This is a genomic window from Streptomyces sp. NPDC058663, assembly GCF_042716745.1.
Classification (GTDB): domain Bacteria; phylum Actinomycetota; class Actinomycetes; order Streptomycetales; family Streptomycetaceae; genus Streptomyces.
In genome coordinates, this window is record NZ_JBHXRV010000028.1 from 1 (window position 1) to 114,241 (window position 114,241).

General features: G+C 72.6%; 97 protein-coding genes, 2 pseudogenes and 1 riboswitch (1 of these 100 cut by a window edge). Of the genes and pseudogenes, 54 read left to right on the forward strand and 45 right to left on the reverse strand.

The window, feature by feature from the left end:
* Positions 1–163 precede the first annotated feature (163 nt).
* A complete protein-coding gene (locus tag ACFWVV_RS21035) occupies positions 164–784 on the reverse strand; it encodes a hypothetical protein (RefSeq protein ID WP_384353664.1) in 621 nt (206 codons plus the stop codon).
* A 283-nt stretch (positions 785–1,067) separates the two neighbouring features.
* Here ACFWVV_RS21035 and ACFWVV_RS21040 point away from each other — a divergent pair, with 283 nt between their 5' ends.
* Entirely contained in the window at positions 1,068–2,651 is a 1,584-nt protein-coding gene (locus ACFWVV_RS21040; RefSeq protein ID WP_384353662.1) for an FAD-dependent monooxygenase, read from the forward strand.
* 78 nt (positions 2,652–2,729) lie between these two features.
* Here ACFWVV_RS21040 and ACFWVV_RS21045 read toward each other — a convergent pair whose 3' ends face one another.
* Entirely contained in the window at positions 2,730–3,491 is a 762-nt protein-coding gene (locus ACFWVV_RS21045; protein ID WP_384353660.1) for a hypothetical protein, read from the reverse strand.
* A 920-nt stretch (positions 3,492–4,411) separates the two neighbouring features.
* On the opposite strand from ACFWVV_RS21045, the gene ACFWVV_RS21050 reads away from it, so the two are divergent.
* The 3 genes from ACFWVV_RS21050 to ACFWVV_RS21060 all read left to right on the forward strand — a co-directional run bounded on the left by ACFWVV_RS21050 (position 4,412) and on the right by ACFWVV_RS21060 (position 8,987).
* Complete coding sequence (locus ACFWVV_RS21050; protein WP_384353658.1) at positions 4,412–5,410, forward strand: SCO0930 family lipoprotein; 999 nt, start codon at positions 4,412–4,414, stop codon at positions 5,408–5,410.
* Positions 5,411–5,757: 347 nt separating this feature from the next.
* Positions 5,758–6,570 carry an SAM-dependent methyltransferase gene (locus ACFWVV_RS21055; protein ID WP_384353656.1) on the forward strand — a complete coding sequence of 271 codons (813 nt, stop codon included), beginning with the start codon at positions 5,758–5,760 and terminating at the stop codon, positions 6,568–6,570.
* A gap of 230 nt (positions 6,571–6,800) precedes the next feature.
* Positions 6,801–8,987, forward strand: a complete 2,187-nt coding sequence (locus ACFWVV_RS21060; RefSeq protein WP_384353682.1) for a putative bifunctional diguanylate cyclase/phosphodiesterase — start codon at positions 6,801–6,803, stop codon at positions 8,985–8,987.
* A gap of 163 nt (positions 8,988–9,150) precedes the next feature.
* On the opposite strand, the gene ACFWVV_RS21065 is transcribed toward ACFWVV_RS21060, so the two are convergent.
* Entirely contained in the window at positions 9,151–10,044 is an 894-nt protein-coding gene (locus ACFWVV_RS21065; RefSeq protein ID WP_384353654.1) for a LysR family transcriptional regulator, read from the reverse strand.
* Positions 10,045–10,141: 97 nt separating this feature from the next.
* Here ACFWVV_RS21065 and ACFWVV_RS21070 point away from each other — a divergent pair, with 97 nt between their 5' ends.
* The 3 genes from ACFWVV_RS21070 to ACFWVV_RS21080 are packed head-to-tail and all read left to right on the forward strand — an operon-like array spanning position 10,142 to position 13,569.
* Positions 10,142–10,870 (forward strand): succinate dehydrogenase, encoded by a 729-nt coding sequence (locus tag ACFWVV_RS21070; RefSeq protein WP_384353652.1) that lies wholly within the window; start codon positions 10,142–10,144, stop codon positions 10,868–10,870.
* 3 nt (positions 10,871–10,873) lie between these two features.
* A complete protein-coding gene (locus tag ACFWVV_RS21075) occupies positions 10,874–12,826 on the forward strand; it encodes a fumarate reductase/succinate dehydrogenase flavoprotein subunit (RefSeq protein WP_384353650.1) in 1,953 nt (650 codons plus the stop codon).
* Complete coding sequence (locus ACFWVV_RS21080; protein ID WP_384353648.1) at positions 12,823–13,569, forward strand: succinate dehydrogenase/fumarate reductase iron-sulfur subunit; 747 nt, start codon at positions 12,823–12,825, stop codon at positions 13,567–13,569. The genes ACFWVV_RS21075 and ACFWVV_RS21080 overlap by 4 nt, the downstream gene beginning before the upstream one ends.
* A 17-nt stretch (positions 13,570–13,586) precedes the next feature.
* On the opposite strand, the gene ACFWVV_RS21085 is transcribed toward ACFWVV_RS21080, so the two are convergent.
* Positions 13,587–16,013 (reverse strand): ATP-binding cassette domain-containing protein, encoded by a 2,427-nt coding sequence (locus ACFWVV_RS21085; RefSeq protein WP_384353646.1) that lies wholly within the window; start codon positions 16,011–16,013, stop codon positions 13,587–13,589.
* A 90-nt stretch (positions 16,014–16,103) separates the two neighbouring features.
* Positions 16,104–17,189 (reverse strand): LLM class flavin-dependent oxidoreductase, encoded by a 1,086-nt coding sequence (locus ACFWVV_RS21090; RefSeq protein WP_384353644.1) that lies wholly within the window; start codon positions 17,187–17,189, stop codon positions 16,104–16,106.
* A gap of 59 nt (positions 17,190–17,248) precedes the next feature.
* Between ACFWVV_RS21090 and ACFWVV_RS21095 the strand changes: the two genes are divergently transcribed.
* The gene (locus ACFWVV_RS21095) at positions 17,249–17,752 is read left to right on the forward strand and encodes a hypothetical protein (RefSeq protein ID WP_384353642.1); all 504 of its coding nucleotides are present in this window, start codon (positions 17,249–17,251) and stop codon (positions 17,750–17,752) included.
* Between the two features lie 83 nt (positions 17,753–17,835).
* Positions 17,836–19,119, forward strand: coding sequence for an extracellular solute-binding protein (locus tag ACFWVV_RS21100; RefSeq protein ID WP_384353640.1), 1,284 nt, complete (start codon positions 17,836–17,838; stop codon positions 19,117–19,119).
* A 156-nt stretch (positions 19,120–19,275) separates the two neighbouring features.
* Here the strand turns inward: ACFWVV_RS21100 and egtD are convergent, their stop codons facing one another.
* Genes egtD through egtA form a run of 4 tightly spaced genes read right to left on the reverse strand, consistent with a single transcriptional unit; the run spans position 19,276 to position 23,667 of the window.
* On the reverse strand, positions 19,276–20,238 hold the full coding sequence (egtD, locus tag ACFWVV_RS21105; protein ID WP_384353638.1) for an L-histidine N(alpha)-methyltransferase: 963 nt from the start codon (positions 20,236–20,238) through the stop codon (positions 19,276–19,278).
* A complete protein-coding gene (gene egtC / locus ACFWVV_RS21110) occupies positions 20,235–20,990 on the reverse strand; it encodes an ergothioneine biosynthesis protein EgtC (RefSeq protein ID WP_384353636.1) in 756 nt (251 codons plus the stop codon). Before egtC ends, egtD begins: the two co-directional genes overlap by 4 nt.
* Entirely contained in the window at positions 20,990–22,333 is a 1,344-nt protein-coding gene (gene egtB, locus ACFWVV_RS21115) for an ergothioneine biosynthesis protein EgtB (protein WP_384353633.1), read from the reverse strand. Before egtB ends, egtC begins: the two co-directional genes overlap by 1 nt.
* On the reverse strand, positions 22,330–23,667 hold the full coding sequence (gene egtA / locus ACFWVV_RS21120; RefSeq protein WP_384353630.1) for an ergothioneine biosynthesis glutamate--cysteine ligase EgtA: 1,338 nt from the start codon (positions 23,665–23,667) through the stop codon (positions 22,330–22,332). The genes egtB and egtA overlap by 4 nt, the downstream gene beginning before the upstream one ends.
* A 218-nt stretch (positions 23,668–23,885) precedes the next feature.
* On the opposite strand from egtA, the gene ACFWVV_RS21125 reads away from it, so the two are divergent.
* The gene (locus ACFWVV_RS21125; RefSeq protein ID WP_384353627.1) at positions 23,886–24,710 is read left to right on the forward strand and encodes a TIGR02452 family protein; all 825 of its coding nucleotides are present in this window, start codon (positions 23,886–23,888) and stop codon (positions 24,708–24,710) included.
* A gap of 62 nt (positions 24,711–24,772) precedes the next feature.
* On the opposite strand, the gene ACFWVV_RS21130 is transcribed toward ACFWVV_RS21125, so the two are convergent.
* Entirely contained in the window at positions 24,773–25,171 is a 399-nt protein-coding gene (locus ACFWVV_RS21130) for a type II toxin-antitoxin system PemK/MazF family toxin (RefSeq protein ID WP_384353680.1), read from the reverse strand.
* Between the two features lie 136 nt (positions 25,172–25,307).
* Between ACFWVV_RS21130 and ACFWVV_RS21135 the strand changes: the two genes are divergently transcribed.
* A complete protein-coding gene (locus ACFWVV_RS21135) occupies positions 25,308–26,516 on the forward strand; it encodes a glycosyl hydrolase family 18 protein (RefSeq protein WP_384353624.1) in 1,209 nt (402 codons plus the stop codon).
* Between the two features lie 75 nt (positions 26,517–26,591).
* Here the strand turns inward: ACFWVV_RS21135 and ACFWVV_RS21140 are convergent, their stop codons facing one another.
* Entirely contained in the window at positions 26,592–27,287 is a 696-nt protein-coding gene (locus ACFWVV_RS21140) for an alpha/beta fold hydrolase (RefSeq protein WP_384353620.1), read from the reverse strand.
* A 107-nt stretch (positions 27,288–27,394) separates the two neighbouring features.
* Positions 27,395–28,645 (reverse strand): MFS transporter, encoded by a 1,251-nt coding sequence (locus ACFWVV_RS21145; RefSeq protein WP_384353616.1) that lies wholly within the window; start codon positions 28,643–28,645, stop codon positions 27,395–27,397.
* A 201-nt stretch (positions 28,646–28,846) separates the two neighbouring features.
* On the opposite strand from ACFWVV_RS21145, the gene ACFWVV_RS21150 reads away from it, so the two are divergent.
* On the forward strand, positions 28,847–29,872 hold the full coding sequence (locus ACFWVV_RS21150; RefSeq protein WP_384353613.1) for a LacI family DNA-binding transcriptional regulator: 1,026 nt from the start codon (positions 28,847–28,849) through the stop codon (positions 29,870–29,872).
* 306 nt (positions 29,873–30,178) lie between these two features.
* Positions 30,179–31,366 carry a thiolase family protein gene (locus ACFWVV_RS21155; protein ID WP_384353610.1) on the forward strand — a complete coding sequence of 396 codons (1,188 nt, stop codon included), beginning with the start codon at positions 30,179–30,181 and terminating at the stop codon, positions 31,364–31,366.
* Between the two features lie 111 nt (positions 31,367–31,477).
* Here ACFWVV_RS21155 and trxA read toward each other — a convergent pair whose 3' ends face one another.
* Positions 31,478–31,870, reverse strand: coding sequence for a thioredoxin (gene trxA, locus ACFWVV_RS21160; protein WP_384353607.1), 393 nt, complete (start codon positions 31,868–31,870; stop codon positions 31,478–31,480).
* Between the two features lie 125 nt (positions 31,871–31,995).
* Between trxA and ACFWVV_RS21165 the strand changes: the two genes are divergently transcribed.
* The 7 genes from ACFWVV_RS21165 (at position 31,996) to ACFWVV_RS21195 (ending at position 40,943) form a co-directional block, all read left to right on the forward strand.
* Positions 31,996–33,444: a dihydrolipoyl dehydrogenase family protein gene (locus ACFWVV_RS21165; protein ID WP_384353604.1), complete on the forward strand. Its 1,449-nt coding sequence runs from the start codon at positions 31,996–31,998 to the stop codon at positions 33,442–33,444.
* A 237-nt stretch (positions 33,445–33,681) separates the two neighbouring features.
* Positions 33,682–34,134: a cupin domain-containing protein gene (locus ACFWVV_RS21170; RefSeq protein WP_384353601.1), complete on the forward strand. Its 453-nt coding sequence runs from the start codon at positions 33,682–33,684 to the stop codon at positions 34,132–34,134.
* Between the two features lie 286 nt (positions 34,135–34,420).
* Positions 34,421–35,296 (forward strand): SGNH/GDSL hydrolase family protein, encoded by an 876-nt coding sequence (locus ACFWVV_RS21175; protein WP_384353598.1) that lies wholly within the window; start codon positions 34,421–34,423, stop codon positions 35,294–35,296.
* Between the two features lie 255 nt (positions 35,297–35,551).
* Positions 35,552–36,580 carry an L-threonine 3-dehydrogenase gene (gene tdh, locus ACFWVV_RS21180; RefSeq protein ID WP_384353595.1) on the forward strand — a complete coding sequence of 343 codons (1,029 nt, stop codon included), beginning with the start codon at positions 35,552–35,554 and terminating at the stop codon, positions 36,578–36,580.
* A 156-nt stretch (positions 36,581–36,736) separates the two neighbouring features.
* Positions 36,737–37,930, forward strand: a complete 1,194-nt coding sequence (locus ACFWVV_RS21185) for a glycine C-acetyltransferase (RefSeq protein ID WP_384353592.1) — start codon at positions 36,737–36,739, stop codon at positions 37,928–37,930.
* The gene (locus ACFWVV_RS21190) at positions 37,927–38,841 is read left to right on the forward strand and encodes a LysR family transcriptional regulator (protein ID WP_384353589.1); all 915 of its coding nucleotides are present in this window, start codon (positions 37,927–37,929) and stop codon (positions 38,839–38,841) included. Before ACFWVV_RS21185 ends, ACFWVV_RS21190 begins: the two co-directional genes overlap by 4 nt.
* A gap of 167 nt (positions 38,842–39,008) precedes the next feature.
* Positions 39,009–40,943, forward strand: coding sequence for an ABC transporter ATP-binding protein (locus tag ACFWVV_RS21195; RefSeq protein ID WP_384353586.1), 1,935 nt, complete (start codon positions 39,009–39,011; stop codon positions 40,941–40,943).
* Between the two features lie 98 nt (positions 40,944–41,041).
* Here the strand turns inward: ACFWVV_RS21195 and ACFWVV_RS21200 are convergent, their stop codons facing one another.
* Positions 41,042–41,491, reverse strand: a complete 450-nt coding sequence (locus ACFWVV_RS21200) for a nucleoside deaminase (RefSeq protein ID WP_384353583.1) — start codon at positions 41,489–41,491, stop codon at positions 41,042–41,044.
* A gap of 146 nt (positions 41,492–41,637) precedes the next feature.
* On the opposite strand from ACFWVV_RS21200, the gene ACFWVV_RS21205 reads away from it, so the two are divergent.
* Positions 41,638–42,810 (forward strand): methyltransferase, encoded by a 1,173-nt coding sequence (locus ACFWVV_RS21205; RefSeq protein WP_384353580.1) that lies wholly within the window; start codon positions 41,638–41,640, stop codon positions 42,808–42,810.
* A 65-nt stretch (positions 42,811–42,875) separates the two neighbouring features.
* Here the strand turns inward: ACFWVV_RS21205 and ACFWVV_RS21210 are convergent, their stop codons facing one another.
* The 5 genes from ACFWVV_RS21210 to ACFWVV_RS21230 form a co-directional block, all read right to left on the reverse strand.
* Complete coding sequence (locus ACFWVV_RS21210; RefSeq protein WP_384353578.1) at positions 42,876–43,289, reverse strand: tetratricopeptide repeat protein; 414 nt, start codon at positions 43,287–43,289, stop codon at positions 42,876–42,878.
* 92 nt (positions 43,290–43,381) lie between these two features.
* Entirely contained in the window at positions 43,382–44,038 is a 657-nt protein-coding gene (locus ACFWVV_RS21215) for a GNAT family N-acetyltransferase (protein WP_384353575.1), read from the reverse strand.
* Positions 44,039–44,095: 57 nt separating this feature from the next.
* Positions 44,096–46,231: an MMPL family transporter gene (locus ACFWVV_RS21220; RefSeq protein WP_384353572.1), complete on the reverse strand. Its 2,136-nt coding sequence runs from the start codon at positions 46,229–46,231 to the stop codon at positions 44,096–44,098.
* A gap of 103 nt (positions 46,232–46,334) precedes the next feature.
* Positions 46,335–46,847, reverse strand: coding sequence for a MarR family winged helix-turn-helix transcriptional regulator (locus tag ACFWVV_RS21225; RefSeq protein WP_384353569.1), 513 nt, complete (start codon positions 46,845–46,847; stop codon positions 46,335–46,337).
* A 95-nt stretch (positions 46,848–46,942) separates the two neighbouring features.
* Positions 46,943–47,149, reverse strand: coding sequence for a cold shock domain-containing protein (locus ACFWVV_RS21230; protein WP_384353566.1), 207 nt, complete (start codon positions 47,147–47,149; stop codon positions 46,943–46,945).
* A gap of 249 nt (positions 47,150–47,398) precedes the next feature.
* Here ACFWVV_RS21230 and ACFWVV_RS21235 point away from each other — a divergent pair, with 249 nt between their 5' ends.
* Genes ACFWVV_RS21235 through ACFWVV_RS21245 form a run of 3 tightly spaced genes read left to right on the forward strand, consistent with a single transcriptional unit; the run spans position 47,399 to position 49,700 of the window.
* Positions 47,399–48,070 (forward strand): ABC transporter permease, encoded by a 672-nt coding sequence (locus tag ACFWVV_RS21235; protein ID WP_384353678.1) that lies wholly within the window; start codon positions 47,399–47,401, stop codon positions 48,068–48,070.
* Positions 48,067–48,741, forward strand: coding sequence for an ABC transporter permease (locus ACFWVV_RS21240; protein ID WP_384353563.1), 675 nt, complete (start codon positions 48,067–48,069; stop codon positions 48,739–48,741). The genes ACFWVV_RS21235 and ACFWVV_RS21240 overlap by 4 nt, the downstream gene beginning before the upstream one ends.
* Complete coding sequence (locus tag ACFWVV_RS21245; protein WP_384353676.1) at positions 48,738–49,700, forward strand: ABC transporter substrate-binding protein; 963 nt, start codon at positions 48,738–48,740, stop codon at positions 49,698–49,700. The genes ACFWVV_RS21240 and ACFWVV_RS21245 overlap by 4 nt, the downstream gene beginning before the upstream one ends.
* Here the strand turns inward: ACFWVV_RS21245 and ACFWVV_RS21250 are convergent.
* Both ACFWVV_RS21250 and ACFWVV_RS21255 read right to left on the reverse strand, forming a co-directional pair.
* A complete protein-coding gene (locus ACFWVV_RS21250; protein ID WP_384353560.1) occupies positions 49,673–50,587 on the reverse strand; it encodes an ion transporter in 915 nt (304 codons plus the stop codon). The genes ACFWVV_RS21245 and ACFWVV_RS21250 overlap by 28 nt on opposite strands.
* A 260-nt stretch (positions 50,588–50,847) precedes the next feature.
* Positions 50,848–52,011 carry an ABC transporter ATP-binding protein gene (locus ACFWVV_RS21255; RefSeq protein WP_384353557.1) on the reverse strand — a complete coding sequence of 388 codons (1,164 nt, stop codon included), beginning with the start codon at positions 52,009–52,011 and terminating at the stop codon, positions 50,848–50,850.
* A 116-nt stretch (positions 52,012–52,127) separates the two neighbouring features.
* Here ACFWVV_RS21255 and ACFWVV_RS21260 point away from each other — a divergent pair, with 116 nt between their 5' ends.
* The 10 genes from ACFWVV_RS21260 to ACFWVV_RS21305 all read left to right on the forward strand — a co-directional run bounded on the left by ACFWVV_RS21260 (position 52,128) and on the right by ACFWVV_RS21305 (position 63,126).
* Positions 52,128–53,426, forward strand: coding sequence for an alpha/beta fold hydrolase (locus tag ACFWVV_RS21260; protein ID WP_384353554.1), 1,299 nt, complete (start codon positions 52,128–52,130; stop codon positions 53,424–53,426).
* Between the two features lie 156 nt (positions 53,427–53,582).
* Complete coding sequence (locus tag ACFWVV_RS21265) at positions 53,583–54,329, forward strand: PIG-L deacetylase family protein (RefSeq protein WP_384353551.1); 747 nt, start codon at positions 53,583–53,585, stop codon at positions 54,327–54,329.
* A gap of 210 nt (positions 54,330–54,539) precedes the next feature.
* Positions 54,540–55,538 (forward strand): NADPH:quinone oxidoreductase family protein, encoded by a 999-nt coding sequence (locus ACFWVV_RS21270; RefSeq protein WP_384353548.1) that lies wholly within the window; start codon positions 54,540–54,542, stop codon positions 55,536–55,538.
* Positions 55,535–56,716: an acyl-CoA dehydrogenase family protein gene (locus ACFWVV_RS21275; RefSeq protein ID WP_384353545.1), complete on the forward strand. Its 1,182-nt coding sequence runs from the start codon at positions 55,535–55,537 to the stop codon at positions 56,714–56,716. The genes ACFWVV_RS21270 and ACFWVV_RS21275 overlap by 4 nt, the downstream gene beginning before the upstream one ends.
* Positions 56,713–57,804, forward strand: coding sequence for an acyl-CoA dehydrogenase family protein (locus tag ACFWVV_RS21280; RefSeq protein ID WP_384353542.1), 1,092 nt, complete (start codon positions 56,713–56,715; stop codon positions 57,802–57,804). Before ACFWVV_RS21275 ends, ACFWVV_RS21280 begins: the two co-directional genes overlap by 4 nt.
* A gap of 135 nt (positions 57,805–57,939) precedes the next feature.
* Entirely contained in the window at positions 57,940–59,553 is a 1,614-nt protein-coding gene (locus ACFWVV_RS21285) for an ABC transporter substrate-binding protein (protein ID WP_384353539.1), read from the forward strand.
* A 41-nt stretch (positions 59,554–59,594) separates the two neighbouring features.
* Positions 59,595–60,560 carry an ABC transporter permease gene (locus ACFWVV_RS21290; protein ID WP_384353674.1) on the forward strand — a complete coding sequence of 322 codons (966 nt, stop codon included), beginning with the start codon at positions 59,595–59,597 and terminating at the stop codon, positions 60,558–60,560.
* On the forward strand, positions 60,553–61,446 hold the full coding sequence (locus ACFWVV_RS21295) for an ABC transporter permease (RefSeq protein WP_384353536.1): 894 nt from the start codon (positions 60,553–60,555) through the stop codon (positions 61,444–61,446). The genes ACFWVV_RS21290 and ACFWVV_RS21295 overlap by 8 nt, the downstream gene beginning before the upstream one ends.
* An 86-nt stretch (positions 61,447–61,532) precedes the next feature.
* Positions 61,533–62,462 (forward strand): ABC transporter ATP-binding protein, encoded by a 930-nt coding sequence (locus ACFWVV_RS21300; RefSeq protein WP_384353672.1) that lies wholly within the window; start codon positions 61,533–61,535, stop codon positions 62,460–62,462.
* Complete coding sequence (locus ACFWVV_RS21305) at positions 62,455–63,126, forward strand: ABC transporter ATP-binding protein (protein WP_384353533.1); 672 nt, start codon at positions 62,455–62,457, stop codon at positions 63,124–63,126. Before ACFWVV_RS21300 ends, ACFWVV_RS21305 begins: the two co-directional genes overlap by 8 nt.
* Before the next feature lie 15 nt (positions 63,127–63,141).
* Here ACFWVV_RS21305 and ACFWVV_RS21310 read toward each other — a convergent pair whose 3' ends face one another.
* A complete protein-coding gene (locus tag ACFWVV_RS21310) occupies positions 63,142–63,438 on the reverse strand; it encodes a hypothetical protein (RefSeq protein WP_384353531.1) in 297 nt (98 codons plus the stop codon).
* Positions 63,439–63,662: 224 nt separating this feature from the next.
* On the opposite strand from ACFWVV_RS21310, the gene ACFWVV_RS21315 reads away from it, so the two are divergent.
* Positions 63,663–64,541, forward strand: a complete 879-nt coding sequence (locus tag ACFWVV_RS21315; protein ID WP_384353528.1) for a phosphatidylinositol-specific phospholipase C/glycerophosphodiester phosphodiesterase family protein — start codon at positions 63,663–63,665, stop codon at positions 64,539–64,541.
* A 48-nt stretch (positions 64,542–64,589) separates the two neighbouring features.
* On the opposite strand, the gene ACFWVV_RS21320 is transcribed toward ACFWVV_RS21315, so the two are convergent.
* Both ACFWVV_RS21320 and ACFWVV_RS21325 read right to left on the reverse strand, forming a co-directional pair.
* Positions 64,590–64,949 carry a DUF779 domain-containing protein gene (locus tag ACFWVV_RS21320; RefSeq protein ID WP_384353525.1) on the reverse strand — a complete coding sequence of 120 codons (360 nt, stop codon included), beginning with the start codon at positions 64,947–64,949 and terminating at the stop codon, positions 64,590–64,592.
* Between the two features lie 121 nt (positions 64,950–65,070).
* Entirely contained in the window at positions 65,071–65,997 is a 927-nt protein-coding gene (locus ACFWVV_RS21325) for an alpha/beta fold hydrolase (RefSeq protein ID WP_384353523.1), read from the reverse strand.
* A gap of 109 nt (positions 65,998–66,106) precedes the next feature.
* On the opposite strand from ACFWVV_RS21325, the gene ACFWVV_RS21330 reads away from it, so the two are divergent.
* The gene (locus ACFWVV_RS21330) at positions 66,107–66,805 is read left to right on the forward strand and encodes a TetR/AcrR family transcriptional regulator (protein WP_384353520.1); all 699 of its coding nucleotides are present in this window, start codon (positions 66,107–66,109) and stop codon (positions 66,803–66,805) included.
* Positions 66,806–66,925: 120 nt separating this feature from the next.
* Here the strand turns inward: ACFWVV_RS21330 and pgm are convergent, their stop codons facing one another.
* The gene (gene pgm / locus ACFWVV_RS21335) at positions 66,926–68,575 is read right to left on the reverse strand and encodes a phosphoglucomutase (alpha-D-glucose-1,6-bisphosphate-dependent) (protein WP_384353517.1); all 1,650 of its coding nucleotides are present in this window, start codon (positions 68,573–68,575) and stop codon (positions 66,926–66,928) included.
* A 229-nt stretch (positions 68,576–68,804) separates the two neighbouring features.
* Here pgm and ACFWVV_RS21340 point away from each other — a divergent pair, with 229 nt between their 5' ends.
* The 3 genes and pseudogenes from ACFWVV_RS21340 to cobM all read left to right on the forward strand — a co-directional run bounded on the left by ACFWVV_RS21340 (position 68,805) and on the right by cobM (position 71,619).
* On the forward strand, positions 68,805–68,882 hold the full coding sequence (locus ACFWVV_RS21340; protein ID WP_373312619.1) for a 50S ribosomal protein bL37: 78 nt from the start codon (positions 68,805–68,807) through the stop codon (positions 68,880–68,882).
* Between the two features lie 401 nt (positions 68,883–69,283).
* Positions 69,284–70,546 (forward strand): annotated as a pseudogene (gene cbiE, locus ACFWVV_RS21345) (precorrin-6y C5,15-methyltransferase (decarboxylating) subunit CbiE); the annotation flags it as partial.
* Between the two features lie 323 nt (positions 70,547–70,869).
* A complete protein-coding gene (gene cobM, locus ACFWVV_RS21350; RefSeq protein WP_384353514.1) occupies positions 70,870–71,619 on the forward strand; it encodes a precorrin-4 C(11)-methyltransferase in 750 nt (249 codons plus the stop codon).
* Between the two features lie 137 nt (positions 71,620–71,756).
* On the opposite strand, the gene ACFWVV_RS21355 is transcribed toward cobM, so the two are convergent.
* Positions 71,757–72,890, reverse strand: coding sequence for a cobalt-precorrin-5B (C(1))-methyltransferase (locus ACFWVV_RS21355; protein ID WP_384353511.1), 1,134 nt, complete (start codon positions 72,888–72,890; stop codon positions 71,757–71,759).
* An 11-nt stretch (positions 72,891–72,901) separates the two neighbouring features.
* Here ACFWVV_RS21355 and ACFWVV_RS21360 point away from each other — a divergent pair, with 11 nt between their 5' ends.
* Positions 72,902–73,744, forward strand: a complete 843-nt coding sequence (locus ACFWVV_RS21360; protein ID WP_384353508.1) for a cobalt-precorrin-6A reductase — start codon at positions 72,902–72,904, stop codon at positions 73,742–73,744.
* Here ACFWVV_RS21360 and ACFWVV_RS21365 read toward each other — a convergent pair.
* The 3 genes from ACFWVV_RS21365 to ACFWVV_RS21375 form a co-directional block, all read right to left on the reverse strand.
* Positions 73,667–75,193, reverse strand: coding sequence for a precorrin-2 C(20)-methyltransferase (locus tag ACFWVV_RS21365; RefSeq protein WP_384353505.1), 1,527 nt, complete (start codon positions 75,191–75,193; stop codon positions 73,667–73,669). The two genes, ACFWVV_RS21360 and ACFWVV_RS21365, sit on opposite strands and share 78 nt — an antisense overlap.
* Positions 75,190–75,816, reverse strand: coding sequence for a precorrin-8X methylmutase (locus ACFWVV_RS21370; RefSeq protein ID WP_384353502.1), 627 nt, complete (start codon positions 75,814–75,816; stop codon positions 75,190–75,192). Before ACFWVV_RS21370 ends, ACFWVV_RS21365 begins: the two co-directional genes overlap by 4 nt.
* 89 nt (positions 75,817–75,905) lie before the next feature.
* Positions 75,906–77,237 carry a hypothetical protein gene (locus tag ACFWVV_RS21375; RefSeq protein WP_384353670.1) on the reverse strand — a complete coding sequence of 444 codons (1,332 nt, stop codon included), beginning with the start codon at positions 77,235–77,237 and terminating at the stop codon, positions 75,906–75,908.
* Positions 77,238–77,350: 113 nt separating this feature from the next.
* Positions 77,351–77,424: riboswitch (cobalamin riboswitch) on the forward strand.
* Positions 77,425–77,504: 80 nt separating this feature from the next.
* On the opposite strand from ACFWVV_RS21375, the gene cobN reads away from it, so the two are divergent.
* The 3 genes from cobN to ACFWVV_RS21390 all read left to right on the forward strand — a co-directional run bounded on the left by cobN (position 77,505) and on the right by ACFWVV_RS21390 (position 83,211).
* Positions 77,505–81,104: a cobaltochelatase subunit CobN gene (cobN, locus tag ACFWVV_RS21380; RefSeq protein WP_384353499.1), complete on the forward strand. Its 3,600-nt coding sequence runs from the start codon at positions 77,505–77,507 to the stop codon at positions 81,102–81,104.
* A gap of 79 nt (positions 81,105–81,183) precedes the next feature.
* Positions 81,184–82,245: a PucR family transcriptional regulator gene (locus ACFWVV_RS21385; RefSeq protein ID WP_384353496.1), complete on the forward strand. Its 1,062-nt coding sequence runs from the start codon at positions 81,184–81,186 to the stop codon at positions 82,243–82,245.
* A 207-nt stretch (positions 82,246–82,452) separates the two neighbouring features.
* Positions 82,453–83,211: a hypothetical protein gene (locus ACFWVV_RS21390; RefSeq protein ID WP_384353493.1), complete on the forward strand. Its 759-nt coding sequence runs from the start codon at positions 82,453–82,455 to the stop codon at positions 83,209–83,211.
* A 92-nt stretch (positions 83,212–83,303) separates the two neighbouring features.
* Here ACFWVV_RS21390 and ACFWVV_RS21395 read toward each other — a convergent pair whose 3' ends face one another.
* Complete coding sequence (locus ACFWVV_RS21395) at positions 83,304–85,322, reverse strand: bifunctional metallophosphatase/5'-nucleotidase (RefSeq protein WP_384353490.1); 2,019 nt, start codon at positions 85,320–85,322, stop codon at positions 83,304–83,306.
* 363 nt (positions 85,323–85,685) lie between these two features.
* On the opposite strand from ACFWVV_RS21395, the gene ACFWVV_RS21400 reads away from it, so the two are divergent.
* The 6 genes from ACFWVV_RS21400 to ACFWVV_RS21425 are packed head-to-tail and all read left to right on the forward strand — an operon-like array spanning position 85,686 to position 91,001.
* Positions 85,686–87,125: an ATP-binding protein gene (locus ACFWVV_RS21400; RefSeq protein WP_384353487.1), complete on the forward strand. Its 1,440-nt coding sequence runs from the start codon at positions 85,686–85,688 to the stop codon at positions 87,123–87,125.
* Positions 87,122–87,550 carry a roadblock/LC7 domain-containing protein gene (locus ACFWVV_RS21405; protein WP_384353484.1) on the forward strand — a complete coding sequence of 143 codons (429 nt, stop codon included), beginning with the start codon at positions 87,122–87,124 and terminating at the stop codon, positions 87,548–87,550. The genes ACFWVV_RS21400 and ACFWVV_RS21405 overlap by 4 nt, the downstream gene beginning before the upstream one ends.
* Positions 87,547–87,906: a DUF742 domain-containing protein gene (locus tag ACFWVV_RS21410; RefSeq protein ID WP_384353481.1), complete on the forward strand. Its 360-nt coding sequence runs from the start codon at positions 87,547–87,549 to the stop codon at positions 87,904–87,906. The genes ACFWVV_RS21405 and ACFWVV_RS21410 overlap by 4 nt, the downstream gene beginning before the upstream one ends.
* Complete coding sequence (locus ACFWVV_RS21415) at positions 87,881–88,489, forward strand: ATP/GTP-binding protein (RefSeq protein WP_384353479.1); 609 nt, start codon at positions 87,881–87,883, stop codon at positions 88,487–88,489. Before ACFWVV_RS21410 ends, ACFWVV_RS21415 begins: the two co-directional genes overlap by 26 nt.
* Complete coding sequence (locus tag ACFWVV_RS21420) at positions 88,486–89,853, forward strand: cytochrome P450 (RefSeq protein WP_384353476.1); 1,368 nt, start codon at positions 88,486–88,488, stop codon at positions 89,851–89,853. The genes ACFWVV_RS21415 and ACFWVV_RS21420 overlap by 4 nt, the downstream gene beginning before the upstream one ends.
* Positions 89,778–91,001, forward strand: a complete 1,224-nt coding sequence (locus ACFWVV_RS21425) for a cytochrome P450 (RefSeq protein ID WP_384353473.1) — start codon at positions 89,778–89,780, stop codon at positions 90,999–91,001. Before ACFWVV_RS21420 ends, ACFWVV_RS21425 begins: the two co-directional genes overlap by 76 nt.
* Before the next feature lie 78 nt (positions 91,002–91,079).
* On the opposite strand, the gene ACFWVV_RS21430 is transcribed toward ACFWVV_RS21425, so the two are convergent.
* On the reverse strand, positions 91,080–91,922 hold the full coding sequence (locus ACFWVV_RS21430; RefSeq protein ID WP_384353470.1) for a phosphotransferase: 843 nt from the start codon (positions 91,920–91,922) through the stop codon (positions 91,080–91,082).
* A 237-nt stretch (positions 91,923–92,159) separates the two neighbouring features.
* Here ACFWVV_RS21430 and ACFWVV_RS21435 point away from each other — a divergent pair, with 237 nt between their 5' ends.
* The 5 genes and pseudogenes from ACFWVV_RS21435 to ACFWVV_RS21455 all read left to right on the forward strand — a co-directional run bounded on the left by ACFWVV_RS21435 (position 92,160) and on the right by ACFWVV_RS21455 (position 98,923).
* Entirely contained in the window at positions 92,160–94,454 is a 2,295-nt protein-coding gene (locus tag ACFWVV_RS21435; protein ID WP_384353467.1) for a serine/threonine-protein kinase, read from the forward strand.
* Between the two features lie 77 nt (positions 94,455–94,531).
* Positions 94,532–96,871 carry a molybdopterin cofactor-binding domain-containing protein gene (locus tag ACFWVV_RS21440; RefSeq protein WP_384353668.1) on the forward strand — a complete coding sequence of 780 codons (2,340 nt, stop codon included), beginning with the start codon at positions 94,532–94,534 and terminating at the stop codon, positions 96,869–96,871.
* A gap of 59 nt (positions 96,872–96,930) precedes the next feature.
* Positions 96,931–97,407, forward strand: a complete 477-nt coding sequence (locus ACFWVV_RS21445) for a (2Fe-2S)-binding protein (protein WP_384353464.1) — start codon at positions 96,931–96,933, stop codon at positions 97,405–97,407.
* Positions 97,304–97,897 (forward strand): annotated as a pseudogene (locus tag ACFWVV_RS21450) (TIGR03086 family metal-binding protein); the annotation flags it as partial. The gene ACFWVV_RS21445 and the pseudogene ACFWVV_RS21450, both read left to right, overlap by 104 nt.
* 363 nt (positions 97,898–98,260) lie before the next feature.
* On the forward strand, positions 98,261–98,923 hold the full coding sequence (locus ACFWVV_RS21455) for a phosphatase PAP2 family protein (protein WP_384353666.1): 663 nt from the start codon (positions 98,261–98,263) through the stop codon (positions 98,921–98,923).
* A gap of 141 nt (positions 98,924–99,064) precedes the next feature.
* Here the strand turns inward: ACFWVV_RS21455 and ACFWVV_RS21460 are convergent, their stop codons facing one another.
* The 14 genes in view from ACFWVV_RS21460 to ACFWVV_RS21525 are tightly spaced (at most 11 nt apart) and all read right to left on the reverse strand, a layout consistent with a single transcriptional unit that may run on beyond the window.
* Positions 99,065–100,393, reverse strand: coding sequence for a glutamate-1-semialdehyde 2,1-aminomutase (locus ACFWVV_RS21460; RefSeq protein ID WP_384353461.1), 1,329 nt, complete (start codon positions 100,391–100,393; stop codon positions 99,065–99,067).
* A gap of 7 nt (positions 100,394–100,400) precedes the next feature.
* Positions 100,401–100,988: a dTDP-4-dehydrorhamnose 3,5-epimerase gene (gene rfbC, locus ACFWVV_RS21465; RefSeq protein WP_384353458.1), complete on the reverse strand. Its 588-nt coding sequence runs from the start codon at positions 100,986–100,988 to the stop codon at positions 100,401–100,403.
* Positions 100,985–102,235 carry a polysaccharide pyruvyl transferase family protein gene (locus tag ACFWVV_RS21470; RefSeq protein WP_384353455.1) on the reverse strand — a complete coding sequence of 417 codons (1,251 nt, stop codon included), beginning with the start codon at positions 102,233–102,235 and terminating at the stop codon, positions 100,985–100,987. Before ACFWVV_RS21470 ends, rfbC begins: the two co-directional genes overlap by 4 nt.
* Positions 102,232–103,215: a glycosyltransferase family 2 protein gene (locus tag ACFWVV_RS21475; RefSeq protein ID WP_384353452.1), complete on the reverse strand. Its 984-nt coding sequence runs from the start codon at positions 103,213–103,215 to the stop codon at positions 102,232–102,234. Before ACFWVV_RS21475 ends, ACFWVV_RS21470 begins: the two co-directional genes overlap by 4 nt.
* Positions 103,212–104,522 (reverse strand): hypothetical protein, encoded by a 1,311-nt coding sequence (locus ACFWVV_RS21480; RefSeq protein ID WP_384353449.1) that lies wholly within the window; start codon positions 104,520–104,522, stop codon positions 103,212–103,214. Before ACFWVV_RS21480 ends, ACFWVV_RS21475 begins: the two co-directional genes overlap by 4 nt.
* A 5-nt stretch (positions 104,523–104,527) precedes the next feature.
* The gene (locus ACFWVV_RS21485) at positions 104,528–105,841 is read right to left on the reverse strand and encodes a DUF4910 domain-containing protein (protein ID WP_384353446.1); all 1,314 of its coding nucleotides are present in this window, start codon (positions 105,839–105,841) and stop codon (positions 104,528–104,530) included.
* On the reverse strand, positions 105,838–106,863 hold the full coding sequence (locus tag ACFWVV_RS21490; protein WP_384353443.1) for an NAD-dependent epimerase/dehydratase family protein: 1,026 nt from the start codon (positions 106,861–106,863) through the stop codon (positions 105,838–105,840). The genes ACFWVV_RS21485 and ACFWVV_RS21490 overlap by 4 nt, the downstream gene beginning before the upstream one ends.
* A gap of 3 nt (positions 106,864–106,866) precedes the next feature.
* Positions 106,867–107,514 carry a PIG-L deacetylase family protein gene (locus ACFWVV_RS21495; RefSeq protein ID WP_384353440.1) on the reverse strand — a complete coding sequence of 216 codons (648 nt, stop codon included), beginning with the start codon at positions 107,512–107,514 and terminating at the stop codon, positions 106,867–106,869.
* Entirely contained in the window at positions 107,511–108,305 is a 795-nt protein-coding gene (locus ACFWVV_RS21500; RefSeq protein ID WP_384353437.1) for a glucose-1-phosphate cytidylyltransferase, read from the reverse strand. The genes ACFWVV_RS21495 and ACFWVV_RS21500 overlap by 4 nt, the downstream gene beginning before the upstream one ends.
* Positions 108,302–109,537: a class I SAM-dependent methyltransferase gene (locus tag ACFWVV_RS21505; RefSeq protein ID WP_384353434.1), complete on the reverse strand. Its 1,236-nt coding sequence runs from the start codon at positions 109,535–109,537 to the stop codon at positions 108,302–108,304. Before ACFWVV_RS21505 ends, ACFWVV_RS21500 begins: the two co-directional genes overlap by 4 nt.
* Positions 109,534–110,811, reverse strand: coding sequence for a glycosyltransferase (locus ACFWVV_RS21510; RefSeq protein WP_384353431.1), 1,278 nt, complete (start codon positions 110,809–110,811; stop codon positions 109,534–109,536). Before ACFWVV_RS21510 ends, ACFWVV_RS21505 begins: the two co-directional genes overlap by 4 nt.
* Before the next feature lie 8 nt (positions 110,812–110,819).
* Positions 110,820–112,103, reverse strand: a complete 1,284-nt coding sequence (locus ACFWVV_RS21515; RefSeq protein ID WP_384422753.1) for an O-antigen ligase domain-containing protein — start codon at positions 112,101–112,103, stop codon at positions 110,820–110,822.
* A 1-nt stretch (position 112,104) separates the two neighbouring features.
* Positions 112,105–113,655, reverse strand: a complete 1,551-nt coding sequence (locus ACFWVV_RS21520; RefSeq protein WP_384359098.1) for a right-handed parallel beta-helix repeat-containing protein — start codon at positions 113,653–113,655, stop codon at positions 112,105–112,107.
* A gap of 11 nt (positions 113,656–113,666) precedes the next feature.
* Positions 113,667–114,241: the final stretch of an alginate lyase family protein gene (locus tag ACFWVV_RS21525; protein WP_384359100.1), read on the reverse strand. The gene runs 1,384 nt beyond the window's last position; the window shows 575 of its 1,959 coding nt (coding positions 1,385–1,959); its start codon lies off the right edge, out of view — the gene reads right to left on this strand; it ends in the stop codon at positions 113,667–113,669.

The following is a 114,241-nucleotide window of genomic DNA, read 5'->3' on the forward strand; positions in this document are numbered from 1 at the left end:
GCTGGACCGCGGGGGGATTGGCTTGTGGCGCTTTAGGGCATATATTTTGGGGGGGTGTGACTGCGGGTGGGCCGGTGTCCCTGTACAGGGACTCGGGCCCACCGGCATGCTGTCGGCGCCGCGCATGCTGTCTGCGCCACGCTTCTCGGTCCTCTGCGGCTCGTCAGTGCTGGTGGCGGTCCGCCGCGCGGCGGCGCACCGCGTAGAAGGTGCCGGCGACCGCCACCGCCACCAGTGCCGCACCGCCCGCGACCTCGGCGTTGCTCATGCCGCCGATGCTGCCGCCGAGCCCGCCCCGCACCCCGCGGGGCGGTGACGCGGAGACGGTGGGCGAGGGGGAGGTGACGGCGGCCGCGGAGGCAGTCCGGGACGGCAGCGAGGTCGAGCTGGTCGTGGGGAGACCGCCGCCGCGGCCCACGATCGTCAGCCGGGCCGTCCCGCTGGTGCCGTTGCACACGAAGGACACGTCGTACGTGGCGCCGGGGTCGGCGCGCCGACTGACCGTGGCCTGCACGGTCTGCCCCGGCTGGACGACGACGGTGCCGAGGACCGAGGACGTCACGGTCGCGGCGCCGGGGCAGCCGCCGGCGCTGAGGGTGACCTGCCCGCCGGCCGCGATGCTGCTGGGCGTCACGCCGAACGCATACGCCGCCGCGCCCACCGGGCCCGCCCGGTCGGCGCCGCCGTCGTCGGCCGCCGCGGGGGCCGACGCACCGAGAGCGCCGAGGGTGACGACGCCGAATGCTGCCGCCGCAGCGGTGGGCACGAGCCGTATCGCACGCATGATGCTCCTTGGGTTCCCCGAGGAGCACAGCTGCGGAACCGGTTTCCGCACATGTCAGGAAATGCGCCTCGATAACCGAGACGCTAGGAGCCGCCGGTGAGCCCCGCGATCACAGTCGCGCGAATGGGGGACCGATGTCCCCCGGTTGGTCCCGGCCACCCCCGGCGAACGGCCATGCCAAGAAAACGTTACTGGGTTGTATATCTGCCTTGGTTTTGATTTCCTTCGGTCATTGCCTGCCGCATCGGAGGCGGACCAGGCGCGGGACCGAGGAGTGAACGTGATGGGTGAGCCCGAAGCAGCAGGCGCGAGCAGTGTGCTCGTCGTGGGGTCGGGTCCGACCGGCCTGACCCTGGCGTGCGACCTGGCCAGGCGGGGTGTGGCGGTGCGGATCGTCGACAGGTCCCCGCGATTTCCCCGCAGTTCCCGGGCCAAGGGTCCCAATCCGCGCAGCCTGGAGGTGCTGGAGGACCTGGGAGTGCTGGCCGAGGTCCTCGCCGCGGGCAGTGCGCCGCTCGTCATGCGCAAGTACCGGGACGGGGTGGCCCTCGCCGACACCGACCCCCATGCGGGGCAGCGGCCGACCCCCGCCGCCCCCTACGACCGGGGCTGGCTGATCGCGCAGTGGAAGCTGGAGGAGATACTGCGGGAACGGCTGGCAGGGTACGGGGTCCAGGTCGAGCTGGGCACCGAGATCACCTCCTGCGGGCCCGGCTCCGGCGACCCCGCGCGGAACGACGCCCGGATCACCGCGCACACCGCGCACGGCGACACCCTGCACGCCGACTACCTGGTGGGCTGCGACGGCGGCCGCAGCACGATCCGGGGGCTCATGGGAGCCACCTTCGAGGGCACCACCCACGCCGAGCAGGTCATGGTCAACGGCGACGTCGAGCTGACGGGCGCGGACGCCCTGCCCAGGGACCGCTGGCACCAGTGGTTCGACGGGGACGGGGCCGTGATGCTCTGCCCGATCCCGGGAACGGAGCGGGGATGGTGGTTCCAGGCCGGACCGGAACGCGCGAGCGACGGCACGCCCGTGCCGCCGTCCCGCGCGCATTTCCAGCGCCTCCTCGACCGCCACGCCCGGCTGCCCGGTGCCCGTCTGAAGGACGCCGCCCTCCTGTCCACGTACCGGGTCAGCGTGCGCATGGCGGACCGCTACCGCAAGGGCCGGGTCCTGCTGGCGGGCGACGCCGCGCACGTGCACCCGATCGCGGGCGGCCTCGGTATGAACACCGGCATCCAGGACGCCTACAACCTGGGCTGGAAGCTGGCCGCCGTCCTCAGCGGACAAGCGGGCGCCGCCCTCCTCGACACGTACGAGGAGGAGCGGTTGCCGGTCGCCGCCTGGACCCTGAAAACCTCCTCCGAGCGGCTCGATGCCGTCCTGGAGGCGATCCGCGAACCCGGCGGCGGCCTCGACGCCGGCCTCACCGACGAGACCACGGGCCTGGGCGTCGGATACCGCTGGAGCTCGCTCTCCCGGCGGACCGGGCGGGACGACGCCCTGCTCGAAGCAGGCGACCGGGCCCCGGACGCTCCGTGCCACCACCCCAGGACCGGTGCGCGCGTCCGCCTCTTCGACGCCTACGCGGGCCCGCACTTCACCCTCCTGGGCTTCGGCGCGACGACCGCCCCCGCCCTCGCGGCCGTCGCCGCCGAAGCCGGCACCGCCGTACGCACCCGCGCCCTGGACGCGGGCCCCGGCGGCGACCTCACCGACACCGAGGGCCACGCCAGAACCGCGTACGGCATCAAGGGCGACGCCCTGGTCCTGGTCCGCCCCGACAACCACGTGGCTCTGATCACGGACGCCGGGGACAGTGCGGGGGTGCTCGACTACCTGGGTGGACTGGGGCGTTGAGGCGCGGGGTGGAACGACGCTGCCCGTCCCCCGGGGCCCCGGGGAGCGGGCAGCGTGGCGACTGGCGGGAAAGGGAGGTCAGTCGGCGTTCGGGAGCAGATTGCTGAACGGGTCCGGAGTGGCCGAGATGCCGTGGCCGAAGGGGGCGTCCAGGTCCCAGATGAGGAAGAGCAGGAAGGCGATCATCACGCTGAACAGTCCGGCCAGCAGCAGCTCGCGCGGGGTACGGCGGATCTGCAGGATGAAGATCAGGCCGATGGTGATGAGGCCACCGGTGATGAGGCCGAACCAGACGATGGTCGGCATCGTGGCCTCGGTGTTCTCCGCCCGGGTGCTGCGCGCGTCGTCGGCAGCGGCGACCTGGTCGACCAGTGGCTGATAGGCCTGGCCCTCCAAATCGGTCTTCGGCGCGTAGAGCGTGACGTCGTGGCGCACGCGGTCCAGGAGCTCGGTGCCGCGGTCGGAGACCGAGCCGTGGTCGGCCATGTACTGCCACTCGGTGTCGACCACGAAGCGGGCGTAGGCCTCGATGTCGGAGCGGATACGGGCGCGCACCTCGGCGGGGTAGACCTCCGCGCGGGCGCTGACCTCGTGCAGGGCCTGGGCCTCCTGGCGTACGGACTCCTGGGCGGCACCCCGGCCCTCCCAGACTCCGGCGATGGCGAGACCGAGGACGATGGCGTAGATCACGCCAATCATCATCGTCATGTATTCGAGGACGTCAGGGGTTTCGTTCGGGTCGTCGTCCTCGGCGAGCCGCCGGTGGTTGATGACCACGATGGTGAGGACGATCGCGCAGGCAGCGGCCATCGCGATGGTCAGAACAAGCCATTCCGACAAGGGAACCTCCGTCGGGGGAACCGCATCAGCGGGAGGAACGGGGACGCAGTACCGCGACGGCGAAGACCGCGGGCGCTGTGATCAGGAGAGTGAGGGTGAGCATCGAGGTGCGGCCCTTGGGGGGCTTACGGGCCGGCTTGCGGTAGCTGGGCAGAGCGATCGCCTTGGGGGGAGGAGGGCCGGGGTGCGCGCTCGGAGCGGGCCCCGGAGACGAAGGGCGTGCGGGCAGAGGCGCCGCGGGGGGTGCGGATGCCGGGGCTGGTGGGGCGGGTGGCACTTGGGGGGCCGGTGGGGCCGGTACGGGAGCGGGGGCGGGCGGGACCGGCTCCGCCGGCGGGCCGGGCGGGGCCGGTGGTGCCGGTGGTGCCGGTTTGGGGGGTGGCGGCTCCGGCCGGGGGCCCGGTTCCGGGGGCTTCGGGTCCGGAGGCGGACCGGGAGCCGGTGGCGGAGGAGGTGCGGGTGGAGGCGGTGGCGGCGGGGCGGGGGTCGGCCGGCAGGGGCCGTCGTCCCCCGCGACTGCGATCGCCACCGTTCCTCCCCCCTGACCGGGGGAGGCGTACGCGCAGCTGTCGGCCGAGGCGGGCACCGACCCGGCCAGCAGCCAGCACAGGGCGGCGGAGGACAGCAGCCGTACGAGGAGCGGACCGGTGGTCCGGCGAGATCCGTGCACGAGGGGCTTCATGAGTCTGATCAACGAGCGGCACGCCGCAGAAGTATGGGGTTCATCCGCGAGTGTGAACTCTTTGGATTTGCGTTCGGGATGGGAACTGATGTGCAGGACCGGTGGAGTGCGGGCCCGGGGAATCTTTTCCGGGAGGCGTTGAACGCGGCGGCGCCTTCCGCCCGTACCTAAGGCCGTGCACGACGCATTCCCGCGCCGCGCACAGCCCTTCGGGCACCTTCGCGACACGGGAGTGGACATGAACAGCTGGCGGAACGCCTCGCTCGCGGTGACGGCGGCGGCAGTGCTCGCCCTGACGACGGCGTGCGGGCAGGACGGCGGTTCCGGCTCCCGGTCCGTCGGCAACGCCGCGCCCGCCCAGCAGCCGGCGGACGGCGGGTACGGCAGCGGCGAAGGGTACGGGGACGGTGCCGCGTCCGCGCCCCAGCAGGCGGGCCGGCTCGCCGTACGGGACACCGCGAAGCTGGGCAAGGTCGTCACCGACAGCGCGGGCAGGACCCTCTACCGGTTCGACAAGGACACCGCGAAGCCGCCCCGGGCGAATTGCGAGGGCGACTGCGCGAAGACGTGGCCGGTGGTGCCTGCCGACGGTTTCACCGCCGCACCCGGCATGGAGCCGTCCGCCGTCGGATCGGTCACCCGCGGCGACGGCAGCAAGCAGCTCACCCTCGGCGGCTGGCCGATGTACCGGTTCGCAGGGGACGCCAAGGCGGGTGACCTCAACGGGCAGGGCGTGGGCGGTACTTGGTACGCCGCCGCCCCGGACGGGAAGAAGGCCGCCCCCGGCGCCGCACCGCCAGACAGCCCCGGAGCGGGCGCGGCGGACGTACCCCCCGGCTCCCCCGGAGCGGGCGCGCCGGACGCACCGGCCGACCTGCCCGGCATGTCCGTGCGCAAGGACTCCGAACTCGGCGAGATCGTCGTCGACGCCCGGGGACGTACCGTCTACCGCTTCAGGAAGGACTCCGCCTGGCCCATGAAGTCCGCCTGCACCGGGGAGTGCCTGAAGAAGTGGCCGGTCGTCGCCCCCGTACCCGCGAACGACGCCGAAGGCATCCTCAAGAAGGGGTTCGTCGTCTTCGACCGGCCCGACGGGGTCGCGCAGCAGACGATCGACTGCTGGCCGCTCTACACCTTCGCGGGGGACGAAAAGGCAGGTGACACCAACGGGCAGGGCGTGGGCGGTACTTGGTACGCCGTCTCCCCGCAGGGGAAGCTGGTGGGCGCACCCAAGTAGCCCGGAGCCGCTCCCGCACGGCCGCCGTACCCCGACCCCCGCCCGCGAGTCCCGGCCGGTGTCCCCGCAGCCCGGCTCCGGGCCCGTCGGCACCGGCGGCTCTCGGCCACCCCGAGTAGGAACCCGGGGGCACTTGCTCATAAAGTTCGGCCCGTCGTCCCCGCCCCCGCGGGAATGGCGGGCCGGAGGCATGCGGGTGCACTTGCCACCGGGGTGTGACGGAGAACGGACGGGCAATTTCCGTTTTCCCTCGCCCCACTGGCGGCGGATCAGTAGCCTCGGCTCGAACACCGGGCATGGTCATGAGCCGTGCCCGCAGTCGTCGCGGCGAGTTGTGGGAGACATTGATGGAGCGTCCCGCCTGGGCACCACTGGGCATCGACATCTCGATGCCCAGCGTTTCCCGCATCTACGACTATTACCTGGGCGGTTCGCACAACTTCGAAGTGGACCGGGACGCGGCGCGCAAGGCCATGGAGTTCATGCCGGGGCTCCCCAAGATCATGCAGGCGAACCGGGCGGTGATGCGCCGCGCGGTGCGCCACGCGCTCTGCGAGGGCGTCACCCAGTTCCTCGACATCGGCTCGGGCATCCCCACCTTCGGCAACGTCCACGAGGTCGCGCAGGCCGCCGACCCCGGGGCGCGGGTGGTGTACGTGGACCACGACCCGGTGGCCGTCGCCCACAGCAGGGCCGTGCTGGAGGGCAACGACCTCACCGCCGTCGTCGCCGCCGACCTGCGCAAGCCGCAGGACATCGTCGACAGCCCCGAGGTCGGCCAACTCCTCGACCTGCAAAGGCCGGTGGCACTGCTGCTGGTCGCCGTGCTGCACTTCATCGAGGACGCCGACGACCCGTACGCCGCCGTGGCCGCACTACGCGACCGCCTGGCGCCGGGCAGCATGCTGATCGTCACCCACGCCTCCTACGAGGGGGTGCCGGTCACCGCCGAGCTCACCGGTGGCGTCGTCGACGTCTACGAGCAGATCAAGAACCCGCTGATCATGCGTTCGCGCGCCGAGGTCGCCCGGTTCTTCGAAGGGTTCGAGATGGTCGCACCGGGTCTGGTGCCGATGGCCGAATGGCGGCCGGAGAATCCGCTCGCCCAGGAGGACCCGTATGCCTTCTCGGGCTTCGCAGGGGTGGGGCGCAAGGCGTGAGCGCGCAGGCGCAGGCACCGGACGGGGAGCGGGACGGCGGCCGGAGCGGCCGCCGCGACGGGGCCGCAGCCGGAGGTTCCGGCACCCTCCCCCTCCAGAGCACAGGGCGGGCCAAGCCCCCCAAGACAGGCAGCAGCCGCACCGCGGGTGCCGTCGGCGACCCCGGGCCCGGCACGCCCGCCCCCGCCGCCGACCCGGCCCGGGAGCCGGAAAACGCGGACCTGGGTGGCGTGCCCCGGCAGGGCGCCGGCCCCTCGCGCGAGGCCGCAGATCCTCCCGACGCCCCGGACGGCCCCGAGGACAGAACCCGGCGGTTCGCCACGATCTGGAGCCGGGCGATCTTCCCGGCCACCGCCACCTCCCTCACCCGCCCCGAGTTCGAGCAGCTGCTGCTCCCGCTGGCCAGGCGGCTGAGCCGGGCCCTGCACGAACGGCCCTTCGACGCGGCGGCCGCGCACGAAGTGGGCTCCGCACTGATCGACGCGCACTGCACCGACCCGGACGCCCTCGTCCGCACGCTCGGCGTCGTCGAGTCGTACCTGGTGCTGTACTGCACGGACGGCGACGGGCCCCAGGCCGCCGCCGAGGAGTTCCGGGCCCGCTCGGCCCGACTCCAGCACGGCATCGCCGCCGGTTTCGCCCGGCAGCTGCGCGAGCGCACCCTGCGCGAGCAGGAGGCCATCGCCCGCTCCGCCCTCAGCGCCCGCAGCGAGGCCCAGCAGGCCCTGCACGCCACCGAGGAACGCTTCCGCGCGGTCTTCGAAGGGGCGGCCGTCGGCATCGGCATCGCCGCACTCGACGGCACCATCCTGGAGGTCAACGAGACGCTGACCCGGATGTTCGGCGGCATGGACGACTCGCTGCGCGGCCGCAAGGTCAGCGACTGGGGGCACCCCGAGGACACCGCACACGTCTGGCGGATGTACGAGGAACTGGTGCGCGGCGAGCGCGACCACTACCGCTGCGAGAAGGCCTTCTACCGCGGCGACGGCACCGTCCTGTGGACCAACCTGACGGTGTCGCTGCTGCGCGACGCCGAGGGCCGGCCGCAGTACCAGCTGGCCCTCATGGAGGACACCACCGAGCGCCGCCTGCTCAACCTGCGCCTGCGGTACGAGGCCACCCACGACGCGCTCACCGGGCTGCCCAACCGGACGCTCTTCTTCGAACGGCTGGAGAAGGCGCTGTCCGTGGGTGGCGACTCCCGCTTCGGCCTCTGCTACCTCGACCTCGACGGCTTCAAGGCGGTCAACGACAGCCTGGGCCACTCCGCCGGCGACCGCCTCCTGGTGGAGGTCGCCGACCGGCTCCAGTCCTGTGCCACCGCACCCGGCGAGATGGTCGCCCGGCTCGGCGGCGACGAGTTCGTGGCCCTGACCACCGGACCCGACACCCGCCGCGAGGTCGACGACCTGGCCGCCCGGATACTGAACGCGCTGGCCACTCCGATACACCTGGAGGGCCGCGAGATCACCGTGCGCGGCTCCATCGGCATCGTCGAGGGCCCGGCCGCCGAGCGCGGCCCCGCCGACGTGCTGCGCAGCGCCGACATCACCATGTACCGGGCCAAGTCGGCGGGCGGCAACCGCTTCGAGTTCGCCGACGCGGAGGCCGACGAGCGGGCCATCACCCGGCACGGACTCACCCACGCGCTGCCGGCCGCCCTGGAGCGCGGCGAGTTCTTCATCGAGTACCAGCCGCTGGTCCACCTCGGCGACGGCAGTGTGCACGGGGCCGAGGCGCTGGTGCGCTGGAGCCACCCCCAGCACGGCGTCCTCGGGCCAGACCGGTTCATTCCGCTCGCCGAGCACACCGGGCTGATCGTGCCGCTCGGCCGCTGGGTGCTCCAGGAGTCCGTCACCCAGGCCAGGTTCTGGCAGCAGAAGCACGCCGACGGCGGCCCGCTGCGCATCAACGTCAACCTCTCGCCCACCCAGCTCCACCACCCCGGCCTGGTCGCCGACACGGTCGAGGTGCTGGAGCGGGCCGGCCTGTCACCGGGCGCACTGTGCCTGGAAGTCACCGAGTCCGCCCTGATAGGTGCGGACGAGGACCTCCTCAAACCGCTGCGCCAGCTCGCCGAGATGGGCATCGACATCGCCCTCGACGACTTCGGCACAGGCTATTCCAACCTGGCCAATCTGCGCCGCCTGCCGGTGAGCGTCCTGAAGCTGGACCGTTCGTTCACCCAGAGCATGCAGCGGCTGCCCGCCGACCCCGTCGACGTGAAGATCGTCGAGGGAATCGTCTCGCTCGCGCACAGTCTGGAACTCGCGGTGACGGTCGAGGGCGTCGAAACGGGCGCGCAGGCCGACCAGTTGCGGGAACTGGGCTGCGACACCGCCCAGGGCTGGTACTACGCCAGGCCCGGCGCACCGGACCGCATCCACGCCCTGGCCCTGACCGACGCGGTCTGAGCCCCCGCCACACGGCACCGAGGTCCGCCACACGTCACCGAGGCCCGCCACACGGCACCGAGGTCCGGCGTACGGGAGCGGTGGCCGGCGAGGAGAGGGTGCAGGAGGAGGGGACGGGCGCAGGAGAAGGGGACGCGTCAACGGGCTTCAGGGGGAGCGGAGTTCACCCCGGCGGCCGGGCGCGTGCCTCCAGCAGTACCCGTTGCAGCTCCCGGGCGGCCCTCGGCGGCGCCACGTCGCTCCGGTGCGCCAGCGCGATCGTGCGGCGCAGGCCGGGACCGGCCAGCGGGGAGACCCGCAGGCCGGTCCCCGTGCGTTCCGCCACCATGCGCGGCACCACCGCCACCCCCAGCCCCACCCGTACGAAACCCAGCACGGCGTCCATCTCGCCGCCCTCCACCGTGAACACCGGCTCGAAGCCCTCGGCGCGGCAGGCGGCCACGGTCAGTTCGCGCAGGTCGTAGCCGTGCCGGAACATCACCATCGGGGTGTCGCGGAGGCCGGCGATACGGGCCGGGCTGCGGGGTGCGCGGGCGTCGGGCGAGGAAACCACCACCAGGTCCTCGTGCAGCAGCTCGACCGTGGTGAGAGCGGGCGAGGGGGTGGGCAGTGGCAGGACCACCAGGGCCAGGTCCAGGGCGCCGCGCGCCAGCAGCCGTACGAGATCGTGCGAGCCGCCCTCCTCGATGAGCAGCTGGATGCCGGGGTGCGCGTCGTGGAAGGCGCGCAGGACGTCCGGGAGCAGTCCCGTGCACAGGCTCGGCGTCGCACCGAGCCGGACGCGGCCCCGGCGCAGCTGGGCCAGCTCCTGCACCTCGCGTCGGGCGGTGTCGGTATCGGCGAGGATGCGGCGGGCGAGCGGCAGCAGGGCCTCGCCGGCGTCGGTGAGGGCGATGTTGCTCCGCGCCCTGGTGAAGAGATCGGCGCCCAGCTCCCGCTCCAGCGAGCGGATCTGCTGGGAGAGCGAAGGCTGGGCCACGTGCAGCTGCTCGGCGGCGCGGGTGAAGTGCCGTGACTCGGCGACGGCCACGAAATAGCGGAGCTGCTGGAACTGCATGATCCCAGCATACGCAGATGCGATAGGCGCACCCTATGGACGTGAGCCGCACCATGTCTTGGACCTCTGGGGCCCTTCGGCCCTAGCGTCTTGACCCATGGCTCTGGCAACACGGCAGGACACCTCCCGAAAACCGCGCGCAGGACGCACCCGGCGGCCCCGGCACGCCTTCTGGGGCTCGACCGTCGGCAAGAAGACGGTCATGGCCGTCAGCGGGCTGGTCATGCTGGGCTATCTCGTCGCCCACATGATCGGCAACCTGAAAATCTTCTTCGGCACGGACGAGTTCAACGGTTACGCGCACTGGCTGCGCACCATGGGCGACCCCGTCCTGCACTACGAGTGGGCGCTGTGGCTGGTCCGCGTCGCTCTGCTCGCCGCCGTGGTCGGGCACGGCGTGTCCGCGTACCAGCTGAGCCGCCGCGACATCAGGGCCAGGCCCGTGAAGTACGTCCACCGGCGCAAGCGGGCGAGCTACGCGACCCGCACCATGCGCTGGGGCGGCATCATCCTGCTGCTCTTCATCGTGTGGCACCTGCTCGATCTGACCACCCTCACGGTCAACGAGAACGCGCAGGCCGGAAAGCCGTACGAGAACGTCGTCGCGACCTTCTCCACCTGGTACGGCAACACGATCTACCTCATCGCCATGCTCGCCGTCGGCCTGCACGTCAGGCACGGCTTCTGGGGCGCCGCCCAGACGCTCGGCGTGGGCAGTGCAACCCGCGAGCGCTTCCTGAAGGCGCTGGCCAACCTCCTCGCCCTGGTGCTGACCGTGGGCTTCGTCTCCGTACCGGTCGCGGTCATGACCGGCTGGGTGGGCTGACACATGAACTCCTCGTACGCCGTATACCGCACGGGCGCACCGATCGCCGACACCAAGGCTCCCGCCGGGCCCGTGGCCGCACGCTGGGACACCCGGCGCTTCCAGGCGAAACTCGTCAACCCGGCAAACCGCCGCAAGCACACCGTCATCGTCGTCGGGACGGGCCTCGCGGGCGGCGCGGCCGGCGCGACGCTCGCCGAACAGGGTTACCACGTCGTCCAGTTCTGCTTCCAGGACTCCCCGCGCCGCGCCCACTCCATCGCCGCCCAGGGCGGCATCAACGCCGCGAAGAACTACCGCAACGACGGCGACTCCGTCCACCGCCTCTTCTACGACACGGTCAAGGGCGGCGACTTCCGGGCCCGCGAGTCCAATGTGCACCGGCTCGCGCAGATCTCGGTGGAGATCATCGACCAGTGCGTGGCACAGGGCGTCCCCTTCGCCCGCGAGTACGGCGGCCTGCTCGACACGCGCTCCTTCGGGGGTGTCCAGGTGTCGCGGACGTTCTACGCCCGCGGCCAGACGGGCCAGCAGCTGCTCCTGGGCGCCTACCAGGCGTTGTCCCGGCAGATCGCCGCGGGGAACGTCGAGATGCACCCGCGCACGGAGATGCTCGACCTGATCGTGGTGGACGGAAAGGCGCGCGGCATCGTGGCCCGCGACCTGATCACGGGTGAGATATCCAGCCACTTCGCGGACGCCGTCGTCCTGGCCACGGGCGGCTACGGCAACGTCTTCTACCTCTCGACGAACGCCATGAACTCCAACGCCACCGCCATCTGGCGGGCGCACCGGCGCGGCGCCTACTTCGCCAACCCCTGCTTCACCCAGATCCACCCCACCTGCATCCCGCGCACCGGCGACCACCAGTCCAAGCTGACCCTGATGAGCGAGTCGCTGCGCAACGACGGCCGCATCTGGGTACCGAAGGCGAAGGGCGACACCCGGCCCGCCCGCGAGATCCCCGAGGCCGAGCGCGACTACTACCTGGAGCGGATCTACCCCTCCTTCGGCAACCTCGTCCCCCGCGACATCGCCTCCCGCGCCGCCAAGAACGTCTGCGACGAGGGCCGGGGGGTCGGGCCCGGCGGGCAGGGGGTCTACCTCGACTTCGCCGACGCCATCGCCCGGATGGGCCGGGCCGCCGTCGAGCAGAAGTACGGCAACCTCTTCGACATGTACGCGCGGATCACCGCCGAGGACCCGTACGAGACACCCATGCGGATCTATCCGGCCGTGCACTACACGATGGGCGGACTGTGGGTCGACTACGACCTCCAGACCACCGTCCCCGGCCTCTTCGCCATCGGCGAGGCCAACTTCTCCGACCACGGGGCGAACCGGCTCGGTGCCTCCGCGCTCATGCAGGGCCTGGCCGACGGGTACTTCGTCCTCCCCGCCACCATCAACGACTACCTCGCCCGGCACGCCCGCCAGGACCCGGTCGACGACTCCCACCCGGCGGCTGCCGAGGCCGTACGGGAGACGCAGCAGCGCATCGAGCGGCTGCTGGCCGTCGACGGCGACCGCACGCCCGACTCCTTCCACCGCGAACTGGGCGAACTGATGTGGGAGTTCTGCGGCATGGCACGCACGGCGGAGGGGCTGCGCAAGGCACTCGACCGGATCCCGGAGATCCGCGATGAGTTCTGGCGGCGGATCAAGGTCCCGGGCACCGGTGAGGAGTTCAACCAGTCGCTGGAGAAGGCCAACCGCATCGTCGACTACCTGGAGCTCGCCGAGCTGATGTGCCTCGACGCCCTGCACCGCGAGGAATCCTGCGGCGGCCACTTCCGCGAGGAGTCCCAGACCCCGGACGGCGAGGCCGCTCGCGACGACGAACGCTTCTCGTACGCCGCCGCCTGGGAGTTCGTGCCGGAAGGCGCTGCTCCCGTCCTGCACAAGGAAGACCTCCTCTTCGAGTACGTCCACCCCACCCAGCGGAGCTACGCATGAGGCTCACCCTGCGCGTCTGGCGCCAGAAGAACCCGAACACCCCGGGTGAGATGACCAGTTACGACGTCGACGACATCTCCGCCGACATGTCCTTCCTGGAGATGCTCGACACCCTCAACGAAGAACTGATCCTGCGCGGTGAGGACCCCGTCGCCTTCGACCACGACTGCCGCGAGGGCATCTGCGGAGCCTGCTCGCTCGTCATCAACGGCGATGCGCACGGGCCCGAGCGAACCACCACCTGTCAGCTCCACATGCGGTCCTTCGCCGACGGCGACACCATCGACGTCGAACCGTGGCGGGCCTCCGCCTTCCCCGTCGTCAAGGACCTCGTCGTGGACCGGTCGGCCTTCGACCGGATCATCCAGGCCGGCGGCTACGTCAGCGTGCCGACCGGCGCCGCCCCCGAGGCGCACGCCACCCCGGTGCCCAAGGCCGACGCCGACTTCGCCTTCGAGCACGCCGAGTGCATCGGCTGCGGAGCCTGCGTCGCCGCCTGCCCCAACGGCTCGGCGATGCTCTTCACCTCGGCGAAGGTCAACCACCTCAACGTCCTGCCGCAGGGCGCCCCCGAACGCGAGAGCCGGGTCCTGGACATGGTCGCGCAGATGGACGACGAGGGTTTCGGCGGCTGCACGCTCACCGGCGAGTGTGCCACCGCCTGCCCGAAGGGGATTCCGCTGCCGTCCATCGCGGCGATGAACAAGGAGTGGCTGCGGGCCCAGCGCAAGACGCGCGGCTGACCGGGGCGGGGCCGCGGTCAGCCTTCCCGCAGACCGGCCGCGGAGTCCGCCCGCCCTTCCGTTCCCGCTGCCTCTCCCGTCCCCGCTTCCTCGCCCGCCCCCGCGAACTCCCGGGCAAGATAGGGGGCGGTGCGGCTGTCCGTGGAGAGCGCCACCTCGCGCGGCGGCCCGGCCGCCACGATCCGGCCGCCCGCCGCGCCGCCGCCGGGACCGAGGTCCACCACCCAGTCGGCACCGGCCACCACGGCCATGTCGTGCTCCACGACGACCACCGAGTTCCCGGCGTCGACGAGACCGTGCAGCTGCCGCATCAGTACCTCGACATCGGCCGGGTGCAGCCCGGTCGTCGGCTCGTCCAGGACGTACAGGGTGTGCCCGCGCCGGGTTGTCGCACGTTGCAGCTCGGAGGCCAGCTTGATGCGCTGGGCCTCGCCGCCGGACAGTTCGGTGGCCGGCTGGCCGAGCCGCAGATAGCCCAGGCCCACGTCGAGCAGGGCACGCAGGCTGCGGGCCGCGGCGGGGGAGCCGGCGAAGAAGTCCGCCGCCGCCTCCACCGTCAGGTCCAGCACCTCGGCGATGTTCAGGCCCCGGTGTGTGACCTGGAGGGTCTCGGGGTGGTAGCGGGCACCGTGGCAGTCCGGGCAGGGCGTGTACGTGCTGGGCAGGAAGAGCAGCTCCACCGAGACGAATCCCTCGCCCTGGCAGGTCTCGCAACGTCCGCCCTTCACGTTGAAGGAGAACCGGCCGGCCCTGTACCCGCGTGCCTTGGCCTCGTCCTCCTCCGTGAACAGCTTCCGGACGACGTCGAAGAGGCCGGTGTACGTCGCCAGGTTGGAGCGCGGCGTACGGCCGATCGGTTTCTGATCAACCGTCACCATGCGCTTTACGCCCGGGAGTTCGTCGGTCAGTTCGCCCGCAAGGGTGGACTTGCCGGATCCGGAGACACCGGTCACGGCCGTGAGGACGCCCAGCGGGAACTCCGCCTGGAGGCCGCGGAGGTTGTGCCGGGTCACCGGGCCCAGCTTCAGCCACCCGGACGGCGCGCGGACGTCCCGTACCGGCGGCGGCTGCCGGTCGAAGAGGAAGCGGCGCGTCGCCGAGCCGGCCACCTCGGCGAGAGCGGCGGGCGGCCCGCTGTGCAGTACCAGGCCGCCGTGCTCGCCGGCCGCGGGGCCGACGTCCACGAGCCAGTCGGCGCGGCGCACGACATCGAGGTGGTGCTCCACGACGAAGACGGAGTTGCCCGCCGCCTTCAGCCGGTCGAGTACGACGAGGAGGGCCTCCGCGTCCGCCGGGTGCAGTCCGGCTGACGGCTCGTCCAGGACGTACACCACGCCGAAGAGCCCCGACCGCAGCTGGGTCGCAAGGCGCAGGCGTTGGAGCTCTCCGTTGGAGAGGGTCGGGGTGGTGCGGTCCAGGCCGAGGTAGCCGAGACCGAGCTCGGTGACGACGGCGATGCGGGCGCGCAGGTCGTCGGTGAGCACACGGGCGGTCCCGTTCTGCCCCGTGCCGTCCGCCAGGACCTGGGCCAGCTCCGTCAGGGGGAGAGCCGCCAGCTCCGCGATCGTACGGCCCGCGAAGGTGACCGCCAGGGCTTCCGGGCGCAGCCTGCTGCCCCCGCACGCGGGACACGGCGAACTGCTCAGGAACCGTTCGGCCTTCGTGCGAAGCGACTGGCTCCTGGTATCGGCGAAGGTGTGCAGAACGTAGCGTCGGGCGCTCATGTACGTGCCCTGGTAGGGGCGTTGGATGCGGCCGGCGTCGCGCACGGGGTGCACGGTGACCACCGGCTGTTCGTCCGTGAACAGGATCCAGTCCCGGTCCCGCCGCGGCAGCTCGCGCCACGGCCGGTCCACGTCGTACCCGAGGGCGTCCAGCACGTCGCGCAGGTTCTTCCCCTGCCAGGCGCCCGGCCACGCGGCGATGGCACCGTCCCTGATCGACAGCGAAGGGTCGGGCACCAGCAGCTCCTCGCTGGTGCCGTGGACGTGGCCGAGACCGTGGCACTCGGGGCAGGCCCCGGCCGCGGTGTTGGAGGAGAAGGCGTCCGAGTCGAGGCGCCCGGCGCCCGCCGGATAGGTGCCCGCGCGCGCGAAGAGCATCCGCAGCGAGTTCGACAGCGTGGTGACCGTACCGACGGAGGACCGGGAGGACGGCGCCGACCTGCGCTGTTCGAGGGAGACCGCGGGCGGCAGGCCGGTGATCTCACCGACGCGCGGGGCGCCGGCCTGGTGGATCAGTCTGCGGGCGTAGGGGGCCACCGACTCGAAGTAGCGGCGCTGCGCCTCGGCGTAGAGGGTGCCGAAGGCGAGCGAGGACTTGCCGGAGCCGGAGACACCCGTGAACACCACGAGGGCGTCGCGGGGGATGTCCACGTCGACGTCACGGAGATTGTGCTCGCGGGCACCACGGACGCGGACGTACGGGTCGTGGGGGCTGTGCATGGGAACTCCGTACGGCGCGGAAGCAGGGGCGGACACAAGAACAGCAGCGAGGGCCGCAGCAGGGCGGGCGAAGGGACAAACAGTTCGATACTAGGCGCTGGTCCCTTCCTGTCCCCTGTCCTCCTTGCGCTGCCGGGGCTCCACGCGGTCCCCGGCCCCCCGCTGCCCCACCAGGGACGCCAGCTGCCGGTACGAGTCGAGCAGGCCCTCCCGGTCGTGGGAACTGGTGGTGAGAAGCACCTCGTCGGCGCCACTCGCCGCGATCACCGACTCCAGAGCCGCCCGGACCTGCTCCGGCGTCCCGTGGAGGTGCCCCTGGAGCCCGCTCTCGTAGAAGCCCCGTTCCCTGTCCGTCATGCCGCCCGAGGCGCTGTCCGCCGCCGCCAGGCGTTCCACGTGGTCGGCGGGCAGCAGCGGCGGGAACGTGCCGTGCGTGCGCGAGTACGCCAGTGACCAGGCCTCGGGGACCAGCAGGCGGCGGGCCTGCTCCTCGGTGTCCGCGACGGCCACCGTCCCGGCGATCACCACGTACGGCTCGGCGGCCCACGCGGACGGACGGAACGCCGCCCGGTAGCGGTCCACGGCCGCCAGCAGCTTCTCCCGGCCCCGCAGGTCCCCGACCACCACCGGCAGCCCCGCCTCGGCGGCGATCGTGGCACCCTCCCCGGTGGCCAGCACGAACGGCGGCACACGCAGACCCTCCGCCGGGTACGCGTGCACGGGCCCGCCGCCGGTGAACCAGCCGAGCAGCTCGTCGAGCTGCTCGGCGAACCGGTCCGCGTCGTCCTTGTCCCGCCCCAGGGCCTTGCGCACCCCGCCCGTGAACCCCACCGACCGGCCGAGCCCCATCTCGATCCGGCCCGGGAACAGGGACTCCAGCACCCCGAACTGTTCGGCCACCACCAGGGGCTGGTGGTTGGGCAGCATCACCCCGCCCGTACCCACCCGGATGGCCGACGTCGCTGCGGCGACCGCCGCCGCCAGTACCGTCGGCGCGGACCCGGCCACCCCCGGCACGCTGTGGTGCTCGGAGACCCAGAAACGGAAGTAGCCCAGCGCTTCTAGGCGGCGGGCCAGGTCCACCGAGTCGCGCAGCGCCTGAGGGCCGTCCTGCCCCTCACGGGTGCGGGAGCGGTCGAGTACCGAGAACCGGGTGCGTTCGATCAATGTGCTCACACAGGGTGCAACGTTTACCCGGCGGCAGGATTCCCGGCCCGCTGCCTACGCTGGTGTCCATGACCGACCACCGCGGCGCGGACCCGCTCAGACCTCTGGCCGTCTTCGACCTCGACGGCACCCTCGCCGACAGCTCCCACCGGCAGCGCTTCCTGGAGCGCAGGCCCCGCGACTGGAACGCCTTCTTCGCCGCGGCCCCCCAGGACCCGCCGCTCGCCGAAGGGGTGGCCCTGGCCTTGAGCAGCGCCGAGGAGTGCGAGGTCGTCTACCTCACCGGCCGGCCGGAAAGGTGCCGCCGGGACACCGTGGACTGGCTCGCCCGGCAGTCACTGCCCGAGGGACGGCTCTGGATGCGTGGCGACAACGACCGGCGGCCGGCCAGGCTGACCAAGCTGGAAATCCTGCGGCAGCTGGCCCGCGACCGCGAGGTACACGTTCTGGTCGACGACGACGCCCAGGTGTGCGAGGCCGCCGAGCGTGCCGGTTTCACCGTCGTACGGGCCCGCTGGGCCGCCGCCTCGCAGGCGCTGGCAGACGCCCAGGAACGGGACGGGCGCACCTGACACCGCCCTTACCGGCGGTTCGCGGTCAATACATTCCGAACAACCCTTGACCCACCGAATGGTTCATGCCAATTTCTTGATCCGTGAACCTCGTACAGAAACGCTCCATAGCTGTTTCCACCGCCCTTGTCGCCTGTGGAGCCCTTCTCGCCGGCTGCGGACTAATCCCCAGCTCCTCCGAGGAGAAGATCAAGACCGTCACGATCTGGCTGATGAAGGACAGTGCCTCGCGCGAGTTCCTCAAGAGGTTCACGGAGGAGTTCGAGAGGGAGAACGCGAACACCCGGCTGGACATCCAGATCCAGTCGTGGGCCGGCATCGGCCCCAAGGTCAACAAGGCACTGGACAGCAGCAACCCGCCCGACGTCATCGAGGTCGGCAACACCCATGTCGCCCAGTACGCCGAGCGCGGCGGCCTGGAGAACCTCACCCTGGAAGCCGTCCGCGACTTCGGGGGCGAGGACTGGCTGCCCGGCCTCGCCCACCCGGGGGCCGTCGACAACGCCCAGTTCGGCATCCCCTGGTACGCCGCCAGCCGGGTCGTCATCTACCGCAAGGACCTCTTCGAGAAGGCGGGCATCAAACAGCTGCCACGCGACCGCACGGAGTGGGTCAAGGCCACCAGGAAGCTCAATACAGGGGGAAACCAGGGCATCTACCTGGCCGGGCAGGACTGGTACACGCTCGCCGGATTCATCTGGGACGAGGGCGGCGAGCTCGCCGTCGAGACGGGCGGCAAGTGGCACGGCCAGCTGCACACCCCGGCCGCCCTGGACGGCATGCGGTTCTACAAGAAGCTGCAGGCGCTCGGCGACGGCCCCAAGAACGCCGACGAGGAGAAGCCCCCGCAGGCCGGACAGTTCGCCCAGGGTGACATCGCACAGATCATCGCGACCCCCGGAACCGCCAAGCTCATCGAGGAGAAGAATCCGGCACTGCGCGGGAAGCTGGGTTTCTTCCCGCTGCCCGGCAAGGTGACGGACAAGCCGGGTGCCGTCTTCGTCGGCGGCTCCGACCTCGTGATCCCGCAGAACACCGACCAGCGGCGGGCGGCGGTGGCCGTGGTGAAAGCCCTGGCCGGCGAGAAGTGGCAGACCGACCTCGCCCGCACCATGAACTACGTGCCCAACAAGGGCAGCCTCGCCCCCGCGGTGGCCGGTGAGGAGGGGGTGGCCGCCATGGCCAGGGGCACCCTCGAAGGACGGGCCACGCCTCCGTCGCCGAAGTGGGGCGACGTCGAGGCGGTCAATCCCATCAAGCCGTACATGACGAAGGTACTCAGCGGCGGCGACCTGGAGGCGTCGGCGAAGGGGGCCTCCACCGCCATCTCCACCATCCTCCAGCGCGTCGGCTCGTCGCAGGAGTAGCGGGCCCGTCCCCCCGGCCCCGGAGCGCGGACGCCGTCCGCTTCCGCCCGTGCGGCAGGAGCGGCGTGCGGGGACTGAGCCCGTCCGGCCGCGCCCCCGGCGCCGGGCCGGGCTGCGCGGCCGGTGCCGAGCGGGGGCGCCCGGCCGGGGCCGCCGTTACGCCGGAGTGGACAGCGACAGCGCGAAGCGGCCCGCCTCGTCCGTCCACCAGTGGGTCAACTCCATCGCGGCGCCGGCGAGTTCCGCCCGTACGCCCTCCTCGCGGAACTTCGCGGACACCTCGGTGCGCAGCTCCTCGCCCTCCTCGAAGGCGACCTCCAGATTCAGCTCCCGCACCTTGACGACCAGCGCGGAACGTGCCCGCAGGCGCATCTCGATCCATTCGTGCTCGTGGTTCCAGCGGGCCACATGGGCGAAGTCGTCCGGATCGAACTCCGCGCCCAGCTCGCGGTTGAGGACGGCGAGCACGTTCTTGTTGAAGGCGGCGGTCACCCCGGCGGAGTCGTCGTACGCGGCGACCAGGGTGTCCTCGTCCTTCACCAGGTCCGTGCCGAGCAGCAGCGCGTCGCCGGGCAGCAGCAGCGCGCGCACCGTCTTCAGGAACACCGCACGCTCGTCCGGCAGCAGATTGCCCAGGGTTCCGCCCAGGAACGCCACCAGCCGGGGCCCCGGGGTGCCGGGCAGGGTGAGACCCCGGGTGAAGTCGGCGATCAGCGCGTGCACCGAGAGCCCCGGACGCTCCTCGAGCAGCGACCGGGAGGCGAGGGTCAGCGCGCTCTCGCTCACGTCCACCGGCAGATAGCTGTGCAGCCCGGGGAGGGCGTCGAGCAGGATCCGGGTCTTCTCCGAGGACCCGGAACCCAGCTCGACCAGGGTGCGGGCACCGGTGGCGGCCGCGATCTCTCCGGCCCGGGCGAGCAGGATCTCCCGCTCCGCGCGCGTCGGGTAGTACTCGGGCAGCCGGGTGATCTCCTCGAACAGCTCGCTGCCGCGCGCGTCGTAGAACCACTTGGGCGGCAGCGACTTGGGATCGCGGCCGAGCCCCTGGAGGACGTCGGTGCGCAGATCGGCGCCGGTCGCGTCCACGGGCAGGGTGCGGGTGACGATGAACGGGCTCACGCGGTGGGCTCCTTCAAGGGGGTCAGCAGGACATCGGTGCGGGTGGCGGAGAGCAGGGTGCGGTCCGGGACCTCGGCCCAGTGCGGGTCGTCGTCGTACGGCTCGGAGGCGACGACGATGCCCCGGTCCGGCACGGTCAGGTACCAGAGGGTGTCGCCCCAGGCGGTCGCGGTGAGGCTCTCGCCGTCGGTGAGCAGGAGGTTCAGCCGGGACCCGGGCGCCGCCGAAGCCACCTCCAGCACGGTCTCGGACAGGGCCTGGCCGCACTCGTCTCCGGCCCGCAGCCGGTGCAGTACGAGTGCCCAGACGAGCGCCGAGTCGCAGCGCGCCTCCAGGGCGAGGAGCTCGGCGGTGGGCAGGCCGGCCGCGGCCGCCGAGAGGGTGCCCGGCCAGCCGCGCACCGCCCCGTTGTGGCTGAACAGCCAGGGTCCCGAGCCGAAGGGGGCCGCTGCCGCCTCGCCGTCCGCACCCGCCTCGGTGGCGTCCCGTACGGCGGCCAGCAGGGCGCGGGTGCGGACCACGCGGGCGAGGTCCGCGAAGTTCGCGTCGGCCCACATCGGTCCGCTGCGCCGGTACCGCGCGGGCACCGGATCCGCCCCCGCGTACCAGCCCGCTCCGAAGCCGTCCGCGTTGACCGTCCCGTACCGCTGGAGCCGGGGCGCCCAGGCCTGCCGGTACAGCCCGTGCGCGGGCGAGACCAGCACGTCGCCGAGCGACAACTCGGTTCCCACGTACGCCAGGTGACGGCACATCAGACATCACCGCCGACCGCGTCCCTGGCGGTCCTGAACCCGGCGAAGATCTGCCGCCGCACCGGCAGGTCCCAGTTGCGGAAGGTGCCCCGGCAGGCCACCGCGTCCACGGCGAAGGAGCCGCCGCGCAGCACCTTGTGCGCGGCACCGAAGAAGACTTCCGAGTACTCGCGGTAGGGGAACGGCGCGAACCCCGGGTAGGGCAGGAAGTCGCTCGACGTCCACTCCCACACGTCCCCGATCAACTGACGTACCCCCAGCGGCGACTCACCCGCCGGATAGGCCCCGACCGGGGCCGGGCGCAGATGCCGCTGCCCGAGGTTGGCGAGATCCGGCGAAGGGTCCGCGTCGCCCCACGGGTAGCGCCGGGAGCGGCCCGACGCAGGGTCGAACCGGGCCGCTTTCTCCCACTCCGCCTCGGAGGGCAGCCGCCGCCCCGCCCACCGGGCGTACGCGTCGGCCTCGTACCAGCTCACGTGCAGCACCGGCTCGGCGAGGGGGACCGGCTCCAGCACGCCGAAATGCCGGCGCAGCCACGTGCCCCCCTCGCGCCGCCAGAACAGCGGTGCGGCCAGCTCGTGCCCGCGGACCATGTCCCAGCCCGCCGGATCCCACCAGCGCGGCTCCCGGTAGCCCCCTTCCTCGACGAAGCGCAGATACGCCTCGTTGCTCACCGGAGTCGTATCGATCAGGAACGGCGGTACGAACACGGCGTGTGCGGGCCGCTCGTTGTCCAGCGACCAGGGCTCGACGGACGTCCCCTGGGTGAAAGGACCGCCGGGCACCAGGACTTCGGCCGGCAGGCGGGCCGCCGAGGCCGGAGCGGACGGGGGAGGGGGAGCGGTCAGAGCGGCGGGCCCCTTGCGCAGCTGATGGGTGATCAGCATCGTCTCGTCGTGCTGCTGCTCGTGCTGGGCGATCATCCCGAACGCGAACCCGGCGTCCACCAGGGGGCCGCCTCGCAGGGGGTTGCGCTCCAGCACGTCCAGCACCCTGCCGCGCACCTCCGCGGCGTACGCACGGGCCTGGTCAGGGGCGAGCAGTGGCAGGGAGGGCCGCGCCGCGCGCGGATGCTCGAAGGCGTCGTACACCGAGTCGATCTCGGGGCGCATCGGCTCCCGCCCGGCGACGTTCCGCAGGAGCCACTGCTCCTCCTGGTTGCCGATGTGCGCCAGGTCCCACACCAGCGGGGACATCAACGGCGAGTGCTGCGCCGTCAGTTCGCCTTCGTCGACGCACGAGGTGAGCAGCGAGGTGCGCTCCCGCGCACGGGACAGCGCCGCGACGGCACGGCTGCGAAGCCCCTCGGCATCCACGTCCAGGGGCTGGGCGGTCTCAGTCATACGAGCGGGTCCTCTCCGGGGCGCGGGGCGAATCCGGGGGCGGGCAGGGGCGGCAGCGGCGGAGCGGCCGCGGCGTGCGCGTCCAGCAGGTCGTCGGCGGGGCTGCGGCCCGGGATCACGTACCGCTCGGTGAACGAGGCGACCGCGTCCCGCACCGCGCGGTCCGCACCCATCCGGGGCAGCGCATCGAGGGCCGCCGCGAAGCAGGTCACGGCTGCGGCATGCAGCTCCGGTTCGGCCAGCCCGTCGCGGGCCGCGGCCTCCCAGAGCGGATTGCGCGGCGGCGGATCCGAACCGGCCAGCTCAGCCAGGGGTTTGACGGTGCGCCAGGCAAGTTCTGTGGCGGCCGGGTCGTCGAACAGGGCGGCGGTCACCGCCACCGGCACGAGCCAGCCGTCCGGGCCCGGCTGCGCGTCGATCATCCGCAGCTCCAGATGGCCCTGGGGGCGTACCGGCGGGAACAGGGTGGTCAGGTGGTACTCCAGATCGCTGCGGACCGGCCGCCGGCCCACCCGCTCCGGGGTGCGCAGCCACTCCCGGAAGGTCAGCCCCTCGGGTGCCTGTCGCAGGTCACCGCCCTGGTCGCGCAGGCACAGCACGGTGGCGTCCAGGGCGAACCGGGCCCAGGCCGCCCGCGGCTCGACGCCGGTGGCCGGGGCCAGCGAGCGGGCCGCCTCGATGCCCGCCCAGAGCGCCTGCCGGTGCGAACGCCACCCGGTGGCGGCGCCCCGGGCCAGCGGTGAGTGCGCGAACACGGCGACCAGTACCGCGCCGAGCAGATGGGCCAGGGCCCAGCGCCGGCCGAGTCCGAGCGGCCCCGGTTCCTCGTGCCCCGCGTCCAGGCACACCTGGACCGAGGCGGACGTGCACATCATGGCCATTCCGGCGGGTCCTGACCGCCCGAGATGGCCCTCCATGGCCTCGTACCTGGGTTCGCGCAGGAAGCGCCGGGGCGGGTGCCAGGGGTCCTGGCCGTATCCGGCGAGTTCCAGGTCCTGGGGGCGAAGTGCCTCGCGGAGCGCGCGCAGGTCGGCGGACACGGTGCGCAGGCAGTCGGTGAGCGAGGGGGCGGGCAGCGAGCTGAGCTCCAGCTGACCGCCGGGTTCGACGGTGACCGCCGACCGCAGGGGCAGCGCCCTGGCCGTGGCGTGGGCCGCGGCGAGACGGTCGGGGGAGACGGGCAGGTCCGGCTGATCGAGGTCGTGGACGAGCCATTCGAGCTCGACCCCGAGCGACCTGGGAGGGCCTGTCTTGAAGCAGATACACCGTAGGAGGTCCTCCGCCTCCGTCTCGGAAATCGGCGGTCCACCCTCTCCTGACGAGTACTTGGGCATGGCTGCTCCTCCTGTCGGAGACCGCGGCTGGCGGCCGCCCCGGCCGGTCGGCCCGGGGCACAGCTGACCACCTAAGCGACTGTTCTCGCGTCGCACAAGAGTACCTTTGAGCCGCCGGAGGGGCGCGGTGAAAGGCTCCGCAGGCAGAGCCCCCGAATCACCGCTCGCGGCACAAAAGAGTTTGTGCGTACGCCTGTACGAAGGTGAACATCTGCCCTGTGAGCGCACGACTACGCGGTATCGCGAAAGAAACCGAGGCGATCGTCGGGGTGGGCGAATACACCGCCCCCGGCGGCCGGGCCGTAGCGCTGGGGGGCGCGCTGGAGGCAGCCCTGACGGGCACCCGCACCTACGGCCCCGAGCCGGTCCCCGCGGACCCCGGCACCGACCGCACCACCCGCTTCGAGGTCACCGCCGAGAGCAGCACGGAGGCGGCGCGAAGGATGACCGCCGCCGCCGCGGACCCGGTGGCGGTCCTGGTCTTCGCGTCCGCGCGCAATCCCGGCGGCGGCTACCTCAACGGAGCCCAGGCCCAGGAGGAGGCCGTCTGCCGCTCCTCCGCGCTGTACGCGTGCCTGCTGCGGGCGCCGGACTTCTACGCCCACCACCGGGCGGAGCGCGACGTGTTCTACACCGACCGGGTGATCCACGCCCCTGGAGTGCCGGTCTTCCGGGGCGACAGGGGAGAGCTGCTCGCCACCCCGTACACCGTCGGGTTCCTCACCTCGCCCGCCCCCAACGCCGGTGTCGTCCGGCGTACTTCACCGGGTGCGATGCACCGCATCCCCGGTGCGCTCGCCCGGAGGGCCGAACGCGTCCTGGAGACCGCGGTGGCCTGCGGCTACCGGCGCCTCGTGCTGGGGGCCTGGGGGTGCGGGGTATTCCAGAACGACCCGGCGACGGTGGCCGGATCGTTCCGCCAACTCCTCACCGGCGACGGGCGGTTCGCCCGCCACTTCGACGAAGTGGTGTTCGCCGTACTGGGCCGCACCGGGCGGGGGCAGGCCCTCGGAGCGTTCCGGGAGGCCTTCCCGGCAGTGTGACACGAGGGCCTGCCGCACCTTCCACGTGCCGCTCGTGCCCCAGGCCACCGATCTTCCGGCCCTCAGCTCCAGCCGTACAACTCCCGCAACCTGTTCACCACTTGATCGAACCGGACCCGGTCCAGCGCGCACGCCTCCCGGCGCATCCCGGCCTCGTGCACCCGCAGCACGCGGTCGAGATCCACCCAGGAGTCGCGCCCCGCACCGTCCCAGGGGCCGGAGCCGATCGCCAGCCACTCCCGGTCGTGGTCGTGCCGCTTGCTGGACAGCCGTACGGCGAGCAGGGTGCCCGCCTCCTCGCGGGCCACCACCAGCACGGGGCGGTCCTTGCCCCGACCGTCGTTCTCCTCAAAGGGCACCCAGGTCCAGACGATCTCACCGGGATCGGGGTCGCCGTCGCACTCGGGGGCGTACTCGGTGCGGACGGGGCCGATCCCGTGCGGGTCGGCCTCGGTCGTCATCGCCGGGCCGGAGCTGCCCGGCAGGTCCCTGGGGTCGTCGAGTGAAGTCGTCACGCCCGCCAGGGTAGGGGACCCGGCCCCACCGGTCGGCCCAGTCCGCGCGGCGGTGCCGCCCGTGGCCCCGCAGGCTCTGACCATGCGCCACCTCACGCTCCTCGCCGCCCTGACCGCCGCCACGCTGCTCGCCGGACCGGCCGCCACACGCGCGGAGACCGGACATGCCGACTCGCGCGCCGACACCGGACGCGCCGCCGACTCGGGCCCGGACGCCGGACGCGCCGCCGACCCGGGCACCGACACCGGGCATGCCGACTCGCACGATGGCACCGGACGCGCCGCCACGCACACCACCCCCCGACACACCGAACCCACGCACCCCACCCGCCCCCGCACGGCGAAGCCCGCGCGTACCGTCTCCGCCTGGCTGCCCTACTGGAACCAGGAGACGGGCTACGCGGACGCCCTCGCCCACGCCCGCCAGCTCCACACCGTCAGCCCCTTCTGGTACGAGCTCAAGGCCGCCGACCGGGTGACCGCACACCCCGGCGCGGAGCAGAAGCGCATCGTCGACGGCCTGCACCGGGCCGGCATCAAGGTCGTCCCCACCGTCAACGAGGCACTGCCCGCGGGCCGTCTCGCCGCCCTCGTCACCAGCCCCGCCCAGCGCGCCCTCCACGTGCGCACCCTCCTCGGCATCGCCGCGCGGGGCGACTACGACGGGCTGGAACTCGACTACGAGTCCCTCGCGACCACCGGGGACGCCACCTACCGGAAGGTCCGCGCCGGGTATGCCGCACTCGTCACCGAACTGTGCACCGCGCTGCACCGCCGCGCGCTGACCTGCGCCGTCGCGGTCTCCCCGCAGACCGACGGCAATGGCCGGATCTGGGACTACCCGGCGCTCGGCCGGGCCGCCGACCGGGTCCGCATCATGGGCTACGACCTGCACTGGCGCGGCGGCATGCCTGGCCCCCTCTCCACCCCCGGCTGGTACGACCGCACCCTCGCGCACGCCACCGCGCTCATCCCGCCCGCGAAGATCGAGATGGCCCTGCCCGGCTACGGGTGGGACTGGGCGCCCGGCGCCCCGACGCGGCACGTCACCTGGAAGGAGGCGGAGGCACTGCGCAAGCGCGAGGGCAGGCCGTACACCTTCGACAAGCAGGCGGGCTCGCCCCGCTTCACGTACACCGAAGGGCGCACCGAGCGCACCGTCTGGTACCAGGACGCCCGGGGTGTCGCCGCCCATCTCCCGGCGCTGCGCAAGCACGGGGTCACCGGGACCGGGCTGTGGGCACTGGGCTTCGAGGACCCGGCGATGTGGGAGGTGCTGGCGCGCGGCTGACCCCGTGCCCGGCAGATCGCGCACGGCGGAGCGGCCGGTCCCCTGGCGGAGGGACCGGCCGCTGGTTCCGAACGGTTAGATCCAGCCATCCAGCGAGGACATGAAACCGTTGAAGTCGTCGCGCTGGATGGTGTGTCCGGCGCCCGCGACCGTACGGACCTCGAAGCCGCGGGCCCGCAGCAGCGCGACCCGTTCCGTGTTGATGAGCATGCTCGGGTCGGCCAGTTGCACCAGCGACGGCACCACCGGTTTCGCCGGCAGCAGATCGCGGCCCTTCAGGTCGGCCAGGCCCAGGGCCGAAGCCTCGTCCCAGAGCGCCAGCGTCGCCAGCTCCACGTCGACGTCCTCGTCGGCCCAGCGCGGGTTCAGCGCCGCGACGGTCTCCCGGGAGGCGCCCTTGAACTCGGCGAACACCTCCGGGCCGAATCCCTCGGGCAGCTCCAGGTGCCAGGCCGGGTCGGAGTACACGGCACGCCGCGGGCGCAGCCGGTCCACGGCGAGGGAAAGGGTGAGCCCGCCCAGTGAATGGCCGATGGCCAGCTCCGCGCCTGCCGGGAGCGTCTCGACGAGGTCGTCGGCGAACTCCTCGGGGGTGTACGAGCCGGCGCGGTCGCTCAGACCATGGCCGCGCAGGTCCACCGCGAGCACGCGGTAACCCTTTGCGGCGAGCGCGGGGCCGACGGTCCGCCAGGCGCGGTGGTCGGCCATGATGCCGTGGATCAGGAGGGCGACGCGGTCGCCCTCGCCCCACGTGTGGGTGTTCAGCTGCACGTGCGTGCCTTTCCGGGTGATGCGGACGGAGCGTGGTGAGTCTGCCTCGGGCCGGCCGGGGGTGGCGCCGCGGGGGCGTCGTGGCCGGGCCGCAGGGCAGTGCGGGATCAGCGGACCCCGCGGATCGGGTAGACCGCGAGTGCCCCCAGCAGGGACAGGGCAGCGGCCACCAGGAAGAGGGCCGTGTAGCCGCCGGAGAGCTGGACCACCAGACCCGCGACGAACGGGGCGGCGATCTGCGGGCCGGCGTTGGCGACGTTCAGGATGCCCATGTCGCGGGCGGCGTCCTCGGACTTCGGCAGCACCATCGTCACCAGCGCGGTGTCCACGGCCATGTAGCAGCCGAAGCCGAGGCCGTTGACCGCGCCGAAGACCAGCATCGCAGTCCAGCTGGCGGACAGCGCCGGGAAGATCATCGCGACGGCTGCCAGCAGCGCGGAGACGCCGACGAACAGCTTGCGACGGTCGAACTTGTCGGACAGCCAGCCGCCGAGGACGGTGGAAAGGACGGAGGCGGCCGAGTTGACCATCGTCAGGATCGCCGCCGCGGCCGCGGGCTCCATGCCGCCGGGCAGCTCCGTGTGGTCCTGGAGGATGAACAGCTGGAAGCCCAGCACGCCGAAGTAGCCGAGGACGAGCAGGGCGCGGCCGATGAAGGCCCACCGGAAGTCGTGGCTCGCCAGCGCGCTCGCGAAGGACGTGACCTGCTCCTTGAACGGAACCGGGGGCTTGCCCGGACGGCGCTCCTCTCGGGCGCAGGTCGTGAAGACCACGGCCGTCACGGCGACCATCGCGCCGAACACCAGATAGCCCGTGCGGTAGTTGTCGGAGAAGGCCGCGCCGACCAGCGCGCCGACGGTCGAACCGAGGGGGATGCCGAGGCCCACGGCCGCCGAGGCCCTGCCGCGCGAGGCCACCGGGATGCGGTCGGGCACCACCGAGGTCAGGGCCGCCTGGTAGAAGTTCATCGCCGCCTGCCCCAGGCACCAGACGATCGTCACCAGAAGGACGGTGTTGACGCTGCCCAGCAGCGCCATCACCCCGAACGCGCCGATGCCACCGCCCAGGATCCACGGATTGCGGCGACCCGAGCGGTCGGACAGCGCGCCGGCGACCGGATTGAAGACGGTCGCGAAGACGGCGGACACACCGGAGACGACGGTCATGTTGCCGACCTTGTTCGCCGGGTCGATCCCGGCGACCTGGAGGGCCAGGACAAATCCGGGCACGCCGATGTAGAGGGCGTACATGGCGGTGTTGCCGAGGAGCAGCAGCGGCAGCAGCCCTCGGGTGGGGCGGGGCGTCCGGTCGGAATCGGTAGCGGCTGCCGAGCCGGTACCGGGGTGGGAAAGGGCCACGCTGCCCTCCAGTGTGTGGTGGGAGACCAAGGGGACGAGGGGAGAGCTCTGCCCCCGGGAAACCTGGAAGGGGGTGGGTGAAGGGAGCTCCGAAAGGCTGAGGTGACACGTGTCAGTGACGCGTGTAAACGCTTTGTAGCACCGAAATCCGGCCATCCGCTAGACCCTGTGCCGCACCCGTCTGGAAAGATGCCGAACGCGATGAGCCAGACACCGAAGAAGTCAGCCGACCAGACCGTCCCCACCAGTACCGATGTCGCACGACTGGCCGGAGTTTCGCGCGCCACCGTGTCGTACGTGCTCAACAACACCTCGGCCGTACGGATCAGCGAGCCCACCCGCCGCCGGGTCCGCGAGGCGGCCGAGGAACTCGGTTACGTGCCGCACGCCGCCGCCCGCAGTCTGCGGGCGGGCCACACCCGCATGGTGCTGCTGCCGACCGCCCACATCCCGGTCGGCCCCCTCTACGGCCAGTTCTTCAACGAACTCCACTGGGCGCTGCGCAACCTGGACTACACGGTCGTCCAGTACGGCAGCCTCGGTTTCACCGGAGACGAGGCGGCCCGCGCCTGGGCCGAACTGCGCCCGGTCGCCGTGGTGTCGCTCGGTGAGATCACCCTGGACGCCCGCGGGGTGGAGCTCCTCAAGCGCTCCGGGGCCAAGGCCGTCATCACCATGGGGCCGCAGCGGGTCGAGGGCGCACACTCCCTGGTGATGGACCAGCGCGAGGTCGGCATCGCCGCGGCCGGGCACCTGCTGGAGCGCGGCTACCGCAGGATCGGCGCCGTCGTCCCCGAGGAACCGGGCCTGGACCTCTTCGCCAGACCGCGCCTGGCCGGCCTGCGCAAGGCGGTCGCCGGCACGGAGGCGAGCATCGAGCCGCTGAGCATGCGCTACGACGAGGAGTCGGCCACCGCCCTCGCCGCACGCTGGCGGGACCTGGGCCTGGACGCCGTCTTCGCCTACAACGACGAGTACGCCCAGCTCCTGATGCGCGCCCTCCAGGACGCGGGCATCAACGTGCCCGGCGACTGCGCGGTCATGGGCGCCGACGACCTCCTGATGGGCAAGCTGCTGCGCCCCAGCCTGAGCACGGTGCACATGGAGCTCACGCCGGGACAGCACCTCGCGGACCTGGTGGACCGGCTGGTGCAGCACCCGTCGGGGGCGGAGCTGGAGAGCCACGACCTGATGGGCGCGCACGCGGTGGCCCGCGAGTCGAGCTGACCGCCCGGCCCGGGACGATCCGCCCCGGGACTGTCCCGGGCCGGGACCGCCCGGGACCGCCCGGGACCGCCCGGGACCGCCCGGGACCGCCCGGGCCCCGGCGGGCGGTGGCTCCTGCCGGTGGCTCCTCCCGACGGCGCCGCGGCGTCGCGTCCGCCGTTGACAGCCGACGGGACCCGGCAGAGACTCGGGCGCGAGTGATCAAGGGCGATCGCGGGCGGTACGGGTACGGGGGCGGCATCCCGTACGGGTACGGACGCCGGTGGGGCCCAGGCCCGAACGCCCGCCATCCGGAGGAGAGTTCCGATGCCCACCATCCGTGACGTCTACGTCGTCGACGCCGTCCGCACACCGATCGGCAAGTTCGGCGGGGCGCTGTCGGGGGTACGCCCCGACGACCTCGCCGCCCATGTGGTGCGGGCCCTGGCCGACCGCAGCCCCGACCTCGACCCGGCCCGTATCGACGACGTCTACTTCGGTGACGCCAACGGCGCGGGCGAGGACAACCGGGACGTGGCCCGCATGGCGGTGCTGCTCGCCGGACTGCCGGTGACCGTCCCCGGGGTGACCGTCAACCGGCTCTGCGGGTCCGGACTCGAAGCGGTCGTGCAGGCGGCCCGCGCCATCGCGCTGGGCGACGCGTCGGTGGCCATCGCGGGCGGCGTCGAATCGATGTCCCGGGCGCCGTACGTACTCCAGAAGCCCGAGCGGGCCTTCCCCGCCGGCCACCAGCAGCTCCACTCGACGACGCTCGGCTGGCGGATGACCAACCCGGCGATGCCCGCCGAGTGGACCGTTTCGCTCGGCGAGGGCGCCGAGCTCGTCGCGGACAAGCACAAGATCGGCCGCGAGGAGCAGGACGCCTTCGCCCTCGCCAGTCACCACAAGGCGGCCGCCGCCTGGGCGCAGGGGCTCTACGACGGCGAGGTCGTGCCGTACGAGGGGGTGGCGCTGCTGCGCGACGAGTGCATCCGGGAGTCCTCGACACCGGAAACCCTGGCCAGGCTGAAGCCCGTCTTCCGCCCGGACGGCACGGTCACCGCCGGCAACTCCTCGCCCCTCAACGACGGAGCCGCCGCCCTGCTCCTCGTCGACGAGGAGGGGCTGCGGGCGACCGGCCGCGAACCGCTCGCCCGGATCCGGTCCTCCGCCGTCACCGGCATCGAACCGCAGCTCTTCGGGCTCGGGCCGGTAACAGCCGTCGACAGGGCCCTGTCCAAGGCGGGCCGCACCTTCGCCGCTCTCACCACCTTCGAGCTGAACGAGGCGTTCGCCGCCCAGTCGCTGGGCTGTCTCGCCGAGTGGCCGGACCTGGACCCGGCCGTGGTCAACCCGCGCGGCGGCGCGCTCGCACTGGGCCACCCGCTCGGCGCCTCCGGAGCGCGGCTGGCGGGCTCGGTCGCCCACCAGCTGGCGGCCGCGGGATCGGGCACCGGGCTGGCCGCCCTGTGCATCGGCGTCGGCCAGGGGCTCGCACTGGTCCTGGAGCGCTGACAGCCGCAGAGCACGGGGCATGTCCGCCGCCCGGTGGGGGAGCGGCGGACATGCCGGTGGGCGCCGCCCCGTCGGTGCGGCGCCCACCGGGCGTACGGAAAAGTGAGCGGTTCAGCCGGCGTCCGGCTGCTCGCCGGCCCCCTCCGTCTGCGCCTTCTCGATCGACTTGCGCACCTCGTCCATGTCCAGGTTGCGGGCCTGGCCGATGACGTCCTCCAGGGCCGCCTCGGGCAGCGCACCCGGCTGGGCGAAGACCGCGACGTTCTCCCGGACGATCATCAGCGTCGGGATCGACTGGATCTCGAAGGCGGCTGCCAGCTCCTGCTGGGCCTCGGTGTCGACCTTGGCGAAGACCAGGTCCTCGTGACGGTCGGAAGCCCCCTCGTAGACCGGAGCGAACTGACGGCACGGGCCGCACCACGACGCCCAGAAGTCGATCAGGACGAAGTCGTTGTCGGTCACTACGCTGTCGAAGTTCTCTTTGGTCAGCTCGACAGTGGCCATGGTGTGCTCCTCTTCCGTCATTCCGGACGTCGCCGTCACCGCACAACGGTGTACGGCAGCGCCCTATTCCGAGAGGGCGCCTTCCCCTGTGGTCGCGTCGCACACCACCCGACAGACTGTGCTTCATGACAGCTGACACAGGAAACGGGAACACGTCCGGAAGCCTTGCCTACGACGTGGTGGTGCTGGGCGCGGGCCCGGTCGGTGAGAACGTCGCGGACCGTGCCAGGGCGGCCGGGCTGAGCGTGGCGATCGTCGAGCAGGAGCTGATCGGCGGCGAGTGCTCGTACTGGGCGTGCATGCCCAGCAAGGCCCTGCTGCGGCCGGTGACCGCGCGGGCCGACGCCCGCCGCGTCCCCGGACTGAAGCAGTCCGTCCAGGGACCGCTCGACGTCCCCGCGGTGCTGGCCCACCGCGACTACTACACCTCGAACTGGCAGGACGACGGGCAGGCCGGCTGGCTCGAGTCGATCGACGTGGCGATCCACCGCGGCCACGGGCGCCTGGACGGCCCCCGCAAGGTCACGGTGGAGGCCGCAGACGGCTCCGTCACGACCCTCACCGCCCGCCACGCCGTCGCCGTGTGCACCGGCACCAGGGCCCTCGTTCCCGACCTGCCGGGTGTCGCCGACGCGAAGCCCTGGACCAGCAGGGAGGCGACCAGCGCCGAGCGGGTGCCGGACCGGCTGGTGGTCGTGGGCGGGGGAGTGGTCGGCGTGGAGATGGCCACCGCCTGGCAGGCCCTGGGCTCGCAGGTCACCGTGCTGGTCCGGGGCGAGGGGCTGCTGCCGAAAATGGAGCCGTTCGCGGGCGAGCACATCGCCCGGGCCCTCCAGGAAGCCGGAGCGACGGTACGCACGGGCGCGTCCGTGGCGGCCGTGGATCGGCACGGCGCGACCCTGACCGTCACCCTGGAGGGCGGGGAGAAGATCGAGGCCGAGGAGATCCTCTTCGCCGTCGGCCGCGCCCCAAGGACCGACGACATCGGCCTGGAGACGGTCGGCCTCAAGCCGGGTTCCTGGCTGGACGTCGACGACAGCTGCCGGGTCGCGGACTCGGAGTGGCTGTACGCCGTCGGCGACGCCAACCACCGCGCGCTGCTCACCCACCAGGGCAAGTACCAGGCCCGGATCGCGGGCGACGCGATCGGCGCCCGCGCGCTCGGCAAGCCCGTGGACGACGCCCCCTGGGGCCGGCACGCCGCCACCGCGGACCACGCCTGCGTGCCCCAGGTCGTCTTCTCGGACCCCGAGGCCGGCTCGGTCGGCCTCACCCTCGCGGAGGCCGAGGCCACCGGCCGCAGGGTGCGTGCCGTCGACTACGACATGGCCTCGGTCGCCGGAGCGGGCCTGTACGCCGACGGCTACCAGGGGCATGCCCGCATGGTCGTCGACCTCGACACCGAGACGCTCCTCGGCGTCACCTTCGTGGGCCCCGCCGTCAGCGAACTGGTGCACTCCGCGACGGTCGCCGTGGTCGGCCAGGTGCCCGTGTCCCGGCTCTGGCACGCCGTCCCCTCGTACCCGACGATCAGCGAGGTGTGGCTGCGCCTGCTGGAGACCTACCGCGGCTGAGCACGGGCGGTGGGCGGGCGTTCGCGCGGTACGGCCCGGCGCGCGCCCACCCGTTGCCCGGCCGGGAACCGGCCGGGGCCTCTCCCGCCCCGGTGCGGATCTCACCCCGGTGCGGATCCCGGCCCCCGGGTGAACCGGCTCACCCTTCCCAGCGTTCAGGGGAGGGGCAGGAAAACGCGCACAGTTGTTCTCTTTGCTCCGCATTCTCTTCATCGAGCATCGAGCAAGGAGCTCAACATGTTGGATCGTCGCTCTCTCCTGAGGACCTCTGGCGCGGCGGCAGCCGGCGCGCTCGGCGCCGCCGCTTTCGCCTCGGCCGCCGAGGCTTCCACGCCGTCCCACGGGCATCGCCCGTCCGTTCCCGACCCGACGGCCGGTGTGACGCGCACTCTGCTGCAGGAGAACCCCTCGCCCGCCAAGGGCTGGAAGACCGTGCAGACGCTCGTCGAGATCCCCCGGCACAGGCAGTCCGGCCGCCACAGCCACCCCGGGGTGGAGGTCGGATACATCGTCCGGGGCGACGTGCTCATGGAGTTCGACGACGGGAGCACCCTGCGGCTCCGCACCGGCGACCCCTTCTTCATCCCCTCGGACACCGTCCACAACGCCCGCAACGTCGGGAAGGTGACCACCAGGATGCTGTCCACCTATGTCGTCGACGAGACCAAGCCGCTGGTGACCCCGCACTAGCCTCGTCGGCCGAAGCCGAACCCTTCACGTCGAGTCCGAAAGGGAACGGGCCTGCCAAGGGGGCAGCAGCGCGACAGGTTCCGCAGTCCCGTGACAGGTCCCCGGTCGTCGTCAGTGCCGCTCTCCACCCGGTGCCGACGACGACCGGCCGCGGCGGTAAAGGGCGAGGCCAGAGGTGAACCCAGGGGGCGCCGCCGTCGTAGAGGCGAAGGACACGCCCGCACGCGTCGCGTGCCCGAGGGCAGGCCGGCTATTCGTTCGGCCACTTTCATCTCAAGGGGATTTCATGGCCCGTTTTCGCCCGTACTCGACACTCCGCAGAGGGATGGTGACGGCTGCCGTCCTCACCGCCTCGTTGCTGACCTCCGGGGCCGCTCCGGCCGCCGCGGCCGGTGGCTCCGGGCCGCGTCCGGTCAACCACTACGTGGCCCTCGGTGACTCCTACGCCGCCGGAACAGGCCTGTCCCCGCAAACGGACGCGGCGTGCATGCGTGCCCAGGGCAGCTACCCGGCGTGGATCGCCGAGACGTACAAGCCGTCCGTCGTCAAGGACGTCACGTGCGGCGGCGCCACCACACGCTCCTTGTGGAACCACGAGGGATCGGCCGCACCCCAGGTCAACGCCCTCACCAGGGACACCGACCTGGTGACCGTCACGCTCGGCGGCAACGACCTCGGCTTCTCCTCCGTGCTCACCAGGTGCGTCCTGGCCGGCCTCACCACGCGGGAGGGCTCTCCCTGCAGGGACAGCGCGGCGAAAGACGTGGACGCGGGCTTCGCGAGGCTGAGCACGCGCCTGCCCGACATGCTCACCGACATCAAGCGGCGCAGCCCCCACGCGCGCGTCGTGGTGGTCGGGTACCCCAACCCGTTCCCCGCCGACGGGAGCACGTGCGGTTCCTCCGTGCCCCTGGCCAAGGGTGACGTCGTCTGGCTCCACCAGACCACGAACCGGCTGAACTTCATGCTGGAGCTGGCGGCCCTTACCCAGAAGGCCGAGTTCGTCGCCACCTCGCCGGTGTTCCGGGGCCACGACATGTGCCGGCCCTCCTCCGAGCGGTGGATCAACCCGCTGCTGCCCCAGACGTCCGGATCCGCGCATCCCAACGCCGTCGGCCATCTGATCACCGCCGTCGAGGTGTACGAGCGACTCAAGAAGTAGTCACCCTCCTCCCCGGGGCCGAAGCGGCGTTCCGGCCCCGGGGAGGCCGGGACGCAGGCACCGGGGAGGTATGTGATCCGGGTGGGCTGGTGTGCGAATGAAGCTCGGCTTGGGGGCCGGTTAAGAAAACCTCGATGGACGCGGCCCGTCCGGATGGGCAGATTGGTGCCCGCAAGCGATCATCACGAGCACTGCCCCGAATCAGCACTGCCCCGGCAGTGCTGCCGCCGCACCGCACCGCCTGGAGCCACAGCCATGAGAGCACTCGTCAAGCACAAGGCCGAGCCCGGGCTGTGGCTCATGGACGTGCCCGAGCCGCAGACAGGGCCCGGGGACGTGCTCATCAAGGTGCTGCGTACCGGCATCTGCGGCACCGACCTGCACATCCGCAACTGGGACGGCTGGGCCCAGCAGGCCGTCAGCACGCCCCGGGTCCTCGGCCACGAGTTCGTCGGCGAGGTCGCGCACACCGGCGCGGACGTCCAGGACATCAAGGTCGGTGACATCGTCAGCGGCGAGGGCCACCTGGTGTGCGGCAAGTGCCGCAACTGCCTGGCCGGGCGCCGTCACCTCTGCCGCTCCACCGTCGGCCTCGGTGTCGGTGTGGACGGTGCGTTCGCCGAGTACGTGGCCCTGCCGGCCTCCAACGTGTGGGTGCACCGCACCGAGGTCGACCTCGACGTCGCCGCGATCTTCGACCCGTTCGGCAACGCCGTGCACACCGCGCTGTCCTTCCCGCTGGTCGGCGAGGACGTCCTGATCACCGGCGCAGGCCCGATCGGCATCATGGCCGCCGCCGTCGCCAAGCACGCCGGCGCCCGCAGCGTGGTGATCACCGACGTCAGCGAGCCCCGCCTGCAGCTGGCCCGCGAGGTCGGCGCCACCCTCGCCGTCAACGTCGCCACGAGCTCCATCGCCGAGGCCCAGGCCAAGCTGGGTCTCAAGGAGGGCTTCGACATCGGCCTGGAGATGTCCGGCCGCCCCGAGGCCATGCGCGACATGGTCGACAACATGACGCACGGCGGCCGCATCGCCATGCTGGGCCTGCCCGCGGAGGAGTTCGCGGTCGACTGGTCGAAGATCGTCACGTCGATGATCACCATCAAGGGGATCTACGGCCGCGAGATGTACGAGACCTGGTACGCGATGACCGTCCTGATCGAGGCCGGACTCGACCTGCGTCCCGTCATCACCGGCAGTTACGGCTACCAGGACTTCGAGGCCGCGTTCGACGAGGCAGCCACCGCCCGCAGCGGCAAGATCATCCTCGACTGGACCGTGTGACCGGACCGTCCGGCTCGACCTGGCCGTCCGGCTCTGCCGGACTGTCCGGCTGTACCGGATCTTACGGCTCGACCTGACCGTCCGGCTCGACCGGGGCACCCGGCCGGGCCGGGCCCGTCCGCCCCTCCGCCGCCCTTCCTCCAAGGAGCCCCTCCCATGTACGCGTCCGTCCGTGACGACCTGCGCGCCACCCTCGACGAGATCCGCGAGGCCGGCCTCTTCAAGCCCGAGCGCGTGATCACCAGCCCGCAGTCCGCCACCGTCGGCGTCACCGCCGACGGGCAGACCGCCGAGGTTCTCAACTTCTGCGCCAACAACTACCTCGGCCTCGCCGACCACCCCGAGGTCGTCGCCGCCGCCAAGGAAGCCCTGGACCGCTGGGGCTACGGCATGGCCTCGGTCCGCTTCATCTGCGGCACCCAGGACGTCCACAAGGAGCTGGAGGCACGGCTCTCGGCGTTCCTCGGCCAGGAGGACACGATCCTCTACTCCTCCTGCTTCGACGCCAACGGAGGCGTCTTCGAAACCCTGCTCGGCCCCGAGGACGCCGTCATCTCCGACGCCCTCAACCACGCCAGCATCATCGACGGCATCCGCCTCTCCAAGGCCGCCCGGCACCGCTACGCCAACCGCGACATGGCCGAGCTGGAGGCCAGGCTCAAGGAGACCGCGGGGTCGCGCCGCCGCCTCATCGTCACCGACGGCGTCTTCTCCATGGACGGTTACGTCGCCCCGCTCCAGGAGATCTGCGACCTCGCCGACCGCTACGACGCCATGGTCATGGTCGACGACTCGCACGCGGTCGGCTTCGTCGGAGCGGGCGGCCGCGGCACCCCCGAGCTGCACGGTGTGATGGACCGCGTCGACATCATCACCGGCACCCTGGGCAAGGCTCTCGGCGGCGCCTCCGGCGGCTACGTCGCCGCCCGCGCCGAGATCGTCGCCCTGCTGCGCCAGCGCTCGCGCCCGTACCTCTTCTCCAACTCCCTCGCCCCGGTCATCGCCGCCGCCTCCCTCAAGGTCCTGGACCTGCTGGAGTCCGCGGGCGACCTGCGCGACAAGCTCGCCGCCAACACCGCGCTGTTCCGCAGGAAGATGACCGAGGCGGGCTTCGACATCCTGCCCGGCGACCACGCCATCGCCCCCGTCATGATCGGCGACGCCGCCGAGGCCGGACGGATGGCCGAGCTGCTCCTGGAGCGCGGCGTGTACGTGATCGGCTTCTCGTACCCGGTCGTCCCCATGGGCAAGGCCCGCATCCGCGTACAGCTGTCCGCCGCGCACTCCACCGCCGACGTCGAGAGGGCGATTGCGGCGTTCGTCGACGCACGGGCGACACTGGCTGGGTGATCGACCCCAGACGGCTCCGCATTCTGAGGGCCGTGGCGGACCACCGTACGGTGACCGCCGCGGCCGCCGTGCTCTACCTCACCCCGTCCGCCGTGTCCCAGCAGCTCAACGCGCTGGAGCAGGAGACGGGGCACGCCCTGCTGATCCGCACCGGCAAGGGGGTCGAGCTGACCGCCGCGGGCGAGATCCTGCTCGCCCACACCCACGAGGTCCTCGCCCAGCTGGAGCGCGCCGAGGCCGAGCTCGCCGACTACGCGGGCGGGGTGGCGGGCGAGGTGGCGGTCGCCTCCTTCGCCACCGGCATCGCCGAGGTCGTCGCCCCCGCCGTGGGCCGCCTCGCGGGCGAGCACCCCGGGATCCGGCTGCGGGTGTGGGACGCGGAGGGCGACGAGAGCCTGCCGCTGGTGTTCGGCGGCAAGGCGGACGTGGCGGTCGCCGTCGAGTACCGCGGCGCACCCCGCGAGGACGACCTGCGGCTCGCCCGCGTACCGCTGTACGCCGAGCCCTTCGACGCCGTGCTCCCCGCCGGCCACCCCTTGTGCGAGGGCCCGCACGTGGCCCTCCCGGGACTCGCCGACAGCGACTGGATCGGCCCCTACCCCGGCAACCCCTGCCACGACATGGTGCTGCGCGCCTGTGAGCTCGCGGGATTCGAACCGCGCCTGCAGCACTCCTCCGACGACTTCCGCGCCGTGGTCGCCCTGGCGGGGGCGGGGGCGGGCGTGGCGCTGGTTCCGCGGTCCGCGTTGCGCGGCATGGAGCTCAAGGACGCCGTCGTACGCCCGGTCAGCGGCCACGCGGCGACCCGCAGGGTGTTCGCGGCGGTCCGGCGGGGGTCCGAGGGGCATCCGCTGATCCGCCCGGTGCTGGACGCGCTGGTCACCTCGGCGGGCGGCCTGTCCACCGGCTGAACCCCCGGGGCGGGACGTCAATCCGGCCGTGCGGCGGACCCCGTTGGGTGGGTGCTGCGGGAATGGGTTGACCCCAAGTCCGGTTGAGGTCCTAGCGTGCTCAGTGCTCCCCGGACTGCTTCGGCCGACGGGAATGTGAGCGTCGGACAAGCACCCGGAGGCACCCCGTGGACATGGAAGTCACCGCCTGGACGTCGATGCACAGCGTCATGACGGCGCAGGAGGACCGGCGGCCGTTCTCCCGGGCCACCCTGCGCCGCATCGCCGCCTTCGCCGCACCGCACCGCACCAAACTGTTCCAGTTCCTCGTACTGAGTGTCGTCACCGCCCTGCTCGCGGTCGCCACCCCCGTCCTCGCGGGCCGGGTCGTCGACGCCATCGTCAAGGGCAACGAGACGGGCACCATCACCCGGCTCGCCCTGCTCATCGCCCTGATCGCCGTGGTCGAGGCGGGCCTCGCACTCGCCACCCGCTTCCTGTCGGCAACCCTCGGCGAGGGGCTGATCCTCGACCTGCGCACCACCGTCTTCGACCACGTCCAGCGCATGCCGGTCGCCTTCTTCACCCGCACCCGCACCGGCGCCCTGGTCAGCCGCCTCAACAACGACGTCATCGGCGCCCAGCGCGCGTTCAGCAACACCCTCTCCGGCGTGGTCTCCAACCTCGTCACGCTGCTCCTGACGCTCGCCGTGATGCTGAGCATCTCCTGGCAGATCACCCTGCTCGCCCTGGTGCTGCTCCCGGTGTTCGTGGTGCCCGCGCGCCGGATGGGCTCGCGGATGGCCAGGCTCCAGCGGGAGGCCGCCGGGCACAACGCCTCCATGGGCACCCAGATGACCGAACGGTTCTCCGCCCCCGGCGCCACCCTCATCAAGCTCTTCGGACGGCCCGCCGAGGAGTCCGCGGCCTTCGCCGCCCGGGCGGGCCGGGTGCGCGACATCGGGGTCCGCACCGCCATGGTGCAGTCCACCTTCATCACCGCGCTCACCCTCGTCTCCGCCCTGGCCCTCGCACTGGTCTACGGGCTCGGCGGGTACTACGCCCTGCGTGGCAGCCTCGAACCCGGCGCGGTCGTCGCGCTCGCCCTCCTGCTGACGCGCCTCTACGCCCCGCTGACCGCGCTGGCCGGCGCCCGTGTCGAGGTGATGAGCGCGCTGGTCAGCTTCGAGCGGGTCTTCGAGATCCTCGACCTCAAGCCGCTGATCGCCGAGAAGCCGGACGCCCGCGAGGTCCCCGAGGGGCCGGTCTCCGTCGAGTTCGACGGCGTCACCTTCGGCTACCCGGCCGCCGACAAGGTGTCCCTCGCCTCCCTGGAGGACGTCGCCACCCTCGACAACCGCGGCGGCACCGACGTCCTGCACGACGTCTCCTTCCGCGCCGAACCCGGCCGCATGGTCGCCCTCGTCGGCTCGTCCGGCGCCGGAAAGTCCACCATCGCGCAGCTGCTGCCGCGCCTGTACGACGCCGACGAGGGCGCGGTGCGGATCGGCGGTGTCGACGTGCGCGACCTGAGCGCCGACTCCCTCCGCAAGACCCTCGGCATGGTCACCCAGGACGGCCACCTCTTCCACGAGTCCGTACGCTCCAACCTGCTCCTGGCCCGCCCCGGCGCGAGCGAGGAGGACATCTGGGACGCGCTGCGCCGAGCCCGCCTCGACGCGCTCATCTCCTCGCTGCCCGACGGTCTCGACACCGTCGTGGGGGAGCGCGGCTACCGGCTCTCCGGCGGCGAACGCCAGCGGCTCACCATCGCCCGGCTGCTCCTTGCCCAGCAGCGCGTGGTCATCCTCGACGAGGCGACCGCCCACCTCGACTCCACCTCCGAGGCCGCCGTCCAGGAAGCACTGGCGGAAGCGCTGGAGGGGCGTACCGCCGTCGTCATCGCCCACCGGCTGTCGACCGTACGGGCGGCCGATCTGATCCTGGTCGTGGAGGACGGGCGGATCGTCGAACGGGGGACCCACACGGAACTGCTGGCCGCGAACGGGCGCTACGAGCAGCTGTACCGGACCCAGTTCGAGCGCCCCGGCACCGAGCAGGGCCGTACCGAGCAGGACCGTACCGAGCAGGACCGTACCGAGCAGGCCCACCCGGTCGCCTGAGCGAGGAGCCGGGCCGGAGCCGGAACGGGAGACCCCCGCTCCGGCTCCGGCCCCGCCCCTGACGGAGAGTGGCCTTCCGTCGGCCCCTCGGCGGGCGGCTATGCGCCGATGTCCTCGTTCCACAGCTCGGGGCGGGCCGCGATGAAGTCCCGCATCATCCCCACGCACCCGGGGTCGTCCAGCTGCACGATCTCCACACCGTGTTCGGCCAGCCAGTCCTGCCCGCCCCGGAAGGTCTCCGACTCGCCGACGACCACCCGCGAGATGCCGAACTGCCGCACCAGACCACTGCAGTACCAGCACGGGGACAGTGTCGTCACCATGGTGGTACCCCGGTAGGAGCGCTGCCGCCCCGCATCGCGGAACGCCGAGGTCTCCGCGTGCATCGACGGATCGCCGTCCTGCACCCGCAGATTGTGGCCGCGCCCCAGGAGTGCGCCGTCCGCGCCGTACAGTGCCGCGCCGATCGGGATGCCGCCCTCGGCGAGGGAAGCCCTTGCCTCTTCGACGGCTGTCGCCAGCCACTGACGGGCCCTTGCCTGATCCATGGTTTCTGCTCCTGGCTCGGTGGGGGTATCCAGAGACGCGCCCGGCTCTGTGGGACGCGGGGCCACCCGGTAGCACGGGCCCGCCGCGGCGCCGCACCGGGGCAGCGGCCGCCGGGCTTGGCGCGCCGGGTTAGCCTGAACCCACAATGAACCGTTTGACGACGTCATGGGGCGTGTCCGAGCTCGCCCGCTACCCCGAGGACCCCCGCGACACGCTGCGCGCGTGGGACGCCGCCGACGAATACCTGCTGCGACACCTCTCCGGCGACGACGACCGTCCCGCGACGGATCTCTCCGGCAGCGTCGTCGTCCTCGGTGACCGGTGGGGCGCCCTCGTCACCGCGCTGGCCGCGCACCACCCCGTACAGATCACCGACTCCTACCTCGGCCGCGAAGCGACCCGCGCCAACCTCGCACGCAACGGCACCGACCCGGGCGCCCTGACTCTGCTGTCCACGCAGGAGCCCCCGCCCGAGCGGATCGACGTCCTGCTCGTCCGGGTGCCCAAGAGCCTGGCGCTGCTGGAGGACCAGCTGCACCGGCTGGCCCCCGCCCTGCATCAGGGCACCGTCGTCGTCGGCACCGGCATGGTCAAGGAGATCCACACCTCCACGCTGCGCCTGTTCGAGCGGATCATCGGCCCCACCCGCACCTCCCTCGCGGAGAAGAAGGCCCGGCTGATCTTTTCCACGCCCACCGCCTCGCCCGACCGCAACGGCGACCCGTGGCCGCTGACGTACACCCTGGACGGTGACGCCGGGGCGGCCGCGGGCCTGACCGCCGTCAACCACGCCGGCATCTTCTGCGCGGAGCGCCTCGACATCGGGACCCGGTTCTTCCTCCAGCACCTGCCCGGGCGCCTGCCCAAGGGCGAGGAGCCGCCCCGGATCCTCGACCTGGGCTGCGGCAACGGAATCGTCGGCACGGCCGCCGCGCTCGCCCACCCGGGCGCCGAGGTGCTCTTCGCCGACGAGTCGTACCAGGCGGTGGCCTCGGCGGAGGCGACGTACCGGGCGAACGTCCCCGAGGACCAGGGCAAGGCGCACTTCGCGGTCGGCGACGGAACGTCCTCGGTCCCCGACGAGTCGGTGGACCTCGTACTGAACAATCCGCCCTTCCACTCGCATCAGGCGACCACCGACGCCACGGCCCGCCGGATGTTCGCGGGCGCGCGCGACGCGCTGCGCCAGGGCGGGGAACTCCTCGTCGTCGGCAACCGTCACCTCGGCTACCACGTGCGGCTGCGCAGGCTCTTCGGCAACTGCGAAGTGATCGCGAGCGACCCGAAGTTCGTGGTCCTGCGCGCCGTGAAGCGCTGACGGGCACCTGCCGGCCTGTCAGCGCTTCACGTCCGCCTGCCCTGCGGGGTGAGCGAGTTCCGGCGTCAGCTCTCCGGTGCGCTCGTGGGCCGCGTGCTCTCCCGCGGAGTGCTCTCCAGCGACGCGAAGTCACCGGACAGCGCGGCCGCCGTCCGCAGATACGGGGCCGCCTCGGCGTGCCGCCCCTGGCGCTCCAGGGTGCGGCCCAGCATCAGCTGCGCGTAGTGCTCGACGGGCCAGTTCTCCAGGACCGTCCGCAGTTCCTTCTCCGCCTTGGTGAGCTGGGCGGAGTGGTAGTACGAGCGGGCCAGCAGCAGCCGCGGGGAGGCGAGCTCCGGGGCCTCCTCGACCAGCGGGCCGAGAACGCGCGCCGCCTTGTCGTACTCCTTCGCCTCGAAGAACAGCTGCGCACGGTCCCAGCGCTCGGCGGCGCTGCCCTGCCGGTAGTACGCGTCGTTGAGGTTGACCTGGACGTCCACTGTGCGCTCCTGCCTCGTCGTGCGGCCCCGGTTCCGGTCGCGGAGCCGAGGCGTTCACCCCCTCCAACACCCCACCCTGGTTGAACATTCCACTACGCCAGGTGCGCCCGCTGCGCGCGGAGTCCGCCGCGGACCTGATGCTGCTGGGCGGCGAGGCGCGCCGGCGCGGCACCGGTCCGGCCCAGGTCGTGGCGCATGAGGATGCGGGGGTGTCCGGCCAGTACGGAGGTGGTGTCGGCGGCGTGGACGAAGCCGGCGCGCTCGAAGTTCTTGCGCAGTCCGGCGTACGCCATCGTCAGGTCGACCCGCGCTCCGCCGTTGTCCAGCGGGTAGGCCTCCAGGGCCGGTGCGCCCCTCTCACGCGCGAACTCGACGGCGCCCGCGATCAGTGCGTGCGAGATGCCCCGCTTGCGGTGCCCGGGGCGGACCCGGATGCACCACAGCGACCAGACCGGCAGGTCGTCCACGTGCGGAATGCTGCGGCTGCGTGCGAAGGAGGTGCCGGCGCGCGGTGCCACCGCCGCCCAGCCGACCGGCTCGCCGTCGTCGTGGGCGAGCACACCGGGCGGCGGCTGCTCGGCGCAGAGCGCGGCCATGTACTCGCCCCTGGCCGGCCCGCGCAGCGTGTTGTTGAGCGCGGCGGGGAGCCGGTAGCTGAGGCACCAGCAGACATTGGCCCCGGGGGACTTCGGGCCGATCACGGCACGGACGTCCTCGAAGACCGACGCCGGACGCACTTCGATCGTCATGGCCCCACAGTGACATGCCGCCCGGGCAGCCGTCCCACGGAGCCCGGGCCGCAGGTGTCACCCCGTCTTCCGCCCGGCGGCCGGTTCGCGGCTCAGCGCACCGGGCCACCACGCCTTCCGTCCGATGTCGCGCACCAGCGCGGGCACCAGCAGCGAGCGCACGAGAAGCGTGTCGAGCAGCACGCCGAAGGCCACGATGAACGCGATCTGCACGAGGAAGGCGAGGGGGATCACCACGAGCGCAGCGAACGTCGCCGCGAGGACGACGCCCGCCGAGGTGATCACGCCGCCGGTCGCGGTGAGCCCCCGCAGGATGCCCTCGCGGGTGCCGTGCGTCAGGGACTCCTCCCGCACCCGGGACATCAGGAAGATGTTGTAGTCCACACCGAGCGCCACGAGGAACACGAACCCGTACAGGGGCACCGAGGAGTCGGTGGCGCTCATGCCCAGGACGTACTTGAAGACCAGTGCCGAAACGCCCAGCGTGGCGACGAAGTTGAGCGCGACGGTGGCCACCAGCAGCACCGGCATGAGCAGCGAACGCAGCAGCAGTGCCAGGATCACCAGGATGATCGCGAGGACCACCGGCACGATCACCGCCCGGTCGTCGGCGGCCGTCTGCTGGGTGTCGTACTGCTGTGCCGTGTACCCGCCGACCAGGGCCTGCGCGCCGGGGACCGCGCGCACCTCGTCCCGCAGCCGGGCCACCGTGTCCTTCGCCGCGTCGCTGTCGGCCGCGTCCGCGAGCGTCGCGTTGATGCGCACCCGGCCGTCGGCCACCAGCGGGGGACCGCCACCGGGGCGGCCGGACGCGGTCACCGCCGCCGCCTCCGCCACGCCCTTCGTCTTCTCGGCGGCGGCCGTCACCTCGGCGACCCGGCCCGCATCGGCGATGATCACCGCGGGATTGCCGGAGCCGCCGGGGAAGTGCTCGCCCAGGGTGCGCTGTGCGGCGACGGACGGGGCGTCGTTGACGAAGATCTCGTCGAGCGGCACGCCCCGCGAGGAGAGCATCGGGGCGAACGCGGCACAGGCCAGCAGGCCGGCGAGGGCGCAAGCCCACACCCGGCGCGGCGACCGGTCCACCAGTGCGGCGACCCGCTGCCACAGGCGGTGCCCACCGGAACCGGCGTCGGCGCCGTCGGAGCCGGGCGCCGCCTTCGGCCGGGCGGGCCAGTAGGCGGCCCGGCCGAGCAGCGCCAGGACCGCGGGCAGGAAGGTCAGGGCGCTCAGCACCGCGCAGACGATGCCGATCGCCCCGACGGGGCCCAGCGCACGGTTGTTGGTGAGGTCGCTGAGCAGCAGCGCCAGCAGCCCGAGCGCGACGGTCGCCGCGCTCGCGGTCACCGGCCCCGCCGACTGCCGCAGCGCCGCCCGGACCGCCGGGTAACGATCGCGGCCGCCCGCCAGCTCCTCCCGGAACCGGGCGGTCAGCAGCAGCGCGTAGTCGGTCGCCGCGCCGATGGTCAGGATCGACAGGATGCCCTGCACCTGGCCGTCCACCCGCACCACGTCGTGCTCGGCGAGCACGTACACCACCGCACTGGCCAGGCCGAGGGCGAAGACCGCGCCGATGATGATGACCAGCGGCAGCAGCACGCTGCGGTACACCAGCAGCAGGATCACCAGGACGGCGAGCAGCGCGACCCCGAGCAGCAGGCCGTCGATTCCGGCGAACGCCCCCTTCAGATCGGCCTGACTGGCCGCCGGGCCCGCCACCTGGGCCCTCGCGCCCGGAACCTGGCCGACGGCCTGCCTGATCCGGTCCAGGGTGGGCACCAGCCGGTCCCCCAGGTCGGGGCGCAGCTGCACCACGCCCTGCAGCGCCCGGCCGTCCTTCGAGGCGAAGGCCGGAGAGGCGGGTGGAACGACGCCCTCGGTGCCGTTCAGCGCGGCGAGGGCGCGGGTGGCGGCGGCCCGCTGTTCCTCCCCGAGTGCGCCGCCGGCCCGTCCCGCGTCCCCGTCCGCCGTCCAGACGACGACGGCTGGCAGGCTCTCGTCCTGCCGGAACGCCTTCTGGGCCTCGATCACCCGGGTGGATTCCGCGCTCTGCGGGAGGAAGGCCGCCTGGTCGTTGGTGGAGACCTCACCCAGCTTTCCCGCGTACGGCCCCAAACTCCCGCCGACCCCGAGCCAGGCGATCAGCAGAACGAGGGGGACAAGCCAGCGGGCGGAACGTGCGGCGGTGGACATCGCGCTCCCAGGGTCATCAGAGTATCTCAACGAAAAACAATCTCAATGATTGAAATAGTCTACGGGATCGGGGAGGCGCGGTGCGGGAGGCGGGGGAGCCGGCTCAGTGACGTGGTGCGCGCAACTCGCCCAGCTCACTGTTGAGCTCCGTCAGGAACCGGAGCACCAGGGCGAGTTCGTCGGTGTCGAAGCGCGCGCGTGCGCGTTCGGTCGCTTCGGCGAGCGGCAGGAAGTGGCTGCGGGCGGCGGACCGGGCGCCGACCTCGTAGTACAGGTGCACGACCCTGCGGTCACTGCTCTCCCGGGCGCGTCGGATGTGCCCGGCACGCTCCAGCCGGTCCAGGCACGCGGTCACCGCCCCGGAGGTCAGACCGAGGTGTTCACGGAGCCTGCCCGGGGTCAGCGGGGTCTCGGAGTCCAGGATCGCGGCCAGCGCCTGGACGTCGGTCGGATGCAGGTCCTGGCCGGTCGCGAACCCGTGGGCCAGCCGGTTGATCTCGCCGTTCATCCGCCGCAGCTGGACCGCGAACGCCTGGAGGTCGACGGCGCCTTCGGCAGGGGCGTCCTGCGCGGGGCGCGCCCGCCGCGGGGCATTTCGTTCATCTGTACCAGCCACGGGCCCAGCCTATAGATCCCGGCCGGGCCCGAGGTCCACGGCCGGACCCTGGCCGCGCCCCGGTTTCCCGCCGGGAAACCGGCCGGGGCCGGGTGTCAAGGCCGTACCTCCTTCGCCTCGAAGCCGGCGGCTCCCAGAACCAGCGCGAAGGAGACCTGCTGTTCGGCGGAGAGGCTCTTGCACTCACCCTCGAGGTCCTCGCGCAGGACCCGCACCGGATCCTGCCAGCCGAGCGGGACGATCCGGCCCTGGCCGGACGCCCGGTCCCACCAATCCACGAAACCCGTGCAGCGGTTCTCCATTCCGGTTTCCTTCCCTCCGGACTCCGGCGGGACGCGGCGGCCCCGCACACTCCGCGGCCGTACCGCGCGCCTGCCACGTCCTTCGAGAGTCGCGCGCGACGCACGCGCGCACCACACCGGTGTGCCGAACGGACCAAAGGGGGTCGTCAACGCCAAAAGGAGCGCCGCCCCACCCGCGGGCCGCGTCCTGGGCACCCGTACGGTCCACCAGGACGCGCGGCCGGGTGCCTCCCGGTGCTGACTGGACGAGTGACCGCGCCCCCGGACGACTGCCTCGCGCGCAACGAGTGGATCTGCGGCGACTATCTCTCCAGCCGTCGCGAGATCCTCGTGGACGCGGTGCTCCAGCATCTCCAGCTCACGGCGGTCTCCGTGCTGCTCGGGCTGCTCATCGCCGTCCCGCTGGCCCTCGCAGCCCGCCGGTGGCGCTGGGCGTCCGCGCCGGTGCTCGGGCTGACGACCGTGCTGTACACCATTCCCTCGCTCGCGATGTTCTCGCTGCTGCTGCCGGTGTACGGGCTCTCCGCGTCGCTCGTCGTCGCCGGTCTCGTCCTGTACTCGCTGACCCTCCTCGTACGGAACCTCCTCGCGGGGCTGCGGGCGGTGCCCGAGGAGACCCGGCGGGCCGCCCGCGGCATGGGCTACGGGCCCGTCCGGCTGCTGCTCGGCGTCGAACTGCCGCTCGCCCTGCCCGCCGCCATGGCCGGCCTCCGCATCGCCACCGTCTCGGCGGTCTCCCTCGTCACCGTCGGCGCGATCGTCGGCCACGGCGGCCTCGGCAACCTCATCTACACCGGGATGAACACCTACTTCAAGGCCCAGGTCCTCACCGCCTCCGTGCTGTGCGTGGTCATCGCCGTCGCCGCCGATCTGCTCCTGCTCGGAGTACAGCGCCTGCTCACCCCCTGGACACGCGTATGAACACCCTCACCGCGGCCTGGGACTGGCTCGCCGACGCCGCGCACTGGAACGGCGACGGCGGCATCTTCAGCCGCCTCGGCGAACACCTCTTCCTCACCGTCGTCTGCCTGCTGCTGAGCTGCCTGATCGCGCTGCCCGTCGCCCTCGTGCTCGGGCACCTCGGCAGGGGCGGGGCCCTTGCCGTGAACATCTCCAACATCGGGCGGGCCGTTCCCACCTTCGCCGTGCTGGTCCTGCTGCTGCTCACTCCGCTGGGGACCCAGGGGGAGTGGCCGACGATCATCGCGCTGGTGCTGTTCGCCGTACCGCCCCTGCTGACCAACGCCTACGTCGGGATGCGCGGCGTCGACCAGGACATCGTCCGGGCCGCCAAAGGAATGGGCATGACGGGACAACAGGTAATGTTTCACGTGGAACTGCCGCTCGCCCTGCCGATGATCGTGACCGGAGTGCGCATCGCCGCCGTGCAACTCGTGGCGACGGCGACGCTGGCCGCGCTGGCGGGCGGCGGCGGACTGGGGCGCATCATCACCGCGGGCTTCAACCTCGCCAGCACGCCACAGGTGGTCGCGGGGGCCGTCCTGGTCGCCGTGTTCGCCCTCCTCGTGGAAGGAGCCTTCGAGGTGGCCCAGAGATGTGCGCCTCAGTGGGCGAGGGGGCGGGCCGGATGAAGCGCCGCCCCTACCGGGCAGGGACCGGCCGCCGGGCGGCGGCCGGCCTGCTGCTCCTGGCCGTCACCGCCTGCACCACAGGCCCCTCCCTCGAAAACCGGGGCGAGGTCACCGCCGAGCCGGGTGACAGTCACGATCTGACCGTCGGCTCGGCCGGATTCACCGAGAGCGACGTCCTCGCCCAGATGTACGCACTGCTGCTCCAGAAGGCCGGGTACCGCACCTCTCTGCTGTCCGTCACCAACCGGGAGCTGTACGAGCCCGCGCTGGAGAGCGGCCAGATCGATGTCGTCCCGGAGTACGCGGCCACCTTCGCCGACTGGCTGAACGCCAAGAAGAACGGTGCCGACGCCACCCCCGTCGGCTCGCCCGACCTAGGCGCCACCATGCGGGCGCTGCGGAAACTGGCCGTGCCACGCGGGCTCACCGTCCTGGACCCCGGCCGGGCCGTCGACCAGAACGCCTTCGCGGTGGCGGCCCCGTACGCCCGGCGCCACCGCCTCAAGACCCTCACCGACCTGGGCAGGTCCGGGCTGCCGGTACGGCTGGCGGCGGGCGACGAGTGCGTGCAGCGCCCCTACTGCGAACCCGGGCTGAAGAAGACGTACGGGATCGACATCACCGCCGTGGACCCGAAGGGTGTGGGCACCACGCCCGCCAAACAGGCCGTGCAGAGCGGCCAGGACCAGATGGTGCTCACGACGACCACCGACGCCACCCTGGATGCCTTCGGGCTGGTACTGCTGGCGGACGACAAGCACCTGCAGAACGCCGACCACATCGTCCCGGTGGTGAACAGGGCGCGGGCGGGTTCGCCCCGGGTCGTCAAGGCGCTGGGCAAGCTCAACACCGTACTGACGACCGAGGACCTGGCCTCCCTGAACCAGCAGGTGGACAGCTGGCGGCGGCTGCCGCAGGACGTGGCGCGGGCCTACCTGGAGTCCAAGCGGCTGCTCTGAAGGAGCCGTTCCGCGTCGTCCAGGGCCAGCCGGGCGGCCAGAATGCGGTCGCGCACCTCCAGGGCGTCCAGAGGCTCGGTCCCCTGGACGGGCTGCTCCGTCCTCTTCGCTCTCGCGGTCTTCTCCGCCTGCTCGGCGGGGTCGGTGTCCCGGGCCTGTTCCAGGGAGTTGATGACCACGCCGATCAGCAGGTTCACCAGGAGGAACGAGCTGAGGAGCACGTACGAGCCGTAATAGGCGAGCGACCAGGGCGAGATGAGCAGACCGGCGTGCACCGCGTCGCCCAGGCCGTCGAGCGACATCAGGATGAACAGGGTGACCACCGCCCGTCCCAGCGACCCGTAGTGCTGGGGGTCGGCGGCGGCGAAGCACAACCAGCCCACCATCGCGTACACGTAGAGCAGCAGCGTGCCGACCATCAGGAAACTCACGGTGCCGGGCAGGCACTTGCCCAGAGCGGTGACGATGACCCGTAGCTGGGGCAGGAAGCGGGCGGTGCGCAGCACCCGGAAGAGCCTCAGCAGCCGCAGCAGGGTGGTGTTGTCCCCGGTGACCGGCAGGAGGGCGAGCAGGACCACGGCGGCGTCGAACACGTTCCACGGGCTGCGGAAGAATTCCCGGGGGCGGTCGGCGTGGGCGGCCAGCCGCAGCAGGCTCTCGCAGGTGAACAGCGTGAGGAAGCAGTTCTCCAGGGCGGCCAGCGGCTCCTGCCAGCGCGTCGCGAGGCCCGGGTACGTCTCGACGCCGAGCAGGACGGCGTTGCCGAGGATGGCGGCCAGCACGGCGACGGAGAACCAGCGTGCCTCGACCCGCGCACCGGCCCAGGCCGCCAGGGCCTTGCGCCGGTCCCCGCGCACGGCGGGAGCGACGCGAATACTGCGATGCATGTGATTCATGAGGTCGAATCCACCCGGCGTGAGGCGTGAAACAGCGAACAGGGACCGTGCGACAGAGTCGGTGCGACAGGGAGTGTGCAGACGCATGCTGTCCCCAGCTCTGTCCGTGGGCCCCTCGACTCACACCCGGCACGGAGGTTCTCACCATCGGGACGGACAAGCCGCACGCCAGTGCGGATGCGGCACCCGGCTGGGTGCCTTGCGGTCACTCGGCTGGGAGCCGTGCGGTCACCCGGCTGCGTGCTTTGCGGTCAGGCGTCCGCGACCGAGTCGAACTCCACCGCGTCGCGCGGGACGCCCTGGACGTCCGCGTCGACCGACCGCCGCAGTGCCTCGTGCAGCTTTCCCGGTGTCAGCACTCCGGCCAGGCGCGCCCCGTCGAGGACCGCCACCCATCCGGCGTCCCATTGGAGCATCTCGCTGAACGCCTGCTTCAGCGGCGAGCCGACCGGCACCCAGGCGTCCATCCGCCGGGCCAGATCGGCCACGCTGCCGCCCGGGCCCGCCAGGGCCAGGTCCTCCGCGGACACCCAGCCGTGCAGCTCGCCCCGCTCGTTCAGCACGACCGCCCAGCGGGCGCCCTCCGCGCGCAGCCGGGCCGCGGCCGGGGCCACCGGCTCGTCGAGGCGCACGTGCGGCGGCTCCTCCAGGTCGTCCGCCTCGATGGTGGTGACCGACAGCCGCTTCAGACCCCGGTCGGCGCCCACGAACTGCGCCACGTACCCCGTGGCCGGGGCACCGAGAACGGCCGCGGGGGTGTCGAACTGCTCGATGCGGCCCTGCCCGTACACCGCCATCCGGTCGCCCATGCGGACCGCCTCCTCGATGTCGTGGGTGACCAGCAGCACCGTCTTGCGGACGGTGGCCTGAAGGCTCAGGAACTCGTCCTGGAGCCGCTCGCGGACCACCGGGTCGACGGCGCCGAAGGGTTCGTCCATCAGGAGCACCGGCGGGTCGGCGGCCAGCGCGCGGGCGACGCCCACGCGTTGGCGCTGGCCGCCGGAGAGCTGCTCGGGGTAGCGGGACCCGTACACCGAGGGGTCGAGACCGACCAGGTCCAGCAGCTCGGCGGCACGCGCGCGTGCCCTGCCCTTCTTCCAGCCGGTCAGGAAGGGGACCGTGGCCGTGTTGTCGAGGACCGTGCGGTGCGGGAAGAGCCCCACCTGCTGGATGACGTACCCGATGCGCCGGCGCAGCTTCACCGGGTCGATGCCGGAGATGTCCTCGCCGTTCATCAGGATCCGGCCCGAGGTCGGCTCGATCAGCCGGTTCACCATCATCATCGTGGTGGTCTTGCCGCAGCCGGACGGCCCCACCAGGGTGACCAGCTCGCCCTCCGCGACCTCGAAGGACAGGCCGTCGACGGCGGTGGTGCCGTCCGGGTACACCTTGCTGACCTGCTCGAACCGGATCATGCACTCACGCTAGGAGCGGTGCGGGCTCCGTGCACACGGGCCGCGACTGTCCGGGTGGGCGAAGGGTGTGCTGAACTGGGCCGGAACGCACGCAACAGCAGTGAGCAGGAGCAAGAGTGACCAGTTACCGCCAGCCCGGCACCGTTGTCACCGACCACCGCTTCACCGTCCCCCTCGACCATGCGAACCCCTCCGGCGAGCAGATCGAGGTGTACGCCCGCGAGGTGGTGGCCGCGGACCGGGCGGAGTGCGACCTGCCGTGGCTGGTCTACCTGGAGGGCGGGCCCGGCTTCGGCGCCCGCCGCACCGTGGGACGCCAGGCCTGGCTGGGCAGGGCGCTCCGGGAATTCCGGGTCCTGCTCCTGGACCAGCGCGGCACCGGACTCTCCAGCCCGGCCAACCGGCAGACCCTCCCGCTGCGCGGCGGTCCCCGTGAACAGGCCGACTACCTGGCCCACTTCCGAGCCGACTCCATCGTCCGCGACTGCGAGAGCATCCGCCCGCAGCTGACCGGCGGCGCCCCCTGGACCGTACTCGGTCAGAGCTTCGGCGGATTCTGCGCCACCCACTACCTCTCCACCGCGCCCGAGGGACTGCGCACCGTTCTGATCACCGGCGGGCTGCCCTCGCTGCACGCGGATGCCGCCGAGGTCTACCGGGCCGCCTACCCCCGGGTGGAGCGCAAGGTGAGCGCGCACTACGCCCGCTACCCGCAGGACATCGAGCGGGCCCGGGACATCGCCGCCCACCTCGCCGCACACAAGACCGTCACCCCCAGCGGCTACCTCCTGACCCCCGAGGCCTTCCAGTCGCTCGGCATCGTCCTGGGCAGCGGCGAAGGCAGTCACACCCTGCACCACCTCCTGGAGAACGCCTTCGTCCGCACCCCGCAGGGGCCCGATCTCTCGGACGCCTTCCTGGAGGCGGCCCAGTCCGCGCTCTCCTTCGCGGGCCACCCCCTGTACGCGCTGCTGCACGAGTCGCTCTACGGGCAGGGGCCCGAGCCCACCGCGTGGGGTGCCGAACGGGTGCGCGCCGAGTTCCCCCGTTTCGACGCCCGGACCGCGCCGGCCGGGAGCGGCCCGCTGCTGTTCACCGGGGAGACCATCCACCCCTGGCACTTCGAGTGCGACCCCGCCCTGCGCCCGCTGCGCGAGACCGCCGAGCTCCTCGCCGCCCGCACCGACTGGCCGCGGCTCTACGACCCCGCCCGCCTCGCCGCCAACGAGGTCCCGGTCGCCGCCGCCGTCTACCACGACGACATGTACGTCGACACCGCCCACTCCCTGGAGACCGCCCGGTCCATCAGGGGGCTGCGGACCTGGGTCACCGACGAGTACGAGCACGACGGGCTGCGGGCGAGCGGGCCGCGCGTACTGGACCGGCTGCTGGCCCTGGCCCGCGGCGAGGTCTGACACGGCCCGCGGCGAGGTCCCACGCGGCCCGCGGCGATGTCCGGCACGGCCAGTGGCGACGTCTGACGCGGCGGGAAGGCACGAGCAGGAGCGGAGGAGTGAACTCCGCTCCTGCTCAGGGGGGTTGCTGTCGGAGCCGGCGCCTATCCTGCCCGTATGACCACACAAGAGCCTTTCTCCCCGCTGCAGCCCATGCCCGACGACTGGCAGCGCGCCCTGGCCGTCGTCGCCCATCCCGACGACCTGGAGTACGGCTGCGCGGCCGCCGTCGCCGCCTGGACGGACGCGGGCCGCGAGGTGACGTACGTCCTGGCCAGCCGCGGCGAAGCGGGCATCGACACCCTGGAGCCGGCCAAGTGCGGCCCGCTGCGCGAGCAGGAGCAGCGGGCGAGCGCCGCCGTCGTCGGGGTCTCCACGGTGGAGTTCCTCGACCACCGCGACGGGGTGATCGAGTACGGCCCCGCGCTACGCAGGGACATCGCGGCGGCCATCCGCAGGTACCGCCCCGAGCTCGTCATCACCCTCAACCACCGTGACACCTGGGGCAGCCAGGTGTGGAACACCCCCGACCACCTCGCCGTCGGCCGCGCCACACTGGACGCAGCAGGTGACGCGGGCAACCGCTGGATCTTCCCCGAGCTGTCGGAGGAGGGCCTGGCCCCCTGGGACGGGGTGCGCTGGGTTGCCGTCGCGGGCACCGTCTCGCCCACCCACGCCGTCGACGCCAGGCCCGGCCTGGAGCGCTCGGTGCGGTCTCTGCTCGAACACCGCACGTACATCGAGGCGTTGACCGACGAGGACCCCGAGCACTACTGCCGCAGCTTCCTGACCGCGAACGTCACCGCCGCCGGCGAGCGTTTCGGCGGGATCCCCGCCGTCCCCTTCGAGGTCTTCAGCCGCTGACGCGGCCCCGTCCCGGACGCCGCTTGGCCTGTACGCCCTCGCCTCCCGCATGCCGGCTCGTCCCTGCACCCGGCCGTGTCGCCCCGCCCGGGCGTACCCGGCCGGGTACGCCGTGCCCCGCCTCCTGCCCACAGCCCTTCCCGAGCGGACAAGCGACCGCTTAGTATGCGAGCGCACGGTACTGCCGACGACAGCGCGTGGAGGCCCTTGATGCAGGCATGGCGAGTGCACGAGAACGGCGAGCCCGGCGAGGTGATGCGCCTCGACGAGGTGGACCGGCCGACTCCGGGTGACGGGCAGGTGCTGCTCAGGGTGCGTGCCGCGAACATCAACTTCCCCGACGCGCTGCTCTGCCGGGGCGAGTACCAGGTCCGCCCGCCGCTGCCCTTCACCCCCGGCGTGGAGATCTGCGGCGAGACCGAGGACGGGCGCCGCGTCATCGCCAACCCGGCACTCCCGTACGGCGGCTTCGCCGAGTACGTCGTCGCCGATGCCGCCGCGGTGCTGCCCGCCCCCGACTCCCTCGACGACGCGGAAGCGGCCGCACTGCACATCGGCTACCAGACGGGCTGGTTCGGCCTGCACCGCCGCGCACACCTGCGGGCGGGGGAGACCCTCCTGGTGCACGCGGCGGCGGGCGGTGTCGGCAGCGCCGCAGTCCAGCTCGGCAAGGCAGCCGGGGCCACGGTCATCGGAGTCGTCGGCGGTCCCGAGAAGGCCGAGGCGGCCCGGCGGCTGGGCTGCGACCTCGTCATCGACCGGCGCAGCGAGAACGTCATCGGCGCGGTCAAGGAAGCCACCGGCGGCCGCGGCGCCGACGTCGTCTACGACCCGGTCGGCGGCGAGGCGTACACCCAATCCACGAAGTGCATCGCCTTCGAGGGCCGCATCGTCGTCGTCGGCTTCGCGAGCGGCAGCATTCCGGCCCCTGCCCTCAACCACGCGCTGGTGAAGAACTACGCCATCCTCGGCCTGCACTGGGGCCTCTACAACACCAAGGACCCGGCCGCGATCGCCGAGTGCCACGCCGAGCTGACCCGGCTCGCCGCCGAGGGCGCCATCAAGCCGCTGATCAGCGAACGCGTCCCCTTCAAGGAGGCCGCCGACGCCGTACAGCGGGTCGCCGACGGCCGCAGCACCGGCCGTATCGCCGTCCTGCCCGGGACGACGGCCGGCACCGCATCCGCCACCGAGGGGGCCGCCCGATGATCACCGCCGCCGGACTCCGTACCCGTACGGAAGAACTGCTCGCCGCCCACCCGCCGGCCACCACCGGCCGCACCGACTTCCTCAAGGCACGCTTCGACGCCGGGCTCGCCTGGGTGCACTACCCCGTCGGCCTCGGCGGACTGGACGCGCCGCGCGACCTCCAGGCCGTGGTCGACGCCGCACTCGCGGCGGCCGGCGCACCGGACAACGACCCCCGCCGCATCGGCATCGGCCTCGGCATGGCCGCTCCGACGATCCTCAAGTACGGCACCGACGAGCAGAAGCAGCGGCTGCTGCGCCCGCTGTGGGTCGGCGAGGAAGTGTGGTGCCAGCTCTTCAGCGAGCCCGGTGCGGGCTCCGACCTCGCCGCCCTCGGCACCCGCGCGGTCCGTGAAGGCGACGGCTGGGTGGTCAACGGGCAGAAGGTGTGGACCTCCAGCGCCCACCTCGCCCGGTGGGCGATCCTCGTCACCCGCACCGACCCCGACCAGCCCAAGCACCGCGGCATGACGTACTTCGTGTGCGACATGAGCGACCCGGGCGTCGAGGTGCGGCCGCTGCGGCAGATCACCGGCGAGGCCGAGTTCAACGAGGTCTTCCTCAGTGACGTCCGCATCCCCGACTCCATGCGGCTCGGGGCGGTGGGGGAGGGCTGGAAGGTCGCCCAGACCACCCTCATGAACGAGCGCGTCTCCATCGGCGGTTCCCGCATCCCCCGCGAGGGCGGCATGATCGGGCCCGTCGCCCGCACCTGGCGCGAGCGCCCCGAGCTGCGCACCCACGCGCTGCACCAGCGCCTCCTCCAGCTGTGGGTGGAGGCCGAGGTCGCCCGCCTCGCCGGCGAACGCCTGCGCCAGCAGCTGGTGGCCGGCCAGCCCGGACCCGAGGGCTCCGGCATGAAGCTCGCGTTCGCCCGCCTCAACCAGGAGATCAGCGGCCTGGAGGTCGAACTCCTCGCCGAGGACGGCCTGTTGTACGACGACTGGACGATGCGCCGCCCGGAACTCGTCGACTTCACCGGGCGGGACGCCGGATACCGCTATCTCCGCTCCAAGGGCAACTCGATCGAGGGCGGCACCAGCGAGGTGCTGCTGAACATCGTCGCCGAGCGCGTCCTCGGCCTGCCCTCCGAGCCCCGCACCGACAAGGACGTCGCCTGGAAGGACCTGGCCCGATGACCGATCTGCTGTACTCCGAGGCCGAGGAAGACCTCCGGGCTGCCGTGCGCGCCCTGCTCTCCGACCGCAACGACCCGGCAGCGGTGGCCGTACGCGCCGAGGAGGGCACCGCGTACGACGCCGGACTGTGGAAGGCACTCGCCGCCGACATGGGAGTCGCCGGGCTGCTCGTACCGGAGGAACTCGGCGGGCAGGGCGCCTCGCACCGGGAAGCCGCCGTCGTCCTGGAGGAGCTGGGGCGGGCGGTGGTCCCCGCGCCCTACCTCACCAGTTCCGTCGTGGCCACCGAGGTGCTGCTGGCCTGTGACACCGGAAAGCCGGAAGTGGCGCAGCTGCTGGGCTCGCTCGCTTCCGGGCGGCGCACCGCGGCGCTGGTGGCCGGGCTGTCCGCGGGGCCCGACGACTTCCGGCCGCTGCCGGGGCTCGACGGGATGCTGTCCACGGTTGCCGACGCCGCCACCGCCGACGTGCTGCTGGTCCCCACCTTCCGGGGGCTGTACGCCGTCGAACGCTCCGGGGACGGGGTGCACGTCACCCCGCAGATCCCGCTCGACCTCACCCGGCCGCTCGCCGCCGTCCGTCTCGACGGGGCTGCGGGCACCCTGCTCGCCGACGCCGAGCGGACACGGGCGGCCGTGCGGCAGGGTCTGCTCGCCGGAGCCGGACTGCTCGCCTCCGAGCAGCTCGGCCTCGCCGAATGGTGCCTGGAGGAAACGGTGCGCCACACCAAGGAGCGCCATCAGTTCAACCGTCCGATCGGCTCGTTCCAGGCGCTCAAGCACCGCATGGCCCAGCTGTGGCTCGAAGTCGTCTCGGCGCGCGCCGCTGCCCGCAACGCCGCGGACGCACTGGCCACCGGCAGCGACGAGGCGCCGCTCGGCGTCGCGATCGCCCAGGCCTACTGCGCCGGGGTCGCGGTGCACGCTGCCGAGGAATGCGTACAGCTCCACGGCGGCATCGGCATGACCTGGGAGCACCCCGCCCACCTCTACCTCAAGCGCGCGAAGGCGGACGCGATCGCGTTCGGGAGCGCCGGCGCACACCAGGAGGCGATCGGCCGACTGGTTGCCCTCCCCGCCCCGCAATGACCGTGTGACCTGCGATGGTTCCCCGCGCGCTGCTCCGCCCCCGGCAGGGGTGGGGCAGCGCGCACCCTTTTACATACTGTTTAATTGCGACTTGCTTGCAACAACGGTTGATCTTTAAGAGGGGTGTGGGGAGCCATGACGGCCCGATCCATACGCACGGCGACACGTAACGCGACCGCCGCGGCCCTGGCCGGGGCCCTGGCCCTCGGCGCCGCGGCCTGCTCCAAGCCCGGCGGCGCGGACTCCGGCTCCGGCTCCGGCGGCAAGGACTCGGCCGTTGTCGGCATCGCGTACGAACCGGAAACCCTCAGCCCGCTCCTCGGCTACGGCAAGGACGGCAACTCCAAGATCTTCGACGGGCTGCTCGCCCTCGACGCGGACCTGAAACTCAAGCCCGCCCTCGCGGCCGAGCTTCCCGCGGTCAGCGCCGACGGCCTCACGTACACCTACAAGCTCCGCCAGGGCGTGAAGTTCAGCGACGGGCAGCCCTTCGGTGCCAAGGACGTCGTCTTCACCTACGAGACGATCCTCGACAAGAAGACCAACAACGCCTCCAAGACGGAACTCGACGCCGTCAAGAGCGTCAGGGCCGACGGCGACAGCAAGGTCGTCTTCACCCTCAAGTACCCGTACGCGCCGTTCGCCGAGCGCACCGTCCTGCCGATCGCCCCCGAGCACGTCGCGGGCAAGCAGGACGTCAACACCGGAGCCTTCACCACCCAGCCCGTCGGCACGGGCCCCTACATCCTCACCAAGTGGTCCAAGGGCGAGAAGCTCAGCTTCAAGGCGAACCCGGACTACTGGGGCGGCGCCCCCGCCGTCAAGAAGTTCACGATGGCCATCGTCAAGGACGACGACGTACGCGCCACCCGGCTGCGCTCCGGAGACCTCGACGGCGCGATCCTGCCGCCCAACCTCGCCGGCTCCTTCAAGGCGGACGGCAAGAAGAAGACCTACGCGGCCAAGTCCTTCGACTACCGCACCGTCACCCTGCCCACCCATAACAAGGTGGCGGGCGACACCGCCGTGCGCCGCGCCCTGGACGTCGCCGTCGACCGCCGGGCCATGGTCGACAAGATCCTCGAAGGCGCGGGCAAGCCCGCCTACGGCCCCGTACCGACCGACAGCCCGTGGTTCGCCAAGGGCACCGAGCGCACCCACGACCTGGCGAAGGCGAAGCAGATCCTCGACGACGCCGGCTGGAAGCCGGGCGCCGACGGCATCCGCACCAAGGACGGGGTGCGCGCCGAGTTCCCCCTGTGGTACCTCTCCGGCGACAAGCTCCGCCAGGACCACGCCCTCGCCTACGCCTCGGACGCCAAGAAGGCCGGCATCGACATCAAGACCCAGGCGGGCACCTGGGAGGTCATCGAACCGCGCATGAAGTCCGACGCGGTCCTCGCCGGCGGCGGCGCACCCGCCGACCCCGACTTCGACCAGTACCTCCTGCTGAAGTCCTCCCTCGCGGGCGACGGCTTCAACAACATGGCCTGGTACGACAACAAGGCCGTCGACACCGCCCTCGAAGCGGGCCGCAGGAGCGGCAAGGACAGCGAGCGCAAGGCCGCGTACACGACCGTTCAGCAGGAGCTGGTGAAGAACCCCGGCTACACCTTCCTCACCCACATCGACCACCTCTACGTGGTCAGCGACAAGTGGGAAGGCCTGTCCACCCAGACCGAGCCGCACGACCACGGACTGGCCTCGGGCCCCTGGTGGAACGTCGAGGACTGGACGCCCAAGAAGTGACCACCGAAGCGACCGGGCGGCACAGACTGCCCTGGGGGCCGATGGCCCGGATGGCGGGACGGCGGCTGCTGTTCGCCGTGCCCGTCCTCCTCGTGGTCACCTTCGGCGTCTTCGCCGTCGCCGCCGCCTCGCCCTTCGACCCCGTCAAGGCCTACGCGGGTACCGCGGGGCTCTCCTCCTCGCAGGCCCACCTCGATCAGCTGCGGGCCAACCTCGGCGTCGACGACCCCCTGCTCGCCCGCTGGTGGCACTGGCTCACCTCCGCACTGAGCGGCGACTTCGGCGACTCCAGCGTGATGCGCCAGCCCGTCGCCGACGTCATCGCCGAACGCCTCGGCTGGTCGACCCTGCTGGCCGCCACCGCCTTCCTGATCGCGATCCTGCTCGGCACCCTGCTCGGCGTCCTGGCCGCGCGCCGCCCCGGCGGCTGGCTCGACCGGGTCACGAGCTCCGCCGCGTACACCCTGGAAGCCGCCCCCGCCTTCTGGCTCGGACTGCTCGCCATGTGGTTCTTCGCCCTGAAACTGGGCGTGCTGCCCGCCGGCGGGCTCACCGACACCGACAGCGACGTGGTCACCTTCGGGCAGGTCGCCTCGCACCTGGTCCTGCCCGCCGCCGTCCTGGGCGTGACCCAACTGCCGTGGTTCTTCCTGTACGTGCGCCAGGGCGTCGCCGACGCCCTGGAGGAGGACCCGGTGCGCGGGGCACGCGCGCGGGGCACCAGCGAGCGCACCGTGCTCTTCGGGCACGCCCTGCGCTCCGGCATGCTGCCGATGCTGACCCTCGTCGGCTCGCGCGTCCCCGAACTCATCACCGGCGCCCTGCTCATCGAGACCGTCTTCTCCTGGCCCGGCATCGCCGCCGCCACCGTGCAGGCGGCCACCGCCGTCGACTTCCCACTGCTCGCCGCGCTGACCGTGCTCGCCACGGCCGCCGTCCTGGCGGGCAATCTGCTCTCCGACCTCCTGTACGGACTCGCCGACCCGAGGGTGGGTTTCGATGGCTGACCTCACCACCGCCGACCGCCCCGGCACCCGTGCCTGGCGCACCCACGGCCGCACCCGCCGGTCCACCCGGACGGTCCGCGTGCGCACCTCCGCCGTGATCGTCACGGCCGTGGCGCTGGCCGTACTCCTCGTACCACCGCTGGCCAACCTCGACGAGCAGGCCGTCGACCTGGCGCTCAAGCTCCAGCCGCCGTCCCTCGCACACCCCTTCGGCACCGACGACGTCGGCCGCGACCTGCTGCTGCGCTGCGTCTACGGACTGCGCGTCTCGCTGCTCGTCGGCCTGGTCGCAGCTCTCGTCGCGACCGTCATCGGCACGGCGGTGGGCGCGGCGGCCGCCGCCTTCGGCGGCTGGACCGACCGGGTGGTGATGCGCCTGGTCGACACCTTCTCCTCGGTGCCGCACCTGCTCCTCGGCATCTTCATCGTCGCCATGTTCCGCCCCGGGGTGTGGCCGGTGATCGTCTCCGTCGCCCTGACCCACTGGCTGTCCACAGCGCGCATCGTGCGCTCCGAGGTGCTCTCGCTGCGGTCGCGCCCGTACGTCGACGCAGCTGTCTCAGGCGGCGCCTCCCGGTGGCGGGTCGCGGTCCGGCACCTGCTGCCCGGGGTGATGCCGCAGGCGGCACTGGCCGCGGTCCTGATGGTGCCGCACGCCATGTGGCACGAGTCCGCGCTGTCGTTCCTCGGCCTCGGACTGCCCAGCCACCAGGCGAGCCTCGGCAACCTCATCCAGTCCGCCCGCAGCTCGCTGCTGGCCGGTGACTGGTGGCCCACCCTCTTCCCCGGCCTCTTCCTGATCATTCCCACGCTCGCCATCGCGGGCCTCGCCGGAGCGTGGCGGGAGCGCATCAACCCGCGCCGCCGATCGGAGCTGATGCTGTGAGCCTCCAGAAGACCGAGACGCCGGCCGTCGCGCCGGCCGGCCTCGCCCCGCTGCTCTCCGTGCGCGACCTCTCGGTACGTTTCCGGATGCGCGGCGGGCGGCACATCGCGGCCGTCACCGACGTGTCCTTCGACCTCGCGCCGGGGGAGTGCCTGGCCCTCGTCGGCGAGAGCGGCTGCGGCAAGTCCGTCCTGGCCTCCGCCCTGCTGGGCCTGCTGCCCGCAAACGCGCAGACGGCCGGCCACGCCCACCTGGGCGCCACGGACCTGCTCACCGCCGACGAGAAGACCCTCGCCCGTACGGTACGAGGGCGACGCATCGGCCTCGTACCGCAGAGCCCGGCCGCCCACCTCACCCCCGTGCGCACCGTCGGCTCGCAGCTCGGCGAGACCCTGCGCGCGCTCACCGGCACGCGCAAGCAGGACCTCGGCAAGGCGGTGCGGGCGGCGGCGGAGCGGGCCGCGTTCCCCGCCGGCCACCTGGACCGCTACCCGCACGAACTCTCCGGCGGGCTCGCCCAGCGCGCCGCGACGGCCCTCGCGCTCATCGGCGACGCCCCGCTGCTGCTCGCGGACGAACCCACCACCGGACTCGACCGCGACCTGGTCAACCGTACGGTCGACGAACTGCGCCACCACATCGACGCCGCACCGGACGCCCCCCAGGGAGCCGGGCGCGCCCTGCTGATGATCACCCACGACCTGGCGGCCGCGGAGCGCATCGCCGACCGCATCGCCGTCATGTACGCGGGGCGCATCGTCGAACTCGCCGACGCCCAGGCCTTCTTCGGGGCACCCGGACCGCGCCACCCTTATGCGCGCGGACTGCTGAACGCACTCCCGGAGCGCGGCTTCACCCCGATTCCCGGCATGCCCCCGGAGCTGGGCGACCTGCCGGACGGCTGCGCGTTCGCGCCGCGCTGCCCGTACGCCGGGGAAGCGTGCACCGTGCAACCGCAGTTCGCCGACCGGATCGCCTGCCACTACCCGCCGGACGAGGAGCCCGCCCGTGCTTGAACTCGAAGCGATCACCGCCGGATACGAGCGCGGCACACCGGTCTTCAGGGACGCGCACCTGAGTGTCGCCCCCGGCGAGTCGCTCGGACTGCTCGGCCCCAGCGGCTGCGGCAAGTCCACGCTCGCCAGGGTCGCGGCCCTGCTGCACCGCCCCGACGCCGGCACCGTCACGCTCGACGGCACCCGCGTCCGGGGCTGGCGGCACCGCGCCCCGCGGGAACAGCGCACCGCGATCGGCGTGGTGTTCCAGCAGCCGCGGCTGTCCGCCGACCCCCGGCTGCGGCTGCGCGACCTCATCGGCGAGCCGCTGCGGGCGAACGGCCGCGGCGGCGAAGTGGCCGAAACTGTCGATGAGTTGAGTGAAACCGTCGGCCTCGGCGAGGACCTGCTGGGCCGCCGCCCGCACGAGGTGAGTGACGGGCAGCTGCAACGCGCCTGCCTCGCGCGGGCGTTGGTGCTCCGGCCGCGCTGGCTGGTGTGCGACGAGATGACCGCGATGCTGGACGCCTCGACCACGGCAGCCCTGGTGGCCGTCGTCGAGAACTACCGCCGCGACCGGGGGGCGGGGCTGCTCGCCGTCGGCCATGACAGGGTGCTGCTGGAGCGCTGGTGCGACCGTACGGTGCGGTGGGACGAGGTGGCGGGCGCGAAGAGCGCCGTGTGACGTACGGGGGTGGGGTCAGGCCTCGTTGGGGTTGCTCGCCCGGTTGTGCGCGGCGTCCAGGCAGCCCCGCACCCAGTGCTCGCGGGCGTCGTCGGCCTTCTTGCCGGCTGTGAGCGACCACTTCTGGCAGCCCCCGGCAAGGGCGGCGGCCATCGCCTTCCCGTCACGGTCCGTCTTGCGGAGCTGGGTGGCATGGTGGTAGCCGGCGTTGTAGGCCACGTTCTCCACCCACACGGGCTGGTCGTTGAACTTCGCGGCCACGGCCCACGCCGCCGCGCCGAGCACCAGGGCGGCGACGAGGACTGCGATCACCAGATTCTTCCGGCGCGGGCCAGGGACATGTGTGGAGATATCTCCTGTGAGGACCATGTGAACACCCTGCCAGACGGTCCGCGTCGGTGATCCACCGGGGCTCCGTTGGTTAAGGGTGGCGGAACGCGGCACGAACTCCGGTGCCGGACCTGCCGATTGGGCTGCCGCACGACGGATACTCGGCCCAGTTCACGCGCCCTGACGCCGACCCCGGAGGCACCCACATGTCCCTCACCACCCGACGCGCCGCAGCCGCGACCTTCGCCGGAGCGCTCGTCGGCGCGGCCGGCTGGGCGAGCACCCTGCCCGCATCCGCCGCCGGCTCCCTCCCGGGTACCGGGCACGCGCACCGCGCACCTCTGCGCCGCGCGCACGCCCACAACGACTACGAGCACCCGCGCCCGCTGCTGGACGCCCTGTCGCACGGCTTCACCAGCGTCGAAGCCGACATCTACCTGGTCGACGGGCAACTCCTCGTCGCCCACGACCCGGCGGACCTCGATCCGGCCCGCACCCTGGAAGCCCTCTACCTGCGGCCGCTGGCCGGCCTGGTGCGGGAGAATCACGGCAGCGTCCACCGCGGCCACCACCGGCCCGTCCAGCTGCTCGTGGACATCAAGACGCAGGGGGAGGCCACCTACCTCGAACTGCACCGCAGGCTGCACCCGTTCCGCCGGATGCTCAGCACGTACCGCGACGGCCGGGTGCGCCTCGGCGCGGTCACCCCGGTGATCTCCGGCGACCGGGCGGCCCGCGTCCCGATGGAGGCCCAGCGCACCCGGTACGCCTTCTACGACGGACGGCTGGAGGACCTCACCGCCGCGCGCCCGGCCCCCTCCTCCTTCATCCCGCTGATCAGCAGCAACTGGACGTCCAGCTTCAGCTGGCTGGGTGACGGGCCCTTCCCGGCGGCGGAGCGGGACCGGCTGCACGCACTGGTGCGCGCAGCCCACCGGCAGGGCCGGCGGGTGCGCTTCTGGGGGACGCCCGACCAGCCGGGACCCGCGCGTGACGCACTGTGGCGCGAGTTCCTCGCCGCCGACGTCGACCACCTCAACACGGACGACCTCGCCGGGCTGGAGAAGTTCCTCAGGCGTCACTGAGGGCGGCCGCGGGGCCGCGCCCGCCGGGAGGGGCGGTGCCGTTGCTGATCAGATCACCCGCGACCTGATCAGGAACCGCACCCCCTCCGGCGCCTCCAGCGAGAACCCGCTGCCGCGGCCCTCGACGACGTCCACGATCAGCCGGGTGTGCCGCCACAGGCCGTACTGGCTGGTCGACATCCAGAACGGCACGGCCCCCTTCACCCCCTCCACGTCGAGCGACGCGAGCAGTACGTCCGAACCTCCGGTGCGGAACTCGCCGTCCGGGTAGCACATCGGCGCGCTGCCGTCACAGCAGCCGCCCGACTGATGGAACATCAGGGGGCCGTGCGCCTCCGTGAGTTGGCGCAGCAGGCCGGCGGCAGCGGGGGTCAGTTCGACGAGTGGACTCTCGGGGACGGAACTCATGGTGTGCGGCCCCTCTCGCGTGCGGTGGAAATGGTGGGTGGTGGCGCCGTATCGCACACAGTTTCGCCCCTCGGTGCCGCCGCCGACACCCCGCCTGCCCGGCCGGGGGCAGGCGCCGGCCTCAGCCCGCCCGACGTGTCCGGCAATTGCCGGCCAGTGCGGCGACCTCGTCGGTGACACGGGCCCAGGAGGATTCCGGCAGCTCGTGTCCGGTCCCCGGCAGCAGGACCAGTCGGGAGCCGGGGATGCGGGAAGCGATGGCCCGTGCCGCGCCCGGCTTGATGAGCGGGTCGTCCGCCCCGTGCAGGACGAGGGTGGGCCGCGATACCGACTCGAGGGGGCCACCGTGCCACTGCGCGCCGATCTGACGGCTCTGTGCCTGCGGGTCGTGCAGCCCACCGTCCCTGTTGCGGGCGCCCGCCGCCCGCGCGGCCTGCTCGTCGAACGGCCGGGCAGGCGAAGCCAGCAGCCGTAACACGGCAACCGCCGCCTCGGCGTCCCCCTCGGGCGTGTCGGGGAACTTCAGCCTCGCGAACCGGGCCAGGGTGCCGAGCCGGACGTACCGCAGGCTCCGCAGACCGGCGCAGTCACCGGGCACAGCAGCCATGGTCGTGAGCGTGCGCACCCTCTGGGGGTGCCGCAGCGCCACCCGCTGGACGACGGCCCCGCCGAGCGAGACGCCGAGCAGGTGCGCCGACTCCCAGCCCAGCGCGTCCAGTACGGCGACGGTGTCGTCCACCATGTCCTCCGCCGTGTACGCCGCGCCCCGCCTGCGGAACAGGGCGGTGAGGGGGTTGCGGGTGGCGGTCGGCGGCAGATGGGTCGAGTCGCCGCCGTCGCGCTGGTCGTAACGGGCCACGGCGAAGCCCCGGGCGGCCAGCATCCGGCACAGCTCGTCCGGAATCCACCTGCGGTTGGCGCCCAGACCGGTGGCCAGCAGCAGCGGCTCGCCGTCGGCCCCTTCGTCCAGCTGGTCGAAGGCGAGGCGGACCGGGCCGTTCGAGGCCAGGCGGAGCGGGCCCCACGGACTCGTCGAAGGGGTGGGCATGAGGGTCCTCCCTAAACTGCGATCGATGTTCGCAGTTTAGAGTAGGGGGTGCGGCAGGCCTGCGGCAACGCCGCAGGAAGCGAGAGATACGGAAGAGGTGGGTGGGGCGATGGCCCAGGAAGCGGTGACGACCGTCTGGTTGCGGCCCGAGCGCGGGGCCAGGGGGCCCGCGGCGGCGCACAGCCGTGCCGAACTGTCCGCCGCCGCCGTGGAACTGGCGGACCGCGACGGTCTGGCGGCGGTGTCCATGAGGCAGGTGGCGGCGGCGCTGGGGACCGGTCAGGCCTCTCTGTACCGCTATGTGTCGGGCCGGGACGACCTGCTCGATCTGATGACCGACGCGGTGGTGGGGGAAGTGGACCTCGACGCGCCGCTCCGTGGGGAACCCGTCGAGGACCTGCTGGCCCTGGCCGTGCGGACCCTTGCCGTTCAGCTGCGGCACCCCTGGCTGGCCGACGTGCCACCGGAGCCGCTCAGGCTGGGGCCGCGCGGGCTCGACTACCTGGAGTACGCGCTGCGGGCGATGGAGCCCGCGGGGCTGCCGGGGGGTGAGCGGACGGAGCTCGTGGCACTGATGAACGCCCTGGTCGCCCAGTTCGCCAGGGCCCGGACCCAGGGTGCGGGTACGGGAGGCCGCAGAGCGGCGCAGGCCGCCTATCTGCGCGAAGCGGCGTCGACCGGAAACCATCCGCACGTCGCGGCGGCGCTGGCCGGCCCCGGTGGGGCGGCGGGGGAGGGGGCGGAGGCCGGCTTCGAGCGGTTGATGCGCAGGACACTGACCGGACTGCTGGCGTCCGGCCCCGGCTGAGCCGCGTCCTCCGCAGTACGACGCCACGTCCCCCGCAGTACGACGCCGCATCCTCCGCAGCACGACGCCCCCGCCCGCGAGATCGCGGGCCGGGGCGTCGTACCACGGGGGTGGGGCGGGTCAGCCCGCGTCCGCCGCGAGCGCTGCCGAGACGACCCCCTTGGCCTCCTCCTGGACCCGGGCCAGGTGCTCGGCGCCGTGGAAGGACTCCGCGTAGATCTTGTAGACGTCCTCGGTGCCCGACGGGCGGGCCGCGAACCAGGCGTTCTCGGTGGTCACCTTGATGCCGCCGAGCGCCGCGCCGTTGCCGGGGGCCGAGGTGAGCACGGCGGTCACCGGCTCGCCCGCGAGGGTGTCCGCGCCGACCTGCTCAGGGGAGAGCTTGCCCAGCACCGCCTTCTCCGCCGGGGTGGCCGCCGCGTCGATCCGCGCGTACGCGGGCTCGCCGAAGCGCGCGGTCAGGTCCGCGTAACTCTGCGAAGGCGTACGCCCGGTGACGGCCAGCATCTCCGAGGCGAGCAGCGCCAGAATGATGCCGTCCTTGTCAGTGGTCCACACAGAGCCGTCACGGCGCAGGAACGACGCCCCCGCCGACTCCTCGCCGCCGAAGCCCAGCGAGCCGCCCGCCAGCCCGTCGACGAACCACTTGAAGCCCACCGGCACCTCGACCAGCGTGCGGCCCAGGTCCGCGGCCACCCGGTCGATCATCGACGACGACACCAGTGTCTTGCCGACTCCGGCGGACGCGGCCCACCGGTCGCGGTGCGCGAACAGGTAGGAGATCGCGGCTGCCAGGTAGTGGTTGGGGTTCATCAGCCCGCCGTCGGGGGTGACGATGCCGTGCCGGTCGGCGTCCGCGTCGTTGCCCGTGGCGATCTGGAACCGGTCCCGCTGTTCGATGAGCGAGGCCATCGCGTACGGCGACGAGCAGTCCATCCGGATCCTGGCGTCCCAGTCCAGCGTCATGAAACGCCAGGTCGGGTCGGTCAGCGGGTTGACGACGGTGAGGTCGATACGGTGCTGCTCGGCGATCCGGCCCCAGTAGGCGACGGAGGCCCCGCCCAGCGGATCCGCGCCGATCCGCACCCCGGCGGCGCGCACCGCGTCCAGGTCCAGCACGGCCGGCAGGTCGGCGACGTACGTCCCCAGGAAGTCATAGCGCCCGGTGGTCTCCAGCGTCAGCGCCCGCGTGTACGGGACGCGGCGGACGCCCTTGAGGCCGCCCGCGATCAGCTCGTTGGCCCGGTCCTGGATCCAGCCGGTGGCGGCGGAGTCGGCGGGGCCGCCGTTCGGCGGGTTGTACTTGAAGCCGCCGTCGGCGGGCGGGTTGTGCGACGGGGTGACGACGACACCGTCCGCAAGACCGGCGGTGCGGCCCTTGTTGTACGTGAGGATGGCGTGCGACACCGCGGGGGTGGGCGTGTAGCCGTCCGCTTCGTCGATGAGCACCCTGACGTCGTTCGCGGCGAACACCTCGACCGCGGTGACCTTCGCGGGCTCCGACAGCGCGTGCGTGTCGGCGCCGAGGAACAGCGGCCCGTCGATGCCCTGGAGCGCGCGGTACTCGCAGATCGCCTGGCTGGTGGCGGCGATGTGGTCCTCGTTGAACGCGGTGTTCAAGGAGGAGCCGCGGTGGCCCGAGGTGCCGAAGGCCACCCGCTGGCGGGGGTCGGCCGGGTCCGGGTGCAGCGCGTAGTACGCGGTCACCAGCCGGGCCACGTCGACGAGATCTTCCGGCCGGGTCTGCTGTCCCGCTCGTTGGTGCGGCATCCGCCCGTTACCTCCATGGTGTCGCGAACAATCCGGTACGGGACATTCTCGCGGACCGGAGGGACTGCTCGCGCGCACGTCTGTTCGTGGGGGCGGGGGAGGAGTGACATGCGGGGCACCGGGGTAGCAGGGCGGATGTCGACGAGTGGAATACCGCGGCAAAGCGGTGGAAACTCGTCGATGAGTCACCGATCGTCGAACACCGAACGTGGAACGTGAGGAGAGCGCCATGTCGTCCAAGCGCCGTCGTAAGAAGAGGGCACGCCGGAAGAACGGTGCCAATCACGGGAGCCGTCCGCAGTGCTGAGGCGGGCTGTGCCTGGGTGCTGAGGTACTGCTGACGTGGTGCCGGGTGGCGTCCGCCCCTTTTTCCGGGGTGGGCGCCACTTTTGTGTGCGGTGGGTGGGTGGGTGCGGCGTGGCTGGAGACAGGGGGGCGCGGCACAAGGGTGTGCGGTACAAGGGTGCGCGGCTCCGCCGGGGGCCGCCCCCTTGCCCGTCCGTTCCGCCCCCGGGGGGCGGCCCCGCCGCCCGGGGCGACGGCGGTGATCAGGGCGGCCCCGCCGCCCAAGGCGACGGCGGTCATCAGGGCTGCCCCGCCGACCGAGGGGGGCGGGGACGCGGTGGGGTTTGACCTGGTCGGGGCGGGAGTTCGGGGGGACAGTAGAGTCTGGGCTGCGTCGTCCCCCGAGCCCCGAGGTATCCGTCCGTGACTCTCGCCGCCCCCGAACCGGAACCGTCCGACCCGCCCCAGGTCATCGTCGTAGGCATCGGCGCCGACGGCTGGTCCGGCCTGCCCGACGCCTCCCGCGAGGCGCTCCTGGGCGCGCAGGTCGTCATCGGCGGCGGACGGCAGCTCGCCCTCCTCCCCGACGAGTGCCCCGGCACCCGCATATCCTGGCCGGTCCCGTTGCGCCCGGCCGTCCCCGGCCTCCTCGCCGAGCACCGCGAGAGCCGCACGGTGGTCCTGGCCAGCGGCGACCCGATGTTCTACGGCATCGGCCGGGCCCTCGCCGAGGTCCTCGGCCCCGACGCCCTGCGCATCCTGCCCCACCCTTCCTCCGTCTCGTACGCCTGTGCCCGCATCGGCTGGCCGCTGGAGGACACCGAGGTGGTCACCCTGGTCGGCCGCCCCCTCGCCCGGCTCGCCGCCGCCCTGCACGACGGCCGTCGCCTGCTCGTCCTCAGCGCCGACGCCGACACCCCCGCCGCCGTCGCCGCCCTGCTGCGCGACCACGGCTTCGGCCCGAGCAGGATGAGCGTCCTCGCCCAGCTCGGCGCCGAGGACGAAACCTGCGCCGAAGGCACCGCCGACACCTGGCAGGAGCCCCCCGGCGATCCGCTGAACGTCATCGCCGTCAGCTGCCGCCGCGCCCCCGGCGCCCTGCGCCTGGGCGCCGTACCCGGCCTGCCGGACAGCGCGTACGAACACGACGGCCAGCTCACCAAGCGCCACATCCGCGCCGCCACCCTCGCCACCCTCGCCCCCGCCCCCGGCGAGCTCCTCTGGGACGTCGGCGGCGGCTCGGGCTCCATCGCCGTGGAGTGGCTGCGCACCCACCCGTCCTGCCGCGCCGTCAGCGTCGAACGCGACCCGGTGCGCGCCGAGCGCATCAGCCGCAACGCCGACCGGCTCGGCGTGCCCGCCCTGCGGGTGGTCACAGGCCGGGCACCCGCCTCGCTGGCCGGACTGCCCGTGCCGGACGCCGTGTTCATCGGTGGCGGGCTGACCGCATCCGGTCTCCTGGACGCCTGCTGGGACGCCCTGCCCGCGGGCGGCCGACTGGTTGCCAACACGGTCACCCTGGAGTCCGAGGCACTCCTCGCGGCCTGGCACCGCCGGCACGGCGGCGACCTCGTGCGGCTCGCCGTCGCCCATGCCGTGCCCGTCGGCGGCTTCACCGGGTGGCGGCAGGCCATGCCGGTCACCCAGTGGTCCGTCACGAAGAAGGCCGACAGCTCCACGCAGTCCGACAGGCCTCCGCAGTCCGACAGCTCCCCGCAGTCCGACGGTCCTGCGCGGTCCGACAACCCCACGAGCTCCGATGGTCCCGCGAGGACGGTCATCCCTGACAGGCCCGTCAGCCCCGAGAGGCCCGTCAGTCCCGAGAGGCCCGTCAGTCCCGACAGCCCCGCGTGGCTCGACAGCCCTCAGGAGCCGGCCGGCCCCCGGAGGACCGCGACCCCCGACAACCCCGCGAGCCCCGCTGTTCCCGCGACCCCCGACTGGCTCGACAGTCCCGAATGCCCCGACTGGCTCGAGAGCCCCGCCCCCGACGCAGGAGAGAACCCGTCATGACCGTGTACTTCATCGGAGCGGGCCCCGGCGCCGCCGACCTGATCACGGTGCGCGGCGCCCGCACGCTCGCCGCCTGCCGGGTCTGCCTGTACGCCGGCAGCCTGGTGCCGCGCGAGCTGCTCGCCGAGTGCCCGCCCGACGCCCGCCTCGTCGACACCGCCCAGCTCGACATCGAGCAGATCACCGCCGAGCTGACCGCCGCCCACGCGGCCGGACACGACGTCGCCAGACTGCACTCCGGCGACCCCTCCGTCTTCAGCGCCGTCAACGAGCAGATGCGCCGCCTCGACGAGGCAGGAGTGCCCTACGAGGTGATCCCCGGCGTCCCGGCCTTCGCGGCCGCGGCAGCGGCGCTCAAGCGGGAGCTGACGGTGCCCACCGTCGGCCAGACCGTCATCCTCACCAGGATCGCCCAGCGCGCCACCGCCATGCCCGAGGGCGAGGACCTGGCGACCCTGGGCCGCAGCGGCGCCCTGATCGTGCTGCACCTGGCCGCCCAGTACGTGGACCGCGTCGTCGAGGAACTGGTGCCCCACTACGGTGCCGACTGCCCGGCGGCCGTCGTCGCGTACGCCTCGCGCCCCGACGAGATCGTGCTGCGCGGCACCCTCGACGACATCGCCGCGCAGGTGAAGGAGGCCGGAGTGCTGCGCACCGCCGTCATCATGGTGGGCCGCACGCTCGGCGCGGAGCAGTTCCGCGACAGCCACCTCTACTCCCCGGCCCGCGACCGGCACAGCTGCTGAGCGCCCCACCGGCCGGAACGGGAGGGCCGGCACGGCGGGAAGAGCCGGCCGTGCGGGCACAGCCGGGCCGGCGGCGCCCGTCCGCGCCCGGCAGCGGAGCCGGGCCGGGTGGGGGCGAGCCAGCCGGGGACAGCGGGTCAGCGCACGCCGCTGCGTCCCACCACCGTCCCTGCCCGGTCGATACAGATCACGTCGACCGCCACCGGCGCGCCCCGCAGCACCGCCAGCGCCTCGTCGCGGGCCCCCTCCGCCACCAGATCGCCCAGCGGCACCCCGCGCGCCTGGCACAGCTGGAGGGCCGCGAGCCCCGTGTTGGCGGCCGCGATCGCGGCCGCCAGGCCGTCGTCCGCACCGCCCCGCCGGGCCAGCTCCGCCAGGAACGCCTTGTCGACCTGTGAGCGGCCCGAGTGCAGATCCAGGTGCCCGGCCGCCAGCTTCGACAGTTTGGCGAAACCGCCGCAGACCGTCAGCCGGTCCACCGGATGGCGCCGTACGTACTTGAGCACCGCGCCCGCGAAGTCGCCCATGTCCAGCAGGGCGATCTCGGGCAGCCCGTACTCGGCCACCACCGTCTTCTCCGACGTCGAACCCGTACAGCCCGCCACATGGGTGTGCCCGGCCGCCCGCGCCACGTCCACGCCCCGCCGGATCGAGTCGATCCACGCCGAGCAGGAGTACGGCACGACGACACCCGTGGTGCCCAGGATGGAGAGGCCCCCGAGGATGCCGAGCCGGCCGTTCCAGGTGGAGCGGGCGATCTCCTCGCCGTGGTCCACCGAGAGTGTCACCTCGACGTCACCGGTGCCGCCGTGCGCGGCCGCCACCCGCGCCACGTGCTCGCGGATCAGCTGCCGGGGCACCGGATTGATGGCGGGCTCGCCCACCTCCAGGGGCAGCCCCGGCAGGGTGACGGTGCCCACCCCGGGGCCCGCCAGGAACACCACACCCGAGCCCGCCGGCAGCCGCCGTACCGTGGCCCGTACCAGCGCCCCGTGCGTCACGTCCGGATCGTCACCGGCGTCCTTGACCACCCCGGCCATCGCCCGCTGGCCGTCCAGTTCCTCCACGGCCAGCGCGAAGGCCGGTGTCTGGCCGCGCGGCAGGGTGATCGTCACCGGGTCGGGGAACTCGCCGCCCAGCAGTGCCGTGTACGCGGCGGTGGCCGCCGCCGTCGCACAGGCGCCGGTCGTCCAGCCGGAGCGCAGACCGGTGTGCTTGAGTTGGGCGTCGCGGCCGCCCCCGGCGCCGGGCGGTTTGCTCGTCTCACTCATGGAGGGATCCCGTGCACGTACTCGTTCTCGGAGGTACGACCGAGGCCAGGCGCCTCGCCGGACTTCTGGTGGACCTTCCAGGTGCCCGTGTCACCAGCTCCCTCGCCGGGCGGGTCGCGAGTCCCAGGCTGCCGCCGGGCGAGGTACGGGTGGGCGGGTTCGGCGGGGCCGACGGACTTGCCGCATGGCTGCGTACCCACCAGGTGGACGCGCTCATCGACGCCACCCATCCTTTCGCCGGAACGATCAGTTTCTCCGCGGCCTCGGCGGCCGCCGCTGCCCATGTTCCCCTGCTGGCGCTGCGCCGGCCCGGCTGGGCGCCGGGCGAGGGCGACCGCTGGCACCCGGTCGGCTCACTGGCCGAGGCCGCCGAGGCGCTGCCGCCACTGGGCGAGAGGGTCTTCCTCACCACCGGGCGGATGGGTCTCGCCGCCTTCGCGGGCCTGGACGCCCAGTGGTTCCTGATGCGGTCGGTGGACGCGCCCGACGGGCCCTGCCCACCGCGCATGGAGGTGCTGCTCGACCGGGGCCCCTTCACCCTCGAAGGGGAACGCGCACTGCTGCGCCGCCACCGCATCGACGTCCTGGTCACCAAGGACAGCGGCGGCGCGGCCACCGCTCCCAAGCTGACGGCAGCCCGCGAGGCCGGAGTTCCCGTGGTCGTGGTGCGCCGCCCGCCGGTACCCGACGGCGTACCGGTGGCGGACACCCCGGAGGCGGCCGCCGCCTGGCTGCGCGCGCGGTGCTCTGCCCGCGCGCGCGGGCGGGCCGGCCGCTCAGAGCTCCGGATACCGCCGGGGCGTCCAGACGATCTGCTCCCCGTCGTCACCCCGCCGCACCCACCGCGTCTGTGAGGACCCCACGATGAGCAGGGTCCGCATGTCGACCTCCGCCGGGTCCAGGTCCCCGAGCCGTACCGTGCGTACGCTCTCGGCGGGCCCGCCCACGTCCCGGGCGAGCACCACGGGGGTGTCCGGCGAGCGGTGTTCCAGGAGCAGGTCGCGGGCCTTGCCGACCTGCCAGGTCCGGCTGCGCGAACCGGGGTTGTACAGGGCCAGCACCAGGTCCGCCGAGGCCGCGGCCCGCAGCCGTTCCGCGATCACCTCCCACGGCTTCAGCCGGTCGGAGAGCGAGAGCGTCGCGTAGTCGTGCCCCAGCGGGGCCCCCGCCTTCGCGGCGGCGGCGTTCGCCGCGGTCACCCCGGGCAGCACCCGTACCGGAACCGCCGCGTACTCCTTCTGCGAGGCGACCTCCAGGACGGCCGTCGCCATCGCGAAGACACCCGGGTCACCGCCCGACACCACGGCGACCCGCCGGCCGCGCCGCGCGAGGTCGAGCGCGAACTCGGCGCGCTCGGACTCCACCTTGTTGTCGGAACCGTGCCGCACCTGGCCCGGACGCACCGGCACCCGGTCCAGGTACGTGGTGTATCCGACCAGGTCGTCGGCGGCGGCCAGCGCCCCGCGCGTCTCGGGCGTCAGCCACAGCGGGCCCGCAGGGCCCGTGCCGACCACGACGACCTCGCCGTCACCCTCGGCACGTGCCGCAGGAGCCGCGGTGTGCGCCGACCCGATCCGGCTCGGCAGCACCGCGACCGCGAAGTAGGGCACCGAATCCGCGTCCACATCGGCCAGTTCACCGGTGCGCTCCCCGGCCATGGTCGCGCGCTCCACGTACCGGGCCTCGGCGAGGCGCCCGGACGCTTCGAAGGCTCCGCGCACCGCGGGGAACGTACGCCCCAGCTTCATCACGACCGCGGCGTCGGTCGCCGCGAGCCGGGCCGTCAGCTCCTCCTGGGGCAGCGTGCCCGGCAGGATCGTCAGCACCTCCTCGCCCTCCACGAGCGGCGTCCCGAGCCGGGCCGCCGCCGCGCTCACCGACGTCACCCCGGGGATCACTTCGGTGGGGAACCGGTCCGCGAGCCGCTTGTGCATGTGCATGTACGAGCCGTAGAACAGCGGGTCGCCCTCGGCGAGCACCGCGACGGTGCGGCCCGCTTCGAGGTGCGCGGCCAGCCGGGCCGCCGCCTCCTCGTAGAACTCCTCCAGGGCCGCCCGGTAGCCGCCCGGGTGGTCGGTCGTCTCCGTGGTGACGGGGTAGACCAGCGCCTCCTCGATGTGCCGGTCCTCGATGCGGCCGGCCGCGATGGACCGCGCTATCGACCGCCCGTGCCGGGCACTGTGATAGGCGATCACGTCCGCCTCGGCGATGACCTCCACGGCGCGCACCGTCATCAGCGACGGGTCGCCCGGCCCCAGACCCACACCGTAGAGCCGGCCCTTGAGCTGTCCGTTCGTGCTCATTCTTCCTCGCTGGCGATCGCGTTGAGCGCGGCGGCGGCGATCGCGCTGCCCCCGCGCCGGCCGCGCACGATCAGGTGCTCAAGGCCCGACTCGTGCACGGACAGTGCTTCCTTGGACTCCGCGGCGCCCACGAAGCCGACCGGCACACCGATCACGGCCGCCGGACGGGGCGCGCCCGCCTCGATCATCTCCAGCAGCCTGAAGAGCGAGGTCGGCGCGTTGCCGACCGCCACCACCGAACCCTCGAGCCGGTCCCGCCACAGTTCCATGGCGGCCGCGCTGCGGGTCGTGCCGAGCTCCTTGGCGAGCGCGGGCACCGACGGGTCGGACAGCGTGCACACCACGTCGTTGTCGGCGGGCAGCCGCTTGCGGGTGACTCCGCTGGCGACCATCTGCACGTCGCACAGGATGGGCGCTCCGGCACGCAGCGCGGCACGCGCCGAGGCCACCACGCCGGGGCTGAAGGCCAGGTCGCGCACCAGGTCGACCATGCCGCAGGCGTGGATCATACGGACCGCGACCTGGCTGACGTCGGCGGGCAGACCCGCCAGATCCGCCTCGGCGCGAATCGTGGCGAAGGACTGGCGGTAGATCGCCGGTCCGTCCTTCTCGTACTGATGCACTGTGCTGTCGCTCTCTTCTGCGGGCTCTTCTGCGGGCCTGGACGGGGAAACGGGTGGTGGATACGGCGGAAAGCGGAGAGGAACTGGGGTCAGGTGTGCCGGCCGCGCGCCGCGGCCACCGCGCCCGACAGTGCGGGCGAGCCCGCGGGGACGGCCACCGGGGCGTCCCGGACTCCGTCCCGGACGACGGAGATCTCGTGCCCTTCGGGAGTGGCGAGGACATCGACCCAGTCGCCGTGCGGGTGCCCGCACCTGCGCGCACACCCCGACCAGCGGACCGGCAGCACGCCCAGCGGGCCCACCGCCGCTGCCGCCTGCGCCTGCGCCTGGACGTCGGCGAGCGACTTGGCGCAGCCCGGCCGTCCGACGCACGCGCCGACACCGCGCCAGGGGGAGTCGGGGCGGGTGATCAGACCGGCCTCGCCCAGCAGGTCCAGCAGGGCGCCGGCCTCCTCGGGCGCGACACCGGGAAGGACCACACCGCGCCACGGGGTCAGCCGCAGGGTGCCGTCGCCGTGGTGCAGGGCGGTGTCCGTGAGCAGTTGCCACTGGGCGGCGGTGACCCGTCCCAGCGGTACGCCGACGGACAGGGCCGCGTCCGCCGCTCCCGCCACCACGCCGAACCCCGGTACCACGGCCGCGGCGGGCCGGTCAGGACCCCCCGTGCGCGTGGCGTCGAGACCGGCCAGGCGCAGTTCCGCCGCGACCTCCGCCAGCAGCACGTCCGCGCCCTCGGGGACGTCGGACACCCGCCACACCCCCTCGTCCCGCACCCGGTCCAGGAAGGTCTCGGCAGCCAGCAGTGCCGCCCGTGCCGCCTGCGCCCCCGGCACCCGTACGACGTCGAGGGCCCCGCCGATCCGCAGCAGTGCGCCGCCGCCCGCCCGGGCCAGCACCGTCACGTCGGCGCCCAGCGTGTCCACGTCGCCGCGGCCGTCGTCCAGCGCGAACAGGAACCGGCCCGAAAGCCCCGTCACCCGTTCGCTGGCGCACAGCATCGCGTCCAGCTCCCTCAGCCAGGGGCCGACATCGCCCTGCCCCAGGCCGTCGAGCCCCGACAGGGGGGACGCCACGACGTTGCGCACCCGTTCATGCCGGACGGAGGGCAACAGGCCCGCCTCGCCGAGCAGTTGGGCCAGGGTGCCGCCGCAGTCGGCCGCCAGGCCGCGCAGTTCGGCGTTGCCCCGCGAGGTGAGGCGAATGTCACCCTCGCCCAGCCGGGCCGCCGCGGCTCCCAGCGCGCGGGCCTGTCCGGCACCGAGCAGACCGCCGGGCAGCCGCACCCGCGCCAGTGCCCCGTCGTCCGCGCCGTGCAGCCGCAGGGCCCCCGGGCACGCGTCGCCGCCGGTGCGGGCGTGAGCCGCACCGGTGGGTCCGGGCGAGGTGGGCGAAGTGGCTGGTGGGGGCATGGCGGCGAGCATACCGACCGTTGAGGGACTGCTGTTCGACACCGTGTACGGCCCACTTGACCCGGGGCCCTAATATGCCTGGTGGCGGGCGTACGGGCCCGCCGTCGCCACCGACGGCGACAGGGGAGGAAGCCCGGTGGAATTCCGGCGCGGTCCCGCCACTGTGAGCCCGGCCCCGTGCCGGGCGAGTCAGGAACTCCCTTGCGCGAGCCCCGATTCCCTTGGGGCTTCCCTCACACCGCCCGGGGCGTGGACACCCCGAGGAAGGCACGACGCCGCATGCTTCTGCTCCTGTCGACGTCCGACACCGACCTGCTCAGCGCCCGCTCCTCCAGTGGCCCTGTCGGGTACCGCTTCGCCAACCCTTCCCGGCTCGCCCTCTCCGACCTGCCCGAGCTCCTCGACGGGGTCGACCTCGTCGTCGTACGGCTCCTCGGCGGTGTCCGCGCCTGGCAGGACGGCCTCGACCAGGTCCTCGCCACCGGCAGGCCCGTGGTGGTCCTCACCGGCGAACAGGCCCCCGACGCCCAGCTGATGGCCGCCTCCACCGTCCCCGTCGGCATCGCCGCCGAGGCGCACGCCTACCTGGCGCACGGCGGCCCCGCCAACCTGGAGCAGCTGGCCCGCTTCCTCTCCGACACCGTCCTGCTCACCGGCCACGGCTTCGAGTCGCCCGCTCCCGCGCCCTCCTGGGGGCCGCTGGAGCGCACCGCCCGCGCGGACGTCGAAGGCCCGACCGTCGCGGTGCTCTACTACCGCGCCCACCACATGAGCGGCAACACCGCCTTCATCGACGCCCTGTGCGGTGAGATCGAGGCCGCCGGAGCACGCCCGATGCCGCTGTACGTGGCCTCCCTGCGCGCCCCCGAGCCCGAACTCATCGAGGAGTTGCGGGCCGCGGACGTCATCGTCACCACCGTCCTCGCCGCGGGCGGCACCCGCCCCGCCGAGGCCTCCGCGGGCGGCGACGACGAGTCCTGGGACGCCGGCGCCCTCACCGGCCTGGACGTCCCCATCCTGCAGGCGCTGTGCCTGACCTCCTCCCGCAGCGACTGGGAGGACAACGACGAGGGCGTCTCCCCGCTCGACGCGGCCAGCCAGATCGCCGTGCCGGAGTTCGACGGCCGCCTGATCACCGTCCCGTTCTCCTTCAAGGAGATCGACGAGGACGGCCTGCCCGCGTACGTCGCCGACACCGAGCGTGCCGCCCGGGTCGCCGGGATCGCTGTACGCCACGCCCGCCTGCGGCACATCCCCAACGCCGACAAGCGCGTGGCCCTGGTCCTGTCCGCCTACCCCACCAAGCACTCCCGCATCGGCAACGCGGTCGGCCTCGACACCCCCGCCAGCGCCGTCGCCCTGCTGCGCCGCCTCAAGGAGGAGGGCTACGACTTCGGCACGCAGGAGGTCCCCGGTCTGGTCTCCGGCGACGGCGACGAGCTGATCTACGCCCTGATCGAGGCCGGCGGCCACGACCAGGAGTGGCTCACCGAGGAGCAGCTGGCCCGCAACCCGGTGCGCATCCCGGCCGCCGACTACCGGCGCTGGTTCGCCACCCTGCCCGCCGAGCTCCGCAGCAACGTCGAGGAGCACTGGGGCCCGGCCCCCGGCAACATGTTCGTGGACCGGTCCGCGAACCCGGAGGGCGACATCGTGCTCGCCGCCCTGCGCTTCGGTAACCTGCTCATCCTCATCCAGCCGCCGCGCGGCTTCGGCGAGAACCCGATCGCGATCTACCACGACCCCGATCTGCCGCCCTCGCACCACTACCTGGCCGCATACCGCTGGATCGCCGCCCGCACCGAGGACAACGGCTTCGGCGCCGACGCGATGATCCACCTCGGCAAGCACGGCAACCTGGAGTGGCTGCCCGGCAAGAACGCGGGCCTGTCCGCAGCCTGCGGCCCCGACGCCGCACTCGGCGACCTGCCGCTGATCTACCCGTTCCTGGTCAACGACCCCGGCGAGGGCACGCAGGCCAAGCGTCGCGTGCACGCCACCCTCGTCGACCACCTGGTGCCGCCGATGGCCCGCGCCGACAGCTACGGCGACATTGCCCGCCTGGAACAACTGCTCGACGAGCACGCCCAGATCGCCGCCATGGACCCGGCGAAGCTGCCCGCGATCCGCGCCCAGATCTGGACCCTCATCCAGGCCGCGAAGCTGGACCACGACCTCGGGCTCGAAGACCGGCCGAAGGACGAGGGCTTCGACGAGTTCATCATGCATCTCGACGGCTGGCTCTGTGAGATCAAGGACGTCCAGATCCGCGACGGCCTGCACGTGCTCGGCGGCGCCCCGGCGGGCGAAGCCCGCGTCAACCTCGTCCTCGCGATCCTGCGCGCCCGCCAGATCTGGGGCGGCACCGCGTCCCTGCCCGGCCTGCGCGAGGCCCTCGGCCTCGACGAGTCCGCCGCGCAGCGCACCGCCACCGACGACATCGAGGAGCAGGCCCGCGGCCTCGTCCAGGCGATGGAGGACGCGCACTGGGCGCCGGAGGCCGTTGCGGACGTGGCCGCGGGCCACCCCGCCGCCGTCGCCGACATCCTCGCCTTCGCCGCCCGCGAGGTCGTCCCGCGCCTGGCCGCCACCACCGACGAACTCACCCACACCGTCCACGCGCTGAACGGCGGCTTCGTCCCGGCGGGCCCCTCGGGCTCCCCGCTGCGCGGCCTGGTCAACGTCCTGCCGACCGGCCGCAACTTCTACTCCGTCGACCCCAAGGCCGTCCCCTCCAAGCTCGCCTGGGAGACCGGACAGGCCCTCGCGGAATCCCTCCTGGAGCGCTACCGCAACGACAACGGCGAATGGCCCACCTCCGTCGGCCTCTCCCTCTGGGGCACGAGCGCCATGCGCACGGCAGGCGACGACATCGCCGAAGCGTTCGCCCTGCTCGGCGTGCGCCCCGTCTGGGACGACGCGTCCCGCCGGGTCACCGGCCTCGAGGCGATCCCGACCGCCGAACTCGGCCGCCCCCGCATCGACGTCACCCTGCGCATCTCGGGCTTCTTCCGCGACGCCTTCCCGCACACCATCGGCCTCCTCGACGACGCGGTGCGCCTCGCCGCCTCCCTGGAGGAGCCCGACGAGATCAACTACGTACGCGCCCACACCCAGGCCGACCTTGCCGAGCACGGCGACGAACGCCGCGCCACCACCCGCATCTTCGGCTCCCGCCCGGGCACGTACGGCGCGGGCCTCCTCCAGCTCATCGACTCCCGCGACTGGCGCACCGACGCCGACCTCGCGGAGGTCTACACGGTCTGGGGAGGCTACGCCTACGGCCGCGAACTCGACGGACGCCCTGCCCGCGAGGAGATGGAGACGGCGTACAAGCGCATCGAGGTCGCGGCGAAGAACACCGACACCCGCGAGCACGACATCGCCGACTCCGACGACTACTTCCAGTACCACGGCGGCATGGTCGCCACCGTGCGCGCACTGAAGGGCAAGGCCCCCGAGGCGTACATCGGTGACTCCACCCGCCCGGAGACGGTGCGCACCCGCACCCTCGTCGAGGAGACCTCCCGCGTCTTCCGCGCCCGCGTGGTCAACCCCAAGTGGATCGAGGCGATGCGCCGCCACGGCTACAAGGGCGCCTTCGAACTCGCCGCCACCGTCGACTACCTCTTCGGGTACGACGCCACCACGGGCGTGGTCGCCGACTGGATGTACGACAAGCTCACCGAGACCTATGTCCTGGACCCGGTGAACCGAGAGTTCCTCAAGGAAGCCAACCCCTGGGCGCTGCACGGCATCGCCGAACGCCTCCTGGAGGCCGAGTCGCGCGGCATGTGGGCCAAGCCCGACCCGGCCGTCCTGGACGCGCTCCGCAAGGCGTACCTGGAGACCGAGGGCGACCTGGAGGGCGAGGACTGAGCGGCAGGCCGGGCGGCCGGCCTGCCGGCAGGACCGCCCGCCCGGCCGCAGCGCCACGCACCAGCACCGAGGAGACAGCGTGACGGACCAGGGAGTCCCCGAAGAACACCTCGACGGGTACGTCCAGACCCTGCGCGACGCCTGTGCCACCGGCAGGAACCTCACCAGGGCCGAACGCGACGCGCTGCGGCGCCGCGGCGAACGGGCCGCCGAGGCGGGCATCGGTCTGCGCACCCTGGTCCGTGCTCACCTCGGCGCGGCCCAGGACGCCCGCCCCGGCATGTCGCAGACCCAGAGTGCCCATCTGCTCGGCGTAGTCGAACAGGCGGTGGACGCCTTCGCCGAGGGGCACGAACGTGCCCAGTACCTGGCGGTACGTCAGGAGGAGGCTTCGAGACGGGAGTTCATCGACGACCTGCTCTACGGCCGCAGCGACCTCGGCCGCCTCGCCGAGCGCGCGGAACGCTTCGGCCTGCTCCTCTCGCACGCCCACGCGGTGGCGGTGGCCCAGGGGGCAGCCCCTTACCACGACGGCTCCCCGGTCCCCCGCCACGTCGAGCAGTCCCTGGTCGCCCGGTTCGGCGACCGCCGCATTCTCCTCACCACCAAGGACGGCCGGCTGATCTGCATCGCCCCGGCCGACCAGTCCGACGTCCTCGCCTACTTCGCCAAGCAGGCGCACGCGGCCACCGACGGCGGCCGGGTCGCCATCGGCCGCGCCCACCCGGGCGCCGGGGGCGTCGTCCACTCCTACGAAGAGGCCCTCAACGCCCTCGACCTGGCAGTCCGCATGGACCTCGAGGGGCCGGTGCTGCACGCCGCCGACCTGCTGGTCTACCCCGTGCTCACCCGGGACCGCCAGGCGATGGCCGACCTCGTGGGCAGTGTGCTGGGCCCCCTGCGGCAGGCCCGCGGCGGGGCCGAGCCGCTGCTGGAGACCCTCACCGCCTACTTCGACACCGGCTGCGTCGCCGCCGAGGCCGCGCGCCGGCTCACACTGAGCGTGCGCGCGGTGACCTACCGCCTGGAGCGCATCCACCAGCTGACCGGAGCCGACCCGGGGGAGCCCATGCACCGCTACACGCTCCAGACGGCGGTGGTCGGCGCCCGCCTGCTCGGCTGGCCGGAACAGGACCTGTGAGGGCGCTCGCCCGGCCCGGCACCCCCTGATCGGACGCACCCGCACGCCCTTTGGCACATCGGAGAAACGCGAGGCCAGCGGGCTTGGACGAGGACCATGAACGGCCATGGCTTGTCACTGTGGGTAGGCGAAATATTGCGCAGAGCCACCACGCTCCGGACGGTGGAGAGGAGCACCACCCACGCTCCTTCCGAAAGGACCCCCTTCATGCGCATGTCCCGGACCGCCGGTCTTCTGCTCTCGACCGCTGTGTGCGGCGCCCTCGCCCTGGGCACCGCGGGCCCGGCCCTCTCCGCCGTTGGCGCGCCTCTCGCCGCCGTCGACGCGAGTGCTCCGATCCCGGGCGCGGGCGCGCTCGGCAAGCAGACGAAGGTGCTCGGTGACACCGCCGACGTACTCGAGCCCGTCACGGACCTGATGAACGCGGTCCTCGCGGCCCCCGGTGGCAAGCTGTCCGCCACCGACGCCACCGAGCTCGGCGAGGAGGCGACGGAGGCCATCGCCAAGGCGGCGAAGGCTGTTTCCGCTCCCAGGAGTGCCGCGCCGGCCGACCTCATGGCCAAGGCGCTGGCCGACCTGCAGGCCGATGTCGACGCGCTGCTGAAGGCCGCCCAGAAGGGGGACCCGACGGCCGTCGCCACCGCGGTCCAGGCCACCGTCACCGCGTGCGTCAACGTCGTGGTGAGCACCGTGCTGACCGGCGGACTCCCTGCCGCGGACCTGCCTGGCCTGCCGAAGCTGCCGACCGTAGCGGGTGCCCCCGAGGTGCCGAAGCCGCCGGCCGCCCCCGCCCTGCCGGCCACCCCGGCCGCCCCCGCTCTGCCTGTCGCTCCGAGCGCCCCCGCCACCCCGGCCCTGCCGGCCACTCCGAGCGCCCCCGGCACCGCGGCGGTGCCCGCCGCTCCCAGCGTTCCGGGCACGCCCGTGCTGCCGGCCGCTCCGAGTGTCCACGGCGTCGAGCGCTGACCGCCTGTGACGCCGAGGGCCCGTCGGACACTCCGACGGGCCCTCGGCGGTCCCCGGCCGCGCCGTGTCCCGCGCGGCCCTGGGCGCCGGTCTCAGCAGGGCGGCCGGAAACCCCCGCGCCGTACGGCGTGCGGCCCGCCCGCGGAGACGATCGCCGCGACCGAGGGCGGCAGCGGTGAACCGTCCTCACGCACCGGCACCGGCGGATCGGTGACCACGCCGGCCCCGGCGCTCGGTGCCAGGGTGTTCTTCGCCGTCACCCGGTCCCGGGCGGACGGTGTCAGCACCTCCTGTGCGCGGACGAACGCGACGAAGCTCTCGAAGTCGCGCTGGTGCCGGTAGGGCTCGCGGTAGGTGCTGAGCGCCGGGTAGCCGTCCATCCCGAGCAGCGTGTACGAAGCGGTGGCCAGCCGGTAGTCGCTGTCGAGCAGCAGCGGCGCCCCGTCGATGCGCACCTCGGCCGGGTCGACCCGGTCACCCACCGGGCCCGCCGCGTCGAAGGAGTAGCGGACGTTGCCGGACACCGCGAGGGGCGCGAACCGCAACGTACCGTCCGCACCCGTGGACCACTGCTGTTCCAGTGCGTCGTGGATCTGCCGGCCCGTCACCTTGACGCACACCGTGGGGCAGCCGTAGCCGATCGCCCGCCACGCCTGCCCGAAGGTCACCGCGTCGCTGCCCGCGGCCGGTACCAGATCGCCCCGGACGAAGGACTGGCCGACCGTCGGCGCGAGCGCGACGAGGGCGAGCTGCGCGGGGGCGTGCGGGTGGATGTTGGAGTCGTCGTGCCAAGGGGCCGGTCTGCGCGCGGCCCACAGCGCCCAGTCCGCCGCCAGGTCGCCCATGGTGCTCTGCCCGGTCCCGTTCCTGGCCCGGGTGATCGGCCCGCTCTGCCGGCCGATCCGGCTGCGCTCGCGTTCCGCGGCCTGTCCCGCCCAGTAGTCGGCGATTTCCTTGAGGCCCGGGTGCGGGGTGATGTCGCGGGAATTGGGGTGGCTGGTCGAGACGGTCAGTTGACGGACGACCCTGCCGGTAGCGGGGTCGAGCCGCAGGTTGATCTCGTTGATGACCTGGCCGTGGTAGCCGGCCTCGACGAACGGGCGGGGGTTGCCGTCCGGATCGGGCACCATCATGTTGAACCGGGTGTGCCAGTGCCCGCAGACAATGGCGTCGATGTCGGAGGAGACCTTCAGGGCCAGGTCGTAGGCGGGCCCGGACGGGTCGCTGCCGCTGTTGAAGTCGGTGCCCGCGACCGCGCCGTCGTGCACGGAGAGCACGATCGCGTTCACGCCGCGCCGCTTGAGCTCCTTGGCGCACCGGTCGGCTGTGGCGATCTCGTCGAGGGTCCTGAGCCCCGGGTGGAAGGAGTTGGGGAACGCCTCGGTGCCGACGGCGGTGAGGTGGATGAACCCGATGGGATATCTCCGGCCCAGCGGGTCGCGCACCCACTCCACGTGGTACGGCGGCAGCACCGTCATTCCGCTTCTCCGCCATGCCACGTTGGCGCTGTAGTACGGGAAGTCGGCCCCACGGAACCGGCGCCCCGTGGAGTCCACGAAGCCGGTGTCCTGTCCGATGACCGGATAGGCGTGCCCGTCCAGCATGTGCCGCTGGAGATGCGAAGGCGCCTTGTCGAACTCGTGGTTGCCGGCGGTGGCGAAGTCCATCCCCATCCGGTTCAGTGCCTCGATGGTGGGCTCGTCGGAGAACGCGGCGGCATCGAACTCCCATCCGGAGAAGAGATCGCCCGGTGCGAAGAACAGCGAATTGAGCCGCCCGTTCCGCAGCCGTTCCAGATGCGCACCCATGGCGGCGACCCCGCCCACGGTGTACTTCTTGCCGCCGTTGCCGTAGATCACGGAGTCGCTGCCGGTCGGGCCCTGCAGGTATCCGTGCAGGTCGGAGATGTTGAGCAGCTGTACATCCACGTACTCGTTCGCGGTGGCGGCATCGCGTGCCGCGTCGGAGGCGTAGGCGGGAACGCCGAGGGCGACGGTGGTGGCCAGTCCACCCATCGTGGTGAGGAAGGCCCGGCGTCCCGTCTCGCCGGCGTGGGAACCCGGGCGTGGGGCACGGCTGCTGCGCGCGGTGGCGCTACGAGTTGTCGTCACGCCTCGATGGTGCGTACAACAAGGTGAAGCACGCGGCAACCACACGCGTCACAGGCATGGAAATGCCGGGACGGCCCCATGAACCGCGGAAGAGTCCGGCACGCATACGGGTGAAGGCCGAGCGGGGGAGCGGAACCCGCAGAGCCCCCGCGCGGTACGAAGTCCCTTACGGGCAGCGGCGGTTCGAGGTGCGGTCATGACGCCACCCACCGGGCATCGCGGACGGAAGCGAACCTTCCGCACTTCTCCGTCGCGATATGACCATCAGCTTACGGTCCGTCAACTCGCGGGTAGCATCGCACGAAGATCGGCGCCGCCCGGTGCGGCGGACCGACCTGAACCGTCCCCCACCCGAGGAAATCGATGACATCCATACCCGAGGCGCTGCTCTGGTGCCTCAGCGCAGGAACGGCCGCCGCCCTCGCCTCGGCGGTGGCCCTGGCCCGCGCCCGGATGCACAGCGCCGAACTCCGACAGCGTCTGGCCACCGCAGAGGGGCAGTACACCTCCTCGACCCACGGCAACGCCGAGCTGACGGCCCGGCTACGGGCCCTGGAAGCCGAGATCCAGCATCTCGCCGACGCCCGGCTCCCCGATCTCGCGCTGGCACTCGCCCACCCCCACATGACGGTGCGTCCCCTGCTCGACAGCCGGTTCGCCGGCACCGGCACGGACCGCGCGCTCAGCGCCGTACTGGAGCGGACCGGCGTGGCCGTCACCAAGGAACGCGAGCGCGTCGACGCGGCGGCGCAGTCCACCCTGCGCGGCGCGACGACCACCATCCAGGCGCTGCTCTACCAGCTCCAGACCTCCCTGCAGGAGATGCAGCACCGCTACGACGACCCGGGCATCGCCCAGGACCTGCTGGCCGCCGACTTCCTCAACGAACAGGCGCTGCGCCGCGTCCAGGCCACCGGAGTGGTCTGCGGCGCCTGGCCCGGACTCACCCGGGAGGACTCCTACCTCGCCGAACTCGTCGTCGGCGCCTCCTCGCGGCTCCGCGGTTACGAGCGGGTACAGATCAGCAACCAGCTGCGCGACCCGGTGGCCGTCGTCGCCCGGGCCGTCGAACCCGTCGCCATCACCGTCACCGAGCTGCTGGCCAACGCACTGCACCACTCCCACCACGGACTGCCGGTCGCCGTCACCCTCCAGCAGGGCAACCGGGGCGCTTCGGTCATCATCGACGACTACGGCGTCGGCATGCACGCGGACGAACTCCAGCGCGCCAAGGAACTGCTGTCGGGCGACGACCAGCTCCTGTTCACCCAGCTCGGCGACCCGCCGCGGACCGGCTTCGCCGCCGCGGGGCAGCTGGTGCGGCAGTACGGCTTCGGCGTGCACGTCGAACCCTCCCCGTACGGCGGGGTGCGTGCCGTCGTGTACATCCCCGGCGACCCCCTGCTGACCGTCCTCGACGAAAGCAGCCGGCCCATGTCCGCCATGGCACCACAGGCGCACCACTCCGGCACGCCGGACCGCCCCCACACCCCCCTGCCGACCCGCACGGCACCCCTCGCCGCCGGAGCCCCTGCGGGCGCGGCGGGCACCGCAGGCGAGGCACCGGCACCGGCGCAGGAGACCGGCTCCGGCACCCCGGCCGACGGCGAACTGCCCCGCAGGAACCGCCGCAGGCCCGCCTCCGAGGTCCAGCAGAGCGCCCCGCGCACCGAACCGGCCCCCGCGAGGACCCCGGAGGAGAACGCGTCGCGCTGGGCCGCCCTCCAGCAGGGCACCGAATCGGGGCGGGCCGCCGCCCGGCCCCGGCCCCCTCGCAGTCCGGAAGGGAACGCACACTCATGAACAGCCCCGCACGCCGCCGCGTCACCGAGGACAAGTCCTGGGTGCTGGCCCCGCTCCTGGAGCTGCCGCACGTCACCCACGCCGCCGTGATCTCCGGCGACGGCTTCGTCGAGGGCGCCTCCCCGGGGCTCGCACGGGAGGCCGCCGAGGGTGTCGCCGCGATGATGTCCGCACTCCAGGGCGCCGGGCGCGCGGTGACCGCCGCCTTCGCCGGACAGGACGACGCGACCCTGCGCCAGACGGTCATCGAGTCCGAGGAGGGCTGGGTCTTCGCGATCCCCGCCGGGCGGAACACCTGCCTCGCCGTGTTCGCGGCGCCCGAGGTCAACATGGGTGTCGTCGCCCACCACATGCAGGTGCAGGTGACCACCCTCGGCAACAAGGTGATGAACAGCCCGGCCCGGGAAGCCGGCAGCCCCGTATGACCCCGCGCCAGAGCAACAGGCGCCTCGTACCGGCCTACCTGGCGACCGGCGGGCGGGCCACGCCCAGCCGCAACACGCTGGACAGGCTCTCCCTGCTGCGCAGCGCGGGAATGCCGGTCACCGGTGAGGTACGCCCGGAGGAGCTCCGCATCCTGGAGCTCCTGGAACCCGGGGCGTTGTCTCTGGCCGAGGTCGCAGCCCACCTGGGGCTGCCCGTCAGTGTGGCCAAGGTCCTGGTGGCCGACCTCGTCGACGCCGGCCGGCTGTACGCCCGCATCCCCATCCCCGAAGCCGAGCAATTCGACCGGCAGATCCTGGAGAGGGTTCTCGATGGACTCCGCTCTCTCAAGTCCTGACACCACCGGCATGTACCTGTCCGGCGCCGACCAGACCCTGGTCAAGCTCCTTGTCGCCGGGCCGTTCGGCGTCGGCAAGACCACGCTCATCCGCACGCTCTCCGAGACGCCGCCGCTGCACACCGAAGAGGTGATGACGCAGTCCGGCGCGGCCGTGGACGACCTGGCCGGCGTCCGGAACAAGACGACCACCACCGTCGCCATCGACTTCGGGCGGCTCACCCTCCCCGGCGACCTGGTGCTGTACCTGTTCGGCACCCCCGGACAGAAGCGGTTCCGGCCCCTGTGGCAGGACATCGCACGCGGCGCCCTCGGCGCCCTGGTCCTCGCCGACACCCGCCGCCTCGCCGACTCCTTCGAAGTGATGGACATCATCGAGGAGGCCGGCCTGCGGTACGCCGTCGCCGTCAACACCTTCCCCGACGCCCCGCACTACGACGCCGGGAAACTCCGCGACGCCCTCGACCTGCACCCCGACACCCCGCTCGTGATGTGCGACGCCCGCGACCGGAACGAATCCGTCGAGGCCCTCATCGCGCTCGTCGGGCACGTACTGGCCCACACGCCCCAGGAGAACCCTTGACCTCCCCGCACCCCCCAGGTGCCGCACCGCCGCCGGGCTGCCCCGTGCACGCCGCGGGTGCCCACCCGCTCGACGGAGCGGGCCGCGACACGCTGGTGCGGCTCTACGACCCCGAGTTCGCCGCGGACCCGCACCGCTACTACGCGCACCTGCGCCAGTACGGAGCCCTCGCCCCGGTGGAGATCGCCCCGGACGTGACGGCCATGCTGGTCACCGACTACCGCGCCGCACTGGAACTGCTCAACGACGACACCACCTGGTCCAAGGACTCCCGCGCCTGGATGGAGACGGTGCCGCCCGATTCGGCGGTCATCCCGATGCTGGGCTGGCGGCCCAACGCCCTGTTCAACGACGGCGAGGTGCACAGGCGCTACCGCCAGGTGATCACCGACAGCTTCCGGCTGGTCGAGCCGCACGAGCTGCGCGCCCGGGTACGGCACGCCGCGGACACCCTCATCCAGGGCTTCGGCGCGAGTGGCAGGGCCGACCTCGTCTCGCAGTACGCGCAGCTGCTGCCGATGCTGATGTTCAACAACCTGTTCGGCATGCCGGACTCCTACGGACTCCAGCTGATCGCGGCCGTCGGCGGGTTGATGGACGGCGCCTCGCCCGAAGAGGCAAACAGCGCGAACGCGGCGTTCGAGGCGTACATCATGGAGATGGTCGCCACCAAGAAGGCGCAGCGCGGCCCCGATGTGACGTCCTGGTTCATGGACCACCCCAACGGGCTGTCCGACGAAGAGGTCATCCAGCAGATCGTGCTGACGATGGCCGCCGGCAACGAGCCCCTCGGCAACCTCATCGGCAACGCGCTCTCCCGGATGCTCTCCGACGACCGCTACTACAGCACCCTCTCCGGCGGCGCGCTCACCGCGCGCGACGCCATCGAGGAAGTGCTGTGGAACGACCCGCCGATGGCCAACTACTCCGCCCACTACCCGCGCCGCGACGTGTTCTTCCACGGCACCTGGGTCAGGGCGGGGCAACTCGTCCTGGTCTCCTACGCGGCCGCCAACACGCAGGCCGGACCGGTGTCCCTGGAAGAGGGCCGCTCCGGCGCCGGCGCCCACCTCTCGTGGTCGTCGGGCCCGCACGGATGCCCCGTGCAACGGCACGCGCTGGTGATCGCCACCACCGCCATCGAACGGCTCACCGCCTGGCTCTCCGACATCGAACTCGCCGCCCCCGGCGAGCCGTTGCAGTGGCGGCCCGGCGGCTTCCAGCGGGCCCTCGCGGCACTCCCGGCCCGTTTCACCCCCATCACCCCCCAGCAGGCAGGAGCCACCCCATGGGACAGCAGCCCGTCGCCATCGACCCGGCAGGAACCGACGTCCACGCGGAAGCAGGCCGTCTCCGCGCCCTAGGCGCCGCCACTCTCGTCCAGCTGCCCGACGGGCCCGAGGCCTGGGCCATCACCCGGCACTCGCTCCTCAAGGAACTGCTGACCGACCCCCGGGTCTCCAAGGACGCGCGCCGGCACTGGCCCGCCTGGCAGCGCGGCGAGTACCAGGACAGCTGGCTGGCCACCTGGGTCGGCGTCAACAACATGTTTACGGCGTACGGCAGTGACCACCGGCGGCTGCGCAAGCTGATCGCACCGGCCTTCACGGCGCGGCGCACCGACGCGATGCTGCCCTCCGTCGAGCGCATCACCGCCGACCTCCTGGACCGGATGGACAAGGCCCCGGCCGGGTCCGTGGTCGATCTGCGCGAGAGCTTCTCCCACCCGCTGCCGATGCAGGTGATCTGCGAGCTCTTCGGCATCCCCGAGGGCGGCACCCGCACCGAGCTGGCCCGGATGTCGGAGATCATCATGACCTCCGTCGACCCGGAGGAGGCCGGAGCCACCTACGTGGCCATCCAGGAACTGCTGAAGGGCCTGGCCGCCCTCAAGCGCAAGGAGCCCGCCGACGACCTGACCAGCGTCCTGGTCGGCGCCCGGGACGAGGACGGCCAGAAGATGACCGAGCAGGAGCTGATCGACACGCTCCTGCTGGTTCTGGTCGCCGGCCATGAGACCACCGTCAACCTCATCGGCAACGCGGTGCACGCCCTGCTCACCCACCCCGAGCAGCTGGCCCTGGTGCTCGCGGGCGAGGTGGCCTGGAACGACGTCATCGAGGAGACCCTGCGCTGGGCGCCCAGCGTGGCCAACCTGCCGCTGCGGTACGCCGTCGAGGACATCGCGATTCCGGAAGGCCCCACCATCCGCAAGGGCGAGGCGATCCTGGCGTCCTTCGCGGCCACCGGCCGGGACCCGCACCAGCACGGCGACACGGCGGAAGCCTTCGACGTACGGCGCCCCAGTGCCGAGCACCTCAGCTTCGGCCACGGCATCCACCACTGCATCGGCTCGCCGCTGGCCCGCATGGAGGCCAGGATCGCGCTCCCGGCCCTCTTCGCCCGCTTCCCCGGTATCCACCTCGCGGTCCCCGAGGAGTCCCTGGAACCGGCGGGCGGCTTCATCGTCGGCGGCCTGCGCGCGCTGCCGGTACGGCTCACCAGGAACTGAACCGCACCTTCGCGACAGCCCTGCCGGGAAGTCCGCCGCCCCCGTCGCCGCCCACCCCGACGGGCGCGGCGGGGGCGCCTACCGCGGTCCGCAGCGCCCGAGCGCGGCACGGACCCGCGCCAACCCCTCCACCCGCTCCCGCGCCCGGCCGGGCATCTGGTCGTCCCTGCGCCAGCGCCAGGCCGAGAACATCGCCCAGTTGAGGGCGCGGCACCGGTGGACCAGATCGTGGTCGGCCCCCGCGTAGTGCCTGGCCACCTCCTCGGGCGCGTGGGCGAGGTCGAACTCGACCGGGCCGCGGCAGCACGTGGCGAGGTCCACGAACAGCGGACCCCTCCTCGTGCTGAGCAGGTTCCCCGGATGCGGCTCGCCGTGCAGCAGCTGATCGCCCGTCCGCGCGGCACCGACAGCGGCGCCCAGTCCCCCCAGCGTGCCGCTGAGGAACTCCCGCTCCGCGTCAGGAAGTCCGGGGGACAGCTCCCGGTCGTTCACCACGTTCAGTGCGGCGGCCACCCGAGCGGTGAAGTGCGGCGCGTCCAGAGCGATCCGGCGCAGCGCCGCGTGGTGGCGCACGAAGGCGTCCGCGTAGTCGGCCGGTGCGACCCCCGGCCCCGTGGGCGGGTAGTAGGTCCAGAACGAGAGGACGAGGCCGTCCCGCACCAGGACACCGGGCGCCACCCGGGGGTCGAGCTCGGCCACCGGGGCCCCGGCCTCCGTGAGGCGTCGTGCGACCTCCACTTCGAACTCGGCATCCGCCCGCTGCGCCACGGGCGCGACCCGGACCAGTACCTCGCAGGGCGCCAGACGCAGCGCGACGCGGTCCGAATTGTGGACGACGGCCACCTCGTCGGCCTGAAGTCCCAGCTCCGAAACGGCCGACCGGGCCGCCTCCACCGCGCGGCGCAGGTCCGACGGCTCCACAGGATCTCCCTTCACCGCGCCACACCGGCACATGGTGGCGCCCACGCCCGCACGACCAGGGGCCAAGGCCACGCCTCGCGCGTCCTTGCGCACATCATGCGGCACGGACCGCAGTACCTCCCACCCCTTTCTCACCCGCGTTGCCGAGCCGCACCTCCCAGCAGCTAGTTTGGGTGGCAGGACGGACAAGCGGGCCCGTGGTGGCAGAGGTGCACGGGGGACAGGAGGTCGGGAAGAGTGTCCCTGCGCGGAGGTGACCCCACCGAGATCGGCGGCTATCTGCTGGAGGCGCGGCTCGGCTCGGGCGGCATGGGCACCGTCTTCCTCGCCCGTACGGACTCCGGGCGGCCCGTCGCGATCAAGCTGATCCACCAGCAGTTCGCGGGGGACGAGGAGTTCCGCATCCGCTTCCGGCAGGAGGTGGCGGCGGCCAGACGGGTGAGCGGCGCGTTCACCGCAGCCGTGGTCGACGCCGCCCCGGACGCCGAGCAGCCATGGATGGCCACGACGTACATCGAGGGGCACACGCTCGCCCAGCACATCGCGGCCGAGGGCCCGCTGACCGGCGCGGAGCTGCGGACGCTCGCCATCGGTCTGACGGAGGCACTGCGCGACATCCACCGGGCAGGAGTCGTGCACCGCGACCTGAAGCCCTCCAACGTCGTGCTCTCGCCCGAGGGCCCGCGCGTCATCGACTTCGGCATCTCGCGCGCCCTGGACCAGCAGACCCTGACGATGACGGGACGCGTCATCGGCACGCCGCCCTTCATGTCGCCGGAACAGTTGCAGGCGCCGCGCGGAGTGGGACCGCGGTCCGACGTCTTCTCGCTGGGGACCCTGCTGGTGTACGCGGCGACCGGGCAGGGCCCCTTCGACGCGGACAGCCCGTACATGACGGCCTATCAGGTGGTGCACGAGGAGCCCGCACTGGACGCCGTGCCGCAGGCGCTGCGCGCGGCCGTCGCCCCCTGTCTGGAGAAGGAACCCGAGGGACGTCCCTCGGCGAACGAACTCCTCATGCTGCTCCGGGACCTGCCCACGGACCTCGGCGGCAGCACCACGGCCGGGGCAGCGGACGCCGCGGGCCGCACCCGCGACACGCACACCCAGCACCATCTCCCCACCGGAGCCGGCGCACCACAGCATTCCTCGTCGCACCTCTCCTCGGCGACGGCCACCTCCGGGCAGGCAGCCCCGGGCGCCGCCCCTGCCCGTTCCGGTACCGGCCGCCCCGGTGTCACCCGAGGGCGCCTGCTGCGCGGCCGGTGGCGGCCCGTGCTCGCGGCCGCCGTCGCGGTGGCGGCGATCGGCGGCGGGGGCGCCGCTCTGATGGCCGAAGGATTCGGCCGGAACAGCCCGGACGACAAGGCGCACAGCGTCGCCGCGCCGGCCGCCGCACTGCCGGACGGCTTCGCACCGTGGCACAGGACCGTGCTGGGCGGCCGTGAGGACATCCCGGACGAGCTGCGGTGCGTCGCCCACAGGGACGCGCTGTTCTGCGGGGGCGGCGGAGTGGTCGCGACCAGGGTCAGGGCCACCGACGGCTCGCGGGTGTGGACGGCGAAGAGCCCGGGCGTGCCCGTTCAGGGCATGCACCTGGTGGGCGCCACGGACGACACGGTGCTCGGCTACCGGTTCGCCGACGAGAGCGACCCCCGGGGCCCCGTCGTCGAGGTGGTTGCGCTCGACGCGGCCAAGGGCCGGGAACTGTGGTCCGTGCCCTCCGGCGCCCAGTCGAGGGCCGTCACGGGCCGCAGCCAGGACGCCGTGGTGATCGGCTCCACCGTGGTCACCGTCGACGCGGCCAACTCCCGTTTCGAGGCCAGGGACGCGCACAGCGGCAGGACCGCCTGGACCACACGGTTCCCGGCAGGCACCCAGTGCTCGCCCGTTCCGGCGGGCGACGTGCTCCACGCGATGTGCGCGGCGCGCACCGAGGTGGACGCGTCGGAGGTGCGCCGCCCCACCCTGCGTACGCTCGACCGCGCCACCGGGGCCCTGGGCGGGCCCCTCACGATCAAGGGCCCCGCAGTGCCGATGGGTGTCGCGGGCCACAGCCTCGTCTTCCTCCAGGAGCACAGGGAGGGACCCGCGCAGACCGGTTACGACGGGGTGGCGCGGGCCGACCCGGCCGCACGCAAGGTCACGTACTCCCCGTTGCCCAAGACGTACGCGGGCACGCCCGGCATGGCGAACGGCACCGTCTTCATCAGCGGGCAGACCGGCCTGGTCACGGCGCTCGACCCGGCGACAGGACGCAAGAAGTGGTCACGCCAGACCAGCGTCGAGGGCGCGTCGGGCCCGGTGGCGGGAGCCGGGGCGCTCTACCTCAGCTCGGCCACCGGCCGGGTGGTCGCACTCTCTCCGCACGACGGCACCCCCCTGTGGGCGACGGACCCGCAGGCAGAGGGCCTGACGGGGGAGCAGGGCGCGAGTCCGCGGGTGACCGTCGCGGGACGAGCGGTAATCGTGGCCGCGGCCAGGAACACACTCTTCGCCTTCGATACGCAGAAGCCCCCCAGGTCGGGCTGACCCGGCGGGCGCATACACTCGGGGGCCGTGTCGCAGAGTGGGTGAGGGGGCGTCAGGTGCCGTTGCGCACAGACGGATTGGACGGTCCGGGCAGGGAGGGCGAGGAGGGCCCCGAGCCCGGGTCCGGCCTCGACCGCAGGCGTTTTCTCGGGTACGTGCTGGCTGCCCCCACCCTCACGGCCGCAGCCGAGTTCGGCCTGGCGCCCGAGGCGGAAGCCCGGGGGAGTGCTGCGGCAGGGGCCGGGACCGCGGTGCCGTCCGCGGATCTCACCGACCTCGTCGACCTCAACGACGTACTGACCCTCGCCGCCCTCCCCACCTCGAACCTCCTCACGATCGTGGTCAACAAGGACGGCACCGTCTCCTTTGCCCTCCCGCGCGCCGAGGTCGGGCAGGGCATCACCACCTCCACCGCGATGCTGATCGCCGAGGAGATGGACGTACCCCTGGAGAAGGTGCGGGTGACACTGGCCGACGCCCGCCCGGAGCTGTTGTTCAACCAGTTCACCGGTGCCTCCAACACCACGATCTCGACCTTCACCCCGGTCCGGGTGGCCGCCGCCGTCGCACGCGGCCGGCTCCTCGACGCGGCGGCCCTCGTGCTCGGTGCGGCGGTCGCCGACCTCTCCCTGCGGGCCGGGGTCGTCACCGGCCCGCTCGGCAGGAGCATCGGCATCGGCGCGCTCGCCGAGAAGGCCGCCGCCGCCGAGCCGCGGAAGGTCTCCGTGGCGCTGAAGGAGCACCGCTCGTTCCGCGTCATCGGCACGCCCCAGAACCGTATCGACGCACTCGAAGCCGTCACCGGGCGCAAGAAGTTCGCCATGGACCTCCAGGTCCCGGATGCCCTGCCGACCATGGTGTGCCGCCCGCCGACGCTCAACGGCAGACCGGGGCCCGTCGCCAACCTCGAAGCGGTCCGCGCCATGCCGGGCGTCACCCATGTCGCCGCCGTGTCCACGGGCGTCGCCGTACGCGCCCGTACCTTCGGCCAGTGCATCGACGCCGTACGCGCCCTCAAGGTGTCCTGGAAGCCCGGCACCGCCGAGGGCAGGTCGGACGAGAGTGTCCGCAAGGAGCTCAAGGACGCCGAGCTGTGGCTCGGGCTGCCCGCCGTAACACCCTCGGTCGAGGCCACCTTCACCTTCCACTTCCGCAGCAACAGCGCCCTGGAGACCAACTGCGCCATCGCCGACGTACGGCCCGACCGCGCCGAGATCTGGTCCGGGCTCAAGTCGCCGATCGTCGCCCAGCAGGCCATCGCCACCCGGATCGGCCTGCCGCGCGACAAGGTCACCGTGCACGTCACCGAGAGCGGCGGCTCGTTCGGGCGCAGGCTGTTCTTCGACGCGGCGCTCGAAGCCGCCGAGATCTCGAAGGAGTTCCAGAAGCCCGTCAAGCTGATGTGGCACCGGGCCGACGACTCCCGCCAGGGCCGCGTGCACCCCATGGCCACCTCCCGGGTGCGGGCCGCCTATCTGGGCAATTCCGTACTCGGGTACAAGCAGCGGCACACCAGTGTCGCCACGGACCTCGGGCACGGGCTCGGTGAGGTGTTCACCTCGCTGGTGGCGAAGCTGCCGGTCGGTGACATCGGTTTCTCGGAGACCTTCTTCCAGCTGTCGCAGTCCATGCCGTACCAATTCGGCGTGTACAGCAGGCTGCTCGCCGAGACCGACAAGGGCTTCAACACCGGCAGCATGCGCGGCGTCTACTCGCCCGACGTGGTGTGCGCCCGGGAACTGATCGTGGACCGGCTCGCGGAGAAGATGGGCAAGGACCCGCTCCGGTTCCGCCGCGACTTCCTGCGCGACGACCGGGCCCGTGCCGTGCTGGACAAGGTCGCCGAAGTGGGCGAGTGGGGCCGCAAGATGCCCGAAGGCACCGCCCAGGGAGTCGCCCTGCACAACGAGTACCACTCGGTGAGCGCGGTGCTCGTCGAGATCGACTGCCGCCCGGAAACCGTCGGCCGTCCGGTACGGGACGGTGTGGCCGGGCCGCGCGTCACCAAGGCGGTCTGCGCCGTCGACGCGGGTCTCGCCGTCAACCCGCGCGGACTGGAAGCCCAGATGATGGGCGGGATCATGGACGGCATCGCCCAGACGCTGACCGCGTCCCTGCACCTGCGCGACGGGCACTTCCTCGAAGCGAGCTGGGACAACTACTTCTACACCCGGCAGTGGAACACCCCTCCCGAGCTCAAGATCGTCGTCATGCCCCCCACCTCCGAAAAGCCGGGCGGCGCGGGGGAGCTGGCGGTCGCGGCCTCGGCGGCGGCGGTCGCGTGCGCCTACGGCCGCGCCACCGGGACCATGCCGACGGTCTTCCCGATCAACCACGGCACACTGTCCTTCGAGCCGAAGCCGACCGTGCCGCCCGTACCGGCCTCCCCGACGGACGGCATCGACCATGTGCGCTGAGACAAGCCCCGAGCTGCCACCGCCCGCGGTGCCGCCGTCCGTCGAAAGAAGTGAGCCCCGTGCCTGAACACACCTTCCGCGTCAACGGCGAACAAGTCACGGTCGACGCGGCCGACGACGAACGGCTGCTGTGGGTGCTGCGCGACATCCTCGGCATCACGGGCCCCAAGTACGGCTGCGGGATCAACGTCTGCAAGGCCTGCACCAGTCACCTCAACGGCAAGGCCGCCAACCCCTGCGCGATCCCCGTGAAGGACCTGCGTCCGACCGACGAGGTCACCACCATCGAAGGTCTCCCCGCCACGGCCGGAGCCGATCTGCACCCCATGCAGGAGGCCTGGCTCGACCAGGACGTGTCCCAGTGCGGCTACTGCCAGCCCGGCCAGATCATGACGGCCGTCGCCCTGGTGCGCCGGGTCCGGGAAGAGGGCCGTGAGATCACGGACACCGACCTGGACGGCATCCGCAACATCTGCCGGTGCGGTACGTACGTGCGGATCCGCGAGGCGATCAAGGCGGGCGCCCGGAGGATGTGACGCGTCATCCCTGGTCGGTCGTCGGGGGCCCGTACAGCGCGGCCAGTTCGACCGCCAGGCCGACCAGTTCGCTCTGCCGACCCCCTGCACCGAGTACACCGTCGGGCAACTCGCGCGCCACCTCGTCGTCTGTCTGCGCCGCATCGCCGTCGCGGGCAACGGCGGCGATGCGCTGAGCGTTCCCGCCGTCGCCGAGGACCTCGCCGACGACACCGTGCTGAAGGCATGGGAACAGGCGCTCCGCGCGGCCCGGGACGCCTGGGCGGAGCCGGGGGTTCTCGGCCGCCCGCTGACCCTGCCGTTCGGCTCCCTCCCCGGCGCTGTCGCGGCGGGCTCCTTCACCGTGGAATTCACCGTCCACACCTGGGACATGGCCACCGCGACCGGACAGCACCCCGCCTGGGACCCCGAGGTCGTGGCTCTCTGCGCCTCCGCTGTACGGCGTGCGCTTCCCGCTGAACGCCGGGGCGGCCCGGTTCCGTTCGGTCCCGTGGTGGACGTACCCGACGGCGCGCCGGACATCGAGAAGCTGGTGGCGTGGACGGGCCGGACGCCCTGGTTCCTTCGGGCGAAGCCCGGTTCCCGCAGAGGTGACGGGCGTTTGCCGCGGCCGATTGCTGGCAAGGGTGGCAGGGATGCAAGGCGATACGTGTTCCGATGCCCCCGCCGGGGTGCGGTGCGGGTCGGCGGGCCCGGGTTGTTCGGCCCGGACGCGGGCCCCGGAGCAGGGTGGGGGACGACTGGTGGGGCACGGTGTGCGGGAGGCGTTGCACGTGTGCGCAGGCCCGGGCGGCGGTGGCAGCGGGCGCACCGCGTCCCTGCGCCCTGTGGGCAGGCCGGACGCGGTGGGCGGGTGACCGGCCGAACGCAGCCCGCGGTGCTGCCGCCGCCGTCGCGGGCGTGGCTCGCGCTGATCGGTGCCCTCGCCGCGCTCACGGTCGTCGTGGCCGGGGTCCTGTACGCCGGCCGGAGCCGGCCCGGCACGGTGGACGCGTGGCTCCAGCCGCCGGCGGAGGGTGTGCGGGCGCCGTGGCGGCACATCGCCCTGGCCACGGATTTTCTCGGGGAGCCCGCGGGCGCGGCGTTACTGGTCGCGGCACTCGTGACGGCCTGCCTGCTGATGCGGTGGCCTCGCGCTGCGGTGCTTGTCGTCGCCGCGCCAGGCGTGGCCGTGGGGACGACGAAGCTCCTCAAGCCCCTGGTGGGGCGCACCATCTACGGCGACAACCTGTCCTATCCGAGCGGCCACACCGCCTTTCTCGCCGCGCTCGCCCTCACGGTGGCGCTGCTCGCGGCGAGCCGTCTCGGCCTCGGCAGAAGGGCGGGCATGTTCCTCGCGCTCACCGCCGCGCTGGTGGCTGGCGCCGCCATGGGCTGGGCACAGGTCGTGCTGGGCGCCCACTACGCCACCGACACCCTGGGCGGCTGCTGCACCGCCGTGGCGGTGACCACGGCGACCGCGTGGCTCGTCGACACCACGGCCGACACGCGCAGCCGGGCCCGCGCCCACCGCTGACGTAGGCCCCCACCTCGCGCACACAGCCAGGCCCGCGCCCACCGCTGACGTAGGCCCCCACCTCGTACGCGCAGCCGGGCCCACCGCTGACATGCCGCCGCCACGCACGCACGGGCGGCCCCGCCGATGTCACGCGCCCCGTCACGCCAGACGCCGGAACACCGGCTTCACAGGCCGCCCGGCCAGCCAGGGTGTGGGGTCGCCGGCGTCCAGCGCCTGCCGGTACACCACGCACGCAAGGGCCACCACGTCGACGGTGCGGTCGATGTCGGCTTCGGTGAGCGCGCTGCTCACCACGAACGACGGGGCGAGCACCCCGCCCGCGAGGAGCTGCCGCAGAAACAGGGTGCGGTACTCCTGCGAAGGCTGCCGGTTCTCGTCGAGGGTGGCGAAGACCAGGTTGCTGGCCCGCCCCCGGACGACGAGGTGGTCACCGACGCCCAGGCCGGACGCCACGGCGCGGACCCCCTTGGCCAACCGGTTCCCGAGCGCGTGCAGCTGGGCGGTGATGCCCTCCTCGGAGTAGGTGGTCTGTACGGCCATCGCCGCAGCCAGGGAGTGGGTTTCCGCACCGTGTGTGGTGGACAGCAGGAACACCCGCTCGGCGGAGTGCCGCAGACCGCCCCGCTCCATCAGCTCACGGCGTCCGGCCAGTGCGGACACCGCGAACCCGTTGCCCAGGGCCTTGCCGAAGGTCGAGAGGTCCGGCACGACGCCGTACAGGCCCTGGGCGCCCGCCTCGGACCAGCGGAGGCCGGTGATCATCTCGTCGAAGACCAGCACGCAGCCGTGCCGGTCGGCCAGTGCGCGCAGGCCCTCCAGGTAGCCGGGGGGCGGTTCGGTGTGCCCGGCCGGTTCCAGGATCAGACAGGCGATCTCGTCCCGGTGCCGGACAAGCAGGTCCTCCGTGGCCGCCAGGTCCCCGTACGGGAAGGAAACGGTGAGCTCCTTGGTCGCCGCCGGAATGCCGGCGGGCATCGGCGTCGTACCGATGAACCAGTCGTCGGTGGAGAAGAACGGGTGGTCGCCGCAGACCGCCACGCGGGGGCGGCCGGTGACGGCGCGGGCGAGGCGCACCGCCGCGGTGGTGGCGTCGGAGCCGTTCTTCGCGAACTTCACCATGTCGGCGGTCGGCACGGTCGCCAGGAAGCGTTCCGCGGCCTCGACCTCCAGGAGGGAAGGCCGGACGAAGTTGCTGCCCCGGCCGAGTTCCCGCCGCACCGCCTCCAGCACGCGCGGGTGTGCGTGGCCGAGGCTGACCGAGCGCAGGCCGGAGCCGTACTCGACGTAGCGGTTGCCGTCGACGTCCCACACATACGCCCCGTTGCCGTGGCTGATCACGGGGGCCAGGTGCTCGGGGTACTGGTCGTCGCCCTTGGCGTACGTGTGCGCGCCCCCGGGGATCAGGGCGTGCAGCCGCTCGTTGGCCGCCCGCGACCGGGGCAGGGAGAACTCCTCGGTGTCCGCCATGGCGGCTTCAGCTCCCCTTCCGGGCCGGGGGCCGCGTCGGGGCCTGCGGCAGCGCCCGCTTCAGGGCCTCCGCGAGGCCGGGCGCCCCGCGGTCGCGCGAGGACATGAGCACGGGTGCCAACGGCCACGGAATCGCAAGCTCCGGATCATCGAAGGCGATCGTCACGTCCTCGGCCGGATCGTGCGGGCGGTCGATCCGGTAGGAGGTGTCGGCGGCTTGGGACAGTGCCTGGAAGCCGTGCGCGCACCCGGCCGGGATGTACAGGGTCGCCTGCGTCGCGTCCGACAGCTCGAAGAACGCCCGTCCCAGATACGTCGGCGAGCCGGGGCGCAGGTCGACGGCGACGTCGAAGATCCTCCCGTACGAGCACCGCACCAGTTTGGCCTCGCCGGCTCCCGAGCGCAGGTGCAGCCCGCGCAGCACCCCCCGGGCTGAGCGGGACACGCTGTCCTGGACGAAGGCGTCCGGGTCCAGGCCCACCGAGCGGACCACGTCGGCGTCGAAGGTGCGGCAGAAGAAACCGCGTTCGTCGGCGTACGGCGTCGGCTCGAAGAGGTACGCGCCCTCGATCGCCGGGACTTCGGTCGCCTTCATGGAGCCTCCCGCAGGGCCTGGGCCCGGGTGTCGGTGGGGTCGGCCGCAGGGAACAGGGCCGTGGCCACGTCGGAGAAGTGGTCCCGGAGTTGCCGTGCGGCCAGCTGGTTACGCCCGGCGAGAGTCTGCCGCAGCTCTGCCGCGTGCTTCTCCAACGACCTGAACTGTGCGAGGAGTTCGGCGTTGTCTATCTCGCGGGCAGGGTGGCAGTACGCGCCGAGCCCCATCCGCTCCATGAGCGCGTCGCTCTTCGGCGCGTAGCTCAGCGCGAGTGTCGGTGTGCTGGTCTTCAGCGAGCAGACCAGGTTGTGGTACCGGGTGGCGACCACGCTGTCGGCGGCCGCCATGTCCCTCATCAGGCCGGTCAGGGAGTGCGCATCGGATGCGGTGACCAGCGGCGAGTCCACCGCGTCGAGGATCGCGGCGGCCACCGGCGCGTCGCACGCGTCGCCCGTGACCAGCCGGACCGGCCTGCCCTCCTCGGCCAGCGTGCGGACGAAACGGGTCGTCCCTTCGAGATAGCGCCGGTGGATCTCCTCGGCCCCGGCGCGGTCGTCGTCGCCGCCGTGGAAGTCCATGACGCCGACGCAGACCAGGCCAGGGGGCGCGTCGGCAGGCGGCGGCACCGGAAGGGCGAACGCCAGGTCGGGACAGACCCGGTCGCGTGCGGTGTCCACACCCATCGCCCGCATCGCGTCCCGCGACTGCGCGTCCCGGTACGAGCGGTACGCCGCCAGCGTCGCCGACCAGCGCACCAGGGCCCGGGTGGGCCGGCTGCCGATCGGGCCGGCCCCGACACCGACCAGCGCCACCCGGGTGCGCGACAGCCGCCCCGACGCACAGAGCAGGAACAGTGCGTACGGGAACCCCCACGGCCGCAGCGGCAGGGTGGCCTCCAGGACGCCCATGCCCGGCACGATCACCACGTCGTGCCGGCGCACCCAGGCGGCGGTGCGGACGGCGTCGACGAGCTTGCCGAGACCCTTCGCCGCGACGGCGCCCGCCCGCGAGGCGGTCCGGTACTCCCCCCGGTACCAGTGCAGCCGCGTCGCCGGGATCCCGTACCGGGCGGTGACGGCCTCGGGTCCGCCGCACAGCGCGTCCACGACCGCCTCCGGGTGTTCGGCGCGGAGGTGGCCGAGCACGGCCTCCAGTGACCCGTCGTTGCCGAGGTTTCCGGACCCGAGCAGGCCGAACACCCCGACACGCACCGGGCTTTCCCACCCGGACGCCGCAGGGGACCTCATCCCTGTCCCCTCTCCACGCCCTCGTGCCCGGCCCCGCCCGCACGGCCCTCACGACCGGCGACGAGGGAGTCCACGGAGACGGCGAGCCGGGACGGGACGGCCGGGGCCCGGTCCTCGACCCGCTCTCCGGCGTCCGGCCGGGCCCGGCTGGCCATCCACGCGGCCAGGTGTCGGTAACAGGCCCGCCGGTCGGCCGACGACAGCGGTGCCCGCCGGATCGCGGACACGAAGCCCGCGACGTACTCGGCGAGCAGCCGGGGCGTCGGGTGCAGCAGGCCCGCCCGGCGCGGGTCCAGGTTGACGCACCGGGCACGCTTGGAAGGGTTCGCCCGTTCCGCCCGCGTGGGGTGGTCCCGGCGGAAGTACAGCAGCTCGGGCACCTGGTGGAAGGGGCCGTGCAGGCCGATCTCCGCGACGAACGTGCGGTCCGCATGGTGGTAGCTGCCGTGCGGCTTCACCCGGCGCAGCACATCGGCCCGCATCACCCCGTAGAAGTCGTCGCCGCCGGGCTCGAACAGCATGCTGCGGAAGCGCACCGGCGCGCTCGGCGAGTCGGTGTCGAGCCCGTACTCGTAGGGGACCACCACCCTTCCCCCGCCGTCGATGACGGCCTGGCCGGCGTGCGCCAGGATCACCTCGGGCCGCTCGTCCAGCGCCTCCACGCAGGCCCGCAGCAGGTCCCGGGCGTACAGGTCGTCGTGCGAGGCCCACTTGAACAGCTCGCCGCGGCACTCGGTGAACACGTAGTTGTGGTTCGGTGCGGCGCCGACGTTCCGGCGCAGCCGGATGTACCGGATGCGCGGGTCCCGGGCGGCGTACTTGCGGCAGATCTCCTCGGTCCCGTCGGTCGAGGCGTTGTCCGAGACGACCAGTTCGAAGTCTTCGTAGGTCTGGCCGAGCAGTGCGTCGAACGACTCGGCGAGGTACTCCTCGCCGTTGTACACGGGCAGGCCGATGCTGAGCCGGGGTACGGCGGTCATGGTGTCCTCATTTCACGTAAAGGGGCTGGGTGGTGCTCCCGCAGGGCGGACCGCAGCTGCAGCCACCACACGGCCGAGCCGGCGGCGGTGGCGGCGGCGACACCCCAGGCGGAGCCGGCCGTGCCGCCGAGCGCGGCCCCGCCGAGGCCGCCGCCGACGTAGCAGGCGGAGGCGAAGAGCTGGCAGCGCAGGCTGCGGCGGGCCGCGGCGAGGGCGCGCAGCCCGGCAGCCGCGCCGACGCCGAGACCGGCGCCCGCGACACCGAGGGTGGCGGGCACGATGAGCGCCGACGCCGAGGGCCAGACGTCACCGAGCACGAGGGTGCCGGTCCTGTCGGGTACCAGCAGCAGTGCACCGCCCCAGAGCAGCGCGGCGCCGGCCTGCCCGCCGCCGAGCAGCAGACAGAACGGCGACAGCCGGTGCGGGGCCCGCCGCAGTACGCGTGCCGCCTCCGCGACGGTGACCAGCGAAAGACCCATGAGGACGGCGAGGAACGGGCCGAGCAGCAGTTCGGAGCCCCGGACCGCCCCCACAGCGCCGACTCCGACGAGGGCGCCGAGCCCGTACGCCCGCAGCTGGGCCGCACCGCTGAGGCTGACGTTCTCGACCAGGTACCGGTAGCCGAGGTCGCGCTGTTCCCGGAGCCACCCGCGTGCCAGGACGGGCCGGGGCCGGATCCGGGACTGGAACGAGCCGAACACCGCGGCCACCGCGGCGGAAGCCCCCCAGGCCAGCACGAACGCCGCCACACTGCCGACGCGGGCCGCCACGACCATGGCAGGCACGAGCGCGAGGCCCCACACGACGTCGTTGACGAACGCCTTGCGCCCCTCACCCGCGGCGAAGAACGCGAACCGCCAGGCGTCCTGGAGCAGCAGCCCCGGCAGTACGACCCCGAGGCAGGCCAACGCGGATCCCACCGGTCCGCCGACCGCGAGCCCGGCAGACAGACACACCGCGCCGAGAACCGTCCCGACGGCGAGCGCCGCCCCCGAGGAGCGGGCGGCCGCCGGGCGCCACACCGCGTCCGGCACCCCGCTGAAGCGCACCACGAGGGGATCGGTGGCCAGCCCGCGGGCGACGTTGAGCGCCACGCCGTAGGTCAGCCAGGCCAGGCTGAACACGCCGAACGCGGTCAGCCCGAGCGAGCGGGCCACGTAGAGCCCCACCGCGAAGTTGGTCATGCTGGAGGCCGCCTGATCGGCCAGCCCCCAGGACAGCCGTCCGGCGACGGCACGCCCGGCGCTCCGCCTCCCGGTCCCGGCCCGGCCCGCGGGCTTCGCCGGCTGTTCCCCCTCGGAGGTCATGGGTGTCATGCCTTGATCAGCCCGGCACCGTGCAGGGCGTCGGCGGCGGCGGCGACGGCGCCGAACGGCAGAGCGGACCGCTCCGCGACGTCCAGCAGACTGTGCGCGCCGTCGGACATGCTGAGCACCCAGAGCATGGCCAGCTGGGCCTCTTTCGTGTCGCTGCGCCCGCCGATCGAGCCGTACAGCCCGCGCCGGCCCAACTGCGGTTCGCCGTAAGGGCTGAGGTTGACATACCGCCGGTTCCGGTCGAGCACGGCGAACGCCTCGCGGCAGACGTCGAGGGTGTCCTCCATTGCCTCCGGTGAGACAAAGCCCGGGTTGTCCGCCGAGGTGTGGTACTCGGGGTAACCGGCGTACGGGGTCCGGGTGAGCGAACCCACCCCGAGGTCGAACCCCGGCGAGCAGAACTGCCGCTCGTCATAGCCGTACGGGGTGAACTCATCGATCCGGTGCGGGCGTTCGGAGGACTCCAGTACGTGCCGCATCACCCGGTCGATCTCCGCGTCGCCGCGCCTGCTCTGCTTGTACGTCAGAGCGCCGCGGTCGCCCGCGCAGGCCAGTACCAGACCGTGCCGGACCCGCCCGCCGGCTCCCGGCGCCGCCCGGTCGGCGGATGCCGCGTCCACCCGTTCCCTGTTGCGGGCCAGCCAGGTGATCGCGCCGATGGTGCCGGGCGCGAACAGGAACCGGTAGGTGTAATGGGGCGTTTGCTCCGCCAGTGCCCGGGCCAGGAACGTGGCCACCGCGATCCCGGCCAGGTTGTCGTTGGCCAGCGCCGGGTGGCAGGTGTGGCAGGAGACGAGCACCTCGTCGGCGACCTGGCCGGGCACCACGTGCTCGGCGTAGGTGAGGTGGCCGTCGGCGAGCGTGGAGTCGACGCACACCTCGTAGTCGCCGTCGGGCAGCGCGTCCAGGGTCTTCCGGGACAGGCAGAATCCCCACTGCGGGGTGTAGTAACTGGTGCGGTACGGCACCAGATCCGGCTGGTTTGGCAGGGTGTGCAGATGTGCGCGCAGCTCGGAGAGCGGCATGGTCCGCGACACCGGCACGCTGTAGCCCAGTACGTGCAGGCTGGACGCGGCGAAGTCGACGACCCGGTTGCCCGCACTGTCGGCGACGTACGCGTCCCGGATGTTCCACTCCTGCGGCACCGTCCAGTCCAGTACCTGGGTTCCGGTCGGCACCTCGTGCACCTGGAGGGGGAGGTACTCGCCGACGACGTCCAGGGTGGCGCGCACGCCGTCGCCGGTGATGCTGCGGCACAGCGGGTACAGCCGCTCCACCAGCGCGTGCATCCGCGCTCCGGCCGCGGTCATCGGCGCCACCGCAGGGTGTCGTCGACGGTGCCGGCGTCGGACGCCGCGCGCAGCACGGCCAGCCGGGTGAATCGCTGCTCGAAGTCCTCCCGGGTCAGGGCGAACCTCTGGTAAGCGTCGGCGAGTTCGGCCGCTCCCCGCTGCACCGTCCACGCGCAGTCGAAGCCGGGGACCGCCTCGCGGAACCGGGAGAAGTCCACCCGGTACGAACGCGGATCGGCGCCGCTCTCCCCGGTGATCACCACTTTCGCGCCGTCCACCGCCTCGGCGACCTGCTCGGCGATCTCCGCGACGGTGACGTTGTTGGTCTCGCTGCCGATGTTGAACGCCCGGTCGTGCACCGCTTCCCGGGGCGCGCCCAGCGCGGCCGTGAACGCCCGGGCGATGTCGGCGGCGTGCACCAGCGGGCGCCAGGGGGTGCCGTCGGAGAGCACCAGCACCTCGCCGGACAGCAGCGCGTGGCCCACGAGGTTGTTCAGCACGATGTCGGCGCGCAGCCGGGGCGAGAAGCCGAAGGCGGTGGCATTGCGCAGGAAGACCGGGCTGAAGTCGCCGTCGGCCAGCGCGTGCAGGTCGTCCTCCACCCGCACCTTGGACTCCGCGTACGGGGTCACCGGGCGCAGCGGGGCGTCCTCGCTCACCAGTCCTGCGCTGCCGGAGGCGCCGTACACCGAGCAGGTCGACGCGTACAGAAACCGCCGCACTCCGGCGTCGCGGGCCAGCCGGGCCAGCGCGACGGACGCGTGGTGGTTGATGTCGTAGGTGAGGTCGGGGGCGAGGGATCCCAGCGGGTCGTTGGACAGCGCGGCCAGGTGGATCACGGCGTCCATCCCGGCCAGGTGCTCCGCCGTGACGTCGCGCAGGTCCACCCGGTGTCCGGGCGGGTCCGCGGGCGGCGGGCCGAGCACGCACTCCGCGAACAGGCCGGAGTCGAGGCCGACGACCTCGTGCCCGGCGGCGGCGAGCACCGGGGCCATCACCGTGCCCAGATAGCCCTGGTGTCCGGTCAGCAGTACGCGCAAGGTTCAGTCCCCCAGGTCGAGAGTGAGTTTGGTGACGGCGAACGCCTCGGCGTAGCGCGCGTGGCATTCGATGCCGCGGATCCGTGCGAGACCGAGGAAGGCCTCGCGGTCGTACCAGGGCCGGTGCCGCTGCGAGGGGTAGTGCTCCTGCAGCAGCCGCACCTTCTGTTCGGCGGTCTCCGGGGACAGTGGCTGGTAGGCCTGCATGCGGCCCAGGTCGCCGTCCCACTTGACGATCTCGTAGCCGAGGACAAAGTGGTCGCGGAACGCGGTGGGCACGAGCCGTGCGAGCCCCCGGTGGTCCTGGTGGGCGTCGTCGGTGCGCGGCGCGAGCACCAGGTCCGGGCCGGTGCGCGCGCGCAGTTCCTCCACGGCGGCCTTGGCCTCGTCCCACTGCGACGGCAGCCGCCCGTCCGCCAGCTTCAGCACGGTCGCCCGCAGGTCGGCTCCCGGGCAGAAGGCGGTCAGCGCGGCCAGCTCCTCCTGCTCGCGGTCGCTGCCGCCGCCGGTGAGCACCAGGGCGTCGACGCGGATACCGGGCCGCGCCTGACACAGCGTCAGCAGGGTGCCGCCGGCGCCGATGGCGATGTCGTCGCAGTGCGCGCCCACCGCGACGACCCGCTCCAGGGGCCCGGCTCCCAGCCGGATCACGCCCCCGCTCCGACGCGGCCCTGCTCCCACACGGCCCACGGGCGGTCCCCCCGGGCGTACGCGTAGTCGAGCGCGGCACGCTCCTTCACCGTGTCGGTGGGCTTCCAGAATCCGCGGTGCTGGTGGGCCACCAGTCGTCCCTGCTTGGCCAGTTGCCCGCATCCGTCGGCGACGAGGTCACCGCCCTCGGGTATGTGGCCGAAGATTTCCTGGCGGAGCACGAAGTAGCCGCCGTTCTCCCACAGCGGCAGCTCGCTCACCGCGGTGATGCCGCCCACGAGTCCGTCCTCGCCCAACTCCACGCAGTGGAAGGAGGACTGCGGCGGGACCACCATCATCGAAGCCCCCGCGTCGCGCTGCGAGAACTTCTCGATCATCTCCGGCAGCGGGGCATCCGTGAGGACGTCGGCGTAGTTGGCGAGGAACATCTCGTCGCCGTCCAGGTGGTGGCGCACCCGGCGCAGCCGTTCCCCGATCGGCGACTCGATGCCGGTCTGCGCGAAGGTGATCGTCCAGTCCGCGATGTCGGTGGACAGCAGCTCGGTGCGGCCACCGCGCAGCACGAAGTCGTTGGACGCCGTCTCCTCGTAACTGAGGAAGAAGTCCTTGATGTGGTGCGCCCCGTAACCGAGGCACAGGATGAACTCCGTGTGGCCGAAGTGCGCGTAGTAGCGCATCACATGCCAGATCAGCGGACGCGGGCCGACCATCGCCATCGGCTTGGGCACGTCGTCCGCGGCGCCGCTGCGCATCCGCATCCCGTAACCACCGCAGAACAGCACGACCTTCATGACGTGACCTCAACAATGCTCAGTTCCGGTATGGGAAAGACCAGGCGGCCGCCCCACTCGTGCACGTAGGCCAGCTGTTCCTCCAGTTCGGCCCGCAGGTTCCAGGGCAGCACCAGCACGTAGTCCGGCCGGTCGGCGGCGATCTGCTCCGGTGCGAGGACGGGGATGCGGCTGCCCGGGGTGAACCTGCCGTGCTTGTAGGGGTTGCGGTCGACCGTGTACGCGAGCAGGTCGGGCCGTATCCCGCAGTGGTTGAGCAGCGTGTTGCCCTTGCCGGGTGCGCCGTAGCCGACGACGCTCTCGCCGCGCTCGGCCGCCTCGATCAGGAACCGCAGCAGGTTCCTGCGCACCTTGGCCACCCGGGAGGAGAACTCGGTGTACCCCGACAGCTCCCGCAGTCCGGCCGCCTTCTCCCTGTCCAGCACGTCGGCCACCTGCCGGGAGGGCTCACCGGCCACCTCCGCCGGCCGGGCCCACAGCCGCAGCGAACCGCCGTGCGTGGGCAGCAGCTCGACGTCCACCAGGGCCAGTCCGCCGCTGGCGAGGGCCCGCATCGCGGAGCCGGCCGTGTAGTACTGGAAGTGCTCGTGGTAGATCGTGTCGTACTGGTTCTCCTCGATCAGCGTCAGCAGGTGCTGCACCTCGATGGAGACCCACCCGTCGTCCGCGACCAGGGCACGCAGCCCCCGGGTGAACCCGACCACGTCGGGGATGTGCGCGTACACGTTGTTGGCCACGACCAGATCCGCGGGGCCGTGCTCGGCGCGGACGGCCGAACCGGTGTCCGGGCCGAGGAACGCGGTGAGCGTGGGCACCCCGGCGTCCCTGGCCGAGGCGCCGACGTTCACGGAGGGCTCGATGCCCAGGCAGCGGATCCCCCGCTCCACCACGTGTTTCAGCAGGTATCCGTCGTTGCTCGCGACCTCGACCACGAACGCGTCGGAGCCCAGCGCCACCCGCCGCGCGGCGTCGTCCACGAAGGTGCGCGCGTGCTCCACCCAGGAGGTCGAGAAGGAGGAGAAGTACGCGTACTCGCTGAACGTGTCCTCCGGCGAGATCAGCGGCGGGAGCTGCGCCAGCCAGCAGTCGGTGCAGACCCGCAGGTGCAGCGGGTAGGCAGGCTCCGGACTGTCCAGCTGGTCCGCGGCGAGGAAGCTCTCGCACGGCGGCGTCGCCCCCAGGTCGACGACGCTCGCCAGCGCCGCCGAACCGCACAGTCGGCATCGTGTCATCTGCTGCCCCCATCCCCGCCCGCGCGGGTGCCCCGCCGCGGGCCGGTGTGTGTGTTCCCTGCCGGTGGCGCGCCGTTCGCGCCACCGGACCGCTCCGCGATCGCGGAGCGGTACCCCTCCACCAGGCGCTCCAGCCCGACGGACGGGCTGAACCCCTGCTCGTACCGGCGCCGGGCCGCCGCTCCCATCTCCCGGTTGCGCTCCCGGCCGGCCGCAGTCGTGCGGATGCAGGACGCGAGTGAGGCGGCGTCGCCCGGCCGGTGCAGCAGTCCGCTGACCCCGTCCTCGACGAGTTCGACGAAGGCGCCGTGACCGGCCGCGACCGCCGGGACGCCCGCCGCCATCGCCTCCGCGACCACCAGGCCGAACGTCTCCAGCGCCATCGAGGGGGCCACCACGGCGAGTGCCCGCGCGACGGCCTCCCGGCACTGGGCCGGGTCGTACAGGCCGACGTACCGCACGTCGTCCCGGCCCGCCGCCCAGGCGGTCACCTCCCCCGCCAGCGGCCCCGCACCGGCGATCACCAGCGGTACGCCCACCCCGCCGCCCGCCGCGAGTTCGTCCCAGGCGGCCATGAGCAGCCGTACGCCCTTGGCCTCCGCGAGCCGCCCGAGGAAGAGCAGGTGCTCGCCGCCGTCCGTCCGGCGGGCGCCCGGGTCGGGGACGAAGTTGTGCTTCACCGCCAGCAGGCCGGGCGGCATGCCGGAGCGCACCAACAGCTCGCGCTGCGCCTCGGAGATGCAGAAGAAGCGCTCCACCCCCGTCCACCACCGCCGCCGGTTGACGACGAGCCCGACCGCGAGCGGCACCGTCGCCAGCCGGGAACCCCGGTAACAGCCGTGCCGCACGGCCGCCAGCGGCACCGCGGATCCGACGCAGTCCGTGCACAGACGGCCGTCCCGCCGCAGCGTGCCCGGCGGGCAGATCTGGGAGTAGTTGTGCAGCGTGGCGACGACCGGTACGCCGACGTCGGCGCAGGCCGCCAGTACCGCGGGCGACAGCAGCGGGAAGACGTTGTGGACGTGCACCACGTCCGGCCGCTCCGTGCGGAGCCGGGCAGCGAGCTCGGCGCGCACCGACCGGTTCCACGGCACCTGGAGCGGCACCGCGACCTTGCCGAGCAGGGACAGGCCGGCGATGTCGTCGCTGCGCCGCTCGAACAGACCGACCCGGTGACCGGCCGCGCGCAGCAGCGCGACCTCTTCGTCGACGACCCGGTTCTCCCCGCTCGGCTGCGCCGAGGAGTAGCGGTTGTGCACCACGAGGACACGCATGCGCGAAGTCACCTTTTCCCCACCTGTCGCAGGACACGGCGCCGCAGGGCTGCGGACGCCGACGGGGGCATAGCCGCGGCGGGAGCCGCGAGGAGCGAGGCGGCCACGGCCAGATGCAGCAGATACGCCGAGGCGTCGCCCAGGCCCGCCTCGGTGTACGAGGAGATCGCGACATAACTGATCAGGAAGATCGCGCACGCCCTCGGCAGCGACGGCGGCCGCAGCAGTGCGACGCCGCCCAGCACGAGGAGCATCGAGCCCACCAGGACGGTGCCGGTCAGCCCCTGTTCGTCGTAGACGGCCAGCCAGCTGTTGTCGATCGGCAGCCCGCCGAACGACTTGTCGCCCAGGCCCGTTCCGAACAGCTGCTCCGTGGTGGTGCGCGGGGCCGCCAGCAGGGCGTCCCACACCTTGGCCCGGCCGGTGAGGCTGGTGAAGTGCTCCTGGGACTGCCCGCGCAGGAACCACGCCTGGAGCGCGGAGGCGAAGCCCACCGCCGCCACCGCCGCGCACACCACCGCCCAGCCGAAGAACCGGCGGGCGGCGGCACTGGTCAGCACGAGCGAGCCGATCGCGAGGACCAGCCCGGTGAGCAGGCCGATGGTGGCCGTGCGGGTGTGGGTCATCGCGAGCAGGACGAGCGCCGGCACGACGATCGCCGCCGCACCGGCCCCGGTGGTCAGGCGGCCCAGCACGAGCAGCACGGTGAGCCCGATGACGACCGCCGCGTACTGGCCGATCTGCGGCGGGGTGAGCGGCCACAGCGCGCCGACCAGCCGCCCGCCGTACAGCTCGGGCATGGCCGCCCCCGGTGAGACGACCAGCCCGGCGACCACCGACACGAGCACCACGCAGTACATCCGGACGTGGCTGCGGACGAACGTCCAGCCGCCGTCCCACCAGCGGGTGAGCAGCCACAGCGTGCCGACGAAGAGAGCCAGCCTGGTGCAGCGGAACAGCGCGCCGAACCCGGCCTCCAGGTTCGCGCTGGAGATCACGCTCGGCACCAGCAGCAGGGTCAGCAGCAGCACGAACGCACTCGGCCTGATGCGCAGCCGGACATTGACCGCGAGCGCCAGGGCGAACGCGGCGACCAGCGCGCCCATGGTGACCATCTGGATGAGGGAGCGGGGGATCGGGAAGATGGTCTGCGCGCCCGCGGAGCCGAGCACGTTGAGGCCCAGCAGCGCCCAGACCACCCCGACGGCCCGCGGCGGGCCGGCCGGACGCGGTGCGGCCCCGGGCGGCGCGCCCGCCGTGTCCGTTGTCCCGTGCGGGAGTCCGGCGTCCATCTCAACCACCCGCCGACGGGTCGAAGGTGCTGCCCGTGTCCTGCCGGTACGGCGGGTCCTGCCACTGCCCGGAGTCGACCCGGCGCCCCGGGTCGTCGGCGACGAAGCTCCACGGCCCGCGGTAGACATTGCCGTGCCAGCGGTTGTGCTGCTTGTGCAGGAGCGCCTGGGACACCCGCTTGGCCTTGTACGGCGACCAGTCGGGGTAGGTGCCGTAGTTGGACAGCACCGCCATGCGGCCGCACTCCCTCGTGCACCTGACGACGGAGGTGTCCAGCAGGAAGCGGTTGTCGTGGATGTCCACCCGCTGGGTCTTCCACCGGCAGTCGTCGTACAGCGGGGCGCGCGCGATCGCCGGCTGTGCGCACCGGGCGGTGTCCTTCACCAGCAACGTGCAGTACCCGGTCGAGGTGTTGGCCGGGCTGTTGCAGAACCGGTTGGAGTTCTCCCACAGGGTGATGCCGTTCCAGTTGTTCTCCAGCACGTTCCGGTAGATCTCGATCTTGTCCGTACGGGCCGGGACGCGTGGTTCGCCGCCGGCCTCCGAGACGTAGACGGTCGCGTAGGGGAAGTTGTCGCCGCGTGAGGCGGAGCGACCGCCTTCGACCCAGTTGTTCCGCCGCATCGTGTTGTTCCTGATGACCGCGTTGTAGCTGGTCTCGTACATGATCGCGACGCCGTCGTTGGCTTCGAGGACGTTGTTCTCGAAGAGGAAGTCGTTGTTGTTGTTGTCCGCCCACAGCCCGGCACCGCGGTTGTCGTGCACCCAGTTGCCGCGGATGTCGGCGCCGTTGACGGCCCAGAACTTGATTCCCCCGGTGCAGCCGCAGCCGGGCTTCTTCTTCTCCCAGTCGCCGGTGTTGTTCCCCACGATCTCGTTGCCCTCGACCACCAGGCCGCGGATCGTGTCGCCCTTCTTGTAGGCGTTCATCCCGTACTGGCCGTTGTCGCGCAGGCAGGTGGCGCGGACCTGCTGGCGGGCGCCGGCCATCAGGGCGGCGCCCGAGTTGTACTGGATCGTGCTGTGCTCGATCACCCAGCCGTCGGAGGAGCTGCTGTTGACCACTCCCTCGTCGTGCGGTGCGATGAAACCCTGCACGGTCAGGTGGCGGAGGGTGACGTCGGTGGCCTCACCGCCGAACGCGTACTGGTTCTTGCCCCCACCGTCGAGCACCGCGCCGGGCGCGCCGAGGTAGCGGTTCCCCTTCTTGGGGACGACCTGGGCGTACTGCTCCGGCACGAGCCTGTGCGTGCCCGGGCGCAGCCAGAACGTGGTGTGCGCCGGACTGCTCCCGGTCTTCCTGGCCAGGTCGCCGACGACCGCCGGGTCGACCGTCACCGCGCCCGCCGGCGCCTTCACAGGTCCCGCCGCGGGTGCGGCGCACACGCGGGCCACCGCCGTGGCGGGAGCCCCGGGCGCGGTGGCCGCCCCGGAGGGCGCGCGGGCCGGCTCCGCCGGGGCGTCCGGCGTGCCCGTACAGCCGGCCGCCGTCAGCAGGACCAGCACCAGCGGTGCCGCGGCCCACCCCCGCCGTCCTCCCTTGCTCCGCACGCGTCCCCCCCCTAGTCCCGGAACCCGAGCACGGTGGTGAACGCCCGCGCCGTGTCGGTGAAGCCGGTGCCGACCAGCGTGGTGGCGGGCTCCTTGCGGCCGAAGCCGGGGGAGTACCAGCCCAGCGGCGGCTCGCTTTCCCCGCGGTGCGCGCGCCAGGACAGCTGCCCGGGCAGATCGAGCACCGCCGAGCGGTCCTCGCCGTCGCGCGTCCAGGTCAGCAGGGCCCGGTTCCCCGCCAGCTCCGCGGTGACCGCCGGACCGAGATGGAAGACCAGTTGGGCGGCCCTGCGCGGACCGCGTACCTCGTCGACCACCCGTAACTCCCTGGTGGCTGCGGTCAGTTCCACCCGCCGGCGGTGCACCACACCCCGGTAGCCGTCGTGCTCGGCGCACCAGCGGGCCTCCTCCGTGCCGGACGTGTCCGCGGCCAGGACGCGGCTGCGGGCGTGCCGGGTCCACAGGAACGGGCCGCCGGAGACGGACTGGTCCGCTCCGTCCAGGCGCAGGGTGTTGTGGCCGAGGGTCGAGCGGAAGTACTGCCGCCACTCCGGCTGCCCGTGGTAGCAGTACGTCCCCGGATCGG

Bases quoted from the DNA above. Each gene is read 5' to 3' on its own strand.
- ACFWVV_RS21035 (WP_384353664.1), bottom strand. From the start codon at position 784: ATGCGTGCGATACGGCTCGTGCCCACCGCTGCGGCGGCAGCATTCGGC.
- ACFWVV_RS21040 (WP_384353662.1), top strand. From the start codon at position 1,068: ATGGGTGAGCCCGAAGCAGCAGGCGCGAGCAGTGTGCTCGTCGTGGGG.
- ACFWVV_RS21050 (WP_384353658.1), top strand. From the start codon at position 4,412: ATGAACAGCTGGCGGAACGCCTCGCTCGCGGTGACGGCGGCGGCAGTG.
- ACFWVV_RS21055 (WP_384353656.1), top strand. From the start codon at position 5,758: ATGGAGCGTCCCGCCTGGGCACCACTGGGCATCGACATCTCGATGCCC.
- ACFWVV_RS21065 (WP_384353654.1), bottom strand. From the start codon at position 10,044: ATGCAGTTCCAGCAGCTCCGCTATTTCGTGGCCGTCGCCGAGTCACGG.
- ACFWVV_RS21070 (WP_384353652.1), top strand. From the start codon at position 10,142: ATGGCTCTGGCAACACGGCAGGACACCTCCCGAAAACCGCGCGCAGGA.
- ACFWVV_RS21075 (WP_384353650.1), top strand. From the start codon at position 10,874: ATGAACTCCTCGTACGCCGTATACCGCACGGGCGCACCGATCGCCGAC.
- ACFWVV_RS21080 (WP_384353648.1), top strand. From the start codon at position 12,823: ATGAGGCTCACCCTGCGCGTCTGGCGCCAGAAGAACCCGAACACCCCG.
- ACFWVV_RS21085 (WP_384353646.1), bottom strand. From the start codon at position 16,013: ATGCACAGCCCCCACGACCCGTACGTCCGCGTCCGTGGTGCCCGCGAG.
- ACFWVV_RS21095 (WP_384353642.1), top strand. From the start codon at position 17,249: ATGACCGACCACCGCGGCGCGGACCCGCTCAGACCTCTGGCCGTCTTC.
- egtC (WP_384353636.1), bottom strand. From the start codon at position 20,990: ATGTGCCGTCACCTGGCGTACGTGGGAACCGAGTTGTCGCTCGGCGAC.
- egtB (WP_384353633.1), bottom strand. From the start codon at position 22,333: ATGACTGAGACCGCCCAGCCCCTGGACGTGGATGCCGAGGGGCTTCGC.
- egtA (WP_384353630.1), bottom strand. From the start codon at position 23,667: ATGCCCAAGTACTCGTCAGGAGAGGGTGGACCGCCGATTTCCGAGACG.
- ACFWVV_RS21130 (WP_384353680.1), bottom strand. From the start codon at position 25,171: ATGACGACCGAGGCCGACCCGCACGGGATCGGCCCCGTCCGCACCGAG.
- ACFWVV_RS21135 (WP_384353624.1), top strand. From the start codon at position 25,308: ATGCGCCACCTCACGCTCCTCGCCGCCCTGACCGCCGCCACGCTGCTC.
- ACFWVV_RS21150 (WP_384353613.1), top strand. From the start codon at position 28,847: ATGAGCCAGACACCGAAGAAGTCAGCCGACCAGACCGTCCCCACCAGT.
- ACFWVV_RS21155 (WP_384353610.1), top strand. From the start codon at position 30,179: ATGCCCACCATCCGTGACGTCTACGTCGTCGACGCCGTCCGCACACCG.
- trxA (WP_384353607.1), bottom strand. From the start codon at position 31,870: ATGGCCACTGTCGAGCTGACCAAAGAGAACTTCGACAGCGTAGTGACC.
- ACFWVV_RS21165 (WP_384353604.1), top strand. From the start codon at position 31,996: ATGACAGCTGACACAGGAAACGGGAACACGTCCGGAAGCCTTGCCTAC.
- ACFWVV_RS21170 (WP_384353601.1), top strand. From the start codon at position 33,682: ATGTTGGATCGTCGCTCTCTCCTGAGGACCTCTGGCGCGGCGGCAGCC.
- ACFWVV_RS21175 (WP_384353598.1), top strand. From the start codon at position 34,421: ATGGCCCGTTTTCGCCCGTACTCGACACTCCGCAGAGGGATGGTGACG.
- tdh (WP_384353595.1), top strand. From the start codon at position 35,552: ATGAGAGCACTCGTCAAGCACAAGGCCGAGCCCGGGCTGTGGCTCATG.
- ACFWVV_RS21185 (WP_384353592.1), top strand. From the start codon at position 36,737: ATGTACGCGTCCGTCCGTGACGACCTGCGCGCCACCCTCGACGAGATC.
- ACFWVV_RS21200 (WP_384353583.1), bottom strand. From the start codon at position 41,491: ATGGATCAGGCAAGGGCCCGTCAGTGGCTGGCGACAGCCGTCGAAGAG.
- ACFWVV_RS21205 (WP_384353580.1), top strand. From the start codon at position 41,638: ATGAACCGTTTGACGACGTCATGGGGCGTGTCCGAGCTCGCCCGCTAC.
- ACFWVV_RS21215 (WP_384353575.1), bottom strand. From the start codon at position 44,038: ATGACGATCGAAGTGCGTCCGGCGTCGGTCTTCGAGGACGTCCGTGCC.
- ACFWVV_RS21220 (WP_384353572.1), bottom strand. From the start codon at position 46,231: ATGTCCACCGCCGCACGTTCCGCCCGCTGGCTTGTCCCCCTCGTTCTG.
- ACFWVV_RS21230 (WP_384353566.1), bottom strand. From the start codon at position 47,149: ATGGAGAACCGCTGCACGGGTTTCGTGGATTGGTGGGACCGGGCGTCC.
- ACFWVV_RS21240 (WP_384353563.1), top strand. From the start codon at position 48,067: ATGAACACCCTCACCGCGGCCTGGGACTGGCTCGCCGACGCCGCGCAC.
- ACFWVV_RS21245 (WP_384353676.1), top strand. From the start codon at position 48,738: ATGAAGCGCCGCCCCTACCGGGCAGGGACCGGCCGCCGGGCGGCGGCC.
- ACFWVV_RS21250 (WP_384353560.1), bottom strand. From the start codon at position 50,587: ATGCATCGCAGTATTCGCGTCGCTCCCGCCGTGCGCGGGGACCGGCGC.
- ACFWVV_RS21255 (WP_384353557.1), bottom strand. From the start codon at position 52,011: ATGATCCGGTTCGAGCAGGTCAGCAAGGTGTACCCGGACGGCACCACC.
- ACFWVV_RS21265 (WP_384353551.1), top strand. From the start codon at position 53,583: ATGACCACACAAGAGCCTTTCTCCCCGCTGCAGCCCATGCCCGACGAC.
- ACFWVV_RS21270 (WP_384353548.1), top strand. From the start codon at position 54,540: ATGCAGGCATGGCGAGTGCACGAGAACGGCGAGCCCGGCGAGGTGATG.
- ACFWVV_RS21275 (WP_384353545.1), top strand. From the start codon at position 55,535: ATGATCACCGCCGCCGGACTCCGTACCCGTACGGAAGAACTGCTCGCC.
- ACFWVV_RS21280 (WP_384353542.1), top strand. From the start codon at position 56,713: ATGACCGATCTGCTGTACTCCGAGGCCGAGGAAGACCTCCGGGCTGCC.
- ACFWVV_RS21285 (WP_384353539.1), top strand. From the start codon at position 57,940: ATGACGGCCCGATCCATACGCACGGCGACACGTAACGCGACCGCCGCG.
- ACFWVV_RS21290 (WP_384353674.1), top strand. From the start codon at position 59,595: ATGGCCCGGATGGCGGGACGGCGGCTGCTGTTCGCCGTGCCCGTCCTC.
- ACFWVV_RS21295 (WP_384353536.1), top strand. From the start codon at position 60,553: ATGGCTGACCTCACCACCGCCGACCGCCCCGGCACCCGTGCCTGGCGC.
- ACFWVV_RS21300 (WP_384353672.1), top strand. From the start codon at position 61,533: ATGCGCGGCGGGCGGCACATCGCGGCCGTCACCGACGTGTCCTTCGAC.
- ACFWVV_RS21315 (WP_384353528.1), top strand. From the start codon at position 63,663: ATGTCCCTCACCACCCGACGCGCCGCAGCCGCGACCTTCGCCGGAGCG.
- ACFWVV_RS21320 (WP_384353525.1), bottom strand. From the start codon at position 64,949: ATGAGTTCCGTCCCCGAGAGTCCACTCGTCGAACTGACCCCCGCTGCC.
- ACFWVV_RS21325 (WP_384353523.1), bottom strand. From the start codon at position 65,997: ATGCCCACCCCTTCGACGAGTCCGTGGGGCCCGCTCCGCCTGGCCTCG.
- ACFWVV_RS21330 (WP_384353520.1), top strand. From the start codon at position 66,107: ATGGCCCAGGAAGCGGTGACGACCGTCTGGTTGCGGCCCGAGCGCGGG.
- pgm (WP_384353517.1), bottom strand. From the start codon at position 68,575: ATGCCGCACCAACGAGCGGGACAGCAGACCCGGCCGGAAGATCTCGTC.
- ACFWVV_RS21340 (WP_373312619.1), top strand. From the start codon at position 68,805: ATGTCGTCCAAGCGCCGTCGTAAGAAGAGGGCACGCCGGAAGAACGGT.
- cobM (WP_384353514.1), top strand. From the start codon at position 70,870: ATGACCGTGTACTTCATCGGAGCGGGCCCCGGCGCCGCCGACCTGATC.
- ACFWVV_RS21355 (WP_384353511.1), bottom strand. From the start codon at position 72,890: ATGAGTGAGACGAGCAAACCGCCCGGCGCCGGGGGCGGCCGCGACGCC.
- ACFWVV_RS21365 (WP_384353505.1), bottom strand. From the start codon at position 75,193: ATGAGCACGAACGGACAGCTCAAGGGCCGGCTCTACGGTGTGGGTCTG.
- ACFWVV_RS21375 (WP_384353670.1), bottom strand. From the start codon at position 77,237: ATGCTCGCCGCCATGCCCCCACCAGCCACTTCGCCCACCTCGCCCGGA.
- cobN (WP_384353499.1), top strand. From the start codon at position 77,505: ATGCTTCTGCTCCTGTCGACGTCCGACACCGACCTGCTCAGCGCCCGC.
- ACFWVV_RS21390 (WP_384353493.1), top strand. From the start codon at position 82,453: ATGCGCATGTCCCGGACCGCCGGTCTTCTGCTCTCGACCGCTGTGTGC.
- ACFWVV_RS21400 (WP_384353487.1), top strand. From the start codon at position 85,686: ATGACATCCATACCCGAGGCGCTGCTCTGGTGCCTCAGCGCAGGAACG.
- ACFWVV_RS21405 (WP_384353484.1), top strand. From the start codon at position 87,122: ATGAACAGCCCCGCACGCCGCCGCGTCACCGAGGACAAGTCCTGGGTG.
- ACFWVV_RS21410 (WP_384353481.1), top strand. From the start codon at position 87,547: ATGACCCCGCGCCAGAGCAACAGGCGCCTCGTACCGGCCTACCTGGCG.
- ACFWVV_RS21415 (WP_384353479.1), top strand. From the start codon at position 87,881: ATGGACTCCGCTCTCTCAAGTCCTGACACCACCGGCATGTACCTGTCC.
- ACFWVV_RS21425 (WP_384353473.1), top strand. From the start codon at position 89,778: ATGGGACAGCAGCCCGTCGCCATCGACCCGGCAGGAACCGACGTCCAC.
- ACFWVV_RS21460 (WP_384353461.1), bottom strand. From the start codon at position 100,393: ATGGCGGACACCGAGGAGTTCTCCCTGCCCCGGTCGCGGGCGGCCAAC.
- rfbC (WP_384353458.1), bottom strand. From the start codon at position 100,988: ATGAAGGCGACCGAAGTCCCGGCGATCGAGGGCGCGTACCTCTTCGAG.
- ACFWVV_RS21470 (WP_384353455.1), bottom strand. From the start codon at position 102,235: ATGAGGTCCCCTGCGGCGTCCGGGTGGGAAAGCCCGGTGCGTGTCGGG.
- ACFWVV_RS21475 (WP_384353452.1), bottom strand. From the start codon at position 103,215: ATGACCGCCGTACCCCGGCTCAGCATCGGCCTGCCCGTGTACAACGGC.
- ACFWVV_RS21480 (WP_384353449.1), bottom strand. From the start codon at position 104,522: ATGACCTCCGAGGGGGAACAGCCGGCGAAGCCCGCGGGCCGGGCCGGG.
- ACFWVV_RS21485 (WP_384353446.1), bottom strand. From the start codon at position 105,841: ATGACCGCGGCCGGAGCGCGGATGCACGCGCTGGTGGAGCGGCTGTAC.
- ACFWVV_RS21500 (WP_384353437.1), bottom strand. From the start codon at position 108,305: ATGAAGGTCGTGCTGTTCTGCGGTGGTTACGGGATGCGGATGCGCAGC.
- ACFWVV_RS21505 (WP_384353434.1), bottom strand. From the start codon at position 109,537: ATGACACGATGCCGACTGTGCGGTTCGGCGGCGCTGGCGAGCGTCGTC.
- ACFWVV_RS21510 (WP_384353431.1), bottom strand. From the start codon at position 110,811: ATGCGTGTCCTCGTGGTGCACAACCGCTACTCCTCGGCGCAGCCGAGC.
- ACFWVV_RS21515 (WP_384422753.1), bottom strand. From the start codon at position 112,103: ATGGACGCCGGACTCCCGCACGGGACAACGGACACGGCGGGCGCGCCG.